Annotated in this window: 79 protein-coding genes and 5 tRNA genes (1 of these 84 running past the window's edge); 64 read left to right on the top strand and 20 right to left on the bottom strand. The window is 39.1% G+C overall.

From position 1 onward, the window contains the following. Positions 1 to 180 precede the first annotated feature (180 nt). A complete protein-coding gene (locus DRW42_RS09375; RefSeq protein ID WP_113948554.1) occupies positions 181 to 624 on the bottom strand; it encodes an SRPBCC domain-containing protein in 444 nt (147 codons plus the stop codon). A gap of 313 nt (positions 625 to 937) precedes the next feature. Between DRW42_RS09375 and DRW42_RS09370 the strand changes: the two genes are divergently transcribed. Continuing rightward, positions 938 to 2,533, top strand: a complete 1,596-nt coding sequence (locus DRW42_RS09370) for a S41 family peptidase (protein ID WP_113948553.1) — start codon at positions 938 to 940, stop codon at positions 2,531 to 2,533. A gap of 1,320 nt (positions 2,534 to 3,853) precedes the next feature. Here DRW42_RS09370 and DRW42_RS09365 read toward each other — a convergent pair. After that, on the bottom strand, positions 3,854 to 4,456 hold the full coding sequence (locus DRW42_RS09365; protein WP_113948566.1) for a hypothetical protein: 603 nt from the start codon (positions 4,454 to 4,456) through the stop codon (positions 3,854 to 3,856). Positions 4,457 to 5,285: 829 nt separating this feature from the next. Between DRW42_RS09365 and DRW42_RS09360 the strand changes: the two genes are divergently transcribed. The 8 genes from DRW42_RS09360 to DRW42_RS09320 all read left to right on the top strand — a co-directional run bounded on the left by DRW42_RS09360 (position 5,286) and on the right by DRW42_RS09320 (position 16,916). Next, the gene (locus DRW42_RS09360; RefSeq protein WP_113948552.1) at positions 5,286 to 5,768 is read left to right on the top strand and encodes a GNAT family N-acetyltransferase; all 483 of its coding nucleotides are present in this window, start codon (positions 5,286 to 5,288) and stop codon (positions 5,766 to 5,768) included. Between the two features lie 127 nt (positions 5,769 to 5,895). Then, on the top strand, positions 5,896 to 6,900 hold the full coding sequence (locus tag DRW42_RS09355) for an LLM class flavin-dependent oxidoreductase (protein WP_113948551.1): 1,005 nt from the start codon (positions 5,896 to 5,898) through the stop codon (positions 6,898 to 6,900). A gap of 368 nt (positions 6,901 to 7,268) precedes the next feature. Beyond that, on the top strand, positions 7,269 to 7,832 hold the full coding sequence (locus tag DRW42_RS09345; protein WP_113948549.1) for an RNA polymerase sigma factor: 564 nt from the start codon (positions 7,269 to 7,271) through the stop codon (positions 7,830 to 7,832). Between the two features lie 63 nt (positions 7,833 to 7,895). Further along, on the top strand, positions 7,896 to 8,840 hold the full coding sequence (locus DRW42_RS09340; protein ID WP_113948548.1) for a FecR family protein: 945 nt from the start codon (positions 7,896 to 7,898) through the stop codon (positions 8,838 to 8,840). A gap of 238 nt (positions 8,841 to 9,078) precedes the next feature. After that, entirely contained in the window at positions 9,079 to 12,309 is a 3,231-nt protein-coding gene (locus DRW42_RS09335; protein ID WP_244215230.1) for a SusC/RagA family TonB-linked outer membrane protein, read from the top strand. A gap of 11 nt (positions 12,310 to 12,320) precedes the next feature. Beyond that, positions 12,321 to 13,844 (top strand): RagB/SusD family nutrient uptake outer membrane protein, encoded by a 1,524-nt coding sequence (locus DRW42_RS09330; RefSeq protein ID WP_113948547.1) that lies wholly within the window; start codon positions 12,321 to 12,323, stop codon positions 13,842 to 13,844. Continuing rightward, positions 13,838 to 15,700 carry an alkaline phosphatase gene (locus DRW42_RS09325; RefSeq protein ID WP_244215229.1) on the top strand — a complete coding sequence of 621 codons (1,863 nt, stop codon included), beginning with the start codon at positions 13,838 to 13,840 and terminating at the stop codon, positions 15,698 to 15,700. The genes DRW42_RS09330 and DRW42_RS09325 overlap by 7 nt, the downstream gene beginning before the upstream one ends. Before the next feature lie 313 nt (positions 15,701 to 16,013). Continuing rightward, positions 16,014 to 16,916, top strand: coding sequence for a metallophosphoesterase family protein (locus tag DRW42_RS09320; protein WP_113948546.1), 903 nt, complete (start codon positions 16,014 to 16,016; stop codon positions 16,914 to 16,916). A gap of 221 nt (positions 16,917 to 17,137) precedes the next feature. On the opposite strand, the gene DRW42_RS09315 is transcribed toward DRW42_RS09320, so the two are convergent. Beyond that, positions 17,138 to 19,552 (bottom strand): outer membrane beta-barrel family protein, encoded by a 2,415-nt coding sequence (locus DRW42_RS09315; protein WP_113948545.1) that lies wholly within the window; start codon positions 19,550 to 19,552, stop codon positions 17,138 to 17,140. Positions 19,553 to 19,758: 206 nt separating this feature from the next. Here DRW42_RS09315 and DRW42_RS09310 point away from each other — a divergent pair, with 206 nt between their 5' ends. The 12 genes from DRW42_RS09310 to DRW42_RS09255 all read left to right on the top strand — a co-directional run bounded on the left by DRW42_RS09310 (position 19,759) and on the right by DRW42_RS09255 (position 34,926). Beyond that, positions 19,759 to 20,766 (top strand): sensor histidine kinase, encoded by a 1,008-nt coding sequence (locus DRW42_RS09310; RefSeq protein WP_113948544.1) that lies wholly within the window; start codon positions 19,759 to 19,761, stop codon positions 20,764 to 20,766. 72 nt (positions 20,767 to 20,838) lie between these two features. Continuing rightward, entirely contained in the window at positions 20,839 to 21,570 is a 732-nt protein-coding gene (locus tag DRW42_RS09305) for a LytR/AlgR family response regulator transcription factor (RefSeq protein WP_113948543.1), read from the top strand. 210 nt (positions 21,571 to 21,780) lie between these two features. Continuing rightward, entirely contained in the window at positions 21,781 to 22,254 is a 474-nt protein-coding gene (locus tag DRW42_RS09300) for a pyrophosphohydrolase domain-containing protein (protein ID WP_113948542.1), read from the top strand. A gap of 6 nt (positions 22,255 to 22,260) precedes the next feature. Beyond that, positions 22,261 to 23,109 carry an alpha/beta fold hydrolase gene (locus DRW42_RS09295; RefSeq protein WP_113948541.1) on the top strand — a complete coding sequence of 283 codons (849 nt, stop codon included), beginning with the start codon at positions 22,261 to 22,263 and terminating at the stop codon, positions 23,107 to 23,109. A 362-nt stretch (positions 23,110 to 23,471) separates the two neighbouring features. Then, positions 23,472 to 24,566 carry an L-rhamnose/proton symporter RhaT gene (gene rhaT, locus DRW42_RS09290; RefSeq protein ID WP_113948540.1) on the top strand — a complete coding sequence of 365 codons (1,095 nt, stop codon included), beginning with the start codon at positions 23,472 to 23,474 and terminating at the stop codon, positions 24,564 to 24,566. A 26-nt stretch (positions 24,567 to 24,592) separates the two neighbouring features. Then, entirely contained in the window at positions 24,593 to 26,713 is a 2,121-nt protein-coding gene (locus tag DRW42_RS09285) for a bifunctional aldolase/short-chain dehydrogenase (RefSeq protein ID WP_113948539.1), read from the top strand. 263 nt (positions 26,714 to 26,976) lie between these two features. Next, positions 26,977 to 28,257: a sugar isomerase gene (locus DRW42_RS09280; protein WP_113948538.1), complete on the top strand. Its 1,281-nt coding sequence runs from the start codon at positions 26,977 to 26,979 to the stop codon at positions 28,255 to 28,257. Between the two features lie 14 nt (positions 28,258 to 28,271). Further along, the gene (locus tag DRW42_RS09275) at positions 28,272 to 29,657 is read left to right on the top strand and encodes an FGGY-family carbohydrate kinase (protein ID WP_113948537.1); all 1,386 of its coding nucleotides are present in this window, start codon (positions 28,272 to 28,274) and stop codon (positions 29,655 to 29,657) included. A 42-nt stretch (positions 29,658 to 29,699) separates the two neighbouring features. After that, on the top strand, positions 29,700 to 30,731 hold the full coding sequence (locus DRW42_RS09270) for a GntR family transcriptional regulator (protein WP_113948536.1): 1,032 nt from the start codon (positions 29,700 to 29,702) through the stop codon (positions 30,729 to 30,731). Positions 30,732 to 30,873: 142 nt separating this feature from the next. Next, complete coding sequence (locus DRW42_RS09265; RefSeq protein ID WP_113948535.1) at positions 30,874 to 31,227, top strand: type II toxin-antitoxin system RelE/ParE family toxin; 354 nt, start codon at positions 30,874 to 30,876, stop codon at positions 31,225 to 31,227. After that, the gene (locus DRW42_RS09260) at positions 31,208 to 31,513 is read left to right on the top strand and encodes a helix-turn-helix domain-containing protein (RefSeq protein ID WP_113948534.1); all 306 of its coding nucleotides are present in this window, start codon (positions 31,208 to 31,210) and stop codon (positions 31,511 to 31,513) included. Before DRW42_RS09265 ends, DRW42_RS09260 begins: the two co-directional genes overlap by 20 nt. 26 nt (positions 31,514 to 31,539) lie before the next feature. Beyond that, positions 31,540 to 34,926, top strand: a complete 3,387-nt coding sequence (locus DRW42_RS09255) for a DEAD/DEAH box helicase (protein WP_113948533.1) — start codon at positions 31,540 to 31,542, stop codon at positions 34,924 to 34,926. A 155-nt stretch (positions 34,927 to 35,081) separates the two neighbouring features. On the opposite strand, the gene DRW42_RS09250 is transcribed toward DRW42_RS09255, so the two are convergent. Both DRW42_RS09250 and DRW42_RS09245 read right to left on the bottom strand, forming a co-directional pair. Next, positions 35,082 to 35,894: an SDR family oxidoreductase gene (locus DRW42_RS09250; protein WP_113948532.1), complete on the bottom strand. Its 813-nt coding sequence runs from the start codon at positions 35,892 to 35,894 to the stop codon at positions 35,082 to 35,084. A 246-nt stretch (positions 35,895 to 36,140) separates the two neighbouring features. After that, positions 36,141 to 36,722, bottom strand: coding sequence for a thymidine kinase (locus DRW42_RS09245; RefSeq protein ID WP_025146756.1), 582 nt, complete (start codon positions 36,720 to 36,722; stop codon positions 36,141 to 36,143). Positions 36,723 to 36,845: 123 nt separating this feature from the next. On the opposite strand from DRW42_RS09245, the gene DRW42_RS09240 reads away from it, so the two are divergent. Then, positions 36,846 to 38,054 (top strand): hypothetical protein, encoded by a 1,209-nt coding sequence (locus DRW42_RS09240; RefSeq protein WP_147243701.1) that lies wholly within the window; start codon positions 36,846 to 36,848, stop codon positions 38,052 to 38,054. A 275-nt stretch (positions 38,055 to 38,329) separates the two neighbouring features. On the opposite strand, the gene rodA is transcribed toward DRW42_RS09240, so the two are convergent. The 7 genes from rodA to DRW42_RS09205 all read right to left on the bottom strand — a co-directional run bounded on the left by rodA (position 38,330) and on the right by DRW42_RS09205 (position 46,402). Further along, on the bottom strand, positions 38,330 to 39,592 hold the full coding sequence (rodA, locus tag DRW42_RS09235; RefSeq protein ID WP_113948563.1) for a rod shape-determining protein RodA: 1,263 nt from the start codon (positions 39,590 to 39,592) through the stop codon (positions 38,330 to 38,332). Between the two features lie 2 nt (positions 39,593 to 39,594). Next, positions 39,595 to 41,604, bottom strand: coding sequence for a penicillin-binding protein 2 (mrdA, locus tag DRW42_RS09230; protein WP_113948530.1), 2,010 nt, complete (start codon positions 41,602 to 41,604; stop codon positions 39,595 to 39,597). Beyond that, positions 41,604 to 42,119 carry a rod shape-determining protein MreD gene (locus DRW42_RS09225; protein WP_113948529.1) on the bottom strand — a complete coding sequence of 172 codons (516 nt, stop codon included), beginning with the start codon at positions 42,117 to 42,119 and terminating at the stop codon, positions 41,604 to 41,606. Before DRW42_RS09225 ends, mrdA begins: the two co-directional genes overlap by 1 nt. Then, positions 42,112 to 42,951, bottom strand: a complete 840-nt coding sequence (gene mreC / locus DRW42_RS09220) for a rod shape-determining protein MreC (protein ID WP_113948528.1) — start codon at positions 42,949 to 42,951, stop codon at positions 42,112 to 42,114. Before mreC ends, DRW42_RS09225 begins: the two co-directional genes overlap by 8 nt. A gap of 80 nt (positions 42,952 to 43,031) precedes the next feature. Further along, a complete protein-coding gene (locus DRW42_RS09215) occupies positions 43,032 to 44,054 on the bottom strand; it encodes a rod shape-determining protein (protein WP_010601761.1) in 1,023 nt (340 codons plus the stop codon). Between the two features lie 258 nt (positions 44,055 to 44,312). Further along, positions 44,313 to 45,839, bottom strand: a complete 1,527-nt coding sequence (gene purH / locus DRW42_RS09210) for a bifunctional phosphoribosylaminoimidazolecarboxamide formyltransferase/IMP cyclohydrolase (protein WP_113948527.1) — start codon at positions 45,837 to 45,839, stop codon at positions 44,313 to 44,315. Positions 45,840 to 46,012: 173 nt separating this feature from the next. Beyond that, positions 46,013 to 46,402, bottom strand: a complete 390-nt coding sequence (locus DRW42_RS09205; RefSeq protein ID WP_113948526.1) for a winged helix-turn-helix transcriptional regulator — start codon at positions 46,400 to 46,402, stop codon at positions 46,013 to 46,015. A 76-nt stretch (positions 46,403 to 46,478) separates the two neighbouring features. Here DRW42_RS09205 and DRW42_RS09200 point away from each other — a divergent pair, with 76 nt between their 5' ends. Then, the gene (locus tag DRW42_RS09200) at positions 46,479 to 47,882 is read left to right on the top strand and encodes an MFS transporter (RefSeq protein ID WP_113948525.1); all 1,404 of its coding nucleotides are present in this window, start codon (positions 46,479 to 46,481) and stop codon (positions 47,880 to 47,882) included. Between the two features lie 83 nt (positions 47,883 to 47,965). Then, on the top strand, positions 47,966 to 48,463 hold the full coding sequence (locus DRW42_RS09195; RefSeq protein WP_147243700.1) for a hypothetical protein: 498 nt from the start codon (positions 47,966 to 47,968) through the stop codon (positions 48,461 to 48,463). Positions 48,464 to 48,479: 16 nt separating this feature from the next. Here DRW42_RS09195 and purN read toward each other — a convergent pair whose 3' ends face one another. Further along, positions 48,480 to 49,058 (bottom strand): phosphoribosylglycinamide formyltransferase, encoded by a 579-nt coding sequence (purN, locus tag DRW42_RS09190; protein ID WP_113948523.1) that lies wholly within the window; start codon positions 49,056 to 49,058, stop codon positions 48,480 to 48,482. A gap of 242 nt (positions 49,059 to 49,300) precedes the next feature. Here purN and rpsT point away from each other — a divergent pair, with 242 nt between their 5' ends. The 15 genes from rpsT to DRW42_RS09115 all read left to right on the top strand — a co-directional run bounded on the left by rpsT (position 49,301) and on the right by DRW42_RS09115 (position 65,209). After that, on the top strand, positions 49,301 to 49,555 hold the full coding sequence (gene rpsT / locus DRW42_RS09185) for a 30S ribosomal protein S20 (protein WP_056871313.1): 255 nt from the start codon (positions 49,301 to 49,303) through the stop codon (positions 49,553 to 49,555). 73 nt (positions 49,556 to 49,628) lie between these two features. Next, positions 49,629 to 50,693: a TlpA disulfide reductase family protein gene (locus tag DRW42_RS09180; RefSeq protein WP_113948522.1), complete on the top strand. Its 1,065-nt coding sequence runs from the start codon at positions 49,629 to 49,631 to the stop codon at positions 50,691 to 50,693. Between the two features lie 76 nt (positions 50,694 to 50,769). Beyond that, positions 50,770 to 51,468, top strand: a complete 699-nt coding sequence (radC, locus tag DRW42_RS09175) for a RadC family protein (protein ID WP_113948521.1) — start codon at positions 50,770 to 50,772, stop codon at positions 51,466 to 51,468. Positions 51,469 to 51,569: 101 nt separating this feature from the next. Next, the gene (locus DRW42_RS09170; protein WP_113948520.1) at positions 51,570 to 52,409 is read left to right on the top strand and encodes an endonuclease/exonuclease/phosphatase family protein; all 840 of its coding nucleotides are present in this window, start codon (positions 51,570 to 51,572) and stop codon (positions 52,407 to 52,409) included. After that, positions 52,410 to 53,174 carry a prolipoprotein diacylglyceryl transferase gene (locus tag DRW42_RS09165; protein ID WP_113948519.1) on the top strand — a complete coding sequence of 255 codons (765 nt, stop codon included), beginning with the start codon at positions 52,410 to 52,412 and terminating at the stop codon, positions 53,172 to 53,174. 5 nt (positions 53,175 to 53,179) lie between these two features. After that, entirely contained in the window at positions 53,180 to 54,574 is a 1,395-nt protein-coding gene (locus DRW42_RS09160; protein ID WP_113948518.1) for a radical SAM protein, read from the top strand. 1 nt (position 54,575) lies between these two features. Then, positions 54,576 to 54,770 carry a hypothetical protein gene (locus tag DRW42_RS09155; RefSeq protein WP_113948517.1) on the top strand — a complete coding sequence of 65 codons (195 nt, stop codon included), beginning with the start codon at positions 54,576 to 54,578 and terminating at the stop codon, positions 54,768 to 54,770. An 18-nt stretch (positions 54,771 to 54,788) separates the two neighbouring features. Further along, on the top strand, positions 54,789 to 54,983 hold the full coding sequence (locus tag DRW42_RS09150) for a hypothetical protein (RefSeq protein ID WP_113948516.1): 195 nt from the start codon (positions 54,789 to 54,791) through the stop codon (positions 54,981 to 54,983). 133 nt (positions 54,984 to 55,116) lie between these two features. Further along, a complete protein-coding gene (gene pheT, locus DRW42_RS09145) occupies positions 55,117 to 57,516 on the top strand; it encodes a phenylalanine--tRNA ligase subunit beta (RefSeq protein WP_113948515.1) in 2,400 nt (799 codons plus the stop codon). Positions 57,517 to 57,547: 31 nt separating this feature from the next. Then, positions 57,548 to 57,838 carry a hypothetical protein gene (locus DRW42_RS09140; protein WP_025143282.1) on the top strand — a complete coding sequence of 97 codons (291 nt, stop codon included), beginning with the start codon at positions 57,548 to 57,550 and terminating at the stop codon, positions 57,836 to 57,838. A gap of 33 nt (positions 57,839 to 57,871) precedes the next feature. Then, entirely contained in the window at positions 57,872 to 58,162 is a 291-nt protein-coding gene (locus DRW42_RS09135) for a cell division protein ZapA (RefSeq protein WP_025143281.1), read from the top strand. Between the two features lie 352 nt (positions 58,163 to 58,514). Further along, complete coding sequence (rny, locus tag DRW42_RS09130) at positions 58,515 to 60,086, top strand: ribonuclease Y (RefSeq protein WP_113948514.1); 1,572 nt, start codon at positions 58,515 to 58,517, stop codon at positions 60,084 to 60,086. Positions 60,087 to 60,224: 138 nt separating this feature from the next. Beyond that, positions 60,225 to 60,740: an Mpo1 family 2-hydroxy fatty acid dioxygenase gene (locus DRW42_RS09125; RefSeq protein WP_113948513.1), complete on the top strand. Its 516-nt coding sequence runs from the start codon at positions 60,225 to 60,227 to the stop codon at positions 60,738 to 60,740. 111 nt (positions 60,741 to 60,851) lie between these two features. Continuing rightward, positions 60,852 to 63,659 (top strand): TonB-dependent receptor, encoded by a 2,808-nt coding sequence (locus tag DRW42_RS09120; RefSeq protein ID WP_147243699.1) that lies wholly within the window; start codon positions 60,852 to 60,854, stop codon positions 63,657 to 63,659. 38 nt (positions 63,660 to 63,697) lie between these two features. Further along, positions 63,698 to 65,209 carry an Ig-like domain repeat protein gene (locus DRW42_RS09115; protein ID WP_113948562.1) on the top strand — a complete coding sequence of 504 codons (1,512 nt, stop codon included), beginning with the start codon at positions 63,698 to 63,700 and terminating at the stop codon, positions 65,207 to 65,209. Between the two features lie 62 nt (positions 65,210 to 65,271). Here the strand turns inward: DRW42_RS09115 and DRW42_RS09110 are convergent, their stop codons facing one another. The 4 genes from DRW42_RS09110 to DRW42_RS09095 form a co-directional block, all read right to left on the bottom strand. Beyond that, positions 65,272 to 65,574 (bottom strand): hypothetical protein, encoded by a 303-nt coding sequence (locus DRW42_RS09110; protein ID WP_113948511.1) that lies wholly within the window; start codon positions 65,572 to 65,574, stop codon positions 65,272 to 65,274. Positions 65,575 to 65,702: 128 nt separating this feature from the next. Then, a complete protein-coding gene (locus tag DRW42_RS09105) occupies positions 65,703 to 65,978 on the bottom strand; it encodes a hypothetical protein (protein WP_113948510.1) in 276 nt (91 codons plus the stop codon). 137 nt (positions 65,979 to 66,115) lie between these two features. Beyond that, entirely contained in the window at positions 66,116 to 67,312 is a 1,197-nt protein-coding gene (locus DRW42_RS09100; protein WP_341866227.1) for a hypothetical protein, read from the bottom strand. 327 nt (positions 67,313 to 67,639) lie between these two features. Continuing rightward, a complete protein-coding gene (locus DRW42_RS09095) occupies positions 67,640 to 69,391 on the bottom strand; it encodes a lysophospholipid acyltransferase family protein (protein WP_113948508.1) in 1,752 nt (583 codons plus the stop codon). A gap of 95 nt (positions 69,392 to 69,486) precedes the next feature. On the opposite strand from DRW42_RS09095, the gene DRW42_RS09090 reads away from it, so the two are divergent. From DRW42_RS09090 to DRW42_RS29005, 3 genes are all read left to right on the top strand, one after another. Then, a complete protein-coding gene (locus DRW42_RS09090) occupies positions 69,487 to 70,386 on the top strand; it encodes a ComEA family DNA-binding protein (RefSeq protein ID WP_113948507.1) in 900 nt (299 codons plus the stop codon). 343 nt (positions 70,387 to 70,729) lie between these two features. Continuing rightward, positions 70,730 to 71,884 (top strand): acyl-CoA dehydrogenase family protein, encoded by a 1,155-nt coding sequence (locus tag DRW42_RS09085; protein WP_113948506.1) that lies wholly within the window; start codon positions 70,730 to 70,732, stop codon positions 71,882 to 71,884. Positions 71,885 to 72,218: 334 nt separating this feature from the next. Continuing rightward, positions 72,219 to 72,392 (top strand): DUF6496 domain-containing protein, encoded by a 174-nt coding sequence (locus tag DRW42_RS29005; RefSeq protein WP_167437800.1) that lies wholly within the window; start codon positions 72,219 to 72,221, stop codon positions 72,390 to 72,392. Positions 72,393 to 72,535: 143 nt separating this feature from the next. Here the strand turns inward: DRW42_RS29005 and DRW42_RS09080 are convergent, their stop codons facing one another. Beyond that, the gene (locus DRW42_RS09080) at positions 72,536 to 72,922 is read right to left on the bottom strand and encodes a hypothetical protein (RefSeq protein ID WP_113948505.1); all 387 of its coding nucleotides are present in this window, start codon (positions 72,920 to 72,922) and stop codon (positions 72,536 to 72,538) included. Positions 72,923 to 73,088: 166 nt separating this feature from the next. Between DRW42_RS09080 and rpsU the strand changes: the two genes are divergently transcribed. From rpsU to DRW42_RS08970, 22 genes are all read left to right on the top strand, one after another. After that, positions 73,089 to 73,283: a 30S ribosomal protein S21 gene (rpsU, locus tag DRW42_RS09075; RefSeq protein WP_086549247.1), complete on the top strand. Its 195-nt coding sequence runs from the start codon at positions 73,089 to 73,091 to the stop codon at positions 73,281 to 73,283. Positions 73,284 to 73,440: 157 nt separating this feature from the next. Continuing rightward, positions 73,441 to 74,325: a tyrosine-type recombinase/integrase gene (locus DRW42_RS09070; protein ID WP_113948504.1), complete on the top strand. Its 885-nt coding sequence runs from the start codon at positions 73,441 to 73,443 to the stop codon at positions 74,323 to 74,325. Between the two features lie 14 nt (positions 74,326 to 74,339). Further along, the gene (gene hpf / locus DRW42_RS09065; protein ID WP_025143266.1) at positions 74,340 to 74,687 is read left to right on the top strand and encodes a ribosome hibernation-promoting factor, HPF/YfiA family; all 348 of its coding nucleotides are present in this window, start codon (positions 74,340 to 74,342) and stop codon (positions 74,685 to 74,687) included. A gap of 646 nt (positions 74,688 to 75,333) precedes the next feature. Continuing rightward, a tRNA-Thr gene (locus DRW42_RS09060) sits at positions 75,334 to 75,406 on the top strand. 39 nt (positions 75,407 to 75,445) lie between these two features. Continuing rightward, a tRNA-Tyr gene (locus tag DRW42_RS09055) sits at positions 75,446 to 75,528 on the top strand. A gap of 80 nt (positions 75,529 to 75,608) precedes the next feature. Then, positions 75,609 to 75,684, top strand: a tRNA-Gly gene (locus DRW42_RS09050). A gap of 78 nt (positions 75,685 to 75,762) precedes the next feature. Further along, positions 75,763 to 75,834: transfer RNA gene (locus DRW42_RS09045), tRNA-Thr, on the top strand. Between the two features lie 128 nt (positions 75,835 to 75,962). After that, positions 75,963 to 77,150: an elongation factor Tu gene (gene tuf / locus DRW42_RS09040; protein WP_113948503.1), complete on the top strand. Its 1,188-nt coding sequence runs from the start codon at positions 75,963 to 75,965 to the stop codon at positions 77,148 to 77,150. Positions 77,151 to 77,234: 84 nt separating this feature from the next. Then, positions 77,235 to 77,308, top strand: a tRNA-Trp gene (locus DRW42_RS09035). Positions 77,309 to 77,399: 91 nt separating this feature from the next. Continuing rightward, positions 77,400 to 77,597, top strand: a complete 198-nt coding sequence (gene secE, locus DRW42_RS09030) for a preprotein translocase subunit SecE (protein ID WP_025143264.1) — start codon at positions 77,400 to 77,402, stop codon at positions 77,595 to 77,597. Between the two features lie 9 nt (positions 77,598 to 77,606). Beyond that, positions 77,607 to 78,146, top strand: coding sequence for a transcription termination/antitermination protein NusG (nusG, locus tag DRW42_RS09025; protein WP_010601093.1), 540 nt, complete (start codon positions 77,607 to 77,609; stop codon positions 78,144 to 78,146). 311 nt (positions 78,147 to 78,457) lie between these two features. Next, entirely contained in the window at positions 78,458 to 78,901 is a 444-nt protein-coding gene (gene rplK / locus DRW42_RS09020; protein ID WP_010601094.1) for a 50S ribosomal protein L11, read from the top strand. A gap of 20 nt (positions 78,902 to 78,921) precedes the next feature. After that, the gene (gene rplA / locus DRW42_RS09015) at positions 78,922 to 79,620 is read left to right on the top strand and encodes a 50S ribosomal protein L1 (RefSeq protein WP_025143259.1); all 699 of its coding nucleotides are present in this window, start codon (positions 78,922 to 78,924) and stop codon (positions 79,618 to 79,620) included. A 2-nt stretch (positions 79,621 to 79,622) separates the two neighbouring features. Then, complete coding sequence (rplJ, locus tag DRW42_RS09010; RefSeq protein ID WP_113948502.1) at positions 79,623 to 80,144, top strand: 50S ribosomal protein L10; 522 nt, start codon at positions 79,623 to 79,625, stop codon at positions 80,142 to 80,144. Between the two features lie 66 nt (positions 80,145 to 80,210). After that, positions 80,211 to 80,588 carry a 50S ribosomal protein L7/L12 gene (gene rplL, locus DRW42_RS09005; RefSeq protein ID WP_010601097.1) on the top strand — a complete coding sequence of 126 codons (378 nt, stop codon included), beginning with the start codon at positions 80,211 to 80,213 and terminating at the stop codon, positions 80,586 to 80,588. Between the two features lie 157 nt (positions 80,589 to 80,745). Further along, a complete protein-coding gene (rpoB, locus tag DRW42_RS09000; protein ID WP_113948501.1) occupies positions 80,746 to 84,549 on the top strand; it encodes a DNA-directed RNA polymerase subunit beta in 3,804 nt (1,267 codons plus the stop codon). Positions 84,550 to 84,637: 88 nt separating this feature from the next. Beyond that, positions 84,638 to 88,924 carry a DNA-directed RNA polymerase subunit beta' gene (gene rpoC / locus DRW42_RS08995; protein WP_113948500.1) on the top strand — a complete coding sequence of 1,429 codons (4,287 nt, stop codon included), beginning with the start codon at positions 84,638 to 84,640 and terminating at the stop codon, positions 88,922 to 88,924. Positions 88,925 to 89,020: 96 nt separating this feature from the next. Continuing rightward, entirely contained in the window at positions 89,021 to 89,263 is a 243-nt protein-coding gene (locus tag DRW42_RS08990; protein ID WP_113948499.1) for a hypothetical protein, read from the top strand. A gap of 192 nt (positions 89,264 to 89,455) precedes the next feature. Further along, on the top strand, positions 89,456 to 91,189 hold the full coding sequence (locus tag DRW42_RS08985) for a glycoside hydrolase domain-containing protein (protein WP_113948498.1): 1,734 nt from the start codon (positions 89,456 to 89,458) through the stop codon (positions 91,187 to 91,189). Between the two features lie 76 nt (positions 91,190 to 91,265). Then, the gene (locus DRW42_RS08980; protein ID WP_113948497.1) at positions 91,266 to 91,577 is read left to right on the top strand and encodes a DUF3467 domain-containing protein; all 312 of its coding nucleotides are present in this window, start codon (positions 91,266 to 91,268) and stop codon (positions 91,575 to 91,577) included. Positions 91,578 to 91,654: 77 nt separating this feature from the next. Further along, the gene (locus DRW42_RS08975) at positions 91,655 to 92,878 is read left to right on the top strand and encodes an OmpP1/FadL family transporter (RefSeq protein WP_113948496.1); all 1,224 of its coding nucleotides are present in this window, start codon (positions 91,655 to 91,657) and stop codon (positions 92,876 to 92,878) included. A gap of 11 nt (positions 92,879 to 92,889) precedes the next feature. Next, the gene (locus DRW42_RS08970) at positions 92,890 to 94,182 is read left to right on the top strand and encodes an SGNH/GDSL hydrolase family protein (RefSeq protein ID WP_113948561.1); all 1,293 of its coding nucleotides are present in this window, start codon (positions 92,890 to 92,892) and stop codon (positions 94,180 to 94,182) included. 55 nt (positions 94,183 to 94,237) lie between these two features. Here DRW42_RS08970 and miaA read toward each other — a convergent pair whose 3' ends face one another. Then, a complete protein-coding gene (gene miaA / locus DRW42_RS08965; protein WP_113948495.1) occupies positions 94,238 to 95,146 on the bottom strand; it encodes a tRNA (adenosine(37)-N6)-dimethylallyltransferase MiaA in 909 nt (302 codons plus the stop codon). A 75-nt stretch (positions 95,147 to 95,221) separates the two neighbouring features. Further along, positions 95,222 to 95,445 carry the 3' end of an IS1096 element passenger TnpR family protein gene (locus DRW42_RS08960; protein ID WP_113948560.1) on the bottom strand. The gene runs 424 nt beyond the window's last position, so 224 of the gene's 648 nt are visible here — the last part of the coding sequence; the start codon falls outside the window, past its right edge; the stop codon is at positions 95,222 to 95,224.

The following is a 95,445-nucleotide window of genomic DNA, read 5'->3' as shown; positions in this document are numbered from 1 at the left end:
TGTCCCTGGTTCGAATCCAGGTGGCACCACTTCCAGAAGCCCTTCAGAAATGAAGGGCTTTTTTGGTTTTATCGGTATTCTTTAATATTTAAGTGGGGAGATTTGCAGCGATTTTTCTTTTCTCACCAGCTAAGTTACCTGAGTGCACCTGAACTTCTTCCGCCAATTTACAGGCTGTTATTATGTTTCAATATGATCGTGCTGTTTTTCAGCTATTTCTTTAACCTTATCGAGTGCTTTAGGCCAGGTTTCATTAAAATATTCGATCCATTCTTTTGTAATGCCCATATCGATCAGGAGTTCTGTTTTGCCATCTTTTTCGTTCAGTGTATAGTTCTCTAGCGATTCGCCCCAATCCTGTAGTTCTTCTTTGCCATCCTTTATTTCACCGATATGTTTAACAGACATATATTTATCCGGGATATTCTCCCTGATCACAGCAACCATTCCATCACCTTTTCCATCGAGGAACAATGCTTTGCTTCCTTTTTTCCAATCGGTTTCTACACGCGATCCTTCAGCAAAAACAGCCGTCCATTGTGGGTAAGTTTTTTCGCCAAAAAGTACATCCCATACTTTTTTTGCAGGGGAATTAATGCTGGTTTTAAATTCAATCTTTTCCATTTTTTTTGTTTTTTATAAGGTTGTTATTGAGTTTTTATCAAGCTGATATAAATTTCCGGAATATACGCTTACCGATAGCGGTGCAAAGGCGACAATTTACAGGGGCAGCAGGGACTGATTTATTTTTGTTATTTTAACATTATCATCTGAGAATAAGAGAATTTTAATCGGTAGATTTACGTGATTCGACGATACTTATGTTCACCGATACCATATTTTGACTTAAATTTAGTTAGTTACTGGATAAATTTTATTTCCACACAACTTAAAGCTTAGCCAGCACGTATATACATTATAATGCTACAATAAACCTATGAGAAATAACAGATTTACCCACCTGGTTGTGCTGGGCGCTATCATTTTGGCTATGACCTCTGCCTGTAAAAAGAGCAGTATTACGCCTGAGGAACCGGTTATCCCCGTTACGCCTACACCAAGCGGAACCCGCGATGAGCTGACCAAAGATTCGATCTTTTTGTATGGCAAAGAATTATACTACTGGAATACTTCTTTACCAACTTATGATGCATTTAAACCACGCAGCTTTAGTTCGAATGAGGCAGAGCTTTATGCCATGACACAGTATTCTTCTGATCCTTTAACGGGTAAACCTTACGAATATGTAAGTAATTCAACCGAACCCAAATATTCTTTTTTTGACTACACAGCCGCAACTTCGGGTAAAACGGGTGCCTTAAAAGCCGATGTTAACGGCTCGGCCAATGATTATGGTTTTTCGGTAGGGTATAATACCGTGTCAGATTTAAGGGTAAAATATGTGTATCCCAATTCTCCTGCAGCACAACAGGGTTTAACGCGTGGTTGTAAGGTAACAGCGGTAAACGGAAGAACGAATTTAACTTATAACAACACCAACATCGATTTTTTAAACAGTGCCATTTTTGGAAGCAATCCGAGTGTAACACTGGCTTTTAACGATATCAGCGGAAATCCAAAAACAGCTGTTATCATCAGTTCATTCTATACCGTTAATCCTATCCTGTTTACCAATGTTTATACTGTTGATACCAAGAAGGTAGGTTATATTGTTTTTAACAGTTTTACCAATAATGCTTCTGCAGCACTAAATGCCGCTTTTGCGAGCTTTGCTACACAGGGGGTAACCGAACTGGTGGTAGATTTGCGCTATAATGGGGGTGGTTATGTATCAACCGCAACGCAGATCGTAAATTTAGCAGCGCCAGCCTCGCAAACAGGTAATACCATGTTTACTTCTTATTATAACAGTTACCTGCAATCGATTACTACCGCACAGCGGAAGGCATCCGTACTGGCGCATCAGCCATTGTTGGATGATGCAGGGAAACTACAGACTTTTACTTCTGGTGTAAATGGAAAATATGCTACTTATGCGGATTTAAATTATTCGCCAACGGCTGCAGATAATATCGAAAAATTTGAAAAATCAGGTTCGCTGGCCCTTAACAGAATTTATTTTCTGGTTACCGGGTCTACCGCGTCGGCAAGTGAGCTTACCATTAACAGTCTGAAACCGGTAATGGATGTAAAACTGATTGGTAGTACCACTTATGGTAAACCTGTTGGTTTTTTCCCGGTTAGGATTGATAAACTGGATATGTACATTCCTGAATTTGAAACAAAAAACCAGAAAGGGGTTGGTGGTTATTACTCAGGTTTAACGGTTGATAAATCGACGCCTGAGGATTTAACAAAAGCTTTTGGTGATGAAACCGAAACCTTACTGGCTTATGCTTTGGCTTATGCAAAAACAGGAACTTTTGTAATTCCTGCTGCAAAAACATCAAGCTTGAGTACCTCAACGGTTTCTACCGGAGCTAAGTTATCAACCGAAGAAATTAAAATGGTAGAGGAACGTTTGGATCCGAATGGATTTAAAGGAATGGTGATGACACCGCATAAAAAATAGCGATTTCCCTCTTGATAGGAAGCCCGGTTAGCCAGTAATGCNGCGATTTCCCTCTTGATAGGAAGCCCGGTTAGCCAGTAATGCTTACCGGGCTTTTTTAATGGGGATTGTAAATCCCCGGTTCAATGGTCGAGATTACAAATCCCGACCAACAAGGAATCCGAATGGATTTAAAGGAATGGTGATGATACCGCATAAAAAATAGCGATTCCCTCTTGATAGGAAGCCCGGTTAGCCAGTAATGCTGACCGGGCTTTTTTTATGGGGATTGTAAATCCCCGGTTCAGTGGTCGGGATTACAAATCCCGACCAACAAGGGACAGTTTGATGCTAAATAAGGTCGATCTCTGACTTATCTGGTGTCAATGAGGGTAAAATAAGCTCAAAATCGGAGCAAATAAGTGTCAAAGAGGGTTAGAAAAGGTCGGCGCCGAGCTTATTTTGTATCAACGAGGGTGAAATAAGTGTCAAAGAGGGTTAGAAAAGGTCGGCGCCGAGCTTATTTTGTGCCAATGAGGGTGAAATAGGTGACAATGAGGGTGGAAAAAGCTCCAAATCGGAGCAAATAAGTGTCAACGAGGGTTAGAAAAGATCGACGCCGAGCTTATTTTGTGTCAACGAGGGTAAAATAAGTATCAATGAGGGTTAGAAAAGGTCGGCGCCGAACTTATTTTGTGCCAATGAGGGTGAAATAAGTGTCAATGAGGGTGAAATAAGTGCCAATGAGGGTGAAATAAGTGTCAATGAGGGTGAAATAAGTGTCAACGAGGGTGAAATAAGTATCAATGGGGGTGAGAAAAGCTCGGCGCCGAACTTATTTTGTGTCAACGAGGGTGTAATAAGTGTCAATGAGGGTAAAATAAGTGTCAACGAGGGTGAAATAAGTATCAACGAGGGTGTAATAAGTATCAATGAGGGTAAAATAAGTATCAAAAAGGGTGAAATAAGCGCAAAAGAGATGCTATTGTGGTCAAAAAAAAGAAGTCAAGTTTTTAAAACTTGACTTCTTTGGTTATTAACTTACCATGGTCTGTATCTCCACAGACCGAGGAGAAGAATTTCATCGTAAAAAGAACCACCAATCTTTGTTAAATAAACCTGACCGGCAGCGTTATCCCGATTTAAGAACATGTTTAAATTAAAGATCATCTTCAATCGGGATTAAGCAGAGGACAGGGCTGCTGCAACCGAAGAGGCACAGGAATTGCTTTTCAAAAAAAGTGATATGCCTGAAATATTTTAAACCCCGCAGGTTTCGAACTTTGAACTATAATGTAGAAAAGAAGTCAAGTTTTTAAAACTTGACTTCTTCTATACCTGTTACAATAAAATTTTACTGCTGATGTCTTTATTGATGGTAATGTATCCCGGGTATTTAACCGGTGTATTACCCAGCATAAAGGTTGGTTTTATTTTAATGGTTAATAAACCCAGTTTTTCATCTTTAGAATTTGCTCCTTTTTGTGCTGCTTTGATAATATCGTTAAAAACGTTTCCGTTTGATACCAGGCCATAAATGTTGCTGACCAATTGCACCGGAACGATAACTTTTTGTCCCTGGGCAATGCTCACATTCTGGTTAACGGTACCCTCTGCCAAATCGGTGTTGTTTACCAATATTTTATATTCGAACTGGTTAATGGCCGCTAAATTGTTTGATGGGTTGGTGATTTCTAAATTCAGGTTGGCACTTAACGGAATATCTTTCCTTAATAAACCTAAAGCCACACCTGGTAAACTGCTCAGGCTAAAACTCTGCTGATCCATTAATCTTTTAACATCAGTGCCCGCAATAGATATATTTTGTACGCTAGTAATTTTATAGGTGCAATCTTCAAGCGCTTTTATCTGCTGCGCCTGTCTGTTAATGCCGCAACCAAACATAGTAAAGGTAAGCAGGCAAATCATTAGTGTGTTTTTCATGTTAATCATAACGCCAAATTACTAAAACTATTTCAGAGCGGATGGTTAATCGGTTAATTGTTTCGTGCGATTGTTGTATCGTGCGATTGGTATATCGTGCGATTGCTGAATTGTTCGATTGCTACATCATGCGATTGCTAAATTGTTTGATTGCGCTATTGTTACTGCAAATTGCCAACTAAAAACTGTTAAAGAGGGTTAATCGGTTAATTGTTTAAACTGGTTAATTGTATCGAGCGATTGCTAAATTGTTCGATTGTGCTATTGTTATTGCAAATTGCCAATTGAAAACTGTTAAAGAGGGTTAATCGGTTAATTGTTTAAACTGGTTAATTGTATCGTGCGATTGCTATATCGTGCGATTGCTAAATTGTTCGATTGCACTATTGTTACTGCAAATTGCCAACTGAAAGCTGTTAAAGAGGGTTAATCGGTTAATTGTTTAAACTGGTTAATTGTATCGTGCGATTGCTATATTGTTAATGTGAACTGTCCCGATGTAATTGCTAAATTGTTTGATTGCGCTATTGTTACCTGCAAATTGCTAACTGTTAAGATTGGTTAATTTTTTACTCTTCGACTACGCTCAGGTGGTAACTGACGAGTAAATTCCAGCAATTAAACAATCTAGCAATAAAACAATAAATTACAAGCCAACAATCAAACAATTCAGCAATAAAACAATAACAAACTACGCCCAATTAACCAGTTAACCGATTTATACAGTTAACCAACAATCAAACAATTCAACAATAATAAACTATGTTCAGTTAACCAGTTAACCAGCATTCCGCAATAAAACAATAACTTTGTCGGAAAATAAAACAACATGGCCGTTACCATCAGGAAAATAGAAGCAGCAGATAATAAAGCAACCGCAGAAATGATCAGGACGATTTTAAGGGAATTTAAGATCGATAAACCAGGAACCGTATATACCGATCCCACAACGGATGATCTTTCTACACTTTTCGAACAACCCGGATCAGCTTATTGGATAGCAGAAGAAGATGGGGAGATTATTGGTGGCTGCGGCATTTATCCAACAGCTGGTTTGCCTGATGGCTGCGCAGAACTTGTAAAACTGTACACCTCTGCTGCATCTCGTGGAAAAGGCATTGGTAAACTGTTGATGGAAAAAAGTATCGAATCGGCACAACATTTTGGTTATAACGAAGTGTATTTAGAATCTTTCCCCGAGCTTACTACGGCCATTTATATGTATGAAAAAGCCGGATTTAAAAAACTTTCGGCGCCGCTTGGTCATTCAGGCCATTTTGCCTGTAATGTATGGATGCTGTTGGTATTGTAGTCGATTATTGTAGAAATTTAATCGCTGCGTAAGTTTAGTGTAGGTTAAACGTCATATCAACTCTGATGAACTATACTTGGCACGAATAAAGATATTTTTGCAGCGTAGATTTTTATCCCTTTAGTTTATGGCTGATCACTCATTAAAAAATATACCTTATTCTGTTCTCGATCTTGCAACGGTTTTAGACGGTTATACTGCTGCTGATACTTTTAAAGCAAGTCTTGATTTGGCTCAGCAATCAGAAAGTTTGGGTTATACTCGTTATTGGTTTGCAGAACACCATAATATGGCAGGTGTGGCCAGTTCGGCTACTGCTGTGTTAATTGGTTATATTGCCGGCGGCACAAAAAGTATCCGCGTAGGTTCTGGTGGCATTATGTTGCCCAATCATGCACCTTTAATTGTTGCCGAACAGTTTGGTACATTGGCTTCACTTTATCCAAACCGTATTGATTTGGGCTTGGGCAGAGCGCCTGGTACCGATCAGATTACTGCAATGGCTATCCGTGGCGAAAATTTTAATGCTGCCCACAACTTCCCGAAGGATATAGAAAAATTACAGCAGCTTTTTTCGGCTTCAAATAACCGCTCCAGTGTAAGGGCTATCCCCGGTGAAGGTTTGGATATTCCGATCTGGGTTTTAGGATCAAGTACCGACAGTGCCCGTTTGGCCGCAGAAAAAGGTTTGCCTTACGCTTTTGCGAGCCATTTTGCACCAACCTATTTCGAACATGCCATTTCCATTTACCGCAACAATTTTAAACCATCGGCATTTTTGCAGGAACCTTATGTAATGGCTTGTGTAAATGTGGTGGCAGCTGATACAGATGAGGAAGCAGAACGTTTATCGAGTTCTGTAAAGCGGATGTTTCTAGGCGTAATTACAGGCAAAAGAGAGCTATTAAAACCACCGGTAGAAGATATTAATCAATATTGGGACCGCATGGAAAAAGAAGCAGTAGAGCAGATGTTGTACTATTCTTTTATCGGCAGCGGCGAAACCATTAAAGAAAATTTAACAGCATTCATTAATACTTATGGTGTGAATGAAATTATGAGCACTTCGCATATTTATGATCATCAGGCGAAACTGCATTCGAATAAGATTTTTGCAGGGTTGTTTGGGTAAAATAGGCCGTCATTGCGAGAAGGCTTTTTCAGCCGACGAAGCAATCTTACAACGATCGCTACCTCGCGTGCGCATTAAGATTGCTTCCCCGCAAAATCGGGGCAGGCTGTGCCTCGCAATGACGAAACTTTTTATTAATAATTTGTTCCCGCGGATATCTCTGATTTGCGCAGAATAGAGTTCCATATTCTATTATCCATCTTACTTTTTCCATTACCCTTATCACCCAAACCTCCGACTTCGGACCTCTGACTTTCGGACTTATTCCATCATCCCTCATCCATTTTCCATCATCACCTACTCTTTAAGATTTGTTAATACTAAAGGAATATTGAGCAGGTAGCTTTGCTGCGAAAAAGCAGCATCCCTTGAGCGAAACTTTACTTTCATCTTTACAGTGCGGAAGCCATCAGGCCATGGAAGAAATCTACCGGGTTTACTGGGAAGATGTTTTTGATGCTGCCCTTAAAAAAACTGGCGATGCTGCATTGGCACAGGATATTACCCAGGAGATTTTTATTTCGCTGTGGGAAAACCGTAAAACGATTAACCTGTCGGCAAGTTTAGGTGCTTACCTGCATGGGGCTGTAAAATATAAAGTAATCAATTATTTCAGATCGGGTAGCCTTAAAGAGCAGCATCAAGCGGCACTCACTGCACTCATGGACGAAAAAGACACCATTGCTGCTGATGATAAACTCATTTTAAAAGAACTCCATCTTGAGGTAGATGCCGCTATTGCGTTACTGCCCGAAAAAATGCAGCAGGTTTTTTCGATGAGCAGAAAACAGGAAAAATCCATCAAAGAAATCGCTACAGAACTGGATATTTCTGTTCAGACCGTGAAAAACCAAATCTCTGCTGCCTTAAAACTCCTCAAAAAAAGCCTTTCCTATATCCTGTTAATTGCTGCTTTAATCGGCTTAACATAAAGTTAATTTACTGATAACATTTTTGGTTAGTACCTCTTTGCTTTTCAACTGACATGTATTTAAATGACAGAAGAACAGGCAAAGGAACTGCTGCAGAAATATCTCAATCAGCAGGCAAGTCCCGAAGAACAAAAAAAGGTTGAAGAGTGGTATGCCACGCTCGATTTAAAAAATGTGGTTTCGGCCGATCAAAAAGCTGTCATAGGAGAACAGATGTTTGTTCGCCTTAATGCGGCTACGTACGAAAAGCCAAAAGCCAGTAAAGTATTAAAGCTTCAATATTTCGGCAAAATTGCTGCTGCGGTACTGCTTGTGGTTACCCTTGGTTTAACCGTGTGGAAAATTAATAACCCGACAATAGCCATTCAAAATCAAGTTACCGTAATTACCGGATCAACAGAACACAAGCGCATTACCTTATCTGATGGTTCGACGGTAATGCTTGGTCCATCGGCAAAATTAAGCTACCCTAAGGTATTTGCTGCCAACAGCCGCCAGATTGCCCTAAAAGAAGGCGAAGCTTTTTTTGATATCGCCCATCAGGAAAACAGACCCTTTACGGTACATACCGTATCAGGCATCGACATTAAAGTTTTAGGAACCTCTTTTAAGGTTAAATCCTATCAGGCCAGTAAACAGTTCGAAGTTGCTGTAGTTACCGGTAAAGTTGCCGTAAGCAATAAGGAAAGAAACCTGGGTACACTGGTTAAAGACGAGACTTTAACCTATGATAAAAACGCCGATCATGCCGCTATCCGTAAAGTTAAAGCACTTGCTTTTGTTGAGTTTGCGTTCGACGGTACAACACTCGATCAGGTGATCAGCAAACTCCAGTATGCCTACAGCATTAAAATTGTTCTGAACGACAGCACCTTGGCTAAACTTAAAACCACTGCTTCTTTCAGTAGCAAACAATCGCCGGAGGAGATTCTGGATATTATCTGCAGTCTCCACCACCTCCGGTTCAACGGATCAAAAAATCATAAAACATTTAATATATACAGATGAGATAAGGATAGGGTATAGCAATTATCTACGGTACCGGTCAGATCGGTTGCCGCAATCTTTCTTTCTGGCCACTGGGTCAGCATAATTAAAGCTTTACAAAAAACAAAATCAAACAAATTAAGCAATGAAAACAACCTCCGCTAAGAGGACACCAGCTCTTTATAAGATCATGAAATACTCATGTTTAACATTTACAATCCTCTGCATTTTTTGCAGCTCTATCCTCGCTTCGGCAGGTATGGCGCAAAAATTAGAGAAAACCACGGTTAGCATTACGATAAACAAAGGCCGTAAGATGACCGAGATCATCAAAGAAATCGAATCGCGTACCGGGCTTAGTTTTGTGTACAATCCCGATCAGTTACAACAGAAAAACATGTTCGTAAGCGGCGATTTCACCACAGAACCTGTCAGGTCGCTTTTAGACAGGCTTGGTTTACAGGTTTTGGAAAAAGGCGAATACGTGATCCTGAACAACGCGGTGATGAACAAACCGGACAGGATTATCACCGGGGTAGTACGCGATACTACAGGTTTGGTGCTTCCGGGTGTTTCGGTAAAAGTGTTGGGTACACAAAGCGGTACCATTACCGATGGAAATGGTGCCTTTCGTATTGAATTGGGTGCCGAGGCGGTGCTTTCGTTCTCGATGATCGGTTACCAGACCAGAGAAGTAAAAGTTGGCGAAAACCCGGTGATCAATATCATACTGAAAGAAGAACACTCAACCCTTGCCGATGTGGTAGTGGTAGGTTATGGTACCCAAAAGAAAGAAACCTTAACCGGTGCCATCAGTATTGTGGGTTTAGATAAACTTTCTTCGCGATCGTTAAACAGTGTAGGTGAGGTACTGGCCGGAAAATCGCCGGGTGTAATTGTAACCAATGAGGGTGGCGATCCAACTTCAGCACCACGCATCAACATCCGTGGCGCGGGCGGTATCAACGGAGAAAACGTACTTTACGTTATCGATGGATCTATCTTTTCGGGTACGCCACAGCTTAACCCTAACGATATCGAATCTATTTCGGTGTTAAAAGATGCATCTGCAGCCATTTATGGAGCAAGGGCATCAGGCGGTGTGGTGTTAATTACAACCAAAAAAGGTAAAAACGGTAAAATGCAAATCAGTTTTGATGCCAAAATCGGACAACAGAGCGCCTGGAAAAAACTAGAATCATTAAACGCACAGCAACGTTCGCAGGTGGCGGCAACAGCGGCCAAAAATGGCGGAACTACGATTTTGCCTTCTTTTGATGCCACTAAATATCCCGACGGACAAATTACGCGCACCAATTGGATGGACGAAGTTTTTAGAGATGGACTATTACAGGATTATAATGCTGCTATCAACGGCGGTAGCGAGAAATCTAATTATTACCTGAGTTTCAACTATCGTAATGCGGAAGGGATTGTGTTAAATACCAAAACCAAACGTTACAATTTCAGGATCAATACTGAACACGAAGTTACCGATTGGTTAAAAGTGGGCGAAAACCTTTCGTACAGCAGCACCAACGGAAACGGCGCCAATACCAGCAGCGATTATACCGGGGCTTTACTTTCGGCCATTTATTACCCTACAAATGCTACACCTTATAATGCCGATGGTAGTTTTGCAGGTTTGCCGGGGCCTTATGCAGGCGATTATGGCGATATTGTTAACCCTGTTGCAGATTTAATGCGTATCGATATCAACAACCCTGTAAATGTGTTGGTGATTAATCCTTATGCCAATGTTAAACTGGCCAAAGGTTTAACATTCAGATCGAATTTAAGCGTTACCAAATCAGACGCGGCATTTAAAAGTTTTACGCCTAAAAGACCAGAGGTTGGTAAACCGGTATTAAGCAATAGTTTGGTAGAAAGAAGCGATAAAGCCAACGACTTTTTAGCAGAGCAGATTTTAAACTATAAAACTACTTTTGCCCAGCATCAGTTAGAATTTACCGGTGGTTATACTTTCCAGAAAACCAAAAGCAGTGGTTTATATGCATCAGGAGCAGATTTTGATGACGAATCGGCACAATACAGGTATCTGGTAAATGCAACCGTAATTCAGCCATCATCAAGTTATTTTGATGCAAAAGCACTTTCTTCGTTGTTTTTAAGGGCTAATTATAACTACGGCGAAAAATACCTTTTATCGTTGATCGGTCGCCGCGATGGTTCATCCATGCTGGCCAAAGAAAACAGGTTCAAAAATTACGGATCGGTTTCTGCAGGTTGGGTAATCAGCAAAGAAGACTTTTTAAAGAACACCAGCTGGTTAAACGAACTTAAATTAAGGGCAAGTTATGGTATCTTAGGTAACCTGGGTAGTCTTTCTTCGTCAGCGGTTAATCCTTTGTTAAATGCTACGCAAAGTTATTTCGGACAAACACCAACTTTACAAAATGGTTATGTTCAAACGGTATTGGCCAACAAAAACCTTACCTGGGCAGAATCGAAACAAACCAACGTTGGACTTGATTTAGCGGTATTCGGCAGATTGAATTTAGTTGCCGATTACTTTATCAAAGAAACCAATAAAATGATCTTGACCAGGGCCCTTCCGGGTACGGCTGGTTTAAATACACAAACCATCAATGCGGGTATTGTAAAGGATAAAGGTATTGAGCTGGGTTTAACCTACAACAGTGAAAAAAATACAGCTTTTACTTATTCGGTAAATGCTACCCTGACTAAAATTAACAACAAAGTAGAGGAACTGGCCCCTGGTTTAGAAAACATTGCGGTAGGTACCAATTTCCGTAACGAGCTTGCTCCATTGGCCATAAGGGTAGGGCAGCCATTGTACAGTTATTATGTGTTAAAAACAGATGGTATTTTCCAGAGTCAGGCCGAAGCTGATAACTACAAAAACGCCAGCGGACAAAAAATCCAGCCGAACGCAAAAGCAGGTGATTTTAAATTTGTAGATATCAACGGCGATGGATCAATTGATAGTAAAGACCGTTATTTCGCAGGCAGTGCTTATCCTGATTTCTCTTACGGACTGAGTTTTAATGCCACTTATAAAAACTTCGATTTCAACATTTTTGCACAGGGTGTGCAGGGAAATAAATTATTCAATGCTGTAAAACGTACTACTTACAGCGCAAGCGGTCCTTCGTATAATAAACTGGTTGGGATTTTAGATGCATGGTCGCCGGAAAACCCGGGAGGTAAAGTGCCAATCATTTCGACAAGCGATGCCAATGGAAACTTTAACGCTTCTGATTTTTATGTAGAAGATGGTTCTTACCTGCGTATCCGCAACGTAACCCTGGGTTACAGTTTGCCAAAATCGATTGCCAATAAATTAAAAACAGGCGGTGTAAGAATTTATGCCACAGCAAACAACCTTTTCACTATTACTAAATATTCAGGCTTTGATCCGGAAATCGGGATGGACAACAACGGATTAGATGTTGGCCGTTATCCGCAGGCACGCAGCTTTATCCTTGGTTTAAGTGTAAATCTATAATCACAACAACAATGAAAACGAATTTAAAATATATGGCATTTGCCGCTCTTGCTGTTTTTTCTTCATGCACCAAACAGCTTGATATTACACCCGAAGGATCTCCATCGGCACAAAATTTCTGGAAAACAAAAGAAGATGCCCTTAAAGCCGAAGGCGGAATGTACGATAACTACAACTCCGAAGATTTTTATGGCCGTGGCATGTTCTGGTTTATCAATGCCAGCGATGATATGGTTACCGGACGTAACAAACCGGAGGCCGATAACATTAAAAACTTTAACCGCAGTTATATTGGTGGTGGTTATACCGAAACACAATGGAGCATGCGTTATGCCATTATCAAACGTGCCAACGATATTATTATCAATGTGCCGGGCATCAATATGGACGAAACCTTAAAGAAACAGATCATTGGCGATGCTTATTTTAATGCTGGTTTGGTATACTTCCAGCTGGCGGCAAACTACGGTAACGATAAAGCCGGTGTTCCGATTGTTACGCCCGAAACTGATCCTTCGGTGCCCATTGCCCGTGCAAAAAACGTAAACGAAAACTACGATTACATCATTTCATTATTGTTAAAAGCTGCTGATAACCTTCCGTTGTTTTCGGCAATGAAACCAGCCGATTACGGTAAAGCACATAAAACTGCAGCCTGGGCTTATTTATCTAAAGTGTACCTGTACAAAAAAGATTATGCCAACGCTGCAAAATATGCAGATATGGTAATCAATTCTGGTCAGCATGATTTAGTAAACACAGGTTTTGCAGATGTTTTTAAGGCAGCCAACAACTGGTCTAAAGAATATATCTGGTCGGTGGTTTGTACGCCGAGTGGTGGTGGTACAGGTTGGGGCAGTAAGTTACCAGGTGTAATGTTAACCAACAAAGCCTGGGGTATTTATAACGGATGGGGTTATTACCTGCCAACCAAAGAACTTTACGATTCGTACGAAGCCGGCGATCAGCGCAGGGAAGCTACTATCTTAAAACCTGGCGATAAATTTATGTTCTTCGGTGCAGAGCGTAGTTTTACCAAAGATGCAGGGGCGACTTCAAACTACCAGTTTAAAAAATATATGGAGCCTTTCTCGTATGCCAACCCGATACCCACACACGTTAACCCGAATGGGGATAACGGAACAACCGATTTAAATGTACCTTTGATGCGTTATGCTGAGGTATTGCTGATCAAAGCTGAAGCAGCTATAAATTTAAGCGGTACAGGTGCTGGTGATACCGAACTGAACAAAATCAGGGTGCGTGCTGGCTTGGGTACCAAAACCGGAATGACGATTGACGACCTAAAACGCGAACGCCGTAACGAACTGGCAGGCGAGTGGGCCGACCGTCACCGCGATTTGGTAAGATGGGGCGATGCACAGGCTGCTTACGCTAAACCGTTGCACGATTTTGATGGTAGCGTAATCTGGCCGGCAAGAATTTTTAACCCACAAATACACGATGTTTGGGCAGTACCACAAAGAGAGATTGATAACAGTGCAGGTGTAATTAAACAAAATCCGGGATGGTAAAATCAAATAAACTGATCCTCTTTTTATGGTTTGGATTAGGTATACATTCAGTTTCTGCCCAGCAGAAACTGAATGCCGGTAACGGGCACAGTCATAATGATTATAAGCAACAGATTCCTTTGCTGGAAGCTTATTATGCAGGTATGGGATCAATCGAGGCTGATGTATTTTACCGCAATGGAGAGTTGTTTGTTGCCCACGAAAGCAGCGAAATCGCACCCGGTAAAACCTTGAAGAAATTGTACATCGATCCCTTGGTGGCGTTTTTTAAAGATCATGGCAACCATCCCTATCCCGATCCGAAGCAAAAACTTCAGCTGGTAATTGATATAAAAGAAGATTATGAACACGTAATCCCGAAATTATTGGCCGATTTAAAAGGTAATGAAGCCGTTTTCGATCAGCAGATCAATCCTTCGGCCATTAAAATTGTAATGAGCGGGGCTGTTCCACCTGCCGGAAAGTTTAAGGATTATCCATCAGTTATCAGTTTCGATGGCCGTCCGGCAAATCAGTACACTGCCGAACAGTTACAACACATCGGGATGATCAGCGATGATATTTCCCATTATTCGGTATGGAACGGAAAAGGTACGCCAACGCCAGCAGATTTAGAAAAAATGAAAGCGGTGATTGCCAAAGTACATGCCATGGGTAAGCCGTTCCGTTTCTGGGCAACCAAAGATAGTCCGAACAGCTGGAAAGAACTGGAACATATGGGGGTTGATTGGATCGGAACCGATCATCCGGCACTGCTAAAAGATTTTTACCAGAACAGGGCAAAACTAGAATATACCAGTCCGAAGCCTTATCAGCCTTATCAGCCAAGTTACAAGAGCGACGGATTAAAAACCAAAGCTAAAAATGTAATTCTATTAATAGGGGATGGGATGGGGCTGGCACAGATCCAGGCAGGTTTGAGTGCTAATTTTGGTCAATCCAACATGATTACCATTAAACATCTTGGCCTGTCGCGTACCGAAGCTTCCAATTCAGATTTTACCGATTCTGCTGCGGGTGCAACAGCAATGGCTACCGGACATAAAACCAATAACCGTTACATCAGCGTCGATTCTACGGGCAAAGCACTTCAGTCTATTCCTGATATTCTGGCTCCTTATGGTATTACCAGCGGGATTATCAGCAGTGGTGATATTACCGATGCTACACCTGCGGCTTTTTATGCCCATCAGCTTGAGCGATCGATGACAAAGGAAATTGCAGCTGATTTTCAGAACAGTCATGTTGATATCCTGGTTGGTTCGAAACGCCAGAGTTTTACCGAAAATCCAGATCAGAAACTGATGGATAAAATTTCGGGCAAAGGTTATACGTTACAGAAAGACCTGAAAGGTTTTGTTGCTTCAAATGTGGCTAAACAGGTGGTACTTTTAAACGATTCTGCCACGCGGAAAATATTGGAAGGCCGCGGGGAAATGCTGAAAACTTCGTTTTTAAAAACGGTTGAATTGCTCTCGAAAAATAAAAAAGGATTTTTCATCATGGCAGAAGGAGCGCAGATTGATCATGGCGGACATGCAAACGACCTGCCTTTTGCAGTAACCGAACAACATGATTTTGATCGCCTGGTGGGCGAAGCCTTAAAGTTTGCCGATCAGGATGGCGAAACTTTGGTCATCGTAACTGCCGATCATGAAACCGGCGGATTATCGCTTCTGGATGCCTCCTACAGAAAAGGAAGCGTTCGCGGCAATTTCAGTACTGATGATCATACCAACATTATGGTGCCGGTATTTGCCTACGGCCCCGGCTCGGAAGCCTTTATGGGGGTATACCCCAACAACCAGATCTTTTATAAAATTATTGAAGCTTATCGTTTAGCAAAAGCTAAATAAAAAAAGAATAAGCCAAACAAATCCTCATGGCGGTGTCTGCATATACCACAGCACCGCTTTTTTCTTAATAATCTGAATTCAATAATTATTTGTTAAATTAATGTTTTAGAAACGCCTACTCCAACTCCAGGTCAGTTCGTCATGCTGAATTTATTTCAGCATCTTTTTAGCATGAAGGACCCTGAAATAAATTCAGGGTGACGAGGCGAGTTAAAAATATTTACAGAAGATTTTTAACACATATTATTAATCGAACTCATGTTAATACTAAAATAATATAGCCTTGCTATTTTAGCGAGTAAATAAAATGATAATGGAAAGAAGATCTGCACTCAAAAATATAGGCGGCCTGTTTTTGCTGCCAGCCTTATCAAAAGTTTCGTTGCCAACCGATAAAAAACCTGTTTTAAGGGTAGCGCATATTACTGATGTACACCTGAAGAACCAGTTTAATGCGCCGGCAAGGTTTACCAAATGCCTGCACCATTTGCAGGCCCAATCGCCAAAAGTAGACCTGATTTTAAATGGCGGGGATATCGTTTTCGATATGAATAAAGAAAATATCGATACCATAAACGGGCAATGGAAACTGGTACAGGAAACCATGAAAAACGAATGCATTATTCCGGTACGTTATTGTTTAGGTAACCACGATATCTGGTGGAACGAGGATAGCAAAGGGGATGTATTTTATGGTAAAAAATATGCCATGGATAAATTGCAGCTGGTTAAACCATATTACAGTTTGGTACAAAATGGCTGGAAAATTATCGTACTGGATAGTACCCACCTCGATATTGATAACACCTGGTACATTGGCAAATTGGGCGATGAGCAGTTAAACTGGCTAAAAAACGAGCTGGAAAGTACCGATAAAACGATGCCGGTGATGGTAATGTCGCATATTCCTATTCTTACTGCCCTGTTAATGATAGAAGATAATATTGTAAACAAATGGACCATGCTGGGTGGCGATATGCATACCGACACCGCTAAAATCATCAGCCTTTTTTATCAGCATCCAAATGTAAAACTATGCCTAAGCGGACATTTGCACATGCGAGATAAAGTAGTTTACAATGGTGTTACCTACCTCTGCAACGGTGCCGTATCAGGCGCATGGTGGGAGGGTAACAGAAGGGAAACCGCACCGGGTTACGGCCTGATCGATTTGTATGAGGATGGGAGTTTTGAAGAAAAATATGTTAATTATTAGATGGAAGATGGGAAATGTATAATGGATGATGTGTAACCTCGCAACCGTCATTTCGAGCACAGTCGGGATGATGTTTCTTCGCGGCTTGTCATCCTGAGCGCAGGCGAAGGATCTTTTCGGCGTATTGCTCCAAAGAAGTCAAGTTTGTACATTGCTTGTATACAAGGTAATCTCAAAACTTGACTTCTTTTAAAATAAAGCGGATAAAAGCTTTTTAATCCTTAATTCTTCCCAACCCTGTTCTCTTCCTCACTTGTTCCTGTATTTCTTTTTCTTGCGGTTTTAATTTTCATATTACCGAATTTATAGCTGAAACTCAGGTTTACCCTGCGGCTTTCCCATTCATTTTTCCAATAGGTTTTAATGTTATTATACTCCAGGTTTGCCCGAAATGCACTCGTATTAAATACATCATTAACTTTTAAAGCCAGCGTTGCATTTTTATTCCAGAATGTTTTTTTCGCACCTACATTAAGCTGGTAACTTCCCAAACTGCGGAACAGACCTGAAACCGATGGAGAATCGTAATAAGCATAGGTGGTGATGCTATAGTTTTTAGGTAGAGTAAACGTATTATCCATCATTACCGACCAGTTCCACGAGAAAGCATTATAACCATTACCCTGCACCGCCGATTGTGTGCGGTTAAAACCGGCTGAAACTTCGGTATTGTTGTTCCACCATTTCGTTATATCAAAAGGACTTCCGGTTGCCATATAAAAGTTGGTGGTGCGGCTGAGGTTTTCAGGTCTGGTGATGGTTTCCTTGGTTAGGTCGTTCTGATAAGCTACTTCCCATATCGATCCGTTGTTAACCGAATAACTCAACGTTAATACCCTGAAATTTCTGAATGAGTAATTAAATTCGAAGCTGTTGGCATACGATGGCTGTAACCATGGGTTCCCCTGTAAAGCAGTGTAAGGATCGGTATAAAAAGTAAAGGGATTTAAGCTGCTGTATGATGGGCGATTAATGCTTTTGCGGTAAGCTGCAGTAATTAGGTTGTTCGAATCGAGTTTTAAAGAAACAAAAAGTGTTGGAAAAAGCTTCCAGTATTTTCTGTCGATCAGTGCATTTGTTCCTGATGAACTGCCATTGCCCAAGGTTTGTTCGGCCCGTAAACCTGCTTTGATCTGTAAATTTTTGAAGCTTTGATCCAGCGATAGGTAACCTGCGTTAATGTTTTCATTGTATAAAAACAAGTTGGTACGGCGTGGGTCGGTAATCCAGCCTGCGGTTTTCAACGAGTCGAAACGTACATCACTTTCTGATCTTACCCAGCTGCTTTTCCAGCCCGTTTCCATTTTTAATTTTTTGTTCAGGTTCAGCGTATAATCTGCTTTGATAGAATAGATGGATACCTTGCCCATGCCGTTATTGCGGAGATCTATCGGGGCACCAATCAGCTGGTCGTTCGCATCAAGGTAATTGTTGGTAAAAGTTTCGTTCCTGCTGTTATCGTAGCGCACGTAATCTGCATCAATACCCAGTTCTCCACCCATTGTATCTGTTTTTAAACGATAATTTAAATTAAGGGCGTGGTTTTTTTCGGTGTTACTTTGCGGGTTAAACATACTTGTGCCACCCATTTTTGCCCCTGCTGCATTATAGTTTACCGAATTGCTGTTTACTTTCGTTTCTTCGGGCGCGTTGTAACCCTTTACCATAATTCCCAGTGTATTTTTATCATTGATAAAATAATCTGCACCGGTAGAATAATTCAAACTGTTGGTAACCGGATGCCAGAAATTAAGCTGGTTATATTGTTCTTCTCCGATAGTCCTGTTTAGCGTTAACCTGTTAAACGAATTGTAATGTCCTGCATCTAAACGTAAGTAAGTACTTACTTTGCCAATGTTATAATTCAGGTTAGTACCCCCATAAACTTTTTCGTAACGGCCATACCCACCGCCAAGGTTCATGTTGCCATTAAAACCCTGTATTTTATTCCTTTTCAGTTTAATGTTAATGATCCCTGCTGTTCCAGCCGCGTCAAAAGATGAAGGCGGATTAGAAATCAATTCTATTTTGCTCAATACCGATCCTGGTAACGATTTAAGGTAAGTGGTAAGCTCAAGGCCTGTCATGTAGCTCATTTTTCCGTCAATCATTACGTTAATTCCTTTTTTACCTTTTAATACTATGTTATCATCCTTATCCAGCTTTACACCCGGTGACCTGCTGATCACTTCCAGCGCATTATCACCCGCAGTATTCATTTGTTCTACATTAACAATTACGCGGTCTGCTTTTTGGTCGATTACCGGCATTTTGGATATGATATTTACCTCCTTCAGGTTCTGTGAACGGTCTGTTAAGGTGATTGTCGGTACTTTAACTGCGGCCTCTTTAACTTCGAAAGCAGCAGACTGATTTTTATCATAACCCATCATCAAAGCCTTAATTAAATAACGGCCGGGTTTTACGCTGCTAAATTCATATAAACCCTGTTGATTGGTAGCCTGTAGGGCAACCGAGGCCGAATCGGGCAGGTGGATCAGCGCTACAGAAGCATAATCTAGTGCTTTATTGCTTTTATCGGTAACAGTGCCTGATATTTTAACATTCTGTGCAGAAACGGTTTTAATACCGAAAAGGAAGAAGAAAAAAATGATGGTTTTAAGTAAGCGGTTCATCTTATGTTTGTTTTAATTGATGATCCAAAGATGAAAAGCCGACTTCGGCCTTTAAATTATATAATCCCAACCCCTTAAAATATTATCCCAATGCATTTTGGGGCTATAAAAGGCGTTGATCCCTAAAAAGTATGGGTTGGGATAATTATTTGCTGGTTTGGCATAAGAAAATAGGCGGTTAAAAAAGCTTTGTATAGTTTTAGGGCATGAAAACAATAAAAACCATTTCGATCCATATAATTTGCTGGTTACTTGTATTAGGTTATTTCTACGGAGGTGTTTTAATTTCCGGAACTACATTTATCAAAATTGCCTTTAATGTATCCATGAATTTTATCCAGTTGATAGAATTTTATATCTGTTACCTGTGGGTGTATCCAAAATTTTTGAAAAAGAATAAACTGCCGCAATTAATCGGGGGCATTTTATTTACCGTGATGGTATTTATATCACTCCGGTATTTAATAGAAGAGGTGCTTTATTTAAAATGGTTTGGTTTTCATAATTATGCCGATGGCATTACCGCCTGGGGTTATATATCTGATAATATTTACTGGAGTATTGCCTTTATTGTTGTACCCGCTGCAGTTTATGGTATCGAGCAGAGCTTTAAATCGGAGCAGTTAAACCGCAAACTTAAAGAAGAAGTGGTAAAAGCTGAGCTTTCATTCCTCAAATCGCAGATCAACCCACATTTTTTATACAATACCTTAAATTATGTGTATTCTCTCGCTATTCCCGTTTCGGATAAACTGGCCAATGCCGTTCTGCGTTTGTCTGATCTGATGCGTTATACGTTGAACGATAGTCCGGATGGTAAAGTGAGTTTGGATAAAGAAGTAGAATACCTCGAAAGTTATGTCGAACTGTTTAAAATGCGTTTCGAACCCAAATTTTATGTCGATTTTGTAACCGAAGGCATCAGCGATCAGAAAATTGCTTCATTGATCCTGATCCCTTTTGTAGAAAATGCTTTTAAACATGGGGTGGTGAATGATGAAGCCCAACCGGTACGTATTAAGCTGAAAGTGCAGCACAAAAGGTTAAGTTTTGAAGTGAGCAATAAGATCAGTCATGCACAGAAAGACCATTCGAGCGGTGTGGGCATGGTGAATATCCACCGCAGATTAGATCTCATTTACCCTGATAAACACGAACTGCTGATTTCTAACAATGGCAATACCTACAAAAGCACTTTGATTTTAAATCTCTAATGGATAATTTGTGCCATTGAAAATAATTAACTTACGCTAACTGCTAACCACCATACGCTAACCCCTTTTCCTATGATCCGCTGCCTTGCTGTTGATGATGAATCTTACGCTTCAGATATTATTGCCGCCTTTATCAATAAAACACCTTTTTTAGAATTGGTAGGTACCACCACTAATGCTTTTGAGGCGCTTAATATGGTGCAGGAAGGTAAGGTAGACCTGGTGTTTCTGGATATCCAGATGCCTGAGCTCACCGGGATCCAGTTTTTAAAAATTTGTGGAGGTAAATGTAAAGTGATCCTTACTACAGCCTATCCCGAATATGCTTTAGAAGGTTTTGACCTGGACGTGGTAGATTATCTGCTAAAACCGATTTCTTACGAGCGTTTTTATAAGGCAGCAACAAAAGCCCAGCAGATTTTAGCACCTGTTGCACCTGTTCAGCAGGAGGTAATTGTACAGCAGTCTGCTCAGGGGAATGATTTTATCTTTATTAAAGGCGATACCAAGAACAAATTCATCAAGGTTAATTACGATGATATTCTCTATATCGAAGGATTAAAAAACTATGTTTCGGTTTATACTGCCACGCAAAGGATCATCACCTATCAATCATTACGCGAGCTTGAAACCGAGCTGCCACAGCCACCATTTTACCGCATCCATAAATCGTATATCATCTCGCTCGAGAAAATTAAAATGATCGATGGTAATACCGTTTTCATTAGCGATCAGGCCATTCCGATAGGCGAAACTTATAAGGAAGAGTTTTTTAAAGTGGTAAGGGAGGGCAAAAGAGGTTAACTGTATAAATCGGTTAACTGGTTAATTGTTGGAGTTTGTTTTTCAATTAAAATATTGCTTTTATGGCTCGATTGTTCTATTGTTGGCGTGCACTCATCGATTAACCAGTTTCAACAATTAACCGATTAACCAATCCAAGGTGTTCATAAATTCTCCGCATTATTTCTCCTGATTTTTTTAAGTTTGCTGCGTAAAGATTAAAATCAAAAAATGGCCGTACAAGAAACCAATTCGCTCAATCAGGTTGCAGAATTTCACACTACCTTTAAACATCCTATTCTCGAAAATCCTGTTATTCCTTCAAAACAAAGGGCAAATCTCCGTATTTCACTTTTGGCCGAAGAGTTGAAAGAATTACAGGAAGCAGTAGAAAACGATGATCTGGTAGAAGTGGCCGATGCCCTTTGCGATTTACAATATGTTTTGGCAGGCGCCATCCACGAATTTGGTTTAGGGGCAAAATTTAAAACCCTTTTTGATGAAGTTCACCGCTCTAACATGAGCAAAGCCTGCAAAACTGTTGAAGAAGCCGAAAAAACCATTCAGTTTTATTTAGATAAAGATCAAACCGAATCTTATTATAAAGAAATAGACGGATTGTTCCTTGTTTTCAGAAAATCAGATGATAAAACGTTAAAATCGATCAATTATTCGCCTGCCGATTTAAAATCTCACTTAGTTTAAGTTCAGTTGAAAAGACTAAAACAGTTAGTAACCGACCTGAAGTTATCTCAGGAAGCTCCCGATGCGGCTTTAATGCGTGAGTTTATCTTTTACTCGCCCAAAATGCCTTTGCGCCTGCATCAGGAACAGCTTATTGCGGCTTCAAAACAGTTTAGCCTAAAGGTTTTTGATACTTATTTTACCAAAGCCGACGTTACCATCAACTGTTTCAGCTGGGGCAATGGCAAACGCAAAGTTTTGCTTACGCATGGTTGGGCTTCTAAGGCTTTGGATTTTTATGAGCTGATTATTGAACTACAGAAAGTCGACGATCTCGAAATCATTGCTTTTGATGCACCCGGTAACGGAAGTTCTATATCAGCGTTTTCGAACCTGATGTTGTATGCCGATTCGGTAAAGGCCATTGCACAAAACTATGCGCAACCTGATGTGCTTATCGGGCATTCACTTGGAGGAATGGCCAATGTAATCGCGCTGCAGGAACTGGGTTTATCTCCCGAACTGCTCATCAGCATTGCACCGTTGATCCGTTTGAAGGAAAATTTTGAGCAAAGCCTTGATTCTGTAAATATCGGCGCCAAAGATCAAGAGATCTTTTTTGCCAATTTTGAAAAAGAGTTTCCGGTACCAGCCAGTCATTTTAACCTGACCGAACTTTATCACTTAAATCCTGCTACAAACCATTTTCTGGCCTTCGATCCGGAAGATCATATTTCTCCATATTCATTTCTTAAAGAATTTCTGGATAAAAACCCGGCAATAAATGCAAAATCATTCGACGGTGTAGGGCATTATAAGATCCTTAAATCTGTTGAAGTGATTGAGGCTATTGTGCAAAAGATTTCCGCGCTTTAAATTCTTTAACTCGTCATTGCGAGGAGGCTTTTTCAGCCGACGAAGCAATCTTACAACAATCGTTACTAGCGTTCGCATTAAGATTGCTTCGTCGTTCCTCCTCGCAATGACGAGTTTTTTCTTGTTAATCTGTATCTCTATGGCTTTACTAGATTAACTTCGTTAAAGGTGTTGTCAACTTTCTAGTCTATTTGCTATTAAAGTTGACAACACTAATTACAATATAACTTCCGACCTCCGTCTTTGGATTGATCTAATTCCATCATCCATTTTACGTCTTCCATATCTCATCCATAACAGTGCATAACAGTTAAAGCCACTGTAAATTCTATTTTAGGGCAACCAAATATGATAAATAGAGCATGCAGGCAATTTTAGGTGTTATCTTTCATTTCTTCGGTGGTTTCGCCTCCGGAAGTTTCTATATCCCTTACAAAAAAGTTAAAGGTTGGGCCTGGGAAAGTTATTGGATTGTTGGGGGACTTTTTTCCTGGTTAATCGTTCCGCCGCTTGCTGCATTTTTAACCATTCCCAATTTTACCGCAATCATCAGCAGTACCAACGGCAGCATTTTATGGCTTACCTATTTCTTTGGTATCCTTTGGGGCATTGGTGGTTTAACATACGGTTTGGGTGTGCGTTACCTTGGCGTATCATTGGGTAGCAGTATTATTTTAGGCCTCTGCATGGTTTTAGGCTCCATCCTGCCATCCATTTACTTCGATTTTTTTCCTCAGGCAGGTAAAGATACTTTCAGCATGTTTTTACATACCGATTGGGGACGCATGGTACTGCTCGGACTTTTAGTCTGCGTTTTGGGTATCGTAATCTGCGGTAAAGCAGGCATGATGAAAGAAAAAGAAATGAAATCGGCTGTTACCGATCCGCACGGCCTGGAAATTAAAACAGAATACAAATTCGGTTTAGGTTTATTTGTTGGCATCGTTTCGGGTGTTTTAAGTGCCTGCTTCAATTTTGGTATCGAAGCCGGAAAACCAATGGCCGATGCTGCAAATGCGATCTGGAAGGCTGCAAATCCTGCAGAAAACGGAAATTTCCTGTTCCAGAATAATGTTACCTACATTATTGTGCTCTGGGGTGGTTTAACTACCAATTTTATCTGGTGCATGGTACTTAATGCACGCAACAAAACATTCGGCGATTATACCAATGCTAAAACGCCACTGTTAAAAAACTACATTTTCTCTGCACTGGCAGGTACCACATGGTTTTTGCAGTTCTTTTTCTATGGTATGGGCGAAAGCAAAATGGGTAATGGCGCCAGTTCGTGGATCTTGCACATGGCCTTTATTATCCTGATTGCCAACGTATGGGGACTGATATTAAAAGAGTGGAAAGGTGTATCCAAAAAAACTTTTGTTACCGTTTTGGTGGGCATCTTAACCATTATCATTTCTGTGCTCATTGTGGGCTACGGTAATTCAATAAAAGCTTAATCAATTAAAAAAAATAGAATATAACAATGTCGATCGATACAAAAAATTATAAGCATGTAAGCTATTTGTGGGATGAAGAAGAAGCCGCAAAACTGGCCGGTGATGAAGTTGCCCTCTTAATTTATCGTTCTAATTTACTGGGTGCCGATTTACGCCTCACCAATTATGGCGGTGGAAATACCTCCTGTAAAGTATTGGAAAAAGATCCGCTTACCGGTTTAGAAACTGAGGTAATGTGGGTAAAAGGTTCGGGTGGCGATTTAGGCACTTTAAAGAAAAGTGGCCTGGCAGCATTATATGTTGACCGTTTGCGAAGCCTGAAAAATATTTACCGAGGTGTGGAGCACGAAGATGAAATGGTTGAGTTGTTTAACCACTGTATTTTCGATTTAAGCTCTAAAGCACCATCAATTGATACGCCTTTGCATGGCTTTCTGCCCTTTGCACATATCGATCACTTACATCCTGATGCAGCAATCGCCATTGCAGCCGCAAAAGATGGTAAAAAAATCACTGAAGAGTTATTCGGTGGAACCATTGGCTGGGTAGAATGGAAAAAACCAGGTTTCGAACTGGGCTTGCAATTGAAACAATGTTTGGATGAAAATCCGGGCATCCGTGGCATTATGCTGGGGTCGCATGGTTTATTTACATGGGGCGATACCGCTTACGAAAGTTACCTGAATACTTTGGAGGTAATCGAAATCTGTTCTGATTACCTGAACCAGAACTATGGTAAAAAAGGTCCGGTTTTTGGCGGACAGAAATTAGAAAGCGCTGCTGCAGATCAACGTAAAAAACAAGCAGCTGCAATAGCGCCGGTACTACGTGGTTTATGCTCTTCTAAACAGCACATGATTGGTCATTTTACCGATGATAGCCGTGTGTTAGAGTTTATCAACTCAAATGATCTTGACCGCCTGGCACCAATGGGAACCAGTTGCCCCGATCACTTTTTAAGAACAAAAATCAGTCCGCTGGTTTTAAGTTTAGATAGCGATGCAGATTTATCAGATGTTAAAGCTTTAAAAGAAACATTGGAACCTGCTTTCGAAGCCTACAGGGCGATGTACACCGCTTATTACGAAGCCTGTAAACATCCCAACAGCCCGGCCATACGCGATACTAATCCGGTAGTAATTTTGTATCCCGGAATCGGTATGTTTACTTTTTCAAAAGATAAACAAACGGCCAGGGTTGCCGCAGAGTTTTATATCAATGCCATTAACGTAATGAAAGGCGCTGAAGCGGTTTCTGAATATACTTCGTTGCCACATCAGGAAGCTTTCAACATCGAATACTGGTTGCTGGAAGAAGCCAAATTACAGCGTATGCCAAAACCAAAACCATTAACGGGCAAAATTGCGCTGATTACAGGTAGTGCGGGCGGTATTGGTAAGGCAATTGCAAAGAAATTTGTGGCAGAGGGTGGCGTAGTGATCTTAAATGATATGAATGCCGAGCGTTTAGAAGGAGCGGGAGCAGAATTTGAAGCTCAGTTTGGTAAAGATTCTTACAGTACCGCCATTCTGGATGTAACCAGCCAAACAGATATTCAAAATGCATTCGATTCGGCTGCACTGGCTTTCGGTGGCGTCGATATTATTGTAAATAACGCAGGATTATCCATTTCCAAAACCATTGCCGGTCATACCGAAAAGGACTGGGATTTATTATATGATGTTTTGGTAAAAGGTCAGTTTTTTATTACCCAGGCTGCAACAAATACGATGCAAAAGCAGGATATTGGAGGTGATATCATTAATATTGTAAGTAAGAATGCTCTGGTAAGCGGACCGAATAATGCGGGTTATGGCAGTGCAAAAGCAGCACAGTTACATTTAAGCAGGTTAAACGCCGCCGAACTTGGAGCTGATAATATTCGTGTAAATGTAGTAAATCCTGATGCAGTGATCAGCGATAGCAATATCTGGGCTGGTGGATGGGCCGAAGGCCGGGCAAAAGCCTACGGAATTACCGTTGCCGAATTGCCAGCTTATTATGCCAAACGTACTTTATTAAATCAGATTATATTGCCGGATGATATTGCCAATGCCTGTTTTGCCTTTGTTGGCGGCCTGCTGCAAAAATCAACCGGAAACGTTCTAAATGTTGATGGCGGGGTAGCCATGGCATTTGTGAGATAATTTAAGTAACTGTGTCCCCACAGACCGAAAAGCATTTTTAAGATAATGATTAACCACAGATAAAAAGGATGAACACAGATAGGAAAATCCGTGTTTATCCCCGCCTGAACTGACGGGCAGGTGTGTAAATCTGTGGTTAAAAAATAATGGCCTGTGAGGACACAGACCACGGGAAAGTAAAAAACATCGTCCTCGTTTGTAACGAGGATGAACGAGAACGGCGATTGTATCGCCATAATAATAACCTAAAACCAAATATCCCTATGAATATCGGGCAGAACCATATAGAAAAGCATAACGACTCCCTTTTAACCTCACATCAGCGTAAACTGGCCTTTTTAAAAGAAGATTGGGCACATGTTGATCTCGAAAGCGTAATCCAAAAACTGGTCGATTTTCAGATTGCCATTCCAAGCTGGGCATTGGGTACAGGTGGAACGCGTTTTGGCCGTTTTGCCATTACAGGTGGAGAACCGCGCACTATTGAAGAAAAAATCGAGGATGTTGGTTTGTTACATGCACTTAACGGCTCAAGTGGTGCCATTTCGTTGCACATTCCCTGGGACATTCCTCAAAATGCTGAAGCCTTGAAAGCTTTGGCTTCTGATTATGGCTTAAAGTTCGATGCCATGAATTCCAATACCTTTCAGGATCAGGCGGGTTCGGCACACAGCTATAAATTCGGTTCATTGCAAAATGTTAATAAGGATATCCGTAAACAGGCCATTGAGCATAATATAGAAGTAATCAAACATGGTATCGCGCTGGGGTCTGATGCTTTAACTGTTTGGCTTGCCGATGGTTCTTGCTTCCCTGGTCAGCTTAATTTCCGCAAAGCTTTTGAAAATACTTTAGAAAGTCTGCAGGAAATTTATGCCGCACTGCCCGAAAACTGGAAGATTTTTGTCGAGTATAAAGCTTTCGAGCCTAATTTTTATTCTACTACCGTTGGCGATTGGGGCCAATCGTTATTATATGCCAGCAAACTGGGTAAAAAGGCTTATACACTGGTCGATTTAGGTCACCATTTGCCCAATGCCAACATCGAGCAGATAGTTTCCTTACTGTTAATGGAAGGAAAACTGGGTGGTTTCCATTTTAACGATTCTAAATATGGCGATGATGATTTAACTGCCGGAAGTATCAAACCTTATCAGTTGTTCCTGATTTTTAACGAACTGGTGGAGGGAATGGATGCAAAAGGCATGAACCATGCAAAAGATTTAGGTTGGATGATTGATGCTTCACACAATGTGAAAGATCCTTTAGAGGATTTATTGCAATCTGTAGAGGCCATCATGATTGCTTATGCACAGGCTCTTTTGGTTGATCGGAAAGCATTAAACGAAGCACAGGAGAACAACGATGTAACCAAAGCACAGGAAATTTTGCAGCATACTTTCCGTAGCGATTTAAGGGCATTGGTTGCCGAAGCCAGGTTTAGGGCAGGTGCGGCTTTATCACCAATAACATTATACCGTGATTTAGGTGTTAGGAATAATTTAGTCGGTCACCGTGGAAATACCGTAGCAACAGGTTTATAAATAGGAGAATAAAAATGCCAAAACCTGTTATTGCCATATTTGATGTTGGGAAAACAAATAAAAAACTGTTCCTGATCGACGAAAATTACCAGATTGTTTACGAACGTTCTGCCCGTTTTGTAGAAACCGTTGATGAAGATGGTGAAGTTTGCGAAAACCTCGAAAGTTTGCGTTCTTCCGTGTACGATTCCCTGCACCAGGTATTGCAGTTAAAAGAATTCGATGTTAAAGCCATTAATTTTTCAACCTATGGTGCCAGTTTTGTATATCTTGATGAAAATGGTGAGCCTTTAACGCCGCTTTATAACTATTTAAAGGATTATCCCGAGGAACTTAAAAAGGCCTTCTACGCTGAATACGGTGGAGAAGAGAAGATTTCTTTAGAAACCGCTTCGCCCATTTTAGGCAGTTTGAATTCGGGTATGCAGCTGTACCGTTTAAAACACGAAAAGCCTGAGATTTTTAACAAAGTGAAATGGGCTTTACACCTGCCGCAATATTTAAGTTATTTAATTACGGGTAAAGCCGTGGCCGATATCACCAGTATTGGTTGCCATACTCAGCTTTGGGATTTCAATAAAAACCAATATCACCATTGGGTTTCAGCAGAGAAGATTGAGGAGAAATTCGGCAAATTTACACCTGCAGATTCAAGTCAGGTAACCAATTTTGAAAGTAAAACCTTAAATGTGGGCGTTGGATTGCACGATAGTTCTGCCGCTTTAATTCCTTATCTCGCCAATTTTAATACCCCATTTGTGCTTATTTCCACCGGAACGTGGTGCATCAGTTTAAATCCTTTTAACCAGCAGCCATTAACGGCAGGAGAGTTAAAACAGGACTGTTTGTGTTATATGCATTATAAGGGGAAAGCAGTTAAAGCCTCGCGTATTTTTGCCGGTTATGAACACGAAGTACAGCTTAAACGTATTGCAGAACATTTTGATCGCGCAGCATACCTGTTTAAACACCTGAAGTTCAATCCGTCGATGATTTTAAAACTGGCGAATAAAATTCCCGAAAATCAGCAGGAACAACAGGAGTTTTCGGCAAATTCTGCTTTTCCCGATCGCGATCTGAATCTTTTTCAAACTGCGGAAGAAGCTTACCACCAGTTAATTTTCGACCTGATTAAACAGCAGGTTTATTCCCTAAAGCTGATTTTAAATCCTGGTGTAAGAAGGATTTTTGTTGATGGTGGCTTTGGTAAAAATGCCATTTACATGCACTTATTGGCTACATCCATTCCCGATATCGAGGTTTATGCTTCATCAGTTTCTCAGGCCACGGCCATAGGCACCGCTTTGGCCATAAACGATGCCTGGAATGAAAATCCTGCGCCAACTGATATGATCCAGTTAAAATATTATTCTGCCATTCAACGTAGTCTGGATTTTTAGGAATTTAACTATATTCGGAATTCATACACCAATGTAACCGTTTTGAAACCAGAAGATTTAATTCCTTATATCATTGTCGATGAGTATTCTTCGACGCCAAAATACAAGCAGTTAACCAATGCGATTTTGGCCGCTATAGAAAGTGGTAAGTTGCTTAAAAACAGTTTGCTGCCCTCTATCAACGAGTTGAGTTTCAGTTTGGAAATGTCGAGGGATACCGCCGAAAAAGGTTACCGTAACCTTCGGAAATTAGGCGTAGTAGATTCGGTGCCTGGCAAGGGCTATTTTATTGTAAATACCGATTTTTCAAGGAAATTAAAGGTTTGTCTGCTTTTTAATAAGCTCAGCACCCACAAAAAGATCATTTACGATTCCTTTACCAAAACTTTGGGCGAGCGGGCCGCAATAGATTTTTACATCTATAACAACGATTTTGCTTTGTTTAAAAAGATGATAGTGGCGAAACGCGATGATTATTCGCACTTCGTTATTATACCGCATTTTTTGGAAGGGGGCGAAAATGCTCACGAAATTATCAATACCATCCCAAAAGAAAAGCTGGTTATTCTGGATAAACTCCTGCCAGGAATAACAGGCGATTATGCTGCGGCTTACGAAAACTTTGCCCAGGATATTTATGAGGCTCTGGAGCAGGCTTTAGACAGGCTTTCGAATTATCGTACGCTTAAAATTATTTTCCCTAAAAACAGTTATTTCCCGCACGAGATATTAACCGGATTTTACAGGTTTTGTCAGCAATATGCTTTCGATCATAAAGTAATCCATAACATTAAAGATGAAGAGATCAATCCAGGGGAAGTGTATATCAACCTGATGGAAGATGATCTGGTGATGTTAATTGAACGATTGATCGCCCAAAAACTGAAAATCGGAAACGATGTCGGTGTGATTTCATACAACGAAACCCCGTTAAAAAGAATCATTTTAGATGGAATTACCACCATTTCTACTGATTTTAGCAAATTGGGTGCATTGGCTGCCGAGTTTATCCTTACCGGAAAAACAGAGAAAGTAGAAGTTCCTTTTTATTTGAATCTGCGTAAATCGTTGTGAAACGCAAGGCGTCACCCTGAATTTATTTCAGGTTCTTTTAGTAAGTAAGTTGCTAACCAAGTAATTAGCAATTTTCATTTGTATAATATCTATTTGAATTTGTTATCTAATTAGTTAACTTTGTGTTGGCTTAAATTTGGTAATGAACGAAGAATTTATCAGAGACATTTTCTACTTTGAAGAGTATTATTTGGATTTTTACGAGAAGCTTAAACCTAACGTAAAGAAAAAATTCAACTGGACATTACAATTAATCGCTACGCTTGAAAAAATCCCTGAAAAATATTTTAAGCACATTACAGGTTCAACAGGACTTTATGAAATCAGAGTTGAAGTAGGATCTGATATTTTTCGGGTATTCAGTTTTTTCGATAAGGGTAAATTAATTATACTGGTAAATGGATTTCAGAAGAAAAGCCAAAAAACTCCTAAAAATGAAATCGAATTAGCAGAGAAACTTAAAAAGAAATATTTTGATGGAAAAGACAAAGAATAAACTGAAATCATTTGCCGATCATTTAGATGATGAATACGGTAAGCGAGGAACAGAAAACAGAGAGAATTACGAACAGGAGTTCGAAAGTTTTAAACTTGGCGCGATGCTACAAGAGCTCCGCAAAGAAAAAGGCATGACACAAGAGCAACTTGCTGAGAAATGTGGTACCACTAAAACCTACATTTCGAGAATTGAGAATAATGCAAGCGATATCAGACTTTCAACTTTAATGAGAATTATCAAAGTTGGGCTGGGTGGACATTTGAATCTAAATGTAAGTTTATAAAAAATACATTATCCTACTTAGTTTAAATGAGCGAACAGGTAACAGCACATCAGGTTTCAGATCAAAATCCATACGATTATATTTTAAAGGATTTTAACCTGAAAAGCCTTAGTCAGATTGTGATCCTCAAACATTTAAACGGACTGATCCATACCGATGTTAAAGGTTTTTACCAGCTTTTTCCAGAGCAGCTGGAAATTGATTATGCCGCTTTTAGCGATGAAACATCAGCTTTACCTTTCCCGCTTGTTCAGGTTCAACAGCATTCAAATTCCGTAAAACTTTCATGCCGTTGTGCTACACCTAAAAATAAACTCTGCGAGCATCAGGCAAGGGTTTTGTACAATATTCTTCAGCGTCAGGATTTACTGATTTTTTTTGATAGTAACCTGCGGCAGCAAAAACTGGCCAAGATTGCGTTGGATTATGGTCTGGAAAAAGAACAAAACCTCGATCTTCTTTTTAATTTAAGTTACGAAGAGGGCCAGCTGATGATAAAACCCAAGATGGATGCCTTGCAGCCTTTCAATAAAGAAGCCCGGCAACAATTGGAAAGTCTTTTATTGCCGTCTGTAAAACCTAAGGAAAAAGCTCAGGCCAAAAATTTCCAGGGCAAAATGATTCTGGTTTTGGGCCAGCACCGCTATTACAATAATCTGGTGGTAGAATTATTCGAAGCCGAAACCACTAAAAGCGGAAAGGTTAAAAAACCGTTAAAAAGTATTAATCCTTCAGATCTGCTTTTTAAAACCGATGATCATGAACTTTTAAAATTCTATAGTGGGATTGGTACTTTTCAGCAGAATTACAATAACGACCAAACTGAAGCAGAAATAGAAGCTTTAAAAGCGGTGGTGAAAAATCCACAGCAGATCCCTTTTTATTTACAGGATGGCGCACAATCGTCTGCAATCCAGGCTTCAACTATCACGGCTGTAAATGTTCATTTATTAGAGGTCGATTTACGTCTTTCAGTAAACCAGCGTGATGATTATTATGAAATTACAGGAAGGCTGATCATTGAAGGAAAATCTTATGAGCTCGATAACATTGTGTTGGTGCACCAATATTTTGTTAAACTTAAAGATCAGCTGTATCTAATTGGCCGTCTCGATTTTTTGCGTGTTATCGGCTTTTTCAAAAAACAGAGTAACCGTTTGATTTTGCATAAAAGTAAATATCCGGAGTTTCAAAAGGCGATCCTTATCCAGTTGGAAGGCAGTATCCATGTCGATTATTCCTATTTAAAGCCGGCAACTAAAAGCCAGATTGAAGAAAAGGGTTTCGACCTTGAAAATGAACAATTAATCTATCTTTCCGAATCCGAAGATTATATCCACCTCACCCCCGTAATGCGTTATGGCAATCTGGAAATTCCTGTATTATCCAAAAAACAGATTCAGGCGCAGGACAAACTGGGCAATCTGTTTACCCTTCACCGTGATGAAAAAGCCGAACTGCAGTTTATCGGGAATGTTCTGAAACAACATCCTTATTTTTACGATCAGGAAAGCAACGATTCGTATTACCTCCACCGTAAACGCTTTCTGGAAGAAGCCTGGTTTCTCGAAGCTTTCGAAGTTTGGCGGAATAAAGGTATCCATATTTTGGGCTTCAATCAGCTCAAAAACAATAAATTGAGCGAGTTTCAGGCTAAAATTAATATAGAAGTACTAAGCGGTACCGATTGGTTCGAAACCAAAGTAAAAGTGAAATTTGGGAAACAACAGGTTGCGTTAAAACACCTTCATAAATCCATCCGCAACAAAAGCAAATTTGTAATCCTTGATGATGGCACACAGGGAATTTTACCGCTAGAATGGATCGAAAAATTTACGGCTTATTTTAATGCAGGTGAAATTACAGAAGAAGCTATTTTAACTCCAAAAATTAAATTTGCGACCATAAATGAGCTTTATAAAGATGCTTTACTGGATGGAGATGTAAAAAATGAGTTAAAACTTTATAAACAGAAATTTGAAGGGACCGATGCTATTCAGGAAGTTGAAGTGCCAAAAGGATTAACCGCAACCTTGCGCCATTATCAGAAAGATGGCTTAAACTGGCTTAACTTTCTGGATGATTTTAACTTCGGTTCGTGCCTGGCTGATGATATGGGTTTGGGTAAAACCATTCAGGTTCTGGCCTTTATCTTATCGCAACGAGAAAAAGTAACACACAATACCAACCTGGTGGTAGTTCCCGCTTCGTTAATCTTTAACTGGAAGGCCGAAGTAGAGAAATTTGCACCATCAATTAAGGTGAAAACCATTTATGCTGGCGAACGAACCAAAACCACCGATAATTTTGACGGTTACGAAATCATTTTAACCTCTTACGGAACGCTGCTTGCTGATGTCCGTTTTTTAAAAGATTACCGCTTTAACTATATCTTTTTAGATGAATCGCAGCTGATCAAAAATCCTGAATCGCAACGCTATAAAGCCGTTAGAATGCTGCAATCGAGGAATAAGGTGGTCATGACAGGAACACCGATCGAAAACAATACTTTCGATTTGTATGGACAGTTGTCGTTCGCTTGTCCGGGGCTTTTTGGCAGTAAACAACAGTTTGCCGATTTATATTCAACCCCGATCGATCAGTTTAAAGATAGCAGAAGGGCAGAGGAACTTCAGAAAAAAATCAAACCTTTCATTCTCCGCAGAACGAAAGAACAGGTGGCGAAAGAACTTCCTGATAAAACTGAAATTGTACTGTATTGCGAAATGGGAGAGGAGCAACGCGAAGTGTACGAAGCCAATAAAAAGGAAATCCAGGATTTTATTTTGGGTAAACAGGAAGATGATTTGCCTAAAAGTTCTATGCATGTATTGAAAAGTATTACTACTTTAAGGCAGATCTGTAATTCGGCTGCATTATTAGCCGATGGAAGATCGTACCTGCAGGCCTCATCAAAAATTGATGTATTGATGGAACAGATTGAAAGCAAAGCCGGAAAACATAAAATTTTGGTCTTTTCCCAGTTTGTAACCATGCTCGATCTGATTAAAAAGCAGTTGGAAAACCGCGGAATCAGGTACGAATACCTCACCGGACAAACCCGCAAAAGGGAAGAGGTCGTAACTTCTTTTCAACAGAATGCCGATATTCCTGTTTTTCTGATCAGTTTAAAAGCAGGTGGAACCGGCCTTAACTTAACCGAAGCCGATTATGTTTACCTGGTAGACCCCTGGTGGAACCCTGCAGTAGAAAACCAGGCAATAGACCGTGCATATAGGATCGGGCAGCATAAAAATGTGATGGCTGTACGTTTAATCTGTCCTGATACCATTGAAGAAAAGATCATGAAGTTACAGGCCACTAAAAAAGATCTGGTGAAAGACCTGATCCAAACCGATGGAAGTTTGTTTAAACATTTAACGAAGAAAGAATTGTTGGGATTGTTGAGTTAGTAAAATTCCTTATCGGTTCGGCAGAAGCGAATCAGTACACTAATTAGCTATTATAAAAGGTTCGTCATCTCGACTGGAACGCAGTGGAATGGAGAGATCTATCACAGCAGATCTCTCGACTATGTTGCACTCCGCCCGAGATGACGACTTTTTTGTTAAATTGTCACCCTGAGCGAAGTCGAAGGGTCAAACTCATAACCCAAAAACTCAGGTACATTCAAACTCTCTACAATTTTCCAATCCTTTTTTTCAGCAATAAAGTGGGGTAATTCAAGTCCTGTTGTTTGTGCTGCATTAGTATAATAGTCCATTTTTGCCGGATGGTTAGGCGAGCAGGCATTGTAGATCCTTCCAAAAGCTTGTTTTTCTAAAATTTTAACTGCAATTCCAACTGCATCGGCTTGATGTATCAGGTTTACAGGTGCCAAACCGTTAGGAACATTGCTTTTTCCCGCGAAAAACCTTCCCGGGTTACGATCCGGTCCAATTAAGCCTGCAAAGCGGATTATCGTATAATTTTCGGGAAACAGCATTTTAAAAAGTTTCTCTGCAGCTAAAACCACATTTCCCGAATCAGTATCCGGATTAGTTTCGCTGTTTTCGTTAACCGTTTTATTTTCATCGCTATAAACGCTGGTCGAGCTAATCAATACAATATGTTTCGATTTGTCTTTCGCTGCCTCTAAAATCGATTTTATTTTTTGTGGATAATCATGAAGCTCTGTCGAATTACGCTTGGGTGGAATGCAGATAAATAAAACATCAGCCTCAAAAAATGCCGGATCTGCTTTCATGTTTTCTGCCGTAAAATCGACCAGATAAGGCTGTATATTTTCAGTCTGGAGCGTAGCTAATTTTTCTTCGCTGGTAGTAGAACCTTTTACAAAATAACCCAGCTCAATTAGTTTTTTGGCCAGAGCCAAACCAAACCAGCCGCAACCTAAAATAGATATAATATGTTTTTTCATGATTTAAGTGTGAGGGGATAAGTTTTGAATGTTCAATAACCAATATAAAATCATCAATAACCAATTCTCAATTGGCAATTTCCAGTTAACCATTGGTATTTTGGCGCTGGCAGCAGTTAACCGATTAACCCCCTGAGCGTAGTCGAAGGGTAAACAATGAACCCAATATCCAGTTTTCAGTTGACAATTTACAGTTGGCAGTTTGTAGTTACTAATGAACGAATGACCAGTGAACAAATGAACTAACTAACCTTTACCCAGATTATAACAAGCCCTGCACCTCGGTTCATAACTTTCTTTTTCACCCAATAAAACCGTTGCTTCATCGGCGGCTGTACGATAGCTGTATAATGCAGGATTACCACAGCACACACAAACGGCATTTACCTTGGTTACGTGTTCGGCAATGGCCATTAAAGCGGGCATCGGACCAAATGGTTTGCCGGTAAAATCCATATCCAAACCTGCTACAATTACCCTTATGCCCCTTAAAGCAAGTTTATTGCAAACATCAGGTAATTCATCATCAAAAAACTGGGCTTCATCTATCCCAACCACTTGTGTGTTAGTGCCTAACAATAAAATGGCTGATGCGCTATCTACAGGGGTAGAGTTGATCGAGTTGAGGTCGTGCGAAACCACTGCGGTTTCATGGTAGCGGGTATCGGTGCGTGGCTTAAAAATCTCTACATTTAACTTAGCAATCTGAGCTCTTTTTAACCTGCGGATCAGTTCTTCGGTTTTACCTGAAAACATAGAACCGCATACCACTTCTATACTTCCCGAAAATTCGCCCCTTCTCCTAAAATTTTGTTCGCTAAATAACATGCCCGATCTTTTATGCTCCTATGTCTGTTTTCTAATTTTTAAACCGAACAAATATGAGAATTATGTGTTATTTTTGGACACATAGTTACCAACATAAATCGGCTAAAAATTCGTTTTAACTTTATGATGAACCAACAGGATATTTTCAGGAAGATCGGCAGTATTTTAACAGAATTAAACGAGCAGTATCAGTTTCTTGCTCAAAATCCCAATCAATTAAATGATTTGGAACTGGAACTTTTTCTGGCTAATGCCCATTTTCTTTCCGACCATGTTAATATTGTTAAAAAGTTAAATACGATAGTAGAAGATAAGTCCGCCGAACCTGGAAACCATGTTTTGCTGGCAGAACAGAATACCATTATCCTGCCTGAGGCCGAAAAAAGCTGTGCAGACGAACAAGAAAGTTTTGAACCCCAGGAATTGGAAGAAGTGGCTACCGCAGAAGAAGAAGAGGAACGTGTTGATGTAAAACCTGCGCAGGAACAGCTTGATGATGAAATCATCGAAGAAGAAAAAGCAGAAACACTTTTGAATCAGGATTTCTTTAAGCCTGATCAGGATGACCATACTTTCGAATTTGTTTTGGGTACCCATGATGAGAATGCCCAGTTCGATTACGAAGCTAAATCTGTAGAAGAAATTTTCGACCGCCCTTTGAGTAAAGAGGAAGCAGAAATTTTAGCTCAGAAAAAGAAAATACACGAAAAAGAGGCTCAGGCCAAACAGGAAGATATTTTGCCTGCAGAAGATGATGAAATTGGTCCGGAGCCATTTTTAATTCCACAGGAGGAAGAAGCAGAGGTAATGGTAAAAGAAGAGTCGGTTATCGAAGCTAAAAGAGAAGAGCCAGTTGCGGAATTTAGAAGGGATGAACCGGTAGTTGCTCCAAGCCAGCCAATAGAAGCACTTAAGGATGTACATTTGGATGAGCCGGTTATTTCTCCTCCGGTAGAACGGGAACGTCCGTTATTTACTCCCGAGGCGGTTCCGGTAAAGCCTGCACCACAGCCTGTAATAAATAAACCTGCACCAAGTTTGAACGATTTATTGGCACGCACAAATGGTAAAGGTGAAGAGCCTGTGAAAGCGCCGATTGCTGATTTAAAACAGGCCATTAGTTTAAACGAGAAGCTGCTTTTCATCAAAGATCTTTTTAACGGTTATAACCTGGCGTATTCTGATGTAATCGATATCATTAACCGAATGAACAGCTTCGAAGCTGCTGATAGCTATCTACAAAATAACTATGCGGTAAAAAATAACTGGGCCAGTAAGCAGTCTACGGTTGATCAGTTTTACGAACTGTTGAACAGAAGGTTTAGTAAGTAAGCGGGAGCGCTGTGCGGATCGCGTTTGGCGATAAGTGGCTGGCGAATAGTCCTTAGCGTTACAACTGGTTTCGTCATACTGAACTTGTTTCAGTATCTAGTATCTGGCCGTCATTTCGACTGAAGCGTAGCGAAATGGAGAAATCTAAATCAAAAGCGCTCTTCAAGATAGATTTCTCGACTGCGTTGCACTCCGCTCGAAATGACGTATTTTAAAAAGGTTACTTACGTGTAGTTATGTTGACTACGGGCTACAGACTAAAGACTTAGAACTCCTTAAATAAATCCCATCCGGTTAGAATCCAGTTTTAAGAAAATAAACAACAATATCGTAAAACTCCACAGCGATGAGCCTCCGTAACTGATAAATGGTAAGGGAATCCCGATTACGGGAATAATCCCAATCGTCATACCGATGTTGATAAATACGTGGAAAAAGAGGATACAGGCTACGCTATAGCCATAAACCCTTGAGAAGGTTGATCGCTGTCTTTCTGCCAGGTTGATAAGCCTCAGTAATAAAAACATATATAAACCGATCACAACCGAACAACCCATAAAACCCCATTCCTCACCAACGGTAGAGAAAATAAAATCGGTACTTTGGGCTGGTACGTAACCGTACTTGGTTTGGGTACCCTGTAAAAAGCCCCTGCCTGTTGCCTGACCGGAGCCAATGGCAATCTGCGATTGGATTACATTATAACCAGCTCCTTTATTATCAGCTTTAAGACCTAACATCAGCTCAATACGGCTGCGCTGGTGGGGTGCCAAAACTTTTTCGTAGGCAATTTTAACTACAAACAAATAAACAATTGCGATAATGGTTACCAATACCGTAGAAATGATAATTTTTTGTTTCCTTCTGTTGTTGTAGATGAAAAGTCCGCCTATGGTGGTAAGGATAATAATGAGTATATAAGTTGGTACCAGGAAATCGGCCACAAACAATACGATCATTCCAAGGAAAATTAACAGGAAATAACCCGATAAACCCTCGCGGTATAAAGGGAACATAAAAGCAAGGAAAACCAGTGCCGAGCCTGTATCGGGCTGCAGCATAATCAATAACAATGGCGCCAATACAATCAATCCTGCAATTACGATTGATTTAATATCCCTGAATTTTGGGTTAAAGGTGCTTACATACCTCGCTAAAAGCAAGGCCGTACCAAACTTTGCAAACTCTGAAGGTTGCAGCCTAAAGGAGCCTATGGGGATCCATGCCTGGTTTCCACCTACATTTCTCCCTACAAAAAGTACAACAACCAGGAGGAACAATGTAGCTCCGTAAATAAAAGGCGCAAATACGTTAAATAACCGTCCGTCGAATAATAAGATCGATAAGCCCAAAATTAACCCGGTAATTACATAGATAAGCTGTTTACCATAACTGCTTGAAAAGTCGAAACCCGCAGCTTTATCAGGATTGTAGATGGAGGCATAAACATTAATAAAGCCAACTGCGCATAGTGCAATGTAGATTAAAACGGTAATCCAGTCTACATTAAAAAAGAAACGGTTTCCCTGTTGTTGCATCATTATTTATTGGTTACAGGTTTTTGATTTACAACTGGTTGTTTTGCTTTAGGCTTTGTGGCAACGGTTTGCTTTAAAATTGCCGGTTTTATTTTTAAACTGTCTTTAACCCTTTTTAGCGAATCGGCTTTTTTAAGGTTTAAACTATCCAGTTTTGTCAATTTAAGCTTTTTAGTTTTATCAATCAATGCCGGTAAAAGATTGGTTTCGGAGAAAGCTTTAACTGTATAACCGTTTGAACGCGGCTTAATACTATCTGTTAAATATTTTTCTACCATAAAACTCGAAATCGGAGCTGCATAAGATCCTCCATAACCACCATTTTCCACAATTACCGCAATGGCAATTTTAGGATTGTCCATTGGCGCAAAACCAATAAAAACTGAGTGGTTTTTTCCATGTGGATTTTGTACCGTACCGGTCTTACCGCACATGATGATGTTTGGTATCTGCGATTCTTTTGCTGTTCCCCATGGGCTGTTCACTGCATCACGCATACCGTTAATTACAACCGGGAAATATTTCTCATCAACCCCAACATAGTTTTTGACTACATATTCTTTTTTCACTACGTTTTTATCGCCGATACCCTTAATTAAATGTGGTTTTAAATAATAACCACGGTTGGCAATGGCAGCCATTACATTTGCCATTTGCAATGGGGTAGAGGTAATCTCACCCTGACCAATGGCCTGCGAAATTACAGTGGTGTAACCCCAGCGTTTGCCATAAATTTTATCGTAATGCTCTCCCTGGTAAAATATTCCTTTTTTTTCGAAAGGCATATCAATACCCAATTTCTGCCCGAAACCCCATTTAGCAATCTGCGCATGCCAGTTGGCATAGGTTTGGCGCTGGTTTTTCATGCCGTTTTTGGTGATGATGCTCTGAAAAACATGACAGAAGTAAGTATTACAGGAACGTGCAATACCACGCTGCATATTAATCGTACCATCTACGTGTTCGCACTTTACCTTGTGGTTTCCGGCCATATAATAACCCGGACAGAAAAATGTGGTATTCGGATCAATAGCGCCGTCTTGAAGTGCAACCAAGGCGTCGACAGGTTTAAAAGACGATCCTGGAGAATACTGACCAGCAATCGGCCTCACAATCTGCGGACGGTAAGGATTTGCAATCAAACTCATGTAGTTTTTGCCCCAGTCTTTACCCACCAACTGGTTCGGATCATACCCCGGACTGCTCACAAAAGCCAGGATCTCGCCGGTAGAGGGCTCAATAGCTACAATTGCCCCTACCTTATTTTTCATCAATTCTTCGCCAAGGCGTTGAATCCTGATGTCTAAAGAAGAAATTAAACGATCGCCTGATACCGCATTAACATCATATTTCCCGTTGGCGTAACTGCCCTGGGCGATATTTTTAGCATCGTAAAGTATCCTTGTTTCCCCTTTTTCGCCCCGTAAAAAATCTTCATAAGAGCGTTCCAGTCCACTTTTTCCAATAAAATCTCCGGGTTTATAATAACCTTCAGATTTTTCTATATCATCAGGACTTACTTCTTTTACATAACCGAAAAGCTGGCCTGCAATGCTATCAGGGTAATGCCTGATCGTTCTGTCCTGTGTTCTGAAACCCGGAAAACGGTACATAATTTCCTGTAAACGGGCATAACTCTGCACGGAAATCTGCCTTTCGAAGAAGGTAGACTGATAAGTAGATTGTGCTCTCGCTTTTTTTAGTTTTTTACGTACATCTTCAATGGTAATTTCAAGCGCATTGGCAAGAGCCAGGGTATCGAATGGTTTAACTTCATTAGGAATTACCATCAAATCGTAAACCGGTTCGTTTTGTACTATTACCTTCATGTTACGGTCGAGGATGGCGCCGCGTGCCGGATATTTATAAATTTTCCGCAATACATTACTTTCGGCAGAGCTGAATGCCTTGTCGCTAATAATCTGGATATAGAATAATTTCCCCAGTAAAATGAGGGCAATTACGATAAATAATCCCTGAACGATATATTTCCGGTTAAATAACTGATCCATTAACGTGGTGTTCTTCTATAGAATATAAACTCTACCAATAAAATAATAAGCAGTGTAAAGATACAACTTAGGCCGCATCTCATTAAGGTATAACCTACTTCGGTTAACCTGAATGTTTCTAAGAAAAACAGCACCAGATGGTGTGAAATCACGCAGAGAAAAGCATAAAGTGAAAACCATTGAAAACCCATATATCCTAACGAAGGTTCGGGGTCGTCAATTGCGTCGCGGTTTAAACTGATTGATATGAAAGATATCCTTACGAAAGCCAGAACCACACAGGCCGTAGCGTGTACACCCATGGTATCGTAAAAGGCATCGAGGGTTAATCCTGTGCCAAAGGCCAACAGGTACAATACAATATTGGGGATGCCGAATGGAAGCAGGAGTAAAAACAATACGTAGATAAATGGCGTAGAAAGATCGTAAAAGCCCATATTCTTGAGCAAAAATATCTGCACAAAAAGTAGCAAAAACCACCTGATCACATTTACAATTATGATTCTACTATTCATTCGGTTTAACAGCGCTTTCTAAAGCTTTTTGCTCTTCGGCCTTTTTATATTTAACCACATATACATATTGCAATGTGCTAAAATCGGTAAATAAATTAACTTCTCCCGAAAGGAAATTGTCGTTTGTGGCCACATTCGGTTTACTGATCCTGCCCACTAAAATCCCTTTAGGAAATGAGCCATAACCCGAAGTAACAATGGTATCGCCTACATACATTTTAATGTGGTTAGGCACTTCTTTAATAAAAGATTTTTTAATGTCGAAATTGCCATCGCCCCAAACCAGAGATCCCAATGCATTATTCTTTTTGAGTGTTACACTGATTTTCGTATCCTTATGCAGTAATGACTGAATGGTGGCCAAATGCTCTGAAACATCGCGGATAAAGCCAACAACGCCCCTTTGCGGAGCAATAACCGCCATTCCGCTTTTAATCCCGTCAATTGTTCCTTTGTTAATGGTCATCACATTATTGCGTAAAGTGATTGAATTTTTAACCACTTTGGCTGCCAGATAGGTATAATCCTGGTTGGTAACCGTATCAATAACTTTTACATCTTTAGCAGTATCAATAGTGGTTAAACCCAACAGCTGACTTTTAAGTTTTGCATTTTCTGCAGCCAGGCTATCGTTCACCATCCCGAGGTTTAAATAGCGCTTAAAAATATTTAACCTTTCATAGGCAGTACCCACAACTTCATTGGTAGAGTTTAAGGTTACACTGCGCTGATAGGAATTGTTCTTCACCGTCAGGTAAATCCCAATGGTAAAAAAGATGATAAAAAGGAAAAATGCGTTGTATCTGCTGATGAAAATCCAAAGGTTACGCATATTTTTAGGGAAAATGGAAGATGGGAAATGTATAATGGAGTTATTACATCATCCATTATACATCATCCATTTTCCGTGTTTTATTGCATTAAGAATTTATATCCGCCAATGTTTTTAAGGGCGATGCCGGTTCCGCGTACTACCGCACGAAGTGGATCTTCTGCAACGTGAACAGGCAATTTAGTTTTAGCAGCTACACGTTTGTCTAAACCTCTTAATAAGGCACCACCGCCGGTTAAATAAATACCTGTTTGGTAAATATCGGCCGAAAGTTCTGGAGGCGTAATCTCTAAAGCCTTTAAAATCGCCTCTTCAATTTTAGAGATCGATTTATCCAGACAGTGTGCAATCTCGGTATAAGAAACGGTAATCTGTTTTGGAACACCCGTCATTAAATCACGGCCCTGAACCGCAAAATCAGCAGGCGCATCCTGTAATTCAGGTAATGCTGCACCAACTTCAATCTTGATTTTCTCTGCAGTACGGTCGCCGATCATAATGTTGTGCTGACGGCGGATGTAGTTTACGATATCAGAGTCGAAGTTATCTCCGGCCACGCGGATCGATTGATCGCAAACGATACCTGATAAAGCGATAACCGCAATTTCGGTAGTACCACCGCCGATATCGATAATCATGTTACCCATTGGTTCTTCCACATCAATCCCGATACCTACAGCAGCAGCCATTGGCTCATGGATTAAGTAAACTTCTTTAGCTCCGGCAATCTCAGCAGAATCGCGTACAGCACGTTTTTCTACCTCGGTAATGCCCGAAGGGATACAGATTACCATACGTAAAGAGGGGAACATCCATCCTTTACCGCCATTAAGCATACGGATCATGCCTTTAATCATGGCTTCAGCAGCGTTGAAATCGGCAATTACCCCATCCTTTAGCGGACGTACGGTTTTAATATTATCGTGGGTTTTACCCTCCATTTGCATCGCCTGACGACCTATAGCGATTACTTTATTTGTAGTACGATCGAAAGCAACGATAGATGGTTCATCTACAACTACTTTGTCGTTATGTATAATCAGGGTATTCGCTGTGCCTAAATCGATGGCAACTTCTTGCGTAAACCAGTTAAATAATCCCATGTATAAGGTATGTTTTCTTTATTTTGTCAAATCTATACTATTCCTAATGTAAAAATAGCTTTTTTATTGTTTTAAGTTTTATTTTCTTCAGTTATTGAATTGTTTTTAAGGCAATTAAAATGTTTAGAAAATAAAAGGCTAAAAGACCAAAGCTGAAAGGCCAAAGCTAAAAGACCAAAGGTAAAAGACTAAAGCGATTTCCAATGTGCTTTCAGCATTTCTTCGCTTTAAGCTTTGGTCTTTATCCTTTCAGCTTAATTAGTGTTTAAAGTGTCTAACGCCTGTGGTTACCATGGCAATACCTTTTTCATTTGCTTTTGCAACAGAGTCAGCATCTTTAATTGATCCTCCAGGTTGTAATACAGCAGCAATTCCGGCATCGGCAGCAATCTCCACACAATCAGGGAAAGGGAAAAAGGCATCAGAAGCCATTGCAGCACCTTTAACGCTGAAACCGAACGAAGCAGCTTTTTCAATGGCCTGTCTTAAGGCATCAACACGTGAGGTTTGTCCAACACCACTTGCAATCAACACATCATCTTTAACCAATACAATGGTATTCGATTTGGTATGTTTTACAATTTTGTTGGCGAAGAATAAATCTTTCAGTTCCTGTGCAGTTGGTGCTTTATCGGTAACGGTTGTCATTTGCTCCGGACCTTCGATAATTAAATCTTTATCCTGCTCAATTACACCGTTTAATAAAGTTTTAAATTGTTTTTTGCTTAATTCTACCTCGTTACGCTGTAAAATAACACGGTTTTTCTTTTTGCTGAACAATTCTACCGCTTCTGGTTGGTAAGAAGGTGCAATTAATACTTCGAAAAACAGGTTGTTGATTTCTTCTGCGGTTTCAAGGTCAACTTCTACATTGGTAATTAATACGCCACCAAAAGCCGAAACCGGATCACAGGCTAAAGCATCAATCCAGGCTTGTTTAACGGTAGGGCGCGAAGCGATGCCACAGGCATTTGTATGTTTTAAGATCGCAAAGGTTGGATCTTCGAATTCGTCGATCAAAGCAACGGCTGCATCCACATCAACCAGGTTGTTGTAAGAAAGTTCTTTACCGTTAAGTTTGGTAAACATGGCATCTAAATCACCATAAAATACGCCGCCCTGGTGAGGGTTTTCGCCATAACGTAAAGTTTTGGCTTCAGTTACACTTTGTTTGAAAACATCAAGTGGTTCTTCTGTATTAAAATAGTTGAAAATTGCAGTATCGTAGTGCGAAGAAGTATGGAAAGCTATTTTAGCGAATGATTTACGCTGTGCCAAAGTAGTTTCGCCATTTTGTGCTTCTAACTGGGCCTGTAAAGTAGGATAATCATTTTTCGATGCGATAATGACCACATCATTAAAGTTTTTCGCGGCAGCACGGATTAAAGAGATACCACCGATATCGATTTTTTCAATAATTTCCTCCGGTGTTCCACCTGCTTTTACGGTTTCTTCAAAAGGGTATAAATCAACAATAACGAGGTCAATCTCAGGGATCTCATATTCTGCAATCTGCTCCTGGTCTCCGGCCAATGCCCTGCGGTTTAAAATACCCCCAAATACTTTCGGGTGAAGGGTTTTAACACGTCCGCCCAAAATAGAAGGATAGCCGGTTAAATCTTCAACTGCCGTAACCGGAAGATTTAAATCTTTGATAAATTGTTCTGTTCCACCGGTAGAAAATAACTGAACACCCTGTGCGGCTAACAATTTTACCAATGGCTCCAAACCATCTTTATAATATACTGAGATTAAAGCGTTTTTGATTTTGATTGATTGACTCATTCTACTGAAAATTTTGAGCCGCAAAGGTAGTAAAACAGAGGCATTTATTTAGGTGCCAAAATCAATAAAAATGAAATTATTTGCAGATTTTTCTTCACCCTTTATTTTTTCTCTTTTGTTGATCTTTTTAGCTTCTGGTTGTATACGTAAAATTTAGGTTACTACTTTGTATTTCATTGCTTTATCCGGAATTTTTCAGGTTTGGTGTTTGTTTGGAAATTTGCGTACCAATCTTCCAAAACAGCTATAACCGGTAAGAGGGTTTTTCCCATATCGGTAAGTTTGTATTCAACACGTGGAGGCGATTCGGCAAAAGCCTCGCGGAGGATAAGCCCGTCGCGTTCCATTTCTTTCAGCTGCGTGGTTAATGTACCCTGGCTCAGGAAATTCGTTTCGCGTTTAAGCTCGCCAAATCTTTTTGGGCATTTAGCTGCAATGGCTTTAATTAGCATGATTTTCCATTTGCCGCCAATTACCTTAAATACCCCCGTCAACAGAGCGTCATTTAAAAATAAATCTCCATTTGTAACTGCTTTATGCTCATTATTAGTGCTGTTTTGCATACCTGGTACTGTTTACGTGACTACTTGATTGCCATTAAAGCCTTTTCTTCCTTTGAGTTTTAAATATAAGAAAAGCATGAAAAAATACACAAAGTGGTTCCTGTTCCTGATCGTCTGCTCCGCCATATTTCTATCGGTTTTAGATCTGTTCATCGTTAATGTAGCGCTTCCTTCCATAAAAACAGGAATAAAAGGTAGCGATGCCGATATGCAGCTCGTAATTGTGATGTATATTATAGGTTATGCCTCTTTTTTGATTACAGGTGGACGGGCAGGCGAATATTTTGGAAAGAAAAAAGTGTTTTTAACCGGGATGCTGGTTTTTACCATCGCTTCTTTATCCTGTGGTTTGGCACAATCGGCTATCCAGTTAAATGTTGCACGTTTTATACAAGGTATTAGTGGCGCGTTTATGGTGCCCCAGGGCATGGCTTTTATCCCTGCTTTATTCCCCGGTGAGAAAGAACGGATAAAAATGTTGGGTATCTACGGAAGCATAGCCGGTACGGCTTCGGTTATTGGTCAGTTTTTAGGCGGATTGATCCCTGATTTGGAAATTATTTCGCAAAGCTGGCGTTTGATTTTTTTGATCAACGTACCCATTGGGCTAACTGCTGTTATACTGGGTTTCAAATACCTGAAAGAATTGTCCGTAAAAACCAATGGAAAATTCGATTTTATCGGCAGTTTACTGCTGATGTTAACGTTAACTGCCTTTATTTATCCATTAATACAGGGTAGGGAGCTGGGCTGGCCGGTTTGGAGTATTGTTTTGCTGCTGTTCTCGGGAGTTTTGCTGCTGGCATTTATCTACTATCAAAAACTGAACATTATGAAGGGGAGCCCCCTATTGATTGATCCCGGTTTTTTTAAAAACACTGACTTCAGAATTGGGCTTTTAATTTCCTTGTTTTATTACCTCGTTCAGGATTCTTATTTCCTGATCAATACCGTTAATTTACAGAATGGGATGGGGCTAAGTTCTGCCCGTACAGGGATATACTTTGTTTGCCAGGGGATTGGTTATGTAATGGCATCCATGTTTTTTACGCCATTGGTGGCCCGTTATGGCAAATCTGTTTCGTTAACAGGATCTGTGATTATGATTGCAGCACTCCTTATTCATTTAGTAGTATTTAATTCAGATCATACGCCACAATTATATATAGGTATGGTCTTGTTTGTGTACGGGATAGGTTGTGGTACGATTTTGCCTTCGTTAATGACGATATCATTAAAAAGTATTCCCGAAGATCAAATGGGCGCTTCATCGGGCATTTACCTAACACTGCAGCAGGTTTCTGTAGCAATGGGGGTTGCCATTGTAGGCGGTGTTTTCTTCAGCAAGCTCCATCATCCGGTTGTAGCTAAACAGTTTGCTATAGCCTACAAATGGGCAACTTTGATGAATATCGGATTTCTGGTGATTGTTAGTGTATTATTATTGTTGATATCAAAAACGAAGCAAGATAATAGCTGATAAATACTTTTAGATTATGTATTGATGAAGAGTGGAAAAGGTATGATTTTATTATTTTAGCCCCTCTATAATTAAGCAAACCAATGTTTCAGTCAAATCGTAGAAAAAAGTGGACCTATATCATCATCATGTTTCTTCTTATATGTTGTTACATCGGGATTTACCATTCTCACCGGTATTTTGGATTTGATTGGTTGCTCTGGCTTACTATTGCTGCAGGGCTTGCCCTGTTTTATTTAAGTGATTTATGGTTAGACGATAGTAAACGATGGTATAAATTTAAATCGTTCCTTTTTATATTATGTATTGGAGGTCCGATAGGTATTTTTGTGGTTTTGATGCACAAATCTTTTATCGAAAAGCAATTGGCCAACTATGGTGTGCCAGTAAAGGGGATTGTGACAAAATTATATATGCAAAGGAATAAAAACAGCCAAACGCCTTATGCCATATTTAATTACACCCTAAATAATAAGGTTTGGACGCAGGAGGTAATTAACACTAATTCTGCTATACAGGTTGGCGATACCCTAAAATTGCGGTGCGCTAAAACTGACCCTGAAATTTTTAAGATCGAATAAGAATGCCGGGCTAGTATTACTTTTTTATCTTTTTAACAATCGTTTCCACTATCCGCGGATAATGCTGATGCTCTAACTGCTGACCTTTAAACTTTACCATTTCGAGATTGTCGTTTTTATCGATCCGGTAACGGGCCTGATAAATATATTCACCTTCGTCGTAATTTTCGTTTACGTAATGGATGGTGATACCACCTTCGGCTTCGCCAGCGGCCATTACCGCATTGTGCACATGATCGCCATACATGCCCTTGCCGCCAAATTTAGGAAGGATAGCAGGGTGTATGTTTACAATCCTGCCCGGATAAGCATGGATGAGGCTTTGTGGGATTAACCAAAGGAAACCTGCAAGTACAATAAAGTCGATATCCAGATTTTTAAGCAGATCAACCACATCTTCTGTTTTGTAAAACTCGTTTTTATCAAAAATATGGGTGGGAATTTCGAAGTTATCCGCCCTTTGCAGCACATAAGCTTCAGGGTTATTGGTTAACACCAGAGAAATTTCAATTTCGTTACTCCTTTTAAAATGCTCCATCAGTTTTTGGGCATTAGAACCGGAACCTGATGCGAAGATGGCTATTCGTTTTTTCACTCAAAAATCGTTTTGTCCAAAAATAGTGTTTTTAGGACTGTTTTCTTAATCGAAAAGAAATTTTATTCATTTAAGTTAAAGTATTATTAATGAATAATTTTAATGTATTTTTGCAGTTCGGAAGTGGGGTTAGGAATTAATAAAAAAAAAGTTAAAAGTGTTTTGCGATTTAAAAACATTAATCCTATATTTGCAACCCGAATTAAAGGAAACGAATAAGAAAAATAAAAGGCTAAATAGAAATGGCAAATCATAAATCTTCATTAAAAAGAATTAGAGCAAACGCAACAAAACGTTTACGTAACAGATATCAGGCAAAAACTACACGTACTTTCATCAAAAGATTACGTGCTGCAGAAGATAAAAAAACTGCATCTGACTTATTGCCTAAAGTAATCTCTATGTTAGATCGTTTAGCTAAAAAGAATGTAATCCACAAAAACAAAGCGGCAAACAATAAATCAAAATTAACGAAATTCGTTAACGGTTTAAAATAAGCCAATTTTTTTACGATATTAGGAACGGCATAGGATTAACCTAGGCCGTTTTTTTGTATCTATATTTTTTTAGATGAAACGTTCTCTTCTACTCGGCTTTTTCTTTTGTATTGCATTGGGGGTCTCTGCACAAAAAACTTATTCAGTTACAGGAGCCTTTAAATGTGCGTACGATGGCTTGATATATCTGATGCACGGCCACGAAAAAGATTCAACTAACGTTAACAATGGGGCTTTTTCCTTCAATGTAAAAGTCGATTTACCTACGCTATCCTATGTGTATTTTAAAAGTAAAACAAGCCTGACACTCGATCCCTTTTATTTAGGTGACGGTGATGTTGCCATCGAACTCGATACCATAACTAAAACCGGAACCAGAAAAAACGGTAAGTTTGTTTACCTAAGCATGCAGACCAAATTTTTAAAGAAAGGCCGAACAGATAAATTAATTGATTCTGTATCAGTGGTAATTGCTGAACAAACAAAAACTATTATTGATCAAACGTCTAAAAATATTGCAGCTAAAAAAGTTATCTTAAATTTTTTAGCTTCGCAGCCCAATACGATAGCAGCTACTGTTATATTAAAAAGGAATGCAAGAAGCTTTACTCAGGCCGAACTTAAACAGATCTACCAAACGCTCAGTGCAGAAATTAAAGATACAAGCGAAGGAAAAGATATTTATGGAGAAACAATTAAACCAGTTGCGGTTGTAGTAGGAGAAAAAATACCCGACTTTGCGCAAAATGATATTAAAGGAGAGAAAGTCTCAATTCAATCATTACGAGGGAAATATATTTTAATTGATTTTTGGGCTTCTTGGTGTATACCCTGCAGAAAAGAAAATCCTGCTGTTGTAGCTGCCTATAAAAAGTTTAAAGATATGGGTTTTGAAATTTTGAGCGTATCGCTTGACGATAAAAAACAGAATTGGCTGAATGCTATAAAAGAAGATAAACTTAACTGGCTTCATGTTTCCGATTTAAGTGGATGGAATAATGAGCTTGCCAAAATGTTTAACATTCGATCGATTCCCGATAATTTTTTGATTGATCGGAATGGGGTGATTTTAGCAAGAGGGCTAAGAGGTAGCGCACTGGAAGAAAAACTCAACGAGATTTTTTCTAAATTAAAGTAGATTGATCTGAATTTTTTACGATATTAGTAAAGGCGTCCCAACCAAAAGTTGGGACGCCTTTTTTTTGTCTGAAAAAATGAAACAATACGAAAATAAACTGGGCGTAAAATTATGGGCAGAAGAAGACCGTCCGCGTGAAAAGCTTTTATTGCATGGAAGAAGACACTTAACCGATGCCGAACTTATTGCCATTTTAATTGGCTCGGGCAGTAAAACAGAAACAGTTGTTGATTTAAGCAAAAGAATCCTGGCCTTTTATGATCACAACTTAACCAGGCTGGGAAAGGCATCCATACAGGATCTTTCGAGGTTTAAAGGCATCGGCGAAGCCAAAGCCCTAACCATTATGGCCGCTCTGGAACTTGGCTTGCGGCGTAAAGAGGTTCCCGAAGATGAGGTTACCCACATTACCACCTCTGGCGATGTTTACAGGTATATGCACCATACCTTCGCCACCCTCAACCATGAAGAATTCTGGATTTTGCTGCTCAATAGGTCAAACCGTATTATCGGTAAGTTCCTGATCAGTAAAGGAGGGCAGGCCGGAACGATAGCCGATCCGAAAATCATTTTTAAAACTGCTTTAGAGAACAATGCCGCCAGTATAGTGCTTACCCATAACCATCCTTCGGGAAGTTTAAAGCCCAGCGAAAGTGATGATAAACTCACCAGGAATATGGTAACTTCGGGTAATTTACTTACCCTCCAGGTGGTAGATCATGTCATTTTTGCCAACAACCGCTATTATAGTTACCGGGATGAAGACTTAATTTAAAAGATATTTGATTGTTAAAATACAATTAACCTTAATTTAGTATAATCGCAGTTTAAAATGATAATCCTCCGAACCGGCGGAATTAAAAATGTAATTATACTATGAATCGTTTAAAAATCATCCCTGTTTTTCTTTTGTTAACCGTTTTTGCTTTCGCTCAGAAAACGGCCGTACCCATTAATATCATTACTTATAATATCCGTTTAAATGTAGCATCCGATGGTGTTAATGCCTGGCCAAACCGTAAAGACAATGTAAAAGCCCTTGTAAAATTCCATGATGCCGATATCCTGTGTGTACAGGAAGCCCTGCCTGAGCAGTTTGATGCCCTGCTCGAAAATTCCAATTTTGATGTAGTAGGAGTTGGTCGCGATGACGGTAAAAGAAAGGGCGAGTTTTCTGCCGTATATTTTGATAAAGACCGTTTTACCAAAAAAGATGGCGGAACTTTTTGGCTGTCGCAAACTCCTGATATACCTTCAAAAGGCTGGGATGCTGCTTTAAACCGTGTGTGTAGCTGGGTTAAACTTTACGATAAGCTGAATAAAAAAGAGTTTATCGTTTTCAATACCCATTACGATCACATTGGGGTACAGGCGAGGATTGAATCGGCTAAATTGCTAAAACAGAAAATACAGCAGATTGCACCAGCCCTGCCTGTTATTTTTACCGGCGATTTAAATGTAACGCCCGAAACTGAAGCCATTGCAACCATCAAATCTTTCCTTACCGATGCAAAGGAAGTTTCTGTAGAACCACTTTATGGTCCGGCGGGTACTTTTAACGGTTTTCATTTCGACAGCGACCTGAAAGACCGTATCGATTACATTTTTGTGAACAAAAGTTTTAAAGTGCAAAAGTTTGCCGTTTTAACCGATAGTAAAGATAAAAGGTATTATTCTGATCATTTACCTGTATTTTGCCGTTTATTCTTTAAATAAATGCTGTTAAAATCTGCATCACCATTTCCTTTTCAATTCGAACTTTTCGGAGAACAATACCATTATCACTATATTTTTGAAACACTGGCATTTATTGTTGGCGTTAGGCTGTATTACTATTATAAAAAGGGAATTTCAGATCCTATTTCTGATGAAAACAGACTTTGGATAATGTTGGGGGCAATGGTTGGTGCATTAATCGGATCGCGGGTAATTGCTGTACTCGAAACCCCCGAAGTAGTCCATCACCTAACTTTTTCAGTCCTTTATCAAAGTAAAACTATTATTGGCGGATTGCTTGGTGGCCTGTTCGGTGTAGAATTAATCAAAAAAATAATCGGTGTTAATATAGCATCCGGAGATATTTATGTAATCCCCATTTTGGTGGCACTGATTATCGGTAGGATCGGTTGCTTTTCAATGGGCATTGATGAGCCAACTTATGGCATTCCAACCTATTTTTTTTCCGGGATGGATTTGGGTGATGGTATACTCCGGCACCCCATAATGCTTTATGAAATAGTTTACCTCCTCCTTTTGATTCTTCTTTTTAACAGTTTAAAAAATAAAACACTCATCAATGGCGACCGCTTTAAATTATTGATGGTATTGTATTTCCTGTTCCGTTTTTTAATCGAATTTATAAAACCTTATCATTCATTATTTTTAAACTTAAGTAGTATTCATTGGTCAGCATTGTTTATTTTTATTTATTATTATAGATTCATCATCAGGATTTCTAAAAAGATAGCTGCTAAACCATAAATACCATGGCCAATACCAGAGATTATATTTATTACGATTATACCAAAAGTCTTTGCCCCGAATGTTTACAGCTTTGCGATGCGAAAATTGTTTTTCAGGACGCCAAGGTGTTTATGCTGAAAAACTGCAGAACACATGGCGATAGTAAAGTAATGATTGCTGATGACGTAGATTATTATAAACAGATCAGGAATTATAACAAACAATCGGAAATGCCGCTTAAGTTTAATACCAAAGTGCATTATGGTTGTCCTTACGATTGTGGTTTATGTACCGACCACGAACAGCATTCCTGTTTAACCGTAATTGAAGTTACCGACCGCTGCAACCTGTCCTGTCCAACTTGTTATGCCATGTCGTCTCCAAGTTACGGCAGGCATAGAACTTTAGCCGAAATAGAGCGCATGATGGATGTGGTGGTGGCCAACGAGGGTGAGCCCGATGTGGTTCAGCTTTCGGGAGGAGAGCCAACGGTACATCCCGAATTTTTTAAGATTTTAGACCTCGCCAAAACAAAACCTATTAAACACCTGATGGTAAATACTAATGGGATCAGGATTGCAAAAGACATTAAATTTGTGGAGAAATTGGCTGGTTATATGCCCGATTTTGAGATCTACCTGCAGTTTGATAGTTTTAGTCCTGAAGTATTAACCAAATTACGTGGCGAAGACCTTACCGAAGTAAGAAGAAAAGCTATTGATCATTTAAATCAGTTCAATGTATCTACTACTTTGGTGGTTACCTTGCAAAATGGATTAAACGACCATGAAATTGGTGATATTTTGGATTATGCATTAAAACAGAAATGTGTTCGTGGTGTAACCTTTCAGCCTACGCAGGTTGCGGGACGAAATGATGATTATAACGATCAGCAGGGAAGGATTACCCTAACCGAAGTGCGCAGAAAAATTTATGAGCAGTGCCCCACATTTACCCCGCAGGATTTAATTCCTGTGCCCTGTAATCCAGATGCGCTGTGCATGGCTTATGCCTTAAAAATCGGTGATGAGGTAATCCCGATGACACATTTGATTAATCCTGAAGATTTACTGAACAATTCGAAAAATACCATCGTTTTCGAACATGATGAAAAATTGAAAGAACACATGCTCAACTTGTTTAGTACAGGAGTTTCTGTAGATTGTGCAGAAGATACCTTTGGCGAACTGATGTGCTGCCTGCCGAGGGTAAAATCCGATAATTTGAGCTATGATAATTTATTCCGGATCATCATCATGAACTTTATGGATCCGCTGGATTTTGATGTGCGTGCGGTTAAAAAATCATGTGTGCACATCGTGAGCGATAAATATAAAATGGTGCCTTTCGAAACCATGAATATTTTTTACCGCGACAATAAAATAGATCTGATCAGAGAAAAATTAAATATGAACTGATATGGGTGGTTTATTTGGCTTATTTGTAATTTATTGTCTCACTGCAATAGTACTTTTTGTGGTTGGAATTATTCAGGTTATCATTAAATCATCAAGAAACGAACCTGTAAAACCCGGGCTTAACTTAATTATCATTTCGGTAATTATGGTAGTCATCGGTTTTGGTGCCTGCGCCGTATTGCTTGCCAACAGTTAAATATATCAGCTTAAACTAATGGGACTTTTTATCGTATATTGGGTAGTGGCCGTGTTGCTATTTGTAGTGGGGATCATTCAGATGATCATCAAAGCAGCAAAAAATCAGCCTGTGAAATCCGGATTAAAATTGGTTATTGCCTCCGTAATTATGTTGGTAATAGGGGCTGGTGCATGCGCAGTAATTCTTTCCAATCTGCATATTGGCCATTAGTCATTTTTATTGCGTTAAGATTGTGGTTTTAGCTTTCCCCTTTCCCCTTTAAATAATATCTTTGCATTTTAGAAAATTAGAGTGTCTTCGGGCTTGTCCCGATACCTGACGCTCACTACTCGATACTATAAAGATGAAAATATCATATAACTGGTTAAAACAATTCGTACAGATCGATAAAACACCTCAGGAGCTTTCCTTAATCCTTACCAATATTGGTTTGGAGGTAGAAAGTGTAGAAAAGGTACAGCCTGTTGTTGGCGGCCTTGAGGGTTTGGTTATTGGCGAAGTATTAACCTGTATTCAACATCCTAATGCCGATCGTTTGCGCATTACCACTGTTAACGTTGGTGGTGCAGAAAACCTTCAGATTGTTTGCGGCGCGCCAAATGTAGGTGCCGGCCAAAAAGTAGTGGTAGCAACCGTAGGTACAACCGTTTATCCTTTAGAGGGCGAACCATTTAAAATCAAGGAATCAAAAATCAGGGGAGAACTTTCGCAGGGCATGATTTGTGCCGAAGATGAAATTGGTTTGGGTAAATCGCACGATGGGATTATGATCCTTGCCGAAGATACCGAAGTAGGAATCCGTGCTAAAGACCATTTCCAAATGGACGATGACTATGTTTTCGAAATCGGATTAACGCCAAACCGGGCTGATGCTGCTTCGCATTTAGGTGTGGCCAGGGATTTGGCAGCTTATTTCAGAAGTGAATATGAAATGCCCGATCTTTCTGCTTTCAAAACTGATAACGAAAACCTGGTTATTCCGGTTGAGGTTGAAGACTTGGCAGCCTGCCCGCGTTACAGCAGTGTAACCATTTCGGGTGTTACCGTACAAGAATCGCCAGAGTGGTTAAAAGATAAACTAAAGGTAATCGGTTTACGTCCGATTAATAATGTTGTGGATATTACCAACTATGTGCTGCATGGTTTAGGTCAGCCATTGCACGCTTTTGATGCCGATAAAATTGCCGGTGGTACAGTTATTGTGAAAAAAGCGGCAGAAGGCACACCTTTTGTAACTTTGGATGATGTAGAACGTAAATTAAGTGCAGATGACTTAATGATTTGTAATACCGAAGCGCCTATGTGTATTGCCGGAGTTTTCGGTGGTAAATCTTCAGGTGTAGAGAGCGCTACCAAAAATATTTTCCTCGAAAGTGCTTATTTCAATTCCGTTTCTGTTCGTAAAACTTCGAAAAGGCATGGTTTAAAAACCGACGCTTCTTTCCGTTTCGAGCGCGGTACCGACCCTGAAATTACCGTTACAGCCTTAAAATATGCAGCTTTATTGATTAAAGAACTGGCTGGCGGCGAAATTTCTTCATCAGTTTCTGATATTTATCCAACACACATTAAACCGTTCGAGTTTGAGGTAAGTTATACCAACATCAATAAATTAATCGGTGCAAATATCCCTTCGGCCGAAATTAAACACATCATCACCGCTTTGGGTATTTCGGCAACCAAAACTTCTGACGATACCTTGGCCCTAAGGGTGCCATCATTTAAGGTTGATGTTACCCGCGAATGCGACATTACCGAAGAAGTATTGCGTATTTATGGTTATGATAATGTCGAGATTCCTGCAAAGGTAAATGCTTCACTTTCTTATAGCGTTAAGCCCGAGAGAGAAAATACCCATAATGTAATTGCAGATATGCTCACTTCAAATGGCTATGCTGAAATTATGTGTAACTCGTTAACCAAATCGGCTTATTCGAAAAATTTGGATGAGGCGGTGTTTATTTTAAATCCGTTAAGCAGCGATTTAAATGTAATGCGCCAGAATTTATTGATGCCGGCTTTAGAAAGTGTTGCTTACAACCAGAACCGTAAAAATGGCGATGTAAAGTTTTACGAATTTGGTAAAACCTATCATTTAATCAACGAAAAGTATGTAGAGCGCCCGAGGTTGCTGTTATTGGTTTCGGGAGCTAAACAAAGCGAACAATGGAACCACAATGCCAAACCGGTTACTTTTTATAATTTAAAATCGGCTGTTGATGCCATTATTTCACGTTTGGGGATTGAAAGCTACCAGAGTGATGCTTTAAGCGACGAAAACTTTGCTTATGGAATTAAATATTTCCGTGGTGATAAAGTATTGGTAAGCTTCGGTGCGGTTTCTAAAGCCGACCGTAAAGTAGCAGACGTAAATGCTGAAGTTTTTTATGCCGATTTCGATTGGGCAACCCTGTTGGATATCGTTAAGAAAAATAAAATTGTAAATAAAGAAATTGCCAAATATCCTGCAGTTCGCCGCGATCTTTCGTTATTGATCGATCAGGCTGTAACTTTCGATACCTTGAAAGGCATTGCTTTTAAAACAGATAAAAAACTGATAAAAGAAGTAGGTGTTTTTGATGTGTATGTAGGTGATAAACTGCCTGAAGGTAAAAAATCTTACGCGTTGAATTTCATTTTACAGGATGAGGAGCAAACCTTAACCGATAAACAGATTGAAAGTACAATGCAGAAGCTGATTGCGAATTTAACCGCACAAGCTGGGGCAGAAATTAGGAAATAAAATATAATTTCGTATTTTTAGAAATAAATTCATGACTTCTGTTGCAGATCAATTAGATAAAGTATTACAAAAAACGGCTCAGGTAATTGAGTTATGTAATGCGCTACAGGAAGAAAATGATTTATTAAAGCTTGAAAATCAATCGTTAAAAGTTGCACTCGATACCGCGAAGGGCAAAAATGTAGAACTTGATGAAAAACTCAGGGTTACAAAATTGGCCAAAAGTATAGAGGGAACGAGCGAAAAATCGCTTGACATTAAGCAAAAAATTAACGATTTTGTGCGGGAGATTGATAAGAGTATCGCATTATTGAAGAAATAATAATGCGGAAAAATCAGAAACTAAGCTAAACAAATGGGAGAAATCTCGATTAAAATAACCATTTCCGACCGTATCTATCCTTTAAAGGTGAATATGGAAGAGGAAGAAATTGTGAGACGGGCAGCAAAAATGATCAACGAGCGCATAAAAGATTATCAGGATAATTATGCGGTTAGAGATAAGCAGGACCTTCTTTCTATGGCAGTATTGCATTACGCAACCGCCGTATTGAGAACAGAAAACAAAGTACAGAACCAGGATACTGCTGTTGCCGATAAAGTTGAAGAATTGGATGTTTTACTCAATAATTTCTTTTCAAAATAAGGTTCGTTCTTTATATTTTTTTGTCGTCCTGATCCGATAGTTATCGGATGCAATGAAGGATCTTCCGGAATGTCTGGGGATTTTTTTAAAACGCCTTGCGCTATGCGCCGTGCGCTTTGCTTCATTGGCCAGCATGGCAAATCACACATATTAGCACAAAAATATAGCCGCAGCTAGTTTTTGAGTTTCAAATTTTATAAAACTTAACACTTCAATATCTATAGGGTTAAGAGGGCGTATTTCATCTGCTTTGCACCTGAAAATGGCTTAAACCCTAATTATGCTTAGTTGAGGTTTAAAATGTATGAGACTTTAAAAATTAGTTGCGGTTTTTTTTTACTTAAAAAACAAAATGGAAATAGTTGAAATATTAGGATACGTATTTGCCGTAATAGCAGGTATAGCTATCGGAGTAGTGGTAGGAAGATTCCTCCTGCGTAACTTGCTTAAACAGCAGGAAGTTGCTGCACAGAACAAGGTGAAAAAGATTTTAAAAGACGCAGAAAATAATGCCGAAATTTTAAAAAAGAATAAACTTTTAGAAGCCAAAGAGAAATTTTTACAACTAAAAGCTGAGCATGAGCAGGAAGTAAATGCAAAGAACAACAGCATTAACCAACGCGAAAACACCATGAAGCAGAAAGAGCAATCGGTGAACCAGCGCATGGAAAACTTCAATAAAAAAGAACAGGAGCTTGATAAACAAAAAGCAAACCTTGAAAAACAAACAGATCTTGCTGTTAAAAAACAGGAAGAAGTTGAAGTATTAAAAAATCAGCACCTTAAACAATTAGAAACCATTGCCGGCCTTTCTGCTGAAGAAGCTAAAGAGCAACTGGTAGAAAACCTTAAACAGGAAGCCCGTACACAGGCCATGATGCAGGTTAAAGATATTGTTGACGAAGCAAAATTAACCGCAAGCAAAGAAGCTAAAAAAGTAGTTATCCAAACCATTCAGCGTACTGCTACTGAGGCAGCGATCGAAAATTCGGTTTCTATTTTCCATATCGAAAGTGATGAAATTAAAGGTCGTGTTATTGGTAGGGAAGGTAGAAATATCCGTGCTTTAGAAGCCGCTACCGGTATCGAGATTATTGTTGATGATACCCCTGAAGCCATTATTTTATCAGGTTTCGACCCGGTAAGAAGGGAAATTGCCCGTTTGGCCTTACACCGTTTGGTAACCGATGGCCGTATCCACCCGGCTCGTATTGAAGAAATTGTAGCCAAAACCAAAAAACAGATCGAAGATGAGATTGTAGAAATCGGCGAGCGTACCGTAATCGATCTGGGGATCCACGGTTTACACCCGGAGCTGATCCGTATGGTTGGTCGTATGCGTTACCGCTCGTCTTACGGACAAAACCTGCTGCATCACTCGCGTGAGGTAGCTAATTTCTGTGCTACCATGGCGGCAGAACTTGGCTTAAATGCTAAAATGGCCAAACGTGCCGGTTTACTGCATGATATAGGTAAAGTGCCTGATGATAATCCTGAGTTGCCACACGCAATTTTAGGTATGCAACTGGCCGAAAAATATAAAGAACACCCGGAAATCTGTAATGCTATTGGTGCCCACCACGATGAAATCGAGATGACTTCTATGATCTCTCCGATCATCCAGGCTTGCGATGCCATTTCAGGTGCACGTCCGGGAGCACGCCGTGAGGTAGTAGAAAGTTATATCAAACGTTTAAAAGACCTCGAAGAACTGGCTTTATCTTATCCTGGTGTAGAAAAAACCTTTGCTATCCAGGCCGGTAGGGAGTTACGCGTAATTGTAGAAAGCGAACGCATTACTGATGCTCAGGCAGAACTTTTAGCTGCTGATATTTCTACCCGTATTCAAACCGAAATGACTTATCCTGGGCAGATCAAGGTTACCGTAATCAGGGAAACCCGTTCTGTAGCTTTTGCGAAGTAATCAGCAAGTCGTCACCCTAAATTTATTTCAGGGTCTTAACAGCAAAAAAGATGCTGAAATGAATTCAGCATGACGAGGGGTTTAATAAACAAAATATAAAGCGATGGATATTCCATCGCTTTTTTTTATTTTTACATAATGAGCAAGCAAACCATCCAAATCGAACCAAAACGTCCGGTAGATTTACTTTTTGATAAGTACGCCGAAAGTCACCAAAATCCCACCAACAAACTGGTCCACTGGATTTGTGTGCCATTAATCGTATTCAGTTTATTGGGTTTGGTTTGGCAGATTCCTTTTCCGCATATCGGTTTTTTGGGTAGTTATAATGGCTTTTTTAACTGGGCCTCATTTCTTTTGGCCTTTAGCTTATATTATTATTTCACTTTATCTCCCGTACTGTTTTTCATGATGATTTGGGTAGTAGGCTTAATGAGTTATATCATTGTAAAAATAGAACAGGCCGTTGGTTTGGGCAGTGGAACCGCTTATCTCATTTATGCTGCAATATTTGTAGCTGCCTGGATTGGTCAGTTTATCGGACATAAAATTGAAGGGAAAAAACCATCGTTTTTAGATGATGTTAAATTCCTGTTAATCGGTCCCATCTGGTTATTGCACTTCATCTGTAAAAAGACGGGTATCCGGTATTGATCATAAAAACGGTTAACCTGTAATTAACTTTAAGGTAAAGTAACATTAATTAACACCTAACTTACTGTTAACACTGCGGTAATATTTTTGCCCTTATCAAATAAAGGCAAATTGGAATTACTAAACTCTTTTAAAAGAGCAGCACTTACTGTGTTCGCTCTGACGGTCAGCGTACTTTCGTATGCGCAAACAGGAAAAATTTCCGGTAAAATAACGGATAAATCTACAGGTCAAACATTGGTAGGCTTATCTGTTCTGATAGAAGGAACATCAATTGGCACTACCAGTGATGCAGATGGAAATTATACCTTAAATACGGTGAAAGCGGGAACTTATAAAGTAAGTTTCTCATTCATTTCCTTTAAAAAACAGGTAATACCAAATGTAAAGGTTACCCCTGGAAAAACAACAGTTATCGATGTTGTTATGGAAGACGACCAGTCTACACTTAATGATGTTGTAATTACGGGATCCAGAAAAACAGGTACGGAGGTATCTCTTTTGGCTGAACTGAAAAAATCGCAGTCAATTGCAAATGGTGTTTCCTCGCAAACCATCCAACGCTCAGGGGATTCTGATGCTGCACAGGTTGTAAAACGTGTTCCCGGTATTACTATTGTTGATAACCGTTTTATAAACATCCGCGGTTTAGCCGAACGTTACAATAACGTTCAGTTAAACAATGTAACGGCGCCCAGTTTGGAAACAGATGTGCGTTCGTTTTCTTTCGATCTGATCCCAAGTAACCAGATAGATCGTGTATTGGTTTACAAAAGCCCTTCTGCTGATATCCCAGCGGATTTTGCCGGTGGTGTTGTAAAAGTTTTCCTAAAGAGCATCCCCGACGATGACCGTTTAACAATCGATTATGGTACCTCTTACCGTGAAAATGCTACCTTCAAAAATTTTAAGAGAACAAACACCGGAAACTTGTATTTCACTGGTTTTAATACAGGAGATAATGATTTACCAGTTAACTTTCCTTCAAATTTAAATAATGTTAACGCAAGCAAGCTAAATGCTGCCGGACATGCACTTAGAAATAACTGGGTGCCGGATGAGAATACAGCTAATTTAGATCAAAAACTAAACATTTATGGTAGTAAACGTTTCAACATCAATAATAAGTTGTTAGGAAATATTACCGCAATAACCTATAGTAACAGTAAAACAAATAATGCGGTATTCAGGGGGAATTATGAAGCTTATGATCCGGTTTCTAAAATTGCTGAAGAAAACTACAGGTATAACGACGATCAATATACCTATAATGTACGTTTAGGAATAGTGCATAACTGGGCATTTAAATTAGATAATAACAATACTTTCGAATTTAAAAACCTTTACAACCAGTTAAGTACATCACAGTATGTTAGCCGTGTAGGTGCAGAAAAACAACAGGCTTATGCCAATTATGCCTCAAATGTGTTATACCGCGGTATTTATTCGGGCCAGTTATCGGGTAACCACAAATTTAACAACGAAAATACCAAGTTCGACTGGGTAGCCGGTTACAGTAAATCTTTCAGGGATCAGCCAGATTATTCACGCTACAGAACCTTAGATAACGGTGATGGAACATATAACATTTTTGTACCTACCGGAGGTGCACAGCCTGAATTTTTGGGGAGATTTTATTCAAAAATGAATGAAGACATTAAAACAGGTGCATTTAATGTTGAACAGGCATTAGCCCCAAAATCGGAAAGTTTTAAGCCATCGGTAAAAATTGGGGGTTATTATGAAGATAAACAAAGATCATTTTCATCAAGAAATATCGGATATGTGAGGGCAAATTCGCTTCAGTTTGATCAATCTTTACTAAAAGGCACTATAGAAGAACTTTTCGACTGGAAAAATATCAATACCACTACGGGGATAAGACTGGATGAAAAATCAAATCCTTATGATAACTATGATGCATCTAACAAACTTTTTGCAGGTTATGCCAACTTCATTTTACCATATAAGGATAAGTTAACTATCGTTGCTGGTGCAAGGGTAGAGAACAACGTTCAAAAACTGAATAGTTTTGATACCGGCGGCCCTGTAAATATAGATAACGACATTACAAGGGTACTGCCTTCTGCGAACGTACAATATAACCTCAGTGAAAAATCACTTTTCAGGTTGGCTTATGGAAAAACGCTTAACAGACCGGAGTTTAGAGAAATTGCGCCTTTTTCATTTTATGATTTCGACCAAAACTTTAACGTTGCCGGTAACCGTAATTTAAAGACGGCCAAAATTGATAACTATGATGTTAAATACGAATTCTATCCTTCAACAAGTGAGCTAATCAGTATTTCTGGTTTTTACAAAAAGTTTAAAGATGCTATCGAAATGACAGCTGTTTCGGGTTCGAATGCACAATCATTTACATTCAATAATGCACAGAATGTAAGAAATGTTGGGGTAGAACTAGAAATGCGTAAATCTTTAGCCGGTATTACCTCTTCAAATTTTCTGAATGATATTACCCTTCTTATAAACGCATCTTACATTAACAGTAAAGTAACATTTAATGGCAGCGATGCAAACGGGCAATCTAATAACCGCCCAATGCAAGGACAATCACCTTATATCATCAATACCGCAATATTTTATAACAACATCAAATCTAAATTTCAGGTTAACCTGCTTTATAACGTTGCCGGTAAGCGCATTGCATTTGTAGGTACAGATGTAATCAGGGATATATATGAAATGCCACGTAATGTGATCGATTTAGTTGTAACTAAAAACTTTACCAATAAACTATCGTTGAAAGCCAACTTTAACGACCTGCTGAACCAGAATTTTACATTGATGCAGGATGGAAACCAGGACGGTAAATTCGATCAATCAACAGATCAGGTAACAGTACAATATAAAAGCGGACGCCAGTTTGGCTTAACGCTTTCTTACAAAGTATTTTAATAAAAACATTTAAGGATATAAAAAACAAAAAAATGAATATGAAAAAGCTTTACAAGCCAAAATTTGGTACAAACGCCCTTAAAACAATGATGTTTGTTTTGGCCGGAACTTTAATTTTTAGTTCATGTAAAAAAACTACCATCATTGAATACAATGAGGCAGGATCGAATTCAGGAACAACCCCTAATCCTACAACTGGATTTACCAAACCTGTTGTGGAGGTGGCAAGCGGTAACATTACGACTAATACAACATGGACTAAAAATAACATCTACCGACTTAATGGTTTTGTAAGGGTTGGTAGAGATGCCAAAAATAGCGGCGGTTTAGCAGCTGTAGAAGGTGTTACTCTAACAATTGAAGCAGGCACGGTAATTATCGGCGACAGGGAAACAAAAGGTACTTTGGTAGTACAAAGAGGTAATAAGATTATTGCCGAAGGTACTGCTTCACAACCAATTATTTTTACTTCAGAGCGTGGTACAGGCTTACGCGAGCCGGGTGACTGGGGTGGTGTGGTAATATGCGGAAAAGCTGTTAATAACCAGCCAGGTGGCGAAGCGGAATTAGAGGGTGCTTATGGTGGCTGGCACGGTGGTACCAACGATGCCGATAACTCAGGTGTATTAAAATATGTAAGAATTGATTATGCTGGTACACCGATAAATCCAAACCAGGAAGTTAACTCTTTAACAATGGGTTCAGTAGGTTCAGGAACAGTGATTGATTATGTGCAGTGTTCTTACGGTTTAGATGATGCATTTGAGTGGTTCGGTGGCACGGTTAATGCAAAACATTTAATCGCTTACCGTGGTTTAGATGACGATTTTGACGTTGATTTCGGATTCCGTGGTACAGTACAGTTCGCTATCGGTATCCGTGATGCAAACTCTGCAGATCAATCAGGTTCGAACGGTTTCGAGGTAGATAACGATGGTGCAGGTTCAAGTCTTACACCTTTTACATCTCCTCAGTTCTCTAACGTTACCATTATTGGCCCTAAAAAAGACAGGAACAAAACAATTTCAACTCAATTTCAAAACGCAATGCATTTGAGAAGAAATAATAAGATCAAAATCTATAATTCGGTATTTACAGCCTATCCAAATGGCTTATTTATCGATGGTGCTACAACTTTGGCCAATGCGGCAGCTGGCGAATTGGTGCTTAAAAACAACGTACTTGCCGGTGTAGATGGTTGGGGAGCAAATGGTTATGGTACTGGTGGTACCATAACTTTCCCGAATCCGATTGGTGTTGAAATTAAATCAACTGGTAATGTAGGTGCCCAAGCAGTTGATGTTTGGTTTAAAACAGCTGCATTTGCAAACGAAACTTATCCGAAATGGGAAGATCTAGGTATTGATGGTACCATTTTCGATTTAGGTGCAACACCTAAATTTACCTTAAACACTGGATCGATATTACTGGCTGGTGCAAGCTTTACAGGACTTACTGGTTTTGAAACGGTAACTTACCGAGGTGCTTTTGGTACTACAGACTGGACAACGGGTTGGGCTAATTTTACGCCTCAAACCAATGTATATTAAGCATTAAATAGAACTAAAAAGGAAGCCGTTTCGATCTGATTGTTGAAACGGCTTCCTTTTTTTTATACAGTTTCCTCTTTAACCTCTGTTTTTGCTTTTTTTGCCGCAACAGGTTTAACCGCTTTTGCTTTAGGAGGTGCAGCTTTTTCTTCTTTAATAAATGGTTCAATCGAATCGCTGGTAGCTGAAACAGTTACTTTTTTAGCCAGTTGTTTGGCAAATTTCTCGATTAATTTTTCTGCTTTTTTTGCTTTTCCATAGGCTGATATCACTTCGTTGAAAGCTGTGGCTAACTTTAATTCTAACTCTTTACGTACTTTCTTGCCTGCTGAATGGTTTCCTGACTTTGATTTATTCTTCTTCATTTGAAATAACATGGGGATTTCATCAAAGATATGTTATCGAAAAATTAAATCAATATTATGATTATGTTAACTTGCTGAAATTGAGTTAACATATAAAATATTTTGAGTATTAAATCATTGATTGATAGTTATATTTTGGTCCCTTCTGATACGTGGCCTCCAAGATCAATCGTATTCTGAAATTCTTCCAGGTACTGTAGCAAATGCCTTTCTGCATTGGCATAAGAGGTAAATGTTGAGGCTGGCTGATTGGGATCGGAGTCGCTTTTGCTTTTGTAATATAAACTGGTTTGAAACACAAAAACGTTGTCGTTGTTAACCGGCGACATGATTCTTGCCTTTACCTGATGTTGATGGATCTCAACGAAAAATTCTTTTAAAACGGTATAAATGATTGCAGGCATAAGGATATCTTTTTAAATTTTAAACATTAGTTTAAAAATAAAAATACTGTAAATAGCGGTCAGTTATAACTTATTCTTAATAAGATAACATTTACTTAACATTAAATTAATGTAAAATTAACCTGCTTTAAGGCATTTCATCGTTTAACAGGCTCATAGGCATAAACCACTTCGTATCTGGTATTTTTCAGCTCGGCAGAAACCTGGCCGATTTTTAAGTTTTCTTTTTGTGGTGTTGGCTCGCAAAAGGAATATTTTTTGCCGTTATAAACAATAAATTCGCCAACTGGCTTATCAAATTGTACGGCCATAGTTAAGTGGGTAGGGTAGAGCAGGGCAACCATGGGCAGGTTGTAGATTTCTTTTACGAGGTAGAAAAACAGGGCGGCCCTGTCGTCACAGTCGCTATACTTATTTAACAGGGTTTGCTCCGGCGAAAGTCTTTTTTCCATCCCGAAATTCTGTTCGTCGTTTTCGTAAAGAAAAGCATAGCGGGTAAAACGCATTAAATAGTCAACACCTTTCTTCTGGTCCATACCTTTTAAATTATTTTTTAAAATGGGAATCAGCGAACTATAAGTTTCGCGGCTTAAAGGAATATTAAAATAGCTTTCGAAATCTACACCCGGATAGTTTTTAAATATCGTTTGCACATCTTCGTTTACCTTCAGCTTAAAATGATAGATTTTCTGACGGTAACTAAATTCGATATCTTTTTCCTCATAACTTTCAGGTTTAAAATCAGGCATGCGCGTAACCTTGTACGAAAAGGGATTTTTGGCTTCGGGGATTGAAATTTTGACCGGGATGTAGGCATTAGCCTGTTTAAAAAGTTTGCCATAATCATGATAGTTAAGGCACATATATTTTTTTCCATCGATTGTAAAGGAAGGGATATCGTTAATATCCTCCTCATTCCTCACATAAAATATAACCTGCTCATTGCCAACGGCAATTCTCGCATCATAACCACATTTGCTGAGCAGAAACCATTTGTATAACGTATAACGAAAATAATTTTCGGCCTTTGGACTGATCTCCTCTGCCGTTCTACGGATCAGCTGATAGTAGATCCAGTCGTTCAAATCATATTTTTCCTGATAATTTTTAAGTGCTGAAATCAACGGATCGTAATTACCAGCTGATGCTTTTTGGTAAAATTTTGAAACTTCAGTTGCGCTGGCCGTTTTTAATACCGGAATATTGATAGTAGAATCGGTTCTGAAATTAAAAGTGCCATTGTAAAAATCGAAAGAATGGTTCTGTCCCTTAACGTTGATGGTAGCCATCATCATGCACGCACACAAAGAAAATATGTAAATCGCTCCTTTCAAACCGCACTATATTTGGTTACATTAAATTTACCTATAATTAACCTAAAAGCAACAATTTGTTTATGTTAACAAGCGGGTTGCGATTAATAAAAAATTAACATGGCTAAGGCTGTTAACTGTTTTTCTGTTTTAAAATAAAATTGTTGAAAAAAGGTGGTCAGGAAAAAAAAGCAACATTAAATATTCTATAAATAACATTTCATTAATACCAGCTTAACAAGCCCACCATACTTTTGTGGCATAAATATTTGGTTAGTATTTATAAAGTTTAGGTTAGTTGATAATAAAAAACCCAGATGGATGTCTGGGTTTTTTTATTGCCTTAAATTATAGGTTTTTGCCGAGTTTTTCCAGCATTTCTGGTGGAATATTATGTGTATCTACCACCAGGAAACCATCCAGACAGTCTGAAAATTTAGGATCAATATTGAAAGAGATAATCTTCGCATTCAGGTTCATATACTGCCTCAACAATACCGGGATTTTAATGTGCGAGTTTTCGATATCGCCAATAATGCTGTCTAAATCCTTGAAAGATTCGCTACTGTCAACCAGGGTATCAGTGGCAATCGGCAATAAATCAGCCTTAAATTTATTTCTAGGTTTAACATATTTCGCCATTTCATAATCGAAATGGTTTTTGGTAATGTAATCAACAATTAAAGCCTTACTAAATTTAGAAAAATTGTTGCTGATACTTACCGGCCCGAACATGTAACGGTACTGCGGGTTATCGATCAGGTATTTTAAAATCCCTTTCCATAACAGAAATAACGGAAGCGGTTTACCCTGGTACTCTTTTCTGATCCACGACCGGCCAAGCTCAATTCCCTGTCTTAACATCGGGTAAAACTGGTCTTTCATTTTAAACAGCTCCGAAAGATAAAAACCCCTGCGGCCCATGCTTTCTAAAATCTCATCACCTTTACCAATGCGGTAGGCTCCAACAATATTTTCCAGATCCTTATCCCATATAAATAAATGGTTGTAGTAAATATCGTAGTTGTCAAGATCGATTTTTTTGTTTGTTCCTTCGCCAACCTCGCGGAAAGTGATTTCGCGTAAACGGCCGATTTCCCTTAAAATATTAGGAATTTTTAAGGTCGGAACAATATATACCTCGTAGTTTTTCTCCGTCCATACTTTAAAATCTTCTAATTTTTCAACCTCACCTTTAATCAGAACCCTCGAAGTTTCTTCAATTACCTCAACCGGTTTCTTTTTAATCTTGAATAAATTTAACGGATTAAAAAGTTTTTTCTCGGTATCCAGCCCAACGCCCAATGCATAAGTACGTGCCCTTAAAAAGTCCATCAGCTTATTGCTGCTGTTCATGTGCGAGATTTCGGAAATGGCAATCGGTTTACCAATCCTCACTTTAATGGTGCGGCCATGTTTATTTAAAAACTCCGATGGCAGTTTTGCCGTACGTAAAGTTGGATGTATAAAACTTAAAATATTAAAGAAAACACCGTTGTTGCCATGGAAATAGATCGGAACAACCGGTACTTTAGCTTTTGCAATCAGTTTTCCTACCACCGGGTGCCACATCCTGTCGGTTACCTGCTGTGCATCCAGTTTAAAGGTAGAAACCTCTCCTGCAGGAAAAATTCCGATCGGCGTTCCGTTTCTAAGTAAATCGAAAGTTGTTTTTAAACCACTGATGCTTGATGAATGTTGTACATTTTCGAAAGGATTAACTGCAACAAAAAACTCATCAAGGTTGGGTATTTTTTTCAGGATGAAGTTTACCATCACCTTAGCATCGGGCCTAACGGTACATAAAAGTTTAACCAAAGCCAATCCTTCTACCCCGCCATAAGGGTGGTTTGCAATAGCAATAAACGGACCTGTTTTAGGAATACTGTTTAAATCATCATCATCAAATTCGATAGAAACGCCAATGGTTTCCAATATTTTATCTACAAATTCTAAACCCTTAAAGTGTTGATTTTGAGCGAATACGTCGTTAATATCATTCAGTTTCATGATCTCCATCATCAAACCTGCCAAACCCGGTACACCTAGCTTATCTATCTTCGTTGCTTTTGCAAATTCAGATGTCGTTATGATCTTCATATAAAATTCTTAGGTTGTTGATAGGCAAAACCTGCTCAGTTTTGCAATCCCAAAAATAAGATTTATATTTATAATACACATGTCATATCACATCAATGAGAATTTGGCTCAATAAATACTTCGGTTTTAGTAAAGGTGAGTTCAACGGACTGCTGTTTCTGGCATTGATTATTTTGATACTAAAAGCCATACCTATTATATATGGTTATACCCGGCCGGTAGAAAAAGATGATCCTGATCTTTTAGCACAGATACAGAAAATAACCGTCGCGGATGAAAAATATGCTGATAATATACGCGACCACATTGAAAATGATTATCCAAAAAAAACGGTTAAACTGTTTAATTTCGATCCGAATACTTTAGATGCCAGCGGCTGGCAGGCTTTAGGATTATCACCAAAGCAGGCAAATGCAATTATTAATTATACCGGTAAAGGAGGTAAATTTTACAAACCGGAAGATTTGCAGAAAATGTACACCATTTCTCCGGAGGTGTATAAAAGAATACTGCCTTATGTTAAAATTGCTGATCAGGATTTAAACACCTCAAAAAAATATCTGCCTTTTGAAAAAAAGGAATATGCTAAAAAAGCAGCCGTAATTGTGGATATCAATCAGGCAGATTCAGCACAACTTGATGAAATAAAAGGAATCGGGGGCGCTTTTGCCAGCAGGATCATCAAATATCGTGAACGCCTGGGCGGTTTTTATAAAAAAGAGCAGTTAATGGAGGTTTATGGCCTCGATTCTGTGAAGTACGCCGGAATTAAAGATCAGGTTTCGATTAGTAATGTTCCTTTAAAAACGATTAATATTAATACTGCAGTTTTTAACGATTTAAAACGCAATCCGTATCTATCCTATAAACAGATCAACGCCATTATTAATTATCGCAAACAACATGGTAATTATTCCGGAATAGCCGATTTGAAAAAAGTAGTGATCTTAAATCAACAGGTAATTGATAAAATAACACCTTATATTTCTTTTTAGGTACTTCTGCTGGAAAAAAGTTATCTTCAGGCAAAGATCCTTCGCTGTGCTCATGATGACAAAGGAGCTTGCTTAGATCGTCCCATCGGGACGATTCCTAGGTAGTAGCAAATAAACACCGGTTATTTGTTCAGTAAAAAAATAAGCACCATTTTAATTTTAGACAGATTTTTACAAAAAAAAATAAAAAAATCTTTTTCAGTTATTTTCAGGCTTTAAAATTAGCCGATAAACTAATTGAACCGAATACCATTTCATTCTGTAATTATGCAAATATTCAATGGTAATTATCTATCAAATAATTGTTTATAATTGCCCCTAACTAACTTAAAATATAAAATTAATGAGCGTAAGCTTCGATTTTTCAGAAACAGAAACTCAGCAAAGTGTAAGGGCTATGGTCCGCGATTTCGCTGAGAAAAACATTCGTCCAAATATTATGGACTGGGATGAGGCACAGCATTTCCCGATCGAATTGTTTAAACAACTTGGAGAATTGGGTTTAATGGGTGTTTTGGTGCCCGAAGAATATGGTGGTTCGGGTTTAGGCTATCAGGAATACGTTGATGTGATTGTAGAAGTGGCCCGTGTTTGTGGTTCAATCGGTTTATCATTGGCCGCGCACAACTCTTTGTGTACCGGACATATTTTGGCTTTCGCCAACGAAGAGCAAAAACAAAGGTGGCTGCCTAAACTGGCAACAGCCGAGTGGATCGGTGCCTGGGGCCTAACCGAAGCAAATACAGGTTCGGATGCTTTGAGGATGATGACCACTGCGGTTGAAGATGGCGACGACTATATTATAAACGGTGCCAAAAATTGGATTACGCATGGTAAAAGCGGTGATATTGCCGTGGTGATGGTGAGAACAGGGGAGCAGGGGAGTTCGAAAGGGATTTCGGCAATTGTGGTAGAACGTGGTACACCTGGTTTTACAGCTGGGAAAAAAGAAAATAAGCTGGGCATGCGTGCATCAGAAACCACCGAAATGATTTTTGATAACTGCCGCGTACCCAAAGCCAATTTGCTGGGCAATGTTGGCGAAGGCTTTAAACAGGCCATGAAAGTTTTGGATGGTGGGCGGATTTCTATCGCTGCATTGGCTTTAGGGATTGCCAAAGGTGCTTTTGATGCTGCAGTAGCATATTCGAAACAACGCCAGCAATTTGGTCAGCCGATTTCGAGCTATCAGGCCATCAGTTTTAAACTGGCCGATATGGCTACGGAAATTGAAGCCGCAGAACTATTGATCCGCCAGGCTGCCGATTTAAAAAACAGGCATTTGCCTATGACCAAGGAATCGGCCATGGCTAAATATTTTGCCTCGGAGGTATCGGTAAGGGTAGCAACAGACGCCGTTCAGATATTTGGCGGTTATGGTTATACCAAAGATTTCCCGGTAGAGAAATTTTACCGCGACAGTAAATTATGTACAATAGGCGAGGGGACTTCTGAAATCCAGAAGATTGTAATTGCCAGAGAAATATTGTCAAGGTAGAGGGTTTTAAGGTAGAAGGTTTAAGCTATATGCGTTGAGCCTTATACCCTAAACCTTACGCCTCAAACCTTATTAAAACCAAATATATTATGAGTAATCCGGACGGTTTAACAGCCTCCGGATTTTTTTTGTTTAAAATTTTCAAAACCTTGCAGCTGAAATCCATGTTTTCACTAAAGACTAAAGACTAAAGACTAAAGACTAAAGCAATAAACAGTTTTCTGTTGGCAATTGGCAGGTACAAATGACCAATTTAGTTTGGCGATAAGCGTTTGGTCTTTGGCGACTGTTAACCAATTTGAACAATTAACCAGTTAACCAATCAATTAACAAAATGGCAAAGTATTCAGAAAAAGCTGGCGAAAAGGTAGAAAAAACCATGCACGAAATGAAAGAGGGCAAGCTTAAAAGTGGTTCCGGTAAAAAAGTAACCTCCAAAAAACAGGCAATTGCAATCGGATTATCAGAAGCAAGAAAAGAAGGAGCAAAGGTACCGAAGAAGAAATGATTGTATGAATGAATTTCCAATGATTGAGTAAATGAACCGATAGGATGAAAACTTTCATTCATTCAATAACTCCATTATTTTTCATTCTCCGATTCAATCATTCTCTCATTCAACAATCTCTCATTAAATATTTTCTAATTCCCCTATTGCGCTACGTCTTTCGTGGTCAAAATACTATCAACTACATAAACGCTAAATCCGCGCCATGGCAGGGTATGTTTATATTCTTTATAATGTAGTTCGTAAAATTTGCCGCTATTTTGCATCATTTTATCTGCAATGTCTTTATTGGCGATTGAAAATTCGAATTCGTTGTTCTGCAGCGTGCCGGTTTGGCGGGATTTTATTCCACTCTGGATGAGTTTACCTTCGTAGGTTTTAAATACATAACCTTTTTTTACCACATAATTTAATTCCCCTGCTTTAACACCTTCGCCAAAAACAAAGAAATAACGGTAGTAACAAATTGCGATTAATACGATAACAACTATAACTGCGATAATTGAACCTACTTTTTTGCCTGTTGTCATATATGATAATGTATATATAAATGTAGCTAAACAACACATAAGTTTAACTAATGATTTAAATAAAAATTCTTTTTATAAATCTTTCTAGTTTTCAATATTTTGCTTACATTTGCAGCCCCGATAATACGGGAAATTTAAAAACCACGAGAGGAGGTATTTCAGCGTTATGATCATTATCAACATTAAAGACGGCGAATCATTAGATAAAGCCCTTAAACGTTTCAAGAAAAAGTTTGAAAAAACTGGTGTATTGAGAGAACTACGTAGTCGCCAAGCATACGAGAAAAAATCCGTTGCTCGCCGTACTGAAATTAAACATGCTGTTTACATTCAGAATATGAATCAGGATACAACTGCTTAGTTGTTCAAGATATAAATAGTGAAGTCCCGGTCATTTTGATCGGGACTTTTTTGTTTCTGGCTGCCATCCAAAACTTTACAATAAACAATTAATTAATGATTTCTTTATATCAAAACAATTTGTAACTTCATATCAATGCCCCTCAAAAAGATATCGAATGTTGCTGAAAAGTTTTATCACATATTTAACCCACGAGAAGCGCTATTCGCAGCATACTGTTACCTCTTATCAAACCGATTTAGATCAGTTTGAAACCTATATCAGTACTGAACTGGAACTCAATTTTCTTGAGGTTAAGCATACCCATCTCCGAAGCTACATGGTAGAGCTGATGGAAAAAGAAAATTCAGAAAATACCATCAACAGAAAGATCTCTGCGCTAAGGAGCTTCTACAAATTTCTGCACCGTAACGGAAAGATCGATCAAAACCCCAGTGTTTTAATTAAAGCACCCAAAATACCTAAAAGGCTTCCTGTTTTTGTAGATGCGCAGAAAATGGATCATTTACTGGATTCGGAACAATATTTCGACGATAGTTTCCCTTCCGTTCGCGATCATCTGGTAATCGAGTTGCTTTTCGGCACCGGCATGCGTTTAACAGAATTGCTGCAATTGAAAGATAGCGATATCGATGTTTATTCAGGTACCATAAAAGTGTTGGGTAAAAGAAATAAGGAGCGTATTATTCCGGTAAATAAACAGCTTATCAATCAGCTAAATACCTATATCGGTTTAAAAAAGTTGCAAAACTTTAATAACAATTTGCTTATATTAATCGTTACAAATACAGGTGCAGCGGCCTATCCGAAATTGATATACCGCATTGTTACCTCATACCTAAACCATGTATCAACCAATGAAAAGAAAAGTCCCCACGTGTTACGGCATAGCTATGCCACGAGCCTGTTAAATGCAGGAGCAGATTTAAATGCGATTAAAGAACTTTTGGGCCATGCCAGTTTAGCGGCAACCCAGGTTTATACGCACAACTCAATCGAAAGATTAAAAACAATTTATAAACAAGCCCATCCAAAGGCGTAAAAAAAGGAGGAAAAATGAAAATCGGAGTTCAATCAATCCACTTCAGTGCAGACAGTAAGTTGTTAGATTTTATACAAAAGAAAGCAAATAAGCTTGATCAGTTTTTTGACCAGATCATTAGCGGCGAAGTGTATTTAAAGTTAGAGAACGTAGAGGACGAGGCCAATAAGATCAGTGAGATTAAACTCATTGTGCCCGGAGGTACCCTGTTTGCTAAAGAACAATGTAAATCATTTGAAGAAGCCACCGATCTGGCCATCGAATCGTTAAGAAAACAGATCACTAAACATAAAGATAAAACGCGTGCAAAATTAAGTGAACATAAAGCAATTTTAAGCGAAAGCGAAGCTGCTGATTATTAATAAGCACGAAATTATATAAATGAAAAAGAGCGGTACAGTAAATGTGCCGCTCTTTTTGTTTGAAGGTGCCGTTATTCGAGGAGTAATATATTGTATAAATTAATATAATTGACAGCGAAGTCATCCCAGAACGTCATCTCGAGGGGAGTGATGTAGCCGAGAGATCTATCCAAGAGGTCATGATTTTTTTTAAAATGAACGAACCTGAAAAGGTTTTGCATAGATTTCTATAAATCAAAATCAGTTTTTGAGATAATTTTTAACAAAAAATTCAAGCCTGCTGTACTGTTTCTAACTTTTATTAAAATTTATTTGCCTGTTATTTTCTGTAGCTTTATAGGATTAAGGATCCTGGTGGTGTTTTTTGGACCAACCAGTAGTAAAAAAATGAAAAAAAATATTCGATTTTAAGAGATTGATTATTAAGCTCCTTCAGGGATATATAACCGGCTAATCAAAATAACTTCAGTATTTTTTTTCAAAATAATTTTGAAGTGAAATATAAGTGTGTATATTTGCATTCCCTTTCGGAAACGGTGTTAAGCCAGGAAAAAAAGGGTTGTTCTTTAAAAAGATAAAAGTTTTAAAAAAACACGTTAATAGTATGAAAAATGAAGATTTTTCGTATCATTGCACAAAATTTAAAGCCTCCTTAGCTCAGCTGGTAGAGCAACTGACTTGTAATCAGTAGGTCATTGGTTCGATTCCGATAGGAGGCTCTTTTTATGTTAAAGTGTTAGCATTTTAAAGTAAAAAACGGGGAGATACCAGAGCGGCCAAATGGGACAGACTGTAACTCTGTTGTCGTAAGACTTCGAAGGTTCGAATCCTTCTCTCCCCACACTTTAAATGAATGACCAAATGTTTTAATGATAGAATAAATCTCTCATTCTTTCATTCAATCAATCACTAGTTTTAAAAGCGGAAGTAGCTCAGTTGGTAGAGCGATAGCCTTCCAAGCTATAGGTCGCGAGTTCGAACCTCGTCTTCCGCTCCAAAATAAAGTGAGCAGTTAGCGGTTATCAGTTTGGTAGTTTTTGCTAAAAACTGTATGCTGAAAGCTGAAAACTAAAAAGCCGAAGTAGCTCAGCGGTAGAGCACTTCCTTGGTAAGGAAGAGGTCGTGGGTTCAAGTCCCATCTTTGGCTCATAATAATAAAGCTTTGTTAAATCTGTTTAATATGCAGGGTAGACAAGGTTTTTTGTGTTGCATTGCATCAAAACAATTAATAAAAAAATAATAAAAAAGTTAACCTACTAATTAGTTATAAATAAAATGGCAAAAGAAAAATTTGACCGCAGTAAACCGCACTTAAACATCGGTACAATTGGTCACGTGGATCACGGTAAAACAACTTTAACAGCGGCTATTACAAAAGTTTTAGCTGATGCTGGTTTAACTGAGGCACGTTCATTCGATTCTATTGACTCTGCTCCAGAGGAAAAAGAAAGAGGTATCACTATCAATACAGCTCACGTTGAGTATTCAACAGCTAACCGTCACTACGCACACGTTGACTGTCCAGGTCACGCGGATTACGTGAAAAACATGGTTACTGGTGCTGCTCAAATGGACGGTGCAATTATCGTTGTTGCTGCTACTGATGGTCCAATGCCACAAACTCGTGAGCACATCTTGTTAGCTCGTCAGGTTGGTGTGCCTTCATTAGTTGTATTCATGAACAAAGTGGATATGGTTGATGATCCAGAATTATTAGAACTAGTTGAAATGGAAGTTCGTGAATTATTATCTTTCTACGAATTCCCAGGTGATGATATTCCAGTAATCCAAGGTTCTGCATTAGGTGGATTAAACGGTGATGCTAAATGGGTTGGTAAAATCATGGAATTAATGGATGCTGTAGATAGTTACATTCCAATTCCTCCACGTTTAACTGATCTTCCATTCTTAATGCCTGTTGAAGATGTATTCTCGATCACTGGTCGTGGTACTGTAGCAACTGGTCGTATTGAGCGTGGTGTAATCAACTCTGGAGATCCTGTTGAAATCTTAGGTATGGGTGCTGAGAACTTAAAATCTACAGTAACTGGTGTTGAGATGTTCCGTAAGATCTTAGATTATGGTGAAGCTGGTGATAACGTAGGTTTATTGTTACGTGGTATTGAGAAAACTGATATCCGTCGTGGTATGGTAATCTGTAAACCAGGTTCAGTAACTCCTCACACTGATTTCAAAGCTGAGATCTATGTATTATCAAAAGCAGAAGGTGGTCGTCACACTCCATTCTTCAACAAATACCGTCCTCAATTCTATTTCCGTACTACAGACGTAACTGGTGAGATTTCATTAGCTGAAGGTACTGAGATGGTAATGCCAGGTGATAACGTTACAATCACTGTGAAGTTGATCAACGCTATCGCAATGGAAAAAGGTCTACGTTTCGCTATCCGTGAAGGTGGTAGAACAGTAGGTGCTGGTCAGGTAACTGAAATTTTAAAATAATCTTAAACCCCGGTTAACCGGTAATAAGAAAAATAAGAAAAGCAAAGTGTTTGAGTTCACTTAAGCACTTTGCTTTCTAAAGATACGGGAATAGTTCAACGGTAGAATAGAGGTCTCCAAAACCTTTGATCAGGGTTCGAATCCTTGTTCCCGTGCCAAAATAATGATTGAATTAGTGAATGTTAATGATTGAATGTATCAACATTCTGTCGCACTCACTAACTCAATCATTTAATCATTATAATAAATATGGCTAAAGTAGTTGAGTTTATAAAAGAATCGTACGATGAGATGACCAATAAGGTTACATGGCCTACTTGGGGCGAACTTCAAAGTTCTGCAATTCTTGTTTTAGTAGCTTCATTAATTATTGCATTGGTAATTTTTGCAATGGATAAAGGATCTACCTTTGTATTGGATACTTTTTATAAATCACTTTCTAATTAATATTATCTAATGAGCGATCTAAAGTGGTACGTTGTAAGGGCTGTTAGCGGTAAAGAAAAGAAAGTAAAACAGTACATAGATGCTGAGATCAGCCGTTTAGGTTTCTCTCATTTGGTTCCTCAGGTATTGATCCCGATGGAGAAATACTACCAGATGAAAGATGGTAAAAAAATTGCTAAAGAACGTAACTTTTATCCTGGTTATGTTTTGATCGAAGCTACATTAGACGGAGAGTTAGAACACATTATTAAAGGCATTAACAGTGTAATCGGTTTCTTAGGTGATAAAGCCGGTAACCCGATCCCAATGCGCCAGGCAGAAGTTAACCGTATCTTAGGTGTGGTTGATGAGATGAGCGAGCAGGGCGAAACCATGAATGTTCCTTACTATGTTGGCGAAAACATTAAAGTAATGGACGGACCTTTCAACGGTTTCTCAGGTATTATCGAAGAGGTAAACGAAGAGAAGAAAAAACTGAAAGTAATGGTTAAAATCTTTGGACGTAAAACGCCACTTGAGCTTAACTACATGCAGGTAGAAAAAGAGTAAGAAATTACCTTAAGATATTTAAAGCCTCGAATTTATTCGGGGCTTTTTTTATGTAATAACAATAGAACTCAAGCAATAACTAAGCGCGCTTGTTCGTTAAATATCAGTATGTTATTAATTCTATTCTTAATAAAATCATATTTTAATAGGCTACCGATAAATTAATAATTAATTTTTGTCGATACTATTGTTTTACTGTAAGTTAATCCATATCTTTGCAGTCCTTTAAGCTTTATAGGAGCCCTAAGGAAATAAAATGTTACATGCTTCCACTATTTAACATTGAGTTTTAAATAAACAAAAAACACAAAATGGCAAAAGAAGTCAGTGCAATGATCAAATTACAGATCAAAGGCGGAGCGGCAAATCCATCGCCACCGGTAGGACCTGCATTAGGTGCTAAAGGGGTGAACATTATGGAGTTTTGCAAACAGTACAACGCTCGTACCCAAGATAAAGCAGGTAAAGTATTGCCAGTTGTAATTACTGTTTATGCTGATAAGTCATTCGATTTCATCATCAAAACCCCTCCTGTAGCTATCCAGTTAAAAGATGCTACTAAATTACAGAGTGGTTCTGCTGAGCCTAACCGTAAAAAAGTTGGATCGGTGACCTGGGACCAGATTAAAGTTATTGCTGAGGATAAAATGCCTGATTTAAATGCATTTACAATCGAATCTGCAATGAGTATGGTTGCCGGTACAGCACGCAGTATGGGAATCACCGTTTCTGGTGACGCACCCTGGAACAATTAATTAAAAAACAGTTTACAACAGTGGCGAAATTAACTAAAAATCAAAAAAAGGCACATGCTAAAATAGAAGCTGGTAAAGCTTATACTTTGAAGGATGCTGCTGCTTTGGTAAAAGAAATCACTACTACTAAATTCGATGCTTCAGTTGATATTGATGTATCTTTAGGTGTAGATCCGCGTAAAGCCAATCAAATGGTACGTGGTATTGCTACTTTACCACACGGAACAGGTAAAACTGTACGTGTTTTAGCTTTGGTAACTCCTGATAAGGAAGAAGAAGCAAAAGCAGCTGGCGCAGACTTCGTAGGTTTAGACGAGTATGTAGCTAAAATTGAAGGTGGTTGGACCGATGTAGACATTATTATCACTACACCAGCTTGTATGGCTAAGGTAGGTAAATTGGGCCGTGTTTTAGGTCCAAGGAACTTAATGCCTAACCCAAAATCTGGAACAGTAACCAACGAAGTTGGTAAAGCTGTAACAGAGGTTAAAGCAGGTAAAATTGATTTTAAAGTAGACAAAACGGGTATCATACACGCCTCGATAGGAAAAGTATCATTCCCAGCAGACAAAATTTATGAAAACGCACTTGAAATCATTCAGGTTATTTCTAAATTAAAACCATCTGCTGCAAAAGGAACTTATTTTAAGAGCATTCACGTGTCTTCTACAATGAGTCCTGGGATTGCAATTGAAACAAAATCAGTAGCGGGGATCTAATCATGAACAGAGAAGAAAAAAACGAAGTAGTTTTAGAACTACAAGGACAAATGCAAGAGTTTGGCAATTTTTATATTGCTGATACTTCTAGCCTTTCTGTTGAGCAGATCAATAACATCCGCCGCAAATGTTTCGAAGGTGATATCGTAATGAAGGTTGCTAAAAATTCTTTAATCCGCAAAGCGATTGAAGGTTTAGATGGCGATGCTTCTGAGATCTACGAAGCCCTTAAAGGTTCATCATCATTATTATTCTCAAAAACAGCAAACGCTCCGGCTAAGCTGATCAAAGCTTTGAGAAAAACTTCTGATAAACCTGTGCTTAAAGCAGCATTTATAGATTCATCAGTATACGTTGGCGACGACCAATTGAATAACTTAGTAAGCTTGAAATCAAGAGAAGAGCTTATTGGCGATATCATTGGATTATTACAGTCACCAGCTAAAAATGTTCTATCTGCGCTTCAGTCAGGCGGAAACAAAATTGCAGGAATTGTTAAAACTCTTCAGGAAAGAGAAGGTTAACGAACACCTTAAGTTCGCAAATTAAACAAAATTATTACACACGTAAATTTTTAAAATCTTAATAAAATGGCAGATTTAAAAGCGTTTGCTGAGCAATTAGTAAACTTAACAGTAAAAGAAGTTAATGAATTAGCTCAAATCTTAAAAGATGAGTATGGTATTGAGCCTGCAGCTGCTGCTGTAGTTGCTGGTCCTGCTGCTGGTGGTGATGCACCTGCTGCTGCTGCAGAAAAAACATCTTTTGATGTAATCTTAAAAGAAGCTGGTGGTCAGAAATTAGCAGTTGTAAAACTTGTTAAAGACTTAACTGGTTTAGGTTTGAAAGAAGCTAAAGACTTAGTAGACGGAGCACCAAAAGAATTAAAAGCTGGTGTTGCTAAAGACGAAGCAGAAGCTCTTAAAAAACAATTAGAAGAAGCTGGAGCAGTAGTTGAGATTAAGTAATCACTTAACTTAGCTAAGCTAAAAATGTATTAGACACCGACTGAAAATGTCGGTGTCTTTACCTGTTTATAAACATCTCATTTTGTTTGGTTGATGAGCATGGTTGGAAACGAAACCAAACAAATAGTTTATTCTTAAACTAAAATCTTTTAGTCCATTGGCAAAGACAGTCGAACAAAGAGTAAATTTTGCAACTAGTAAGCACATTATAGACTATCCGGATTTTCTGGATGTGCAATTGCAATCATTCAGAGAATTTTTCCAGATAGATACCACTTCAGACGATCGCTCGAGCGAGGGTTTGTTCAAAGTGTTTGCTGAAAACTTTCCAATAACAGATTCAAGAAATATCTTCGTATTAGAGTTTCTTGATTATTTTGTTGATCCGCCACGTTACGATATACACGAGTGTATTGAGCGTGGATTAACCTACAATGTTCCATTAAAAGCAAAGCTTAAGCTTTCTTGTAATGATGTAGAACATGAAGATTTTGAAACCATTATCCAGGATGTGTACTTAGGTACTATCCCGTATATGACACCAAAAGGTACGTTTGTTATCAACGGTGCAGAACGTGTTATCGTTTCGCAATTACACCGTTCTCCGGGTGTGTTCTTCGGCCAGAGCCGTCACACTAACGGAACCAAATTGTATTCGGCACGTGTTATTCCTTTCAAAGGTTCATGGATCGAGTTTGCTACAGACGTTAACAACGTAATGTATGCTTACATCGATCGTAAGAAAAAATTCCCGGTTACCACTTTATTACGTGCTATCGGTTACGATTCTGATAAAGATATCTTGGAACTTTTTGATCTTGCCGACGAAGTAAAAGTTAGCAAATCAGGTTTAAAGAAATACATCGGTCGTAAACTGGCTGCAAGGGTATTGAAAAAATGGGTTGAGGATTTTGTTGATGAAGATACTGGTGAGGTAGTTTCTATCGACCGTAATGAAGTGATTCTTGAAAGAGAAACCGTTTTAGAAGACGAACACATTGATATGGTTATCGAAGCTGGCGTAAAAAGCATCATCTTATCAAAAGAAGATGGCGCAAGTCAGGCTGATTATACCATTATATATAATACATTACAGAAAGATACATCAAACTCTGAGAAAGAAGCTGTTGAAAACATCTACCGTGCTTTGCGTAACGCAGAACCACCTGATGAGGAAACTGCACGTGGTATCATTGATCGTTTATTCTTCTCGGATAAACGTTACGATTTAGGAGATGTTGGTCGTTACCGCATCAACCGTAAATTAAAAATGAATACCCCTGATGAGGTTAAAGTATTAACAAAAGCGGATATTATCGCGATTGTAAAATACCTGATCAAACTGATCAACTCAAAAGAAGAGGTGGATGATATCGATCACTTATCTAACCGTCGTGTACGTACGGTAGGTGAGCAGTTGTACGCACAATTTGGTGTTGGTTTAGCCCGTATGGCCAGAACAATCCGTGAGCGTATGAACATTCGCGATAACGAGGTGTTTACACCAACTGATTTGATTAATGCCCGTACATTATCATCGGTTATCAACTCTTTCTTTGGTACCAACCAGTTATCTCAGTTCATGGATCAAACCAATCCATTGGCAGAGATTACACACAAACGCCGTTTATCGGCCCTAGGTCCAGGTGGTTTATCGCGTGAGCGTGCCGGTTTCGAGGTACGTGACGTTCACTATACCCACTATGGTCGTTTATGTACCATTGAAACTCCAGAGGGACCAAACATTGGTTTGATTTCATCACTTTGTGTGCATGCAAAAATTAACAATTTAGGTTTCATTGAAACACCGTATAAACGTGTTGAAGAAGGTAAAGTAGTTGTAGATTCGGACGTTATTTATTTATCTGCTGAGGATGAAGATGGTAAAACCATCGCTCAGGCCAATGCAGAGTATGATGATAAAGGTAACTTTACCACACCACGTGTTAAAGCACGTTACGAGGGTGACTTCCCGATTATTGAGCCTGAGAAATTAGACTTAATGGACGTTGCGCCAAACCAGATTACTTCAATCGCTGCTTCGTTGATTCCGTTCTTAGAACATGATGATGCGAACAGGGCTTTGATGGGATCGAACATGCAACGTCAGGCCGTGCCGTTGTTACGTCCTGAAGCACCTATTGTTGGTACAGGTTTAGAAGGTCGCGTTGCACGCGATTCAAGAACTTTGATCAACGCGGAAGGTGATGGTATTGTTGAATATGTAGATGCTAACGAAATCACTATTAAATATGAGCGTAACGAAGATGATCGTTTAGTTTCATTCGAAGGTGATAGCAAAACTTACCGTTTAATCAAGTTCAAAAAAACCAACCAGAATACTTGTATCAACTTAAAACCAATCGTTAAGAAAGGTCAGAAAGTTACTAAAGGACAAGTGCTTTGCGAAGGTTATGCAACTCAGAACGGTGAACTGGCATTAGGTAGAAACCTTAAAGTGGCATTCATGCCTTGGCAGGGTTTCAACTTTGAGGATGCGATTGTAATCAACGAGCGTATTGTTCGTGACGACGTTTTCACTTCATTGCATATTGAAGAGTTTGAATTAGAGGTACGTGATACTAAACGTGGAGAAGAGGAATTAACACCCGATATCCCTAACGTTTCTGAAGAGGCTACTAAAGACCTTGATGAAAATGGTATTATCCGTATTGGTGCTGATGTAAAAGAAGGTGATATTTTAATTGGTAAGATCACTCCAAAAGGAGAATCTGATCCTTCACCAGAGGAAAAATTACTACGTGCAATCTTTGGTGATAAAGCAGGTGATGTTAAAGATGCGTCTTTAAAAACTCCTCCTTCAATCCAGGGTGTGGTAATCGATACCAAATTATTCAGCCGTGCTAAGAAAACTACAAAAGCTGAAGAAAAATCGGCAATTGAGAAATTAGACAAAGGATATAACAATATCACTGAGAAATTAAAAGCAGAACTGGTAGACAAGTTGTTCGCTATTGTAAACGGAAAAACATCTCAGGGTGTATTCAACATTTACAAAGAACTTTTGGTTGCAAAAGGTGCTAAATTTACTCAGAAAATTTTAGCAGAACTTGATTATAACCACATCAGCCCTAACAAATGGACTACTGATGATGATAAAAACGAGTTGATTAAAATGTTGCTTCACAACTACGGTATCCGTGTTAACGAAGAACTTGGAGCTTACAAACGCGATAAATTTGCGATTAGTGTAGGTGATGAGCTTCCATCAGGTATTGTACAGATGGCAAAAGTTTATGTTGCTAAAAAACGTAAATTAAAAGTAGGTGATAAAATGGCAGGTCGCCACGGTAACAAAGGTATTGTTGCACGTATTGTACGTGATGAAGATATGCCTTTCTTAGCTGATGGTAGCCCGGTTGATATCGTGTTGAACCCACTGGGTGTACCTTCACGTATGAACCTTGGTCAGATCTACGAAACCATTTTAGCCTGGGCTGGTCAGGAGTTGGGTGTTAAATTTGCAACCCCGATTTTTGATGGTGCTACCCACGATGAAGTGGAAGAGTGGATTGCAAAAGCCGGTGTTCCTGCTTCAGGAAAAACCTACTTATACAATGGTTTAACAGGTGAGCGTTTCGATCAGACTACAACAGTAGGTATTATTTACATGCTGAAACTAGGTCACATGGTTGATGATAAGATGCACGCCCGTTCAATCGGACCATACTCATTAATTACACAACAACCTTTGGGTGGTAAAGCCCAGTTCGGTGGTCAGCGTTTTGGTGAGATGGAGGTTTGGGCATTAGAGGCATTCGGTGCAGCTAACATCCTTCAGGAGATCTTAACCGTTAAGTCGGATGATGTGATCGGAAGGGCCAAAACTTACGAAGCCATTGTTAAAGGTGAAAACCTACCAACTCCAGGTGTGCCAGAATCGTTTAACGTATTGGTACATGAGTTACGCGGTTTAGGTTTAGATATTACGTTAGACTAAGTATTGAGTATTAAAGTATCGAGTATCAAGATTGGATTACATATCTTGATACTCGATACTAAGTACTTGCTACTACAAACAAAAGCATATGTCTTACAAAAAGGATAATAAATTAAAAAGCAATTTCACATCCATTACCATTAGCTTATCGTCTCCGGAAATTATTCTGGAACGTTCGAGCGGTGAGGTGTTGAAACCAGAAACCATTAACTACCGTACTTACAAGCCAGAACGTGATGGTTTGTTCTGTGAGCGTATTTTTGGTCCGGTAAAAGATTACGAATGTCATTGCGGTAAATACAAACGTATCCGTTATAAAGGTATTGTTTGCGATCGTTGTGGTGTTGAAGTAACAGAGAAAAAAGTACGTCGTGAGCGTATGGGGCACATCGCTTTGGTGGTTCCTGTAGCGCACATCTGGTACTTCCGCTCTTTACCAAACAAAATCGGTTATTTATTAGGTTTACCTACTAAAAAACTTGATTTAATTATCTATTACGAGCGTTACGTAGTTATCCAATCGGGCTTAATGGCCGAAGAAGGTATCAACTATATGGACTTCTTAACTGAGGAAGAATATTTAGATATCTTAGATAAATTACCTAAAGAAAATCAATATTTAGATGATAAAGATCCTAATAAATTCATCGCCAAAATGGGTGCTGAAGCATTAGAAGATTTATTAAAACGTATTGATTTAGATACATTATCTTACGATTTACGTCACCAGGCTGCTAACGAAACTTCTCAGCAACGTAAAAATGAGGCTTTAAAACGTCTTCAGGTTGTAGAAGCTTTCCGTGGTGCAAATACACGTATCGAAAACCGCCCTGAGTGGATGATCGTGAAAATCGTTCCGGTTATTCCACCTGAATTACGTCCTTTAGTTCCTTTAGAAGGTGGCCGTTTCGCTACTTCCGACCTAAATGATTTATACCGTCGTGTAATTATCCGTAACAACCGTTTAAAACGTTTGATCGAGATTAAAGCACCAGAGGTAATTTTACGTAACGAGAAACGTATGTTGCAGGAAGCTGTAGATTCGTTATTCGATAACTCACGTAAAGTTAACGCGGTAAAAACTGAAGGTAACCGTGCTTTGAAATCACTTTCAGATATCCTGAAAGGTAAACAAGGTCGTTTCCGTCAGAACTTATTAGGTAAACGTGTGGATTATTCAGCACGTTCGGTAATTGTTGTAGGCCCTAGCCTTAAATTACACGAGTGCGGTATTCCTAAAGATATGGCTGCTGAGCTTTACAAACCATTCATCATCCGTAAGATGATTGAGCGTGGTGTGGTAAAAACAGTAAAATCAGCCAAGAAAATTGTTGATAGAAAAGATCCTTTAGTTTGGGATATCCTTGAGAACGTGTTAAAAGGTCACCCGGTATTATTAAACCGTGCACCTACGCTACACAGATTAGGTATTCAGGCTTTCCAGCCAAAATTAATTGAAGGAAAAGCAATCCAGTTACACCCACTAGTTTGTACTGCATTCAACGCCGATTTTGATGGTGACCAGATGGCTGTGCACTTACCGTTAGGTAACGCAGCAATTTTGGAAGCCCAGGTATTAATGTTGGCAGCTCACAACATCCTGAACCCTGCAAACGGTACGCCAATTACAGTACCTTCTCAGGATATGGTTTTGGGTCTTTATTACATTACTAAAGGCCGCAGAACTGACGAAACAAGGGTTGTAAAAGGACAGGATTCGAATTTCTATTCTCCGGAAGAAGTGATTATTGCTTATAACGAGAAAGAATTAGACTTGCACGCATTTATCAAAGTAAGAGTAAATGTGAAGCAAAATGATGGTTCTATCGTTAATAAATTAACTGAAACCACTGTTGGTAGGGTATTATTCAACCAAATGGTTCCGGAAGAAGTAGGTTATATCAACGAGTTATTAACTAAAAAATCGTTAAGAGATATTATCGGTGAAGTAGTAAAAATGACCGGTATGGCCCGTGCTTCTCAATTCTTGGATGACATTAAAGAATTAGGTTTCAAAATGGCATTCCAGGGAGGTTTATCGTTCAACTTACAGGACGTAAACATTCCGGTTGAGAAACATACTTTATTAGAGCAGGCTGCTAACGAGGTTGAAGAGGTAAGAAACAACTATAACATGGGTTTCATTACCAACAACGAGCGTTACAACCAGATCATCGATATCTGGACCCGTATCAACAACAGGTTAACTACTTTCGTTATGAACCAGTTATCTAGCGATAACCAAGGTTTTAACTCGGTATACATGATGCTTGATTCAGGAGCCCGTGGTTCTAAAGAGCAGATTCGTCAGCTTTGCGGAATGAGGGGATTGATGGCTAAGCCTCAAAAATCAGGTTCAGGTGGTGATATTATCGAAAACCCGATCTTATCAAACTTTAAAGAAGGATTATCGGTATTAGAGTACTTTATCTCTACCCACGGTGCCCGTAAAGGTTTGGCGGATACGGCGTTAAAAACAGCCGATGCGGGTTACTTAACCCGTCGTTTACATGATGTTGCTCAGGATATGATCGTTAACGATTCAGATTGTGGTACTTTAAGAGGTATGTACACAACTGCATTGAAAGATAACGAAGATATTGTTGAACCATTATATGAGCGTATTTTAGGCCGTACTTCATTACATGATGTTTACAACCCGTTAAACGGTGAACTTTTAGTTTCTGCTGGTCAGGATATCGACGAGGATTTAGCTAAAATCATCGAAGAATCACCTCTTGAAGGTATCGAGATCCGTTCGGTATTAACCTGCGAATCTAAACGTGGTGTTTGTGCATTATGTTATGGCCGTAACCTGGCCTCAGGTAAACGTGTTCAAAGAGGAGAGGCTGTAGGTGTAATTGCTGCACAGTCTATCGGTGAGCCGGGTACACAGTTAACACTTCGTACTTTCCACGTGGGTGGTACGGCATCAAACATTGCTGCCGAATCAAACATCGTAGCTAAATTTGATGGTGTTATCGAATTCGAAAACATCCGTACAGTAGATACAGAAACTGAAGATGGTAAAGTACAGGTTGTATTGGGCCGTTCAGGTGAGTTCAGGATTGTTGAGCCAGGTTCTGGTCGTGTGATCGTAACCAACAACATCCCTTACGGTGCATTCTTATTTGTTAAAGAAGGCGATAAATTAACTAAAGGCGACAAAATTTGTTCATGGGATCCGTACAACGCGGTTATCATTTCAGAATTTGCGGGTAAAGCACAGTTCGATGCCATTATCGAAGGTGTAACTTTCCGTGAAGAATCTGATGAGCAAACCGGTCACCGTGAAAAAGTAATTATCGATACACGTGATAAAACTAAAAACCCTTCTGTTCAGATTGTTGACAAGAAAGGTGAATTTATCAAAGGTTATAACATTCCGGTAGGTGCCCACGTTTCAGTTGATGAAGGTGAAACTATCCAAACTGGTCAGATTATCGCTAAAATTCCTCGTGCTACTGGTAAAACCAGGGATATTACGGGTGGTTTACCTCGTGTAACCGAGTTATTCGAGGCACGTAACCCATCTAACCCAGCCGTAGTAACTGAAATTGATGGTGTAGTAACCTTAGGTGGCGTTAAACGTGGTAACCGTGAGATTACAATCGAATCGAAAGATGGTGAAGTTAAAAAATATCTTGTTCCATTGTCTAAACACATCCTTGTACAGGATAATGACTTTGTGAAAGCAGGTATGCCTTTATCAGATGGTTCAATTTCTCCTGCAGATATCTTATCAATCAAAGGCCCGGCAGCGGTTCAGGAATATCTTGTGAATGGTATTCAGGAGGTTTACCGTTTGCAAGGTGTGAAAATTAATGATAAGCACTTCGAGGTAATTGTTCACCAGATGATGCAGAAAGTTCACATCGAAGATCCGGGAGATACCATTTTCTTAGAAAACAACGCTGTAGACCGTTGGGATTTTGCAGAAGAGAATGATGCGATGTACGACAAAAAAGTTGTTGAAGACGCCGGTGACTCTACAGATTTCAAACCAGGTCAGATTGTTTCATTACGCAGATTAAGAGACGAAAATTCTCAATTGAAACGTAAAGATTTGAAACAGATCACGGTTAGAGATGCAAGACCAGCAACTGCAAGTTCTATCCTACAGGGTATTACCCGTGCATCATTAGGTACTAAATCGTTCATTTCTGCGGCTTCGTTCCAGGAAACTACGAAAGTATTAAATGAGGCAGCAATTGCAGGTAAACGCGATAATATGTTAGGCTTGAAAGAAAACGTGATCGTTGGTCACTTAATCCCTTCAGGTACTGGTGTACGTGGTTACGAAAGAATCATCGTTGGTTCTCAAGAAGAATACGATAAATTATTGGCTTCGAAACAAGAAGAAGTAGAAGCTTAATATTTAATCTAAATAGTTTAAAACCCCGGCATTTTGTCGGGGTTTTTTTGTTTGGAATAGATTTTGTAACTTTAATAAATAATAAAAGGTGAACTCATGAGTGTTACTGAAATCCAACTCTTTCAGATTTTAAAGGCTAAGCTAGGCGAACAGGAAGCAGAGCAGTTGGTTTCTTTTGTTAAAGCTGAAGTAAAATCTGAGTTCGACAACAAGCGGGAAGTTTTGGCTACTAAAGAAGATATCTCGAATATGCAGAAAACCATTTATGTTGTTGGATTAATTCAGTTTTTAGCCATTATCGGTTCGGTAATAGGCATTGTGAATTTTATGATTAAATAATTTTTTTTGAATTTGTATAATAGTGAATGCCAAAAATATAAACTTCGCTATCAAAAAAAATAAATACCCTTAATATCCAGGTTAATCTTTATCTACTACCTATCCATTTCGTTACAGTTTATCAAACGTTTGCGCAGAAATTGCTGGCTATGCCTTTAATTTTATTCACTAAGGTTTAATTACTTTAGGTTTATGAAGTTTTTATCAGCCATTTTAATACTGGGTTGTGCCTTGTCTGCCGGTGCCCAGGATGTAAGTTTAACCCTTCAAAAAACAAAGCTACCTGACGCTGCAGCAGTAAACCAGGAGTGGAATAAAGTTACCGGAAGATTGAATGCCGGTTTTGCGAATAGCAATATCAGGTTTACCAGAGAAGTGCCACCTGCAGGTTCCCTTCAAAATGCGTGGAGTGCAAAAGCCTGGAAAGGAGAAAAAATCCATACCCAATTGTTGCTTTGGACTAATACTAAAAATTCAAATATCAGTATCAAGTTTTCCGATCTGAAAGATCAAAAAGGTAATCTCATTAAAAAAGAAAATATTAGTTCAGGATTTCTTAAATATGTAATCACTGATGAATTCAGAGATGGTTGTGGTTACCGCAAAGCTTCAGATTTCGATTCATCTTATGTGGCTGATTTGATCGATACCAAAACACTCAGCATTAACCTCGAAGCCAAAAATACACAGCCTGTTTGGTTAAGTATAAAAATTCCTGCAGGTGCAAAAGTCGGAAATTACATAGGAACTGTTAAAGTAAAAGGTGAAAGAGAGTATAACCTGCCTATAAGTATCGAGGTGCTCAATAAAACTTTGCCTGCGCCGGCTCAATGGAAATATGATCTTGATTTATGGCAACATCCGGCCGCCATTGCCCGTGCACATCAGGTGAAATTATGGAGTGACGAACATTTTGACCTTATAAAACCTTATTACACCATGTTAGCCAATGCCGGGCAGAAAACCATTACAGCGAGTATTGTAAACGAGCCCTGGGGGCATCAAACTTACGATGATTACCCAAGTTTAATCAAGTGGACAAGGAAAAAAGACGGCACCTGGGTTTATGATTACAGCCTGTTTGATAAATATATAACTTTTGTGATGACAACCGGCATTAATGAACGAATTAACTGCTACAGTATGGTGCCATGGAAAATTGCTTTTAGCTATTGGGACGAAGCTGCTCAAAAGGAAGCCGTTTTTACTGAAGCTATCGGAACACCTGGATATAATACATTTTGGAAAAATATGCTTGCCGATTTTACCAAACATCTGAAAGCAAAAAACTGGTTCTCTAAAACCTATATCGCGATGGATGAACGCCCGATGAAAGCCATGCAGGCAGTAATTAAATTATTAAAAAGTGTGGATTTAAATTGGAAAATTGCACTTGCAGGAGAATATCATCAGGAAATCGAAGCAGATATTGATAATTATTGCATTGCCTCTAAATGGGAATTCCCAGCAGATATACTGCAGAAACGAAATAAAGAAGGCAAAATAAGCACCTGGTATACTTGTTGTACCGAGCCTTATCCAAATGCATTTAGTTTTTCTTCACCTGCAGAACAGGTATGGATGGGCTGGTACACAGCTAATAAAAATATGGATGGCTATTTGCGCTGGGCCTATAACAGCTGGACAAAAAATCCGTTAACCGATACCCGTTTTACAGCCTGGCCTGCTGGCGATACCTATCAGGTTTATCCTGGTCCCTTATCATCTGTAAGATTTGAGAAATTGATTGAAGGAGGGCAGGATTTTGAGAAAATACGGCAATTGAGATCGTTATATGCTAAAAATAAGAATACTGCAGCACTTGCTGAACTGAATAAAGCTTTAGAAAGTTTTGAGATAAAAGCTTTATCTAAAGTTACTGCAGATGAAATGCTGCAACGTGTTAAACCTTTGTTAAACAAATAATATTAGAAGGAAACAGCTCTTATTGAAATATTCAAATAACTCATATTTTATTTATAAAAACGCTTAGTTTTGTTTTATGGAAGAACAACAAAACGAAAACCAGTTAAATATAGAATTATCAGAAGAAATTGCTGAGGGGATTTTTTCTAACCTTGCGATTATTACCCATTCCAATACCGAATTTGTGTTGGATTTTATCCGCGTAATGCCGGGTATTCCTAAAGCAAAGGTAAAATCAAGGATTATTTTAACTCCTGAGCACGCAAAACGTTTATTATCAGCATTGGAAGACAACATTCAGAAATTTGAAAATATAAATGGCCGTATCAAAATGCAGGAAGAACCGCCTTTTCCAATGGGCTTCGGTGGACCAACTGCGCAAGCGTAAGACAATCAAAATTCTTACAAACAAATATTTGTTTACTATGTTAGCATAGTATATATTTGTGATATAACCATTTATAAATGAAAAAAATTTTATTGAGCGTATTACTTTCTGCCCCACTTTGGGTTTTGGGGCAGGGTTTCCAGGTTAATTTACAAGGTCAGAAACAAATTGGTATGGCTGGTGCAGGTTCTGCGTTGGCTTTAGATGAGGCTTCTGTATTTTACAATCCCGGTGCAGTAACTTTCTTAGAGAAAAACTCAGTTTCAGCAGGAGTAAACCCACTATTGTTTAAATCGGCTTTTAAGCAAAGCGGATCAAACGTCACGGAAAACGTAAAAAATAAAATTGCTCCACCTTTCGAGTTTTATGCCGTTTGGGGACCAAAATCAAATAAGTGGAAACTGGGTTTAGGGGTTTATACTCCTTTTGGTGGTTTGGTAGATTGGGGCGATAACTGGTCAGGTAAGTATGCATTAACCTCACTAAATTTAAAGGCCATTTATTTTCAGCCAACTTTAAGTATTAAAATTACTGACCGCATTGGTATTGGAGCAGGCTTTGTTTATAACCATGGTGATGTAAATCTTCAGAGAGCACTGCCGGTAAATTATCCTGACGGACGTTCTGGTCATGTTACTTTAGATGGTACCGGAAAAGGTTACGGATGGAATGCGGGTTTGTATATTAAAACGCTTAGCAACATCTCATTTGCACTGGTACACAAGTCAAAAGTGATTACTAAATTAGATGGTGGTACCGCCGAATTTGATGTTCCAAATTCATTAAGATCATCCTTTCCGGCAGGCAATACCTTTAATGCTGAATTACCTTTACCAGCAACAACCAGCTTAGGTGTAGGTATTCCATTATCGAAAAGTACTGTTTTGGCATTTGATGCCAGTTGGGTACAATGGCATATTTATAAAGAACTGGCATTTGATTATGCTACCAATACATCAGCTTTGGCCGATACAAAATCGGCGCGTAACTACCGCGATGGTTCATCATTTAAACTGGGTATCAATCATCAGGCATCTGAGAAATTAGCTTTAAGGGCTGGTGTAGGTTACGCTTTTTCTCCTGTTCAGGATGGTTATGTAACACCTGAAGCACCAGATGCTGATCGTTATATTTTAAGTGCGGGTATAGGTTATACACCAACCAGCCATTTCGAGGTAAACGCTTCTTTCTTCTTTGAAGATGTGAAATCGCGTAAACAGAGAAATATCGAAACTGGCTTGGATGGTACTTTTAAAACTTTGGTTTATGCACCAGGTCTTTCGTTAACTTATAAATGGTAGGAGAAATTACAATGAAGAAATATATATTAAATAGTTTCGTAGCTGCTGCCATTCTTTTTACAGCAGCCTGCAAACCAGAAATAGAAACACCAGCAGGTACAACTGCCGGACAAGCTAATTTTAGCAAATACATCGCTGTAGGTAACTCTTTAACCTCGGGGTTTGCTGATGGTGGTTTATACTTAGAGGGACAAAAAGTAGCTTATCCAAACTTAATTGCCGCAAAAATGGCTTCTGTAGGTGGTGGAGCATTTACCTCTCCGTTTTTTACTGATGCGCAAGCTAACGGTTCGGGATATATTTCACTTACTGCTTTAGTAAATGGTACACCAACGTTAACTCCCGTATTAGGTAATGGTTGGCGAGATGCGCCAACAAATAGTCGTTTGTTTAAATATTCGGGTGAAGTACAGAATCTAGGTATTCCAGGTATGCGCGTCGATTTATCTTTCGACCCAACGCTTACTTTTAGCGCCGCTAATCCATATTTTGAGCGTTTACTAACAGATGCTCAGGTAGGTAAAACCAACTATTTTCAGTTCATTCAAGGCAGAAACCATACTTTTTTCTCACTTTGGTTAGGGAATAATGATGTATTGGGTTATGCCACCAATGGTGCAGTTACCGTAACTGGTGATCCAACTACTGTATTAACAGATAAAGTAACGTTTTCATCATTATATTCTAATTTGTTAAATGCTTTAACAGCTGGTGGTCAGAAAGGTATTGTGGCTACCATTCCGGATGTAACAGCTATCCCGTATTTTAATACTGTTAAAGTGTCGTTATTACTTGCTGCTGCTAAAGCTGCTAACCCAGCTGCGCAGGCTGTTTTCATTCAAACCGGAACAGGTGCGGTGAGGGCAGCAACAGATGATGATTTAATCCGTTTACCGTTCCAGTCGGCTGGTTTGTTTGGTCAGGGTGCAATTCCTTACGGTTTACACCCATTAAACCCGATTGCAAGTAACTGGGTATTGGATAAAGACGAAGTAATTAAAGTGAAAGATTATGTAAACAGCTACAACAGCAGCATAAAATCTTTAGCTACAAGTAAAGGTTTAGCCATTGCCGATACCTATGCTTATTTTAATCAGGTTAAAACCGGAATCAATCTTCAGGGAGTTGGCATTAACGCAGCATTTATTACTGGTGGCGCTTTCTCTTTGGATGGTATCCACTTAACCCCACGCGGAAATGCTGTAATTGCTAATGTATTTATTGATGCAATTAACACAAAATATGGTTCTACCGTACCAACCATTGATATTACACAATATAGGGGTGTAAAATTTCCTAATTAATTCTGTTATCTTATTTTTAGAAAGAGGTTTTAACTAACAGTTAAAACCTCTTTTTTTATTTTAATCTTTCATTGATGAGGTCAATAATATGAACTTTTTCCTCCGGCTCAAACCAGTTAATCTCATCATCTCTCCTGAACCAGGTAAGCTGGCGTTTTGCAAAACGGCGGGTATTCTGTTTAATGGCCGCTATGGCTTCATCCAATGATGACTTTCCATCAAAATAATCGAAAATTTCACTATAGCCTACTGTATTTAAGGCATTATACTGCTTAAAAAGTGTTAATGATCTTACTTCTTCCACTAATCCATCTGTAATCATTTTATCAACCCTTTTGTTAATCCTATCGTATAAAACTGCCCTATCCGTATTCAGGCCGATTTTAATAATGTTGAAAGGTCTTTCTTTTTTGGTAGCCGAAAGCATAGAAGAAAGTTTCTGACCGGTTGAAAGGAAAACTTCCAGCCCCCTGATCATCCGCTGTGGGTTCTGCTGATCCACTTTTGCAAAATATTCAGGATCTAGCGCGGCCAATTGACTTTGGATTGCCGCTAAACCTTCTGCCTCAAACTGTTTATTTAATTTTTCCCTGACGGATAAATCAATGTCTGGCATTTCATCCAAACCATTTAGCAGGGCATTTACATACAGGCCAGATCCACCAACCATAACGGCGGTATCGTGCTTTTCAAAAATTTCTTCGAGTTTCTTTAAACCCTCCACCTCAAAATCGCCTGTACTGAACAGTTGCGTGATAGAATGCGAATCGATAAAATGATGTTTTGCTGCTACTAATTCTTTTGCGTCAGGTTTGGCGGTACCTATGGCCATTTCCTTAAAAAACTGACGTGAATCTGCTGAAATAATCTCTGTCCCGAAATGTTGGGCCACTTGAATGGCTAAAGCCGTTTTGCCTATTGCGGTGGGGCCAACAATGGAGATTAAGGTTTTTTTAAGGACCATGGTGTTATTGGTATAAAATAAAAGCTGCCAATTTTATTTGACAGCTTTTTTTTTAAATGAAAATATTATTTATGATTAATAGTCGTCTTTATGGCTATCATCGTCAAAGTTATCACTGTCTGAAAATTCGTCGCCAAATTCGTCTTCTTCACTTTCCTCATCTTCATCCCTTTCTTCTTCATTAATTCCCATTTCGCCCATTGCTTCCAGCTCGTCGGTATCTTCGGGCACAAAATTCATTTCGTTTAGGAAATCGAATTCACTTGCTGCTGCAGCAGCACCTCTCGGATCAACTGCCT

The organism is Pedobacter miscanthi (assembly GCF_003315595.1).
GTDB lineage: Bacteria > Bacteroidota > Bacteroidia > Sphingobacteriales > Sphingobacteriaceae > Pedobacter > Pedobacter miscanthi.
This window is presented reverse-complemented; position numbering and strand designations above follow the sequence as displayed.

Bases quoted from the DNA above. Each gene is read 5' to 3' on its own strand.
- tuf (WP_113948503.1), top strand. From the start codon at position 75,963: ATGGCAAAAGAAAAATTTGACCGCAGTAAACCGCACTTAAACATCGGT.
- DRW42_RS09110 (WP_113948511.1), bottom strand. From the start codon at position 65,574: ATGAAGAAGAATAAATCAAAGTCAGGAAACCATTCAGCAGGCAAGAAA.
- DRW42_RS09070 (WP_113948504.1), top strand. From the start codon at position 73,441: ATGTTGCTGAAAAGTTTTATCACATATTTAACCCACGAGAAGCGCTAT.
- rpsU (WP_086549247.1), top strand. From the start codon at position 73,089: ATGATCATTATCAACATTAAAGACGGCGAATCATTAGATAAAGCCCTT.
- rpoC (WP_113948500.1), top strand. From the start codon at position 84,638: ATGTCTTACAAAAAGGATAATAAATTAAAAAGCAATTTCACATCCATT.
- radC (WP_113948521.1), top strand. From the start codon at position 50,770: ATGAAACAATACGAAAATAAACTGGGCGTAAAATTATGGGCAGAAGAA.
- DRW42_RS09095 (WP_113948508.1), bottom strand. From the start codon at position 69,391: ATGAAGATCATAACGACATCTGAATTTGCAAAAGCAACGAAGATAGAT.
- DRW42_RS09335 (WP_244215230.1), top strand. From the start codon at position 9,079: ATGGCGCAAAAATTAGAGAAAACCACGGTTAGCATTACGATAAACAAA.
- DRW42_RS09275 (WP_113948537.1), top strand. From the start codon at position 28,272: ATGCCAAAACCTGTTATTGCCATATTTGATGTTGGGAAAACAAATAAA.
- DRW42_RS09355 (WP_113948551.1), top strand. From the start codon at position 5,896: ATGGCTGATCACTCATTAAAAAATATACCTTATTCTGTTCTCGATCTT.
- DRW42_RS09180 (WP_113948522.1), top strand. From the start codon at position 49,629: ATGAAACGTTCTCTTCTACTCGGCTTTTTCTTTTGTATTGCATTGGGG.
- DRW42_RS09370 (WP_113948553.1), top strand. From the start codon at position 938: ATGAGAAATAACAGATTTACCCACCTGGTTGTGCTGGGCGCTATCATT.
- DRW42_RS09255 (WP_113948533.1), top strand. From the start codon at position 31,540: ATGAGCGAACAGGTAACAGCACATCAGGTTTCAGATCAAAATCCATAC.
- rplL (WP_010601097.1), top strand. From the start codon at position 80,211: ATGGCAGATTTAAAAGCGTTTGCTGAGCAATTAGTAAACTTAACAGTA.
- DRW42_RS09365 (WP_113948566.1), bottom strand. From the start codon at position 4,456: ATGAAAAACACACTAATGATTTGCCTGCTTACCTTTACTATGTTTGGT.
- DRW42_RS09375 (WP_113948554.1), bottom strand. From the start codon at position 624: ATGGAAAAGATTGAATTTAAAACCAGCATTAATTCCCCTGCAAAAAAA.
- mrdA (WP_113948530.1), bottom strand. From the start codon at position 41,604: ATGGATCAGTTATTTAACCGGAAATATATCGTTCAGGGATTATTTATC.
- DRW42_RS09245 (WP_025146756.1), bottom strand. From the start codon at position 36,722: ATGTTATTTAGCGAACAAAATTTTAGGAGAAGGGGCGAATTTTCGGGA.
- DRW42_RS09105 (WP_113948510.1), bottom strand. From the start codon at position 65,978: ATGCCTGCAATCATTTATACCGTTTTAAAAGAATTTTTCGTTGAGATC.
- DRW42_RS09090 (WP_113948507.1), top strand. From the start codon at position 69,487: ATGAGAATTTGGCTCAATAAATACTTCGGTTTTAGTAAAGGTGAGTTC.
- DRW42_RS09215 (WP_010601761.1), bottom strand. From the start codon at position 44,054: ATGGGATTATTTAACTGGTTTACGCAAGAAGTTGCCATCGATTTAGGC.
- DRW42_RS09165 (WP_113948519.1), top strand. From the start codon at position 52,410: ATGCTGTTAAAATCTGCATCACCATTTCCTTTTCAATTCGAACTTTTC.
- DRW42_RS09125 (WP_113948513.1), top strand. From the start codon at position 60,225: ATGAGCAAGCAAACCATCCAAATCGAACCAAAACGTCCGGTAGATTTA.
- DRW42_RS29005 (WP_167437800.1), top strand. From the start codon at position 72,219: ATGGCAAAGTATTCAGAAAAAGCTGGCGAAAAGGTAGAAAAAACCATG.
- secE (WP_025143264.1), top strand. From the start codon at position 77,400: ATGGCTAAAGTAGTTGAGTTTATAAAAGAATCGTACGATGAGATGACC.
- DRW42_RS08980 (WP_113948497.1), top strand. From the start codon at position 91,266: ATGGAAGAACAACAAAACGAAAACCAGTTAAATATAGAATTATCAGAA.
- DRW42_RS09315 (WP_113948545.1), bottom strand. From the start codon at position 19,552: ATGAACCGCTTACTTAAAACCATCATTTTTTTCTTCTTCCTTTTCGGT.
- rhaT (WP_113948540.1), top strand. From the start codon at position 23,472: ATGCAGGCAATTTTAGGTGTTATCTTTCATTTCTTCGGTGGTTTCGCC.
- rplK (WP_010601094.1), top strand. From the start codon at position 78,458: ATGGCAAAAGAAGTCAGTGCAATGATCAAATTACAGATCAAAGGCGGA.
- DRW42_RS09330 (WP_113948547.1), top strand. From the start codon at position 12,321: ATGAAAACGAATTTAAAATATATGGCATTTGCCGCTCTTGCTGTTTTT.
- DRW42_RS09325 (WP_244215229.1), top strand. From the start codon at position 13,838: ATGGTAAAATCAAATAAACTGATCCTCTTTTTATGGTTTGGATTAGGT.
- DRW42_RS09160 (WP_113948518.1), top strand. From the start codon at position 53,180: ATGGCCAATACCAGAGATTATATTTATTACGATTATACCAAAAGTCTT.
- nusG (WP_010601093.1), top strand. From the start codon at position 77,607: ATGAGCGATCTAAAGTGGTACGTTGTAAGGGCTGTTAGCGGTAAAGAA.
- rplJ (WP_113948502.1), top strand. From the start codon at position 79,623: ATGAACAGAGAAGAAAAAAACGAAGTAGTTTTAGAACTACAAGGACAA.
- DRW42_RS09360 (WP_113948552.1), top strand. From the start codon at position 5,286: ATGGCCGTTACCATCAGGAAAATAGAAGCAGCAGATAATAAAGCAACC.
- DRW42_RS09080 (WP_113948505.1), bottom strand. From the start codon at position 72,922: ATGACAACAGGCAAAAAAGTAGGTTCAATTATCGCAGTTATAGTTGTT.
- DRW42_RS09320 (WP_113948546.1), top strand. From the start codon at position 16,014: ATGGAAAGAAGATCTGCACTCAAAAATATAGGCGGCCTGTTTTTGCTG.
- rny (WP_113948514.1), top strand. From the start codon at position 58,515: ATGGAAATAGTTGAAATATTAGGATACGTATTTGCCGTAATAGCAGGT.
- DRW42_RS09195 (WP_147243700.1), top strand. From the start codon at position 47,966: ATGTTTCAGTCAAATCGTAGAAAAAAGTGGACCTATATCATCATCATG.
- DRW42_RS09115 (WP_113948562.1), top strand. From the start codon at position 63,698: ATGAAAAAGCTTTACAAGCCAAAATTTGGTACAAACGCCCTTAAAACA.
- purH (WP_113948527.1), bottom strand. From the start codon at position 45,839: ATGAGTCAATCAATCAAAATCAAAAACGCTTTAATCTCAGTATATTAT.
- DRW42_RS09260 (WP_113948534.1), top strand. From the start codon at position 31,208: ATGGAAAAGACAAAGAATAAACTGAAATCATTTGCCGATCATTTAGAT.
- DRW42_RS09265 (WP_113948535.1), top strand. From the start codon at position 30,874: ATGAACGAAGAATTTATCAGAGACATTTTCTACTTTGAAGAGTATTAT.
- DRW42_RS09310 (WP_113948544.1), top strand. From the start codon at position 19,759: ATGAAAACAATAAAAACCATTTCGATCCATATAATTTGCTGGTTACTT.
- rpsT (WP_056871313.1), top strand. From the start codon at position 49,301: ATGGCAAATCATAAATCTTCATTAAAAAGAATTAGAGCAAACGCAACA.
- DRW42_RS08970 (WP_113948561.1), top strand. From the start codon at position 92,890: ATGAAGAAATATATATTAAATAGTTTCGTAGCTGCTGCCATTCTTTTT.
- DRW42_RS09225 (WP_113948529.1), bottom strand. From the start codon at position 42,119: ATGAATAGTAGAATCATAATTGTAAATGTGATCAGGTGGTTTTTGCTA.
- pheT (WP_113948515.1), top strand. From the start codon at position 55,117: ATGAAAATATCATATAACTGGTTAAAACAATTCGTACAGATCGATAAA.
- DRW42_RS08975 (WP_113948496.1), top strand. From the start codon at position 91,655: ATGAAAAAAATTTTATTGAGCGTATTACTTTCTGCCCCACTTTGGGTT.
- DRW42_RS09305 (WP_113948543.1), top strand. From the start codon at position 20,839: ATGATCCGCTGCCTTGCTGTTGATGATGAATCTTACGCTTCAGATATT.
- DRW42_RS09155 (WP_113948517.1), top strand. From the start codon at position 54,576: ATGGGTGGTTTATTTGGCTTATTTGTAATTTATTGTCTCACTGCAATA.
- DRW42_RS09170 (WP_113948520.1), top strand. From the start codon at position 51,570: ATGAATCGTTTAAAAATCATCCCTGTTTTTCTTTTGTTAACCGTTTTT.
- DRW42_RS09340 (WP_113948548.1), top strand. From the start codon at position 7,896: ATGACAGAAGAACAGGCAAAGGAACTGCTGCAGAAATATCTCAATCAG.
- hpf (WP_025143266.1), top strand. From the start codon at position 74,340: ATGAAAATCGGAGTTCAATCAATCCACTTCAGTGCAGACAGTAAGTTG.
- DRW42_RS09205 (WP_113948526.1), bottom strand. From the start codon at position 46,402: ATGCAAAACAGCACTAATAATGAGCATAAAGCAGTTACAAATGGAGAT.
- DRW42_RS09300 (WP_113948542.1), top strand. From the start codon at position 21,781: ATGGCCGTACAAGAAACCAATTCGCTCAATCAGGTTGCAGAATTTCAC.
- DRW42_RS09140 (WP_025143282.1), top strand. From the start codon at position 57,548: ATGACTTCTGTTGCAGATCAATTAGATAAAGTATTACAAAAAACGGCT.
- miaA (WP_113948495.1), bottom strand. From the start codon at position 95,146: ATGGTCCTTAAAAAAACCTTAATCTCCATTGTTGGCCCCACCGCAATA.
- rodA (WP_113948563.1), bottom strand. From the start codon at position 39,592: ATGCAACAACAGGGAAACCGTTTCTTTTTTAATGTAGACTGGATTACC.
- DRW42_RS09150 (WP_113948516.1), top strand. From the start codon at position 54,789: ATGGGACTTTTTATCGTATATTGGGTAGTGGCCGTGTTGCTATTTGTA.
- DRW42_RS09250 (WP_113948532.1), bottom strand. From the start codon at position 35,894: ATGAAAAAACATATTATATCTATTTTAGGTTGCGGCTGGTTTGGTTTG.
- DRW42_RS08985 (WP_113948498.1), top strand. From the start codon at position 89,456: ATGAAGTTTTTATCAGCCATTTTAATACTGGGTTGTGCCTTGTCTGCC.
- DRW42_RS09200 (WP_113948525.1), top strand. From the start codon at position 46,479: ATGAAAAAATACACAAAGTGGTTCCTGTTCCTGATCGTCTGCTCCGCC.
- DRW42_RS09285 (WP_113948539.1), top strand. From the start codon at position 24,593: ATGTCGATCGATACAAAAAATTATAAGCATGTAAGCTATTTGTGGGAT.
- DRW42_RS09240 (WP_147243701.1), top strand. From the start codon at position 36,846: ATGATGAACCAACAGGATATTTTCAGGAAGATCGGCAGTATTTTAACA.
- DRW42_RS09280 (WP_113948538.1), top strand. From the start codon at position 26,977: ATGAATATCGGGCAGAACCATATAGAAAAGCATAACGACTCCCTTTTA.
- DRW42_RS09085 (WP_113948506.1), top strand. From the start codon at position 70,730: ATGAGCGTAAGCTTCGATTTTTCAGAAACAGAAACTCAGCAAAGTGTA.
- mreC (WP_113948528.1), bottom strand. From the start codon at position 42,951: ATGCGTAACCTTTGGATTTTCATCAGCAGATACAACGCATTTTTCCTT.
- DRW42_RS08990 (WP_113948499.1), top strand. From the start codon at position 89,021: ATGAGTGTTACTGAAATCCAACTCTTTCAGATTTTAAAGGCTAAGCTA.
- DRW42_RS09135 (WP_025143281.1), top strand. From the start codon at position 57,872: ATGGGAGAAATCTCGATTAAAATAACCATTTCCGACCGTATCTATCCT.